We start from the raw sequence: 115343 nt of genomic DNA, 5'->3' as shown, positions 1-115343 counted from the left end.
CTCACTACTGGAACAGTGACAACGAAGGATTCTAGGCGGCGGACAATTATGACTGAGAATATGATACACGATCAAGCAAGCGGCCTCCGTCGCTTAACAAAACCTTCACTCACTAAAGTGATCGCGGTGACTGGTGGTAAAGGTGGTGTGGGTAAATCGAACGTTACCCTAGGATTGGCGATAGCCATGGCACGTCAAGGCAAAAAAGTCATGGTACTTGATGCCGACCTTGGCCTAGCAAATGTCGACGTTATGCTCGGAATTCGTTCAAAACGCAACCTAGGGCATGTCTTAGCTGGTGAGTGTGAATTAAAAGATGCTATTGTTGAAGGACCGTATGGTATTAGAATAATACCCGCGACTTCCGGAACACAAAGCATGACTGAGCTTTCACACGCTCAGCACGTCGGCTTAATCCGTGCCTTTGGTAGTTTGGAAGAAGAAATGGACGTGCTGCTGATTGACACCGCAGCGGGCATTTCAGACATGGTGATCAGCTTTTCGCGCGCCGCGCAGGATGTCTTGGTTGTTGTCTGTGATGAACCTACGTCAATTACCGATGCTTATGCTTTAATTAAGTTGTTAAGCAAAGAACATCAGGTGCAACGCTTCAAAATTGTTGCAAATATGGTCAGAAGCTACCGTGAAGGGCGAGAATTGTTTGCAAAATTGACTTTGGTCACAGAGCGATTCTTGAATGTGAGCCTCGAACTCGTAGCATGTATTCCATTAGATGATAAAGTTCGACAAGCGGTTAAAAAGCAAAAGATAGTCGTTGACGCCTTCCCGCGTTCTCCGGCTGCGCTAGCGATCAGCTCTTTGGCAAACAAAGCGTTAACTTGGCCGATACCAAAGACCCCAAGTGGGCATCTTGAGTTTTTTGTCGAGCGATTGCTAAGCCGCAATGAATTCTTAGAGGAACCGTTTGGTGAATAAAGCGCTAACCTATGATCAACACGCCAATGTAAACAGCCAAAAGCTGTTTATCGAGAGGTATTCCGTGTTGGTCAAACGCATTGCTCACCATCTATTAGGACGACTGCCACCCAGTGTACAAGTGGAAGATCTAATTCAAGCGGGCATGATAGGGTTGATTGAAGCGCAGCAAAATTACGATGCTTCAAAAGGCGCCAGTTTTGAAACTTACGCAGGAATCCGCATTCGCGGTGCCATGCTTGATGATATCAGGCGTGGTGATTGGGTTCCGCGTTCGGTCCATAAAAACAACCGAGAAATTAGTCAGGCGATTGCTGAATTGGAAGGGATTCTCAATCGTGATCCAAACGATGCAGAAGTGGCTGCTCACATGGGGTTAACCATGGAGCAATACCACGCTGCACTGACTGATATAAATTGCTCCCGTCTGATTGGTATTGAGGATTTAGGCGTTTCAGACGACGTCATCACCTCAGTCGAAGATTCAGAAGATAACAGCCCATTTAAAGGCGTTGCTGACGAATATTTCAGAAAAGCATTGGTTGAATCAATAAAACAGCTTCCAGAGCGTGAAGCTTTGGTACTTTCGCTCTATTATGATGAAGAGCTAAACTTAAAAGAAATTGGGGAAATTCTGAGTGTTAGCGAGTCACGTGTCAGTCAGATATTGAGCCAATCCATGCAACGTCTTCGCACTAAACTCAGTGCTTGGACACAACATGACTAAAGACACTGATTGTGAAATTCAGTGGAGGCAATTTTGAATAAAAACATGAAGATCCTTATTGTTGATGATTTCTCAACAATGCGCCGTATTGTAAAGAACCTGCTTCGTGATTTGGGTTTTAACAACACCCAAGAGGCGGACGATGGTTTGACAGCGTTACCTATGCTGAAAAAAGGTGATTTCGATTTCGTCGTGACGGATTGGAACATGCCTGGCATGCAGGGTATCGATCTACTGAAAAATATTCGTGCCGATGAGGAGCTTAAACACCTGCCAGTATTGATGATTACCGCTGAAGCGAAGCGTGAGCAGATCATTGAAGCGGCCCAAGCTGGGGTAAATGGCTATATCGTAAAACCGTTCACTGCTGCAACCCTGAAAGAAAAATTAGACAAAATATTCGAACGTTTATAAGACTCGTTTGAAGATAACTTCGTCAGAGCTGCTATAACCTAAGAAAAACTCAAAATTCGATCTTAGCGGCTCATCAGCGCAGCATGCTTACGGAGCATAAAACGAAAAGGGTCTATTCAGAATGATCTCATTAGAGCAAGCAAAGTCTCTAGTTGAATTGCTGGAAAATGGTGAACAGGCACAGGCAGATGCTTTGGTCGCTTCAATTTATGAGGATAAGGGAAACCTTATGCTGCAGGAAATTGGCGTATTGACCAGAGATCTACATGATTCACTGAAAAACTTCGCGTTTGATCAGCGAATGACGGAAATCACTCAAGATGAAATCCCTGATGCGAGGGATCGCCTTCAATACGTCATTGATAAAACGGAAGTTGCCGCCAATAAAACCATGGATGCTGTCGAGCATTGTCTACCGATTGCGGACAACTTGCATCAGTGCTTGGTGCAGGTTAGGCCGCAGTGGAACGAGTTAATGCGTGGCCGTATCGAACTGAGTGAGTTCAAGGCCCTTTGTCACCGTATTGACGAGTTATTGGTTCAGGTTGAAGGGGACAGCACTGAACTGAGAAGTCAATTAACAGAAATATTAATGGCTCAGGATTTTCAGGACCTCACAGGACAGATCATCCGTAGAGTCATTACCTTGGTAAATGAAGTGGAAGGGCGATTAGTCGAGATACTAACCGTCTTTGCCGCAAACAAACCACTAAAAGAAAACGTTTTAGACACCACCCCAAGTGCCAACAAAGAAAAAAGTGGAAGCGCGCCCGAAGGGCCGATTTTGCACCCAGAACTTCGTGAGGATGCGGTTGCGTCGCAAGATGAAGTCGATGATTTGTTATCCAGCCTCGGATTTTAAAGGTAACGTATGAGCTACGATTTAGACGAAGATATCCTACAAGACTTCTTAATTGAAGCCGGGGAAATTCTGGAACTGCTTTCTGAGCAGTTAGTAGAATTGGAAAATAATCCAGAAGACAGGGATCTTCTTAACGCTATTTTCCGTGGATTCCATACTGTTAAAGGTGGTGCTGGCTTTCTATCACTCGCTGAACTCGTTGATACCTGTCACGGCGCAGAAAACGTCTTCGATGTATTGCGTAATGGACAGCGTACCGTCACGCCTGCATTGATGGATACCATGCTACGAGCTCTGGATACGGTGAATACCCAGTTCAAGGCAGTTCAGGATCACGAGCCTTTAGAAGCCGCTGACCCTATGTTGCTGGACGAACTTCATCGTCTTTGCCGACCTGAATCTGAAGACGAAGTTGCTGAAGAAGCGATAGAAGTCGCTGAACCAGAACCGGAATTTGAACCGGAGCCTATCGTCGAAGAGCCAGTGCGAGAAGAAGCGGCACCAAGCGCGGTCAGTGCTTCTTCTGTCGATGAAATTACTCAAGATGAATTTGAAAAATTGCTTGATGAGTTGCATGGCAAAGGTTCCGCACCAGGTAAGAGTGCGGATACTGTGGCTCCTGCTGCTAAATCGGTTGCAACTCCAGTCGTTGACAGTGGTGATATTACCGACGACGAGTTTGAAAAACTTTTAGACGAGTTACACGGCGCCGGTAAGAGTCCTTCCTCGTCAGACTCTAAATCAGTGCCACCTGCAGCGCCTGCAACTCCAGCCAAGTCGGCTGCGGCTGCAGACAGTGATCTGATGACCGATGAAGAGTTTGAGAAACTGCTCGACGAGCTGCACGGTACTGGTAAAGGCCCTTCGATTGAAGAACTGGAAATGGCAACCAAGCCTGCTTCAGCAAACGTTAAAGAAACGCCTAAACCTGTAGAGAAACCAGCTGTAAAACCAGCACCGCAAGCAACGCCTAAAGTCGCACCTGCTGTCGCCAAAGCTGCGCCTCCTGCTCCACCAGCAACGCAAGAAGCAAAAGCACCCGCTGTCGCTGCGGCGAAAAAGCCACAAGCAGAGGCGACGGTTCGTGTTGATACCTCGACACTCGATACCATTATGAATATGGTTGGCGAACTTGTTTTAGTACGTAACCGTTTACTCAGTCTTGGCTTAAATAGCAACGATGAAGAGATGTCCAAAGCCGTTGCAAACCTTGACGTTGTAACCGCCGATCTGCAAGGCGCTGTCATGAAGACGCGCATGCAGCCGATTAAGAAAGTATTTGGTCGCTTCCCTCGCGTTGTTCGAGATCTTGCTCGTAGTTTGCAAAAAGACATCGTACTGGAAATGCGCGGCGAAGAAACGGATCTGGATAAAAACTTGGTTGAAGCCTTGGCTGATCCATTGATCCACTTAGTACGTAACTCTGTAGACCACGGCATCGAAATGCCTGAAGACCGAATCAAAGCGGGTAAATCTCGTACGGGTAAAGTCATTCTCTCTGCATCCCAGGAAGGGGATCACATTGAGCTAGCGATTGTCGATGACGGCGGTGGTATGGATCCAGATAAGCTACGTGCTATTGCGGTCAAACGTGGCATGATGGACGAAGATGCTGCGGCACGCTTGTCAAATAAAGAGTGTTTTAACCTCATTTTTGCGCCTGGTTTCTCAAGTAAAGAGAAAATTTCTGACATCTCCGGGCGCGGCGTCGGTATGGATGTGGTGAAGACGGCAATCAATACACTAAACGGTTCGATTGATATTGATTCTGAAATGGGCAAAGGAACGAAGATCACCATCAAGGTTCCTTTGACTCTGGCCATTCTTCCGACCTTAATGGTTGGAGTAGCTGGACACCCATTTGCATTGCCGCTGGCGTCTGTGAACGAGATCTTCCATCTTGACCTTAGCCGAACAAACGTTGTTGATGGACAATTGACCATCATTGTGCGCGACAAGTCTATTCCGCTGTTCTACTTGCAAAATTGGCTTGCTCCTAAAGCGGGTAAAGTGCAACTGCGCAAAGGACATGGTCACGTGGTTATCGTGCAAATTGGCAGTCAGCGTGTCGGTTTTGTCGTCGATACCTTGATTGGTCAAGAAGAAGTGGTTATTAAGCCGCTGGATAACTTACTGCAAGGTACGCCGGGAATGGCGGGTGCAACCATTACTAGTGATGGCCACATAGCTCTGATTCTGGATGTGCCGGATCTGCTCAAGCAATATGCAGCCGCGTCGCGGATATAATTTGAGCCACGATTTTTATAAGGATTCAAATGGCGATTAAAGTATTAGTAGTTGATGATTCAAGCTTTTTCAGACGACGCGTCAGTGAAATCATCAATGCCGAATCGCGCCTAGAAGTGATTGACGTTGCAGTCAACGGTAAAGAGGCGGTTGAGAAAGCTCAACGCCTCAAGCCAGACGTCATTACGATGGACATCGAAATGCCCGTTATGGATGGCATTTCGGCTGTTCGTGAAATTATGGCGTCGGTCCCGACGCCGATTCTGATGTTTTCTTCTTTGACTCATGACGGCGCTAAAGCCACTCTGGATGCACTTGATGCAGGTGCCTTGGATTTTCTACCGAAGAAGTTTGAAGACATCGCACGCAACCGTGACGAAGCAGTGTCTTTGTTGCAGCAGCGTGTTCTGCAGATTGCCTCGAAACGTGCTTTCATGCGACGCCCGGTAGTTCAACCCATTGAACGAACAACGCCAGCTTCGTCTCCAAGCTCCACGCGTGGCAGTTTTGGCTTGCGCCGTGATGTAGCGGCGCCAGCGCCAACTCGAGCACCAGTGACAACAAAATTTCGTGCTTCAGGGAAAAAATACCAGCTTACTGCGATTGGTACTTCTACTGGTGGTCCTGTCGCACTGCAAAAAATTCTCACCAAATTGCCAGCTAATTACCCGCATCCTATCGTCTTAATCCAACACATGCCTGCAACCTTTACTGCGGCCTTTGCAAGTCGTTTAAACTCGCTGTGTAAAATCCAAGTGAAAGAAGCGGAAGATGGCGATGTGTTACAAGCCGGTGTTGCTTACTTGGCGCCGGGTGGTAAGCAGATGATGATTGATGGCCGGCCTGGCGCTGCACGCTTGAGAATTATCGATGGTGGTGAGCGAATGAACTATAAGCCCTGTGTGGATGTGACCTTTGGCTCTGCGGCAAAAATTTACGCAGACAAAGTCCTTTCTATGGTGCTTACCGGTATGGGCGCAGATGGACGTGAAGGTGCACGCATGCTTAAGTCTGCAGGCTCAACAATTTGGGCTCAAGACGAAGAGAGCTGCGTGGTCTACGGTATGCCTCAGGCGGTGGCAAAAGCAGGGATCTCCAGCGAAGACCTGCCTTTGGATCGAATTGCCGAGCGTATGCTGGTTGAAGTGGGACTGGCATAAGGAAAGGTATGATTGTCTGGAGTGTAGCGAACCAAAAAGGCGGCGTCGGAAAAACGACCACCACAGTGACTTTAGCTGGCTTGCTGAGTAAGAAAGGGCATAGCGTGTTGTTAGTTGACACAGACCCCCATGCTTCTTTGACCACTTATCTGGGGTTTGATCCTGATGGCGTGTCCAGCAGTCTTTTTGATTTATTCCAGCTCAAAGAATTTAGTCGCGAGAGCGTGAGACCTCTCGTGATGAAAACCGATATTGAAGGTATCGACATAATTCCGGCGCACATGTCTTTGGCGACCCTGGACCGTGTGATGGGTAACCGCAGTGGGATGGGGTTGATTCTCAAGCGCGCTTTGATGGCGTTGTCGAAAGAATATGACTACGTATTGATTGATTGTCCTCCTATCCTTGGTGTGATGATGGTCAATGCATTGGCGGCGAGCGATCGTATTTTGATCCCGGTTCAAACGGAGTTTCTTGCGATGAAGGGGCTAGAACGCATGATCCGGACGCTAACCATTATGCAAAAATCTCGTCGCGATCCGTTTAAAGTGACGATAGTTCCGACCATGTATGACAAGCGAACTAAGGCTTCTTTGCAAACGTTAACCCAGCTGAAAAAAGACTATCCCGATAAGGTTTGGACGTCGGCGGTGCCAATAGACACCAAATTTAGAGATGCAAGTTTAAAACGTCTCCCAGCTTCGCACTTTGCGGATGGCAGCCGAGGCGTGTTTGCTTATAAGCAATTGCTGATCTATCTAGAGAGGTTAGCGATTGATGAGCAGTAAAGCAGCGGTGTTATCGAGTGAACAAGCACTAGATGATTATTTTAGTGCTTTACTATCTGAAGAGCAGGAACTTGAGCTGCTGGTGTCTGAGCCGAGTTCAGAGACTGCTTGGCAGGCGTCAGAGCATGAGCCGGAGTTGAAACTACAGTATTCAGAACCGGAATCATACAGTTACGCGGAAATCGAGGTTAAAGAACTTGAAGCGCCTAACCTTGAGGATGTTCAGCGTCTTCTAAGTCAATTGGAATCAACCAATGTGGTTGATGAGTTGGGTATTGATGAGCTGCTTGAGCAAAATACTGCGCAAATAGCCAGTCTGAAAGAAGAAGCAACCAAACCTTTAGAACAAGAGGTTTTTGTTTCGCAAGCCGACTTGGTTGAAGAAATTCAAGAGTGGGATATTGCTGACGAGGTTGAAGAGATCCAAGATTGGACCGTTTCGGAATCTTCGATCGCCCAGCCTACTATCGAAGAGATACAACCTGAGACGATTGTACAAGAACAGGTCGAGCTTGAATCAAAAATAGAAGCTCATATAGAGACAGAGCCGGAGCCAAAGACTCAAACTTCTGGTGCAGGGAAGCGTGAGTGGACCTCAACTGAACGCTCAGAGGCGTTTCAGGTACTCTATTTTGAAGTCAATAGCGTCACATTCGCTGTACCGCTAGATGAGCTTGGCGGCATTCATCAGATGACCACACTAAACCACTTGATCGGTCGTCCAGGCTGGTATCTTGGTCTACAGACTAACCGCGACCAGCAGTTAGATGTGGTCGATACCGCCAAGTGGGTAATGCCAGATAAACTGAAAGATGACGAGTACAAAGCGCACTATCAGTACATCGTTATGTTGGGAGCGAGCATGTGGGGGCTTGCCAGCAGTAAGCTTTTAGGGACCGAATTGCTTTACCCGCAGAAGGTGCGCTGGCGCGAGCAATCGGGTAAACGCCCGTGGCTTGCTGGGATGGTGAAAGAAAAAATGTGTGCTTTAATTCATGTAGAAGCATTAATTTCCATGCTAAATGCCGGACTAGATGTAAAATCACTAAATTAAGCATTTGAGAAGTCGGGAACGACATTAACGAGGATTACCTATGTCTCATTCTAACGAAGTAGAAGTGAAAAAAGATAAAACAAGTGATGAAGTACTTCAGTGGGTGACGTTCCAGCTGGAAGAAGAAACTTACGGCATCAACGTAATGCAGGTACGCGAAGTACTTCGCTACACTGAAATCGCTCCAGTTCCTGGTGCCCCTGACTATGTGCTAGGTATTATCAACCTACGTGGCAATGTCGTAACCGTTATTGATACGCGTGCACGTTTTGGTCTGATGGAAGGTGAAGTTACTGATAACACACGTATTATTGTGATTGAGTCTGAACACCAAGTGATTGGTATCTTGGTGGACAGTGTGGCTGAAGTAGTTTACCTACGTTCTTCTGAAATCGATTCAACACCTTCAGTGGGCACCGATGAGAGTGCTAAGTTTATTCAAGGTGTCAGCAACCGTGATGGTAAGCTTTTGATCTTGGTTGACTTGAACAAGCTCCTGACTGACGAAGAGTGGGATGAGATGGCTCATCTGTAATGGCAGAAGCGTTTTTCCAAAGCCCCGCGGTGTGGATCGGTGGGGCTGTGTTGGTGGTGTTGCTGCTGTTATTGATGCAGTGGCGTACGAAGAGTGTCTTGCAGAAGCAGCAAGATCACCAGCGTCTGCAACTGCGCAGCGTTGAAAAAGAGTTACAAAAGGCGAATAAACAGCTACTCGAAGTGCGCTCTGTCGTTGTCGGATTAGGGCAGAGAGTGACTGAACAGCAAGATATTATTCAACATCTCAACGAGCGCATTGTGGAGTTAGAACAGGCAGATACAGACGGTCGTCTCTACACTAGAGCAAGTAAGATGGTTCAGCTCGGTGCGGATATTAACGAACTGATTGAAGAGTGTGAGCTACCTAAGGCTGAAGCGGAGCTGATGCTGTCACTGCAAAAGAAAATTGCGGGTAAAGAGAAAGTTCCGCCGTTGAGTGGCCATCCTAATGAATTTGAGCCTCCGCGTGCGCAGCGGCCCAAAGGGCGCCGATAAACGTGAAATCAGGCAAACAAAAAAGAAGCTTCGGCTTCTTTTTTTGCTTTTGCATGAAACACTTGGTACAAGGTTCAACCATTCTCCATCCCCCTTTAGATGTAGATTTAAATAATTGTGATAGCAGTTAACAATTTCTCACGAAGTTACAAATTTGAACGCCCTGTTATCCTGTCTTGTCTCGGAACAGATGTGCTAATATACCCGCTCATTTTATGTAGCTATGAAGCTTATGCTGGAAGTATCAAATCTAACTGCGATTCGCGACGAGCGCGTTCTTTTCGAGAACTTGACATTTTCTATTCAACCCGGAGAGCTGGTGCAGATCGAGGGGCGCAATGGCACTGGCAAAACCACTTTGCTACGCATTGTCACAGGGCTGGGTGATAAAGAAGAGGGAGAGATCCTGTGGAAAGGGGAGCGAATTGACAAAAGCAGAGATGAGTTTCATCAGGATCTCTTATTCCTCGGCCACCAGACCGGGGTAAAAAGAGAACTGACCGCGTTTGAAAATCTCAGTTTTTATCAATCTGTTCACCAAGAATCTTCCTCTCAGGAGGCGATATTCCAAGCCTTGGCGAAAGTCGGGCTTGCTGGTCGAGAAGATGTACCTGTCGCCCAACTGTCTGCGGGTCAACAACGAAGAGTTGCACTGGCGCGTTTATGGCTGAGTAAACAAGTTCTTTGGATTTTGGATGAACCACTCACCGCGATAGACAAGCAAGGGGTAAAAGTTCTTGAGGCGCTGTTTGCGCATCACGCCGAGAATGGTGGCATTGTGATTCTGACCACACATCAGGACATGTTTGCTGATAGCCCGAAACTCAGAAAAATTAAGTTGGGTGACTGATATGATCTCGGCCATGACGACCATTATCCGCCGTGAATTGCTGATAGCGTTTCGACGTCAAGCTGACGTGTTAAATCCACTGTGGTTTTTCATCATCGTGATAACCTTATTTCCACTAAGCATTGGTCCAGAGCCCAATCTATTAGCACGAATCGCTGCAGGCATTGTGTGGGTCGCTGCACTGCTCTCTGCGTTGTTATCGCTTGAGCGATTATTTCGCGACGATTTTCAAGATGGCTCGCTTGAACAGATGATGCTGATGCCGATCCCATTGCAACTTGTGGTGATCTCTAAGGTCATATCCCATTGGGTATTGACAGGCTTACCACTGATTTTGATTAGTCCAGTATTGGCGATTATTTTATCGCTCGATTTTAATACCTGGTTAGCGGTGGTGTTGACACTGCTTGTGGGCACACCGACACTCAGTTTCATTGGTGCGATTGGCGTTGGGTTAACCGTCGGCTTACAAAAAGGTGGTGTGCTACTGAGCTTATTGATCCTACCGCTGTACATCCCTATTTTGATTTTTGCTACCTCGGCGATTGATGCTGCGGCATTAGGAATGGGTTATAGCGGTCAACTGGCTATTCTGGGTGCGATGCTGGTGGGGGCAACAACCTTAACTCCATTTGCAATAAGCGCGGCTCTGAGAGTCAGCGTTAACTAGGTGTGTCAAATCACCTTTGCAACAAGATTACACTAATAAAAATAACGATCGCACAGCGAGTGTGTCACACGCTGTTTGTGTCCTGTGAAGTAGAGTGAGAAATAGACATGTGGAAATGGCTCCATCCCTATGCAAAGCCAGAGGCAGCTTACCAACTCAGTGGTAAATTGTTGCCTTGGTTTTCTGTGCTGGCCTTAATTTTGTTGCTCGTTGGCAGCATTTGGGGGTTGGCGTTTGCCCCATCAGATTACCAACAGGGCGATAGTTTCCGTATCATTTATATCCATGTCCCATCGGCCATTTGGTCTATGGGGGTGTACATGTCGATGGCGATAGCCGCGTTTATTGGCATCGTATGGCAATTACGTCTCGCCGATATGGCAGCGCTGGCGATGGCTCCGATTGGCGCTGTGTATACCTTTATCGCTTTAGTGACGGGCGCAGTTTGGGGTAAGCCCATGTGGGGAACTTGGTGGGTTTGGGATGCTCGCCTAACTTCAGAGTTGATCCTGCTGTTTCTCTATTTAGGCGTGATTGCTCTTTATCATGCATTTGATGATCAAAAAACCGCCGCGAAAGCCGCCGGCATATTGGCGATTGTTGGTGTAATTAACCTACCGATTATTCATTTTTCAGTCGAGTGGTGGAATACGCTTCACCAAGGCGCCACGATTACTAAATTTGCCAAACCGTCCATATCAGCTTCAATGCTTTGGCCGTTACTTCTGAACATTTTTGGTTTTGCGTTCTTCTTTGGTGCGGTCGCTATGGTGCGTTTTCGCAATGAAATATTAAGTAAAGAGAGTCATCGCCCTTGGGTGAAAGAGCTCGCTTTGGCTAAAACTCAGTGAGGTATTGAGCCATGTATTTTGAATCTCTGAGTGATTTTTTTGCAATGGGTGGCTACGCAGCGTATGTGTGGGGCTCATTTGCTATTACTTTTTTTGCCATGCTGGCTTTATACGTAAGCAGTGCTCGCCGCACAGGTGCTTTGCTTGATGAAGTGAAAGCAAAAGTTGATCGACAAGCTCGTATTGATGCCGCCAAGAATATGGAGAACACCCTATGAATCCAAGACGTAAAAAGAGACTGAGTATTATCTTAGCCATCTTTGTCGGCATTGGGGCGACCATTGGTTTGATGTTGTACGCGCTTAGCCAGAATATGGACCTGTTTTACACGCCAACTGAGCTCGTTCAAGGCAAAGATGATGGTACCAAACCCGAAGTGGGGCAGCGGCTGCGAATTGGCGGAATGGTGGTGAAGGGATCGGTTCGTCGCGACCCGGAATCACTGAAAGTGAGCTTCGAACTTGCTGATGTAGGACCGAAAGTGACCATTGAATATGAAGGCATACTTCCGGATCTGTTCCGTGAAGGGCAGGGCATAGTGGCTCAAGGCGTGCTCAAAAATGCGACCACAGTAGAAGCTTTCGAAGTGCTGGCAAAACACGATGAAGAGTATATGCCGCCAGAAATTGCTGAGGCGATGCAAAAGAACCACGCACCACTGCAATACACCACAGAGCAAAAACAGGGGAGTGGTCAATGATTGCTGAAATTGGGCATTTTGCCCTGATCCTCTCTCTGTCAATGGCGGTTTTATTGAGTGTATTGCCATTGTGGGGGGCTTCCAACAACAACACCATGCTGATGAATAGCGCGCGTCCTCTCTCTTGGGCGATGTTCTTAATGTTGCTCTTCTCCTTCGCTGCGCTTGCGTATGGCTTTTATGCCAACGATTTCACCTTGCAATACGTCGCGAGTAACTCAAACAGCCAGTTACCTTGGTATTATCGTCTCACCGCGGTTTGGGGCGCTCACGAGGGATCTTTACTGCTGTGGGTCTTGATCCAAGCCGCATGGACCGTTGCCGTCGCCACTTTTAGCCGCGGTATGCCGCAAGAGTCGGTCGCGCGAGTGTTGGCCGTCATGGGGATGATCTCTGTTGGCTTTTTGCTGTTCATCATCGTCACATCGAACCCATTCTTACGCACTCTACCTTTCTTCCCGGTTGATGGGCGCGATCTTAACCCGCTGTTGCAAGACCCGGGTCTTATCGTCCATCCGCCAATGCTCTACATGGGCTACGTCGGCTTTTCGGTCGCCTTCTCGTTTGCGATTGCCTCGCTGATGACTGGTCGATTGGATACCGCTTGGGCGCGTTGGTCTCGTCCGTGGACAACGGCGGCTTGGGTCTTTTTGACCTTAGGCATTGCTCTGGGTTCTTGGTGGGCATATTACGAGCTTGGCTGGGGCGGCTGGTGGTTCTGGGATCCAGTAGAAAACGCCTCGTTCATGCCTTGGTTGGCAGGCACGGCGCTCATGCACTCGTTAGCAGTCACGGAAAAACGCGGTACTTTTAAAGCCTGGACGGTACTGCTCGCGATTTCGGCGTTTTCGCTCAGCCTGCTTGGCACCTTCTTGGTCCGTTCGGGCATCCTGGTCTCGGTGCACGCTTTTGCCTCTGATCCTGCGCGCGGTATGTTTATTCTTGGCTTCTTAGTCTTTGTCATCGGCGGCTCATTGTTACTGTTTGCCGTTAAAGGCGCATCGGTGCGAGTTCGCGGCAACTTTGATCTCATTTCGCGAGAAAATGCCTTGCTGGCGAACAACGTCATGCTCATCGCCGCTCTCGTGGTGGTGCTGGTTGGTACCTTACTGCCGCTAGTGCATAAGCAGTTGGGTTTGGGTTCGGTCTCTATTGGCGCGCCGTTCTTTAATATGCTTTTCGCTTGGTTGATGATGCCGTTTGCTTTCCTGCTGGGGATCGGTCCACTGATCCGTTGGAAGCGTGACCAGCTATCGTCTTTGTACAAACCGATGCTGATCTCAGCGGTGATTTCACTGGGTCTTGGCGCATTGTGTGTCTACCTACTCGCGGACTTCTTTGATGCCATGGCTTACATTGGCTGGGTGATGGCGATTTGGATCATCACAATGCACGCTTTTGAACTGCATCAACGCGCGACTCATCGCCACTCATTCGTTGAAGGCGTAGGTAAACTGCAGCGCAGCCACTGGGCAATGATGTTAGGTCACGTCGGTTTGGCGGTAACGGTGATCGGCATTGCCATGGTGCAAAATTTCAGCATTGAGCGAGATGTACGTTTGGCACCGGGTGAGCATTTCCAAATCCAAGGCTACGACTTCTACTTCTCCGGTCTGAGAGACAAAGACGGCCCGAACTACGATGGCTATATCGCTGACTTTGAAATTAGTCATAATGGTAATTACATCAACACCTTGCATGCGGAAAAACGCTTCTATCGCACAGCGAAATCCATGATGACTGAAGCGGCGATCGATCGTGGTATTACGCGCGATTTATACATTGCAATGGGTGAGCGTTTGGAAGATAACCGCTCATGGGCAGTGCGTATCTACTACAAACCTTTTGTTCGTTGGATCTGGGCTGGCTCTATCATCATGTCACTTGGCGGTATTTTGGCGATTTCTGACAGGCGCTACCGTTTTCGCAAGAAGAAAGGAGCCCAAGAGCCGATGAAAAACCAAGAGCAGGAGGCGTAAATGAATAAAAAAGTACTCTTTATTCCGCTGGCGATTTTTCTGATTCTCGCGGCGACTTTTGCCACCCAGTTGGTCAAAAACCAGCACGGCGATGATCCTACCAAGCTGGAGTCGGTACTTATTGGTAAACCAGTACCTCAGTTCCGTTTGGAAGATTTGGTTGAGCCGGGCAAGCTTTATGATCAAGCGATCTTTAAAGGTGAGCCGTTACTGCTCAATGTTTGGGCGACTTGGTGTCCAACCTGCTACGCGGAGCACCAGTATCTTAATCAACTCGCCTCGCAAGGGGTGAAAATCATCGGTATGAACTACAAAGATGACCGCAATAAAGCGGTGGGATGGCTGAACGATCTCGGCAATCCTTATCTCATCAGCTTGTTTGATGGCAACGGCATGCTGGGCTTGGATCTCGGCGTATATGGCGCTCCTGAAACCTTTGTCATTGACGCCGCAGGGGTGATTCGTTATCGCCATGTTGGAGATGTCAATCCGCGTAACTGGGCCGAAACCCTTGAACCTCTTTACAAGCAGTTAGTTCAGGAGGCGAAGCAATGAAAAAGTGGATTTGGGCGTTATTCACCGCTATGACTTTCTCTTTGTCTGCTTATGCCGCGATTGAAGTGTACGAGTTCGATAATTTGCAGCAAGAACAGCAGTTTAAAGAGCTTGGTAACACCTTGCGCTGCCCTAAATGTCAAAACAACACTATCGCTGATTCGAACGCCGCTTTAGCGCAAGACTTGCGCCATAAAGTGTATGAGATGACTAAAGAAGGTAAATCCAAGCAAGAAATCATCGATTACATGGTGGCGCGCTATGGCAATTTTGTGACCTACAATCCGCCGCTCACCGTCGCGACGTCCATCCTCTGGCTTGGGCCGCTGTCGGTCTTGCTCATCGGATTTTCTCTGATTATCTTGCGCAGCCGAAAGCGCAAAGCGGTCAGTGCTTCTGAGCAAGAAAAATGGGATGCAGAGAAAGAAGCGCGTTTAAAAGCATTACTTCAGGATGAAAACAACGGAGACAAGCAGTAATGACACTATTTTGGTTATCCACCGTTGCCCTGAGTGTATTAGCGTGCGTGATGGTCGCTTTGCCGCTCATCAAGCGCAAAGAGAACAATGACGACATCTTGCGTGACGAACTGAACAAGGAGTTCTACAAAGACCGTTTGTCTGAGCTGCAAGAGGAAACGTCGGAAGGTTTGGTGGTCGATCAACAAGAATTGATCGCCGATCTTAAGCAGTCACTTCTCGATGATATTCCATCTCAGACGGATAAAATGCAGTCGCGCATTTCCTCCACGGCGGTAATTGTCCCTTCTGTACTGCTTACGATCGTGCTCAGTTACGGCTTGTACATCAAATTTGGCGCATACCAAGAGGTGGATGCGTGGCATCAAGTGAGTGCCAACTTGCCGGAATTATCGAAAAAGCTGATGTCTTCCACCGCAGAGCCACTTAGCGATGAAGAGATGCAGGACCTGACTCTGGCACTGCGTACCCGTTTGCACTACCAGCCACAAGATTCCACAGGCTGGCTGTTGTTGGGGCGTATTGCGTTGGCTAACCGCGATATTGGCACGGCGATTGATGCGATGCGAAAAGCGTACGATATCCAACCTAACGACGCAGACGTCAAGCTGGGTTATGCACAAGCACTGATGTTGTCACAAGATGAAATGGATCAAGCCAATGCGCGGTCTATTTTAGGTGAGCTGGTACAGCAAGATTACGTTGATTTGCGAGTCTTCTCTTTACTGGCGTTTGATGCTTTTGAGCGTCAAGATTTTGCCGCCGCAGTGAAGTACTGGAGCATTATGCAGCAGATGATCGGCCCTGAAGACAGCCGCTATGAGATGCTCACTCGCAGTATTGAAAGTGCCAAACAGCGTTTGGGTGAAGGAGCGCCAGCCGCCTCTGGTGTTGCTGTTACCATTGAACTTGCGCCAAATGTGCAAGCGGATCCCAATGCGGTGCTGATTGTCTCGGTGCATCGTGCCGATGGGTCACCCATGCCCGTTGCTGCGGCACGTTATCCACTTGGTTCATTTCCGCGTACAGTGATGTTGGATGATAGTAACAGCATGATGCAAGGGCAAAATTTGTCGAGTTTGAGCGAAGTGATGGTCAGGGCTCGTCTTGACTCGGATGGCAATGTCACTACTCGCGATCATGATTGGTATGGTGAAAGCGAGGTTGTTGCAATCAATCAACCTGTTACAGTAACGATTAATAAACAATATTAATCTCGTTTACTATTGCGTAGAATCTATGGGCCAGCGATTGCTGGCCTTTATATTGATTCGTTGTCACGATGGAAATTACCATGTTAAACCAAGGGAAATCTTTGCTGGTTTTGCTGGCACTGCTGATGAGCCTCGCTGGCTGTTCATCCGTACCAGAGAGTGTAGGGGAAACGTCTGAAACTACTTTGGACCAAACAAGCTATGAGGGTGATCCGTTCGAGTCGTTCAACCGCTCGATGTGGACATTGAACTACGAATACCTCGATCCCTACTTAGTGAGACCCGTTTCATTAGCGTATGTGGAGTATACGCCAACCCCCGTTCGCTCTGGCATTGCCAACTTCCTTTCTAACTTGGATGAACCATCCAGTGTGGTGAACAACCTATTAATGGGCAACGGTGAGAAAGCGGTCAATCACTTTAACCGTTTTTGGATAAACTCAACCTTTGGCCTGCTTGGCTTAATCGACATTGCGTCAGCCGCAGGGATCAATAAAAACGACAATAAGTCTTTTAGTGATGCAGCAGGGCACTATGGTGTTGGCAATGGCCCCTATTTGATGATCCCAGGCTATGGCCCTTATACCGTGCGAGAAGTCACAGACACGGTGGATGGTCTCTATGTGCCATTAGTTTATCTCAACTTTTGGGCGAGTTTAGGTAAGTGGGCTTTCGAAGGGATGGAAACGCGAGCGCTGCTCGTTTCTCAAGAAGCTCAGTTGGAAACGTCGCCCGATCCGTATGCTTTGACGCGAGAAGTCTACCTACAACGCCAGGCGTTTAAAGCGGAAGTGACGGTGGATGAGATTGACGAGCAAGAAGAAGATCTGCTCGATGAATATCTTGCCGAAGATTTCTAAACGGAAAAAGGGCCTTGCTGATACCAAGGCCCTTTGTTTATCTGACTCTGTTCAAGGAACAGAGCAGTTTAGAAGCGGTAGCTTGCCTGAACACCAACGAGCCAAACATTGCCAGAAACTTCGCCTTCAAAAGCGCCGCCGACTAACTGTGCTTTGTCATCTGATTCATAGCCGCGTGACTCTTTGATCTTGGCATCTTTGGCGAAGATATAAGTAAAGCCCGCGTCTAGGGTTAAGTCGTCGGTGAGCAAATAACTGGCACCGATGCTCAGCCAAGTACGATCTGTTTCCGGGATGGTAATAGTGCGGTTTTTATCGCTCACCGCAGAGGTGTCGTAAGCCACACCCGTACGTAGTGCAAGCTTGGCGTCCCACTGGTAAGTCGCACCCAGCGCGAAGCGATAGTTGTCTTCCCAGTTTTCGACTTTGACCATTTTTGTGCCGATGGTATCTAAGTTTGCTTCGAGTTTTTCAAACGAACTCCAATTGGTCCAATTGATGCTCGCATGCATGGCAAGTTTTTCATTTAATTGATGGAAGCTCGCGAGCTCAGCTGTGGCAGGAAGAGTGAGGAGCATATAGCCATTGTCGCGCAACTGAGGGAGCTGCGGTGTACCAAAGCCGAAGCCAATGCCTTCCGCGTGCCCTTCGAGTTTCAGTTCTACTTCAGATTTGTAAGTAAAGCCAACGCGGTGACTTTGATTGATTTGCCATGCAGAGCCGAGCTGCCATCCCCACGCAGTGTCGTCCCCTTCCATATATTTTAATGTGGTACCTTGCGGAACACTAATTGGTTGGTTGGTCACAGGATGTAATGCTACAACATTCTTTGCTGGCGCTGTTGCACCAAAGCTTCCTTCCGCAACAATATAGCGAACACCGCCACCAATACTGAATTGTTCATTGAGCTGGTAAGCCAGATTCAAATTCGCTTCTTTGCTGATGACACTCGCTTCGTTGCCAAAGTGTGAGGCCGTGAAATCTTTGCTCAGTTCGGTCTCCATTCCGTAGTTGGTACCCAGAGCAAAACCAATAGCTAGCTGGTCGTTATAGCGATGAGAGATGTATAGGTTTGGAATGATGGCATCATGTGCAAAGTCTTCAGAACTGGCTGAAGAGTTGCCTAGCATTGGGTGACGAACTTCACCTTTTACATCAATATTCGGATTCACATAAATCGCACCGACAGAGATCTGTGTACCTTTGAGGTAAGTCAGCATAGCAGGATTGCGCCACTGTGCGCCTGCGTTGTCGGCCATCGCAGCTTCGCCAGCATACGCACGCCCTAAGCCAGTTGCGGAGTACTCGGCTAATTGGAAGCCCGCCGCGTGAGCTTGATGGATAGAAGTTAGCAGGCTAAAAGCGACCGCCGTGGAGAGGAGAGTCTTGTTGGTTTTCATTATTGTTCGCTGAATTTGTGAATAGGTAGGCAAGAATTTTAAAGATAGAGTAATTGCTTTAGAAATGAGATTCTGCAATTACGTAGTATTTGGAGTTTTTATCTATAAAATTGGAATTATTAGACTGATAAACTATTTGATATTGTAATGTCTTTTAATTTCAGCGAACACTCGTGTTATAAAATCGTGGTTACAGCACACAGTTGTGCACTCAAATTGGTGTATTTTTTGCGGTAAAAAAGCAAAAAGAGCTGGAAACCAGCTCTTTATTGATCATGACAAAATGGTACTTTGCTTAGAAAGTGCGGCTGTACTGTAAGCCAAAGAGAATGGCGTTTGCACGAGTAGTAGCAGAGATACTAGATAGCTCTAATGGTCCCATCTCGGTAGTTTCATTCACTTGAACGTCATTACCAACTAGATAAGTCAGACCAATATCCACATTTGATTTATCGTCGATTTGATAGGTTGCACCTGCGGAAAACCACTGACGATCTGAGTCTGGTACTGATACAGATGTGGTTTTATCTTGTGCACTGGTGTCATACATGTAGCCACCACGTAGAGTCCAGTCGTTGTTTAAGTAGTAAGTACCACCGATAGAGTAGTGCCAACCATCCTGCCAGTTATACTCATTTAACGTAGTTTTAGTATCATTGATAGTTGCATCTAGTTTATCGAATGCTTTCCAGCCAATGTACTGAACACTATAGTGAACAGCGAATTTAGTGTCCTTGATTCTATGATAACCAGAAAATTCTGCAATATCTGGTAGTGGCATGTGGAGCTTACCATTACTATCGGAGTTTGTTAGGTACTGTACGTCGCCTTTAGCTTCGATTTCTGGACTATAGCGGTAAGAAAGACCAAATCGGTTGTTTTCATCTAGTTCAAAAACAGTACCTAAGTTGAAACCAACACCAAAACCGTCAGCTTCCGCATTGACTAAAGATGTCCCTTTGGGCGCTCCAACATAACATTGACCCGGAGCTATTACTGTACCGCCAATAGCACTACATTGTGGATCGCCAAATGGCAAGATGGTGCTGGTTCCTGAACCTGCTTTACGTTGTAGCTTTCCGCTTCCGTAGATGAGGTCGAGACCCAAACCAAAACTCCATTGCTCATTTAAACGATATGAGCCTGCAACGCCAAGGTTTACACTTTTAACATCGGTTAAACCGCCGTATTCAGACCAAGAAAGATCGTTAGAAAAATCTGTCTTCGTGCCAAAGTTTGAATAAGCATTAACACCCCAAGCAAACTTTTCGTTTACTGGCACGATAAGATGGATATTTGGTGCAATCGATGTACCTCCTGCATCATCGTAAGATTCCGCAGGCGACCCGTCATATTGAACATTTTTTGCAGTTATATCGGTGGTAATTGTTTCAAAGCCGAGTGACAACGCGGTCTCATCAAACAGCGCCATAGCCGCAGGGTTACGTGCCATCACGGCAGCATTATCGGCGATAACCGCATCACCCGCAAAAGCACGGCCGATACCCGTTGCCGATTGTGCGTTAAGTTGGAAACCTGCTGCCAAGGTTTGGCCTGAAGCAAGGGCGACTGTCACTGCGAGGAGAGACTTTTTAAACAGACGCGTGTTGTTAGTCATTGTATTTTCCTTTGAATAAGCGCCTCTAATGGGCGTTGTGTTTGAGCTTTTGCTCAGTGCGCCGAGATCCTATGCTTAAGCATAGCGAATACAAATCCGACCATTGGCTAAAAAGGAGCGAAAATTAAATAAATGGAGTCTATCTGACAGGATTTTGGGGTGAAGTGACATTAAATAGAGTTACAGCTCTATTTATTAATGGGCGTTGTGAATGGTATGGTTACTTGATATAAAAAAAGCCGCTACTTCGACGAAGTTGGCGGCTTTTCTCATCACAAAGTTCGACTAAGGCATAGGCTTAATCATAGGTGCCAGTTTGTTTGCCAGTTGAGCGACATCTTCCCCTTGTTCCCCAACCAAAATCAGGCTGCTGTTGCCAACCGCTTTTACCATGCCAGACAGGCCGGACTGGGAGAAATCACCAGTTGTCTGTGGCGGGATATTCGTAAGAAAGAGCGTCACCTTCCCCTGTTTTCCCTGAAATACCATATGTAGAGCATTGGATTGGCCAAAGCCGCAATGGTTCAGGTAGTAAACATGGTATGGAAAGCGTTCATCAAACTGGTAAGCAAAAGGAGACAATTTGGCGTTAATTTGCTCCGAAGAGACTTGCTCATCTAGTTGATTTACAAAAGCACTTTCTGCAATCACATGCTGTACTGCGGTTTCGGCAAGACTCGCTTGTGCTGGGGAGACAAGTAAGTTACCCCAGTTTAGTTGGCCAAGTAGTAAGCCCGCAGTAAAGGCAAAAGATGCAGCCATTGCCATCGCTTTTTTACCAAAGTTAGGGCGAACGACATTCTCTCGCGCAGCGATAGAGGATTGCGAGAACAAAACTTTATCCACCAGATTGTCAGGTACGCTGACATTCATGGCTTGTTTAATTTGGCTATCAAGATCAAGGACATCGTCTAAAAACTTGTTGTGATTTTCGTTGCCCGCCAGTGTTTGTAGCATCTCCTCATCAAGCTGTTTAGGATCCGACAAAATACGGCGACGGAATTCTAAATCATCCATTTTTTTGCCCCCTTTGAGTTTTGTCCGAATCTAACAGATCTTTAAGCTGATTTCGGGCACGGAATAGACGTGTCATGACCGTGTTGGTGTTTAATTCTAAGATTTCGCTGATTTCGTCTCCGCTAAATCCACCAACGACTTGGAGAAAAAGAGGCTCACGATACTCAACGTCCAATTTCATAATTTGTGCTTGCAGCCATTCGTTTTGATGATGGGCATCGTCGTTGACACGAGCCTCGCCACTGTAATCTTCGATGTCTACTAACTCAAACTGTTTGCGTTCGAAGCGGCGCGCGTTTTCCCTTCTCAAGATAGTAATTAACCAGGATTTCGCTGCCTTTTCATCCAGTAGGCTATCGAGAGATTTCCACGCTCGTAAGCAGGTTTCCTGTACTAGGTCTTCTGCGGTTGTTTGATCTTTGCACAACCAGTAAGCGTAGCGGTATAAATCTCGGTGATAAGCTCGAACTAGAGCTTCATATTTTCTTTGTTTGTCCATGTCAGGATTGACCGGATCATCTGACTTTTTCTTTCCGAAAAAATGAAAAATTGCCACAAGAGCCTCCATTCTTGCTCGGAGTGGGATAAGCGCATTGATATAAAAATGAGTCTTATCAATTTTATAAACTCAGCAAGTTCGCCCGGAGTGTAACGCAATGACTGACCTTTTGGATACTAAAGGCATAGCGGGTTTGTCAGATTTATTCAAACAAACAAGTTGTTGCATGATTTGCTAGAAAAAGACATTTAGATGATGAAGATCAGAGAAAGCAGATAATCGTGTTCGCTAATGCGCCTAACAGCGTGAAAATCGAGATAAAATTGATCTAATTCAAATTTCATTGCAGCAAACTGGTTATAGTAAACCCTGTCATCTAGTTAATCCTCTGGGTTAACGTGTTGAGCAAGATGACACTTCCTTTTGAAGGCTGACTTTACTTTCTCCTAATCAGGAAACTGATTATTTCAATTGGCGTAAGTTAATTGTTTTATACCAATTCCAACCACACAAATCTGTGTGGTTTTTTTTTGCCTGCGGTTAACCTATCTCTCCTTTGTTTCTGCTAACGTAATGAAATTTAGCCATTTCTTAGAAATGACACCTGCAATAGATCTACAAACCTCACGTTTATTTAAACGCATGTTTGATAATTTTAACAAACTGATTACAATGCATCAGGTCAGACCTCTTGTTTTTAAGGAGAAATAATGGGCAAGCAGGAAGTGAAAACACGCCAAGGCGAGCGTGTTGCTATCGTCGCAGGGTTAAGAACCCCGTTCGCTCGTCAAAGCACAGAGTTTAGTCAGGTCCCGGCTGTTGATCTGGGCAAAATGGTGGTAAGCGAAATGCTTGCTCGTACCGACATCGATGCAAAATTGATTGAACAAGTGGTGTTTGGTCAAGTGGTACAGATGCCGGAAGCGCCAAACATTGCACGTGAAATCGTGTTGGGCACCGGCATGCACGTACATACCGATGCTTACAGTGTGACACGCGCGTGTGCCACCAGCTTTCAAGCCGCAGTAAACGTGGCGGAAAGCATTATGGCTGGCAGTATTGATATTGGCATTGCTGGTGGCGCAGATTCATCGTCTGTGTTGCCAATAGGGGTGTCGAAAAAGCTCGCGGCGAATTTGCTTGCTTTAAGCAAAACCAAAACACTGGGGCAAAAGTTGAGTATTCTCAAAACGCTCAGTCTGAAAGATTTGATGCCAGTACCGCCAGCGGTTGCCGAGTACTCTACAGGCCTCTCTATGGGTCAAACTGCGGAGCAAATGGCGAAGACTCACGGCATTTCGCGTGCTGAGCAAGATGCGCTGGCCCATCGCTCTCATACCCTCGCGGCAAAAGCGTGGAAAGAGGGCAAAATTCAAGGTGAGGTGATGGCTGCGTTTCCAGAGCCTTACAAGAAGTGGATCGCCGAAGACAACAATATCCGCCACGACTCCACCTTAGAAGGTTACGCGAAGCTGCGTCCGGCTTTTGACCGTCAATATGGCAGCGTCACTGCGGCCAACAGTACGCCGCTGACCGACGGTGCAGCCGCAGTGCTGTTGATGCGTGAAGGAAAAGCCAAAGAACTGGGAATGGAAATTCTCGGGTATCTGCGTGGTTATGCCTTCTCTGCTATCGGCGTGGAAACCGATATGTTGATGGGGCCAACGTACGCCACCGCTAAAGTGCTCGCCAATACGGGGCTGGAACTGTCAGATCTCACTTTGATTGACATGCATGAGGCGTTTGCCGCGCAAGCGCTGGCCAACGTGAAGATGTTTGCTTCAGATAAGTTTGCTCAAGAAAACCTCGGCCGTAGCAAAGCGATTGGCGAGATCGATATGGACAAATTCAACGTCCTCGGTGGCTCGATTGCTTACGGACACCCATTTGCGGCAACGGGGGCACGCATGATGACGCAAACCCTGCGTGAGTTAAAACGTCGCGGTGGTGGTTTGGCCCTTAATACCGCTTGTGCGGCCGGTGGTTTAGGTGCAGCGATGATTCTGGAGGTTGAATAATGAGCGAGCAAAAAGCGTTTAGTCTAAAGATTGATGAACAGAACATCGCGTGGTTAGCGATTGATGTTCCTAATGAAAAAATGAACACCCTGCAAGCGGCGTTTGCCGATGAGATGACAGAGATTTTCGCTCAGCTCAAAGACAGCAGCGGGGTGAAAGGGCTGATTGTTCATTCGCTCAAGCCAGATAACTTTGTTGCTGGCGCCGATGTTCGTATGTTGGAAGCGTGTAAAAGTGTCGCTGAGGCCGAGTCTTTAGCCAGTCAAGGGCAAACCTTGTTCCAGCAGCTATCTGATCTTCCTTATCCTGTGGTGGCCGCGATTCATGGCCCATGCTTGGGCGGTGGACTTGAGTTAGCGCTGGCGTGTGATTATCGCGTTTGTACCGACGCTGATGCGACTCGTCTTGGTCTGCCAGAAGTGCAGCTTGGTTTGTTGCCGGGCTCTGGTGGTACGCAGCGTTTGCCGCGTCTGATTGGCCTTTTGCCTTCACTCGATCTGATTCTGACGGGCAAGCAGTTGCGCGCGCAAAAAGCGAAAAAGTTAGGCGTTGTTGATGCGTGTGTTCCAGCCACCATTTTGCTCGATGTGGCGAAACAGTTCATCGACAAAGGCAAGCGAAGCACGAAGCAGAAAGTGACCACCAAAGAGAAGATTCTCTCTGGTAGCAGTCTTGGTCGTAAGTTTGTTTTTGAACAAGCAGCGAAAAAGACCAACGAAAAAACACGCGGCAACTACCCGGCAACGGTCGCGATTCTGGAGGTGATCCAACACGGTCTAGAGAAAGGCATGAAACAAGGGTTGGAACTTGAAGCGAAACGCTTTGGCGAGCTGGTGATGAGCCCGGAGTCAAAAGCACTGCGTTCTATTTTCTTCGCGACGACGGAAATGAAAAAAGAGCATGGTAGCGATGCGAAACCCGGCAAAGTCTCCATGGTCGGCGTGCTTGGCGGCGGTTTGATGGGGGCTGGCATTAGCCATGTCAGCGTGGCGAAAGCGAAAGTGCCAGTGCGAATCAAAGATGTCAGCAACGACGGTGTACTGAATGCACTGAAGTACAACTACAAGTTGTTCGACAAACAGCGCAAACGTCGCATTCTCTCCAAAGCTCAGTTGCAAGCGAAAATGCTGCAACTTAGTGGCGGCACTGATTTCACCAGTTTCAATCATCTTGATGTAGTGATCGAAGCCGTTTTTGAAGATCTGGCTCTGAAGCAACAAATGGTTGCGGACATTGAAGCGAATGCGAAAGCGGAAACGATTTTTGCAACCAATACCTCTTCTCTGCCAATCCATAAAATCGCCGAAAAAGCGGCACGCCCAGAAAACATCGTCGGCTTGCACTATTTCAGTCCGGTAGAAAAAATGCCGCTGGTGGAAGTGATCCCGCACGAAACCACGTCACAAGAGACGATTGCCACTGTGGTTGCTTTAGCGAAAAAGCAAGGCAAAACCCCCATTGTGGTAAAAGACAAAGCGGGTTTCTACGTTAACCGGATTTTGGCGCCTTACATGAATGAGGCGGCACACATTCTGCTGGCCAATGAACCGATTGATAAAGTCGATACCGCGCTGCTCGATTTCGGTTTCCCTGTCGGTCCGATTACTTTGTTGGATGAAGTGGGCGTGGATATCGGCGCGAAGATCATGCCAATTTTGGTCAATGAGCTCGGTGAGCGTTTCCGTGGCCCGGATGTCTTTGATACGCTGCTCAATGATGGCCGTAAAGGGCGTAAGAGTGGCAAAGGCTTCTACACCTACAAAGGGAAGAAAAAAGAAGTTGATAAGTCGGTTTACAAACTGCTGAAACTCAAACCAGAGTCTAAATTGAGTGGTAATGACATTGCATTGCGCTGCGTGTTGCCGATGCTCAATGAAGCGGTGCGCTGTCTTGATGATGGCATTATTCGTTCACCACGCGACGGTGATATCGGTGCGATTTTTGGTATCGGTTTCCCTCCATTCCTCGGTGGTCCTTTCCGCTATATGGATCAATTTGGTCTGAAAGAGCTGGTTGAGAAAATGAATCAGTTTGCGGAAAAATATGGTGACCGTTTCGCGCCTTGCGACGGCTTGTTGACGCGTGCCGGGGAAGGACGTCGTTTTTACGACAACTAAATCGGGCGTATTTAAGACTAAAAAAGAAGGCTGACCTCGGTCAGCCTTCTCCATTTAATCAGTGATTTTACCTCTAGGCAGTTTAGGCGGTAGACGCTCTCACTAGGGTCTGTTGACCCTAGCCAAGCCCACAATCTTTTGGCCGAAGCTGAAACTCTTCAATCGAACCTATCTCTTGGCCCAAGTGGATTTTCGGCTCGTCGGCATGAGCTATCCCTTGCGTGTGCATCACTAAACGATTGGCTGTACGTGGTTTTAATTCATTGACTACAAAGCGGATCATGTCGGCGCGAGTCAGCACTTTCAGCTCTTCCAGCACCTTCTCTCTTTGATTAAAGTCGGTGTCTTTGTTGCCAATCGCGACCCAAAAGCGTTGTGCACGGTTGCGCAAGGTGTTGTCTGGTGTCGAAATTTGATTCCAAAGCCCCCGCTTGCTGCTGTGCCATTGGTACTCGTTCAGCTCAAGCAGGACCATATAAAATGCGTTGAGAAATTCATCAATCGAGCGTACCAACTCGGCTGGCGCAGCGTTTGGTGACTGGACGTAGAGCACAATTCCGGGATGTTTATTCAGCGGCATATTCCCTGTGCCGACCATGTAACCAAGCTGCTGTTTGGTGCGAATTTCGTGGAAGAACGCCGCTGACATCAAATGGTTGGCCAGTGAATAGAGTGCAATGCTGCGTGGTGAAGTGTCTTCGCACTGATGATAGATAACCACCGCAGAATCTTGCTGATTACAGGGCACTTCACGCTGGAAACTGCCGTTTGAGCCCAGCATCACCAAAGGACGCAAGGACTCTTCGTATCGCTGTTCTTTAACGCGCAGGGCATTTTTCAATGTCGTGGCCATGTCATGAGCCTGCTGGCGTTGCCAATCCCCATAAACAAACATCTCAACATAGAGCTCTGCGAGAATTGCATCGACAAAACTCGCCAGTTCATCGACCTCGATCTCCTCCAACGCTTCAACCAGTGCGGCATAAGGTGGATTGTTGGGCTGTAAGATGCCAGTCATCGCATTAAACAACTGCGAAATGGGCCTATCTTGGGCAGAATTACGCCAGCTGCGTAGCAACTGTTTTTTGATATTGCTAAAACGCATTGGGTTAAAATTGCGTTCTGCAAAGCGAATTAGGATCATCTCCAGCAATTGTGGCAGTTTTTCGGAGAAACCGGACAGAGCAAGCGTAACGCCACCTTGGTGGGCATACATGTTGTAACCCATTCCCGCGATTTCTGCCTGATAAGTTTCTTTAGCTAGTGAGTCAAGAAACATCTCCACACACAAACGTGTTTTGACAATATTGCGTGCAGACGAAACCGAATGAGGGCTGTCAATCGCCACATACACCACACCTTTCGGCACAAGAAATTCGCTGTCTTGCAAATGCCATAGACGAAAGCCGTCTAAATCTTCGATCAGTTCCGGCAGCGTTCCATTTGCCTCTAACGGGCGAGGATCTAAGTTGTAACAGATGAACGGGTTGGGCTCAGGTAGGGCGAAACCCCACCCCGGTTCGATCTCGGTAAATCGCTGTTTTTGCTCACCACTAAAGGGAGTAACCGAGTAAGGCGTGTGGTACCAAGACGCGTGCTTCTGCGCCTCAAAGCCTTTGCTAATCAGAGTAATACGCAGGTTATCGACGGTGAAATATTGCAATAAAGAACGTTGCAACGCCTCATCGTAACCGGCCATTTTATAGTCGCCATAAATGGTATCCTGCGGCAGATAATGCTGCATGTTGATCACCAGATGGCTGACCATATCCAGCGGGCGAGAGGGTTCTTGAAAGCGGAAGGCCGATTCTAACACCGCTTGCTTCTCTTTATAGCGCCACTCTTGTAAGCCTTCGAGATTAATCATTGAAATATATTGGAAAACAGCTTGTACGATATCTTCGTAGTGCTGCATTCCTTCTTTAGTCAGCGTGCAACTGATGGTGAAATCGCGATAGTTGCTGCCACTGGCACCGCCGCCCGCTGACAGCGACGTGATCCAGTTTCTGTTTTTCAGTTGCAGCATTAGGCTGCCTTCACCCTCGTAGCCTAATAAGTGCGCGAAGTAGGAAAGCGGTTTAATGGAGTAGTACTGATCCATACCGGGCAGAGGAAAGGTGAGCACCAGTTTACGGATCTCTTTGATGGGTTCGACCCGCACGATAATCGCAGTGCTGTTTTCGTCGCTGATGGGTTCATCAATCGATTTTCCGTGCAGATGTCGATTAACAATCGCACAGAACATCTCTTCCACCCAAGCTTGTTGCTCGTCTAAGCTTTGAGGACCGTAGAGCGTCAGTGTCATTAGGTCGGCCGAATAGGTGGACTGATAGAAATCCACAATCTCTTGGCGGATTGAGATGCCATCGCGATCGCCCAGTGTTTGTAGATTGCCAACCGAAAACTTAGCGAACGGATGTCGCGGGTTGACCACCTCTTTGTTGACTTGGTAGAGGCGGCGCGAATCGTCGTTTAGCTTCAGACGATACTCAGATTCAACCGCTTGACGCTCTTTGTCCAAAGACTCCTCATTAAACAGCGGCGCGATAAAAAATTGGCTGAAACGATCGAGCGATTTTTCGAAAGCAGACGGGCTGACATCAAAGAAAAAACAGGTGTGTTCTGTGCCCGTCCAGGCGTTATTGCTCCCACCATGTTGAGTGATATAATTCTGAAATTCCCCGACCTTGGGATACTTTTGGGTACCAAGAAACAGCATATGTTCCAAGTAGTGTGCAAGGCCCTCGCGTTCCAGTGGATCATCAAAATGGCCCACATTGACCGCCAACGCAGCCGCCGATTTTTGGGCATCTTCGGAGTGGATCAGCAAAACTCGCAACTGATTTTCGAGAGTCAAGTAGCGGTAGTGATGAGTATCATTTGGGCTTAGATGCACGGTGCGTCTCCGAAATGGTCATTATGGTAAGTATGAACCTCAAACAAGTGGGTGCAAATTCTGCATGACATTTTGGCTACTAAATATCGATGCCGATAACGCTTTGCATTAATGTTTTTAATAGATTGTTAAGAAAGTCGGAGTCTTTGGCAAGCTAATTGATATAATTAATAGGCTGATTATCGCGTCTACCGACCTAAGAATTCGCCGTTGCGACGAAAAAGTTGATTAAGCAATACTAAAAAGCGGATCGAAATATGCAGTATTCTTGTCGAGTTTCCTTATTGAGTGATGAGCCTAATACGGGCATTGTCATCAAGGTTACTGGGCGATAACTCTTATCCTGTATTCAGTCCAAGGATATTACATGAAAGTATTTATTATGCGTCATGGTGAAGCGGAACATTTCGCGGAAAGTGATGCGCAGCGTGCATTAACCAGTCGTGGGCGTTTGGAGTCGGATGTGGTTGCTATGGCATGCGCTGAGCAAGGTTTCACCCACTTCGACAAAGTGTTGGTTAGTCCTTACTTACGTGCTCAGCAAACTTGGCAAGCGATTAGCCACCATTTTGACGCTAAAACCGTCCAAACCTGCGAGGACATCACGCCATACGGTCACACTGATCAGGTGTTTGATTACTTGTGTGCGTTGATTGAAGTCGAAAAACCACAACATGTTCTGTTGGTTTCGCATCTGCCTTTGGTGGGGTATTTGACCGCCGAGTTTGTTAAAGATATGCCAGCGCCAATGTTCCCGACCTCTGGCATGGTGTGTATCGATTTCGATCCGCAAACCACTCGTGGCGAAATCTGTTTTAACCTCAAAGCGTAAACTCATCAGCAGGCGAAAGCCTGCTGTAAGCGCTGCACTGATTGGTGATTATTTTTCAGGAATTGAGAGCAGTACCAGCAATGCGCCATCACCGCCAAATTCCAAGGGCGCTTGGTGAAATGCCAGCACATCTGGATGCTGCGCAAGCCAAAGAGGGGTTTTCTGTTTAAGGATGTGTTTACCAATGCCGTGTTGCACACACGCACAGTGCACTTCGTTTTTCACACAATAGGCGATCATCGCCCCCAGTTCGCGCTTGGCTTCTTGTTGGGTCATGCCATGCATATCCAAAAAGACATCGGGGACGTACACGCCGCGCCTTAGCCGTTTTACCTCGTAAGTAGAGATGCCATCGCGAGCATAACGCGTTGGGCCTTCTTCACTGAGAAGCGGGACAAACTCGTCAGAAAAATAGAACTCTGCGTCGCTGGCTTCCCGGCTCACACGCTTGATTTCTTTTTGTTTAGTGTTTCTGTTTGGTTGCTGGATTATGGTATCCTGACGCAACTTTTTTACGCCCTGTACTGCTTCCCGGAATATCGAGAGATCGTCATCAAGGTCGTTGTCTTTGTTACTCATGGGGTTAACACTGAATTCGTACATCATTGGCAGTATTGTAGCGCTTTTCGGAGGCAATTTTGGATAAGATTTTTGTAGAAGAAGCGGTTTCTGAGCTTCATACCCTTCAAGATATGATTCGTTGGACAGTCAGCCGCTTCAATGCAGCCAACCTGTTTTATGGCCACGGCACAGATAATGCGTGGGATGAAGCCGTTCAGCTGATTCTACCAACCCTTTATTTACCGATTGATGTGCCTCCGCATGTGCTTAACTCTCGCCTAACCAGCAGTGAGCGTCTGCGTATTGTTGAACGTGTCATCAAACGCATTAACGAACGTACACCGACGGCTTATCTCACCAACAAAGCATGGTTCTGTGGCTTAGAGTTTTTTGTTGATGAGCGCGTTCTGGTGCCTCGTTCGCCAATCGGCGAGCTTATCCAAGCGCAGTTCCAGCCTTGGTTGATTGAAGAACCGACGCGCATTATGGACCTTTGCACGGGTAGTGGCTGTATTGCGATTGCTTGCGCCCACGCCTTCCCAGATGCCGAAGTGGATGCTATCGATATCTCCGTTGATGCACTTGAGGTCGCCGAGCAGAACATCCAAGACCACGGCATGGAGCAGCAAGTGTTCCCAATCCGTTCGGATCTGTTCCGTGATCTGCCAAAAGAGAAATACGACCTGATCGTGACCAACCCACCGTATGTTGATCAAGAAGATATGAACAGCCTACCGCGTGAATTCACGCACGAACCGGAACTGGGATTGGCGGCAGGAACGGACGGCCTGAAACTAGTGCGCCGTATTTTAGCCAATGCGCCAAATTATCTCACCGAGCAAGGTATTCTGATTTGTGAAGTGGGCAACTCCATGGTGCACATGATGGAGCAGTACCAACACATTCCATTCACGTGGATTGAGTTTGAAAATGGCGGCCACGGTGTCTTTATGCTGACCCGTGATCAGTTGGTTGAGCACGCGGAAGATTTCCGTCTGTACAAAGACTGATACCACATCATGCCATCAGACTGTTTGCGCCAGCTTTTAAAGCTGGCGTTTTTATTGCGACAAAATGGCAAAATTGATCTCTTTTAGGGGTTTACTTCAAATCGCAATAGCGCCACTATGAATTCACGAAGAATTGTAATGTATAGCCTGGTTTACAGCGCTAGCAAAATTTGAGGAAGTAATGGCAGGAAACAGTATCGGACAACATTTCCGAGTAACCACGTTCGGAGAAAGTCACGGTATCGCACTGGGATGTATCGTTGACGGATGTCCCCCAGGATTAGAAATTAACGAAGCAGATATCCAAATCGATTTGGATCGTCGCCGTCCTGGCACATCACGCTATACCACCCAACGACGTGAACCGGACGAAGTGAAAATTCTCTCTGGTGTGTTTGAAGGCAAAACGACGGGCACTTCCATTGGTCTTCTGATTGAGAACACCGATCAGCGTTCGAAAGATTACTCAGACATTCAGGACAAGTTTCGTCCCGGGCATGCGGATTATACCTACCATCAGAAATACGGCATTCGTGATTATCGCGGTGGCGGCCGTTCGTCTGCGCGTGAAACCGCAATGCGAGTTGCGGCAGGCGCAATTGCCAAAAAGTACCTTAAACAGGAGTTTGGCGTAGAGATTCGTGCTTATCTGTCGCAAATGGGTGATATCGAGATCGAGAAAGTGGATTGGAACGAAATCGAAAACAACCCATTTTTCTGCCCCGATGTCGACAAGGTCGAGGCTTATGACCAACTGATCCGCGACTTGAAAAAAGAGGGCGACTCGATTGGCGCCAAGATCCAAGTGGTAGCAACCAATGTTCCAGTTGGTTTAGGTGAACCGGTGTTTGATCGCCTTGATGCCGATATCGCTCACGCGTTGATGAGCATTAACGCGGTGAAGGGGGTTGAGATTGGCGATGGTTTTGCCGTGGTCAGCCAAAAAGGTAGCCAACATCGCGATACCTTGTCGCCACAAGGCTTTGGCAGCAACCATGCTGGAGGCATTCTTGGCGGCATTTCGACTGGGCAAGCGATTGTGGCGAATATCGCCCTCAAACCGACCTCAAGCATTACCGTGCCGGGAGATACCATCAACGTGCAGGGCGAACCAACCCAGTTGATCACCAAAGGTCGTCATGACCCTTGTGTTGGCATACGCGCCGTGCCAATCGCCGAAGCGATGCTGGCGATAGTGGTGATGGATCATCTGCTGCGTCACCGAGGGCAAAATCACGGTGTGACCACAGCGACACCGAAGATTTAGTTTTCACCAGTCAGTCTGGGAGGAAGTCGTTTCGCTAGCTCCTCCCAGATGACGGTTGCCGCTCGGCTGCGGCTAGAGCGCCCAATGCATAATAGCTGAATGGGTTCTTGCTTAGCAGGAACATAGTCATTCAACACCTCAATTAATTCCCCATTCTGTAACCAAGGCTGCAATAAGGTGAGATCGGCATAAATAATGCCGTTATCTAGTCGTGCTAAATCCACCATACTTCGTACGTCGTCAGTCGTCAGAGTGGATGACACCTCAACCGAAGTAACCGTATCTTGATCTTTTTCCTGAAAAGCCCAGTGATCGTGCGTGCTGCTGGGCGTTTTAAAAATAATGCACTGATGCTACGCCAGTTGTTTAGGGTGTGTTGGCCGTCCCCAAAGGCTCAAATAGTGAGGACTTGCAGCGAAACAGCGCTGCTTGTGACCAATAATTTTCGCCACTTGTTGAGAATCTGGCAGGTGCCCGACGCGAATAGCAATGTCAATGTTTTGAGCGATGAGATCGGTAAAGCTGTCATCGAAACTCAGTTGTATGGTGATGTTGGGATATAACGCGCGCAGTGCTTTGATCTCAGGTATCAGTGCTTGCTGGCCGAACAAGGTTGCACTGCTGATTCTAACCGTTCCCGATGGTGTCGTTTGAGCACTGTCGAGCAGCGAATCTATCTCTGTCAGTAAAGTGGGTAAGCCGTGGCTGAGACTCAGCAGCTCTTCGCCTAGATCAGTGAGTCTTAGTTGTCGAGTAGTGCGATGCAAAACGGGTTGCCCCAAAAGCTCTTCCAGTTGCATGATTTTTTTACTAACGGAAGAGCGAGGGAGATGGAGCTGCTTGGCGGCTTGTTGAAAACTGCCTTGCTCAATCACCTGATGCAATAAAGGGAGCAAGCTCAATATACGTTGGTTGATGGACATAATTTCTATTTTGGAAACACTGATGTGATTTATTGATGCCTTATTGGTATCTATAAAAACGCATATTCTTCTCTTTGTCTACACAAGGAGTTGTTATGAAACAAAAAACGTATTTGGTCACGGGCGGTAGTGCGGGGATCGGTCTTGCTACGACTAAGGCGTATTAGCGCAAGGTGATCGTGTGATTATTACCGGAAGAAACAAAGAGAAACTGGCCAGTGTGGCGCAATCGCTCTCCGGCGATCTGCACTGGCTGGTGGCTGACAGCGGAAAACTGTCTGATCTTCAGGCGCTGGGCAGTATGCTGCAACAGGAAAACTGGCACTTGGATGGCGTGGTCTTGAATGCCGGAGTGTACCAGCCAAATGTGGTAGGCGAATCGACCGAAGAAGCGTTTGACTACACCTTTGATATCAATGTTAAAGGGACTTTCTTTACCATTCAGTCACTGCTACCTGTGCTGAAAAAAGGATCAAGCTTGGTGGTGATCTCCAGTTTGGTGGTGGAAAAAGCGTTTGCCAACTCGAGCTTCTACATGGCCAGTAAATCTGCATTAGAAGGGTTGATTGCCGGATTGAGTCTGGATCTGGCGGATAGAAATATTCGCATCAACTCGATTCAACCTGGAGTGACGGCTACAGAAATTCAAGGTAAATCAGGGATGGACGAGGCGCAGATTAGCGATTTACATCAATGGATGTCATCCACTCCGCTTGGGCGCATTTTAGTGCCGGAAGATATTGTGCCGTCGATCTGTTTTCTACTTGGTGACGGTTCCGTCGGGATGCGTCATGCCAAATTGTTGATTGATGCAGGAATGAATCTTTAAGCGAAAAAGAAACCCACCATCTGGTGGGTTTCTTTTGCGACTAATGCACGGAAGATTCGGCATCCAGCTGAAACGAAGGCAGACGCCATTTAAAACGCACTGCCGCCATGCGCAGCAGATAGCCAGTTATTAAGGTGACTATGGTTGCGGTGACATCGGGGATGTTGAACTCCAGTAACAGCAGATAGAGGCCAGAGGCGATTAACGCAACAGACGCGTAGAGCTCTTCATGAAGCACCAACGGTGTTTGACGACAGATCAAATCGCGCAGCAGGCCACCAAAAACGCCAGTCACTAACGCCGAGACCATACAAATTCCGGGGTGCAGACCCATCCCCATGGCGACTTTAGTACCGATGATGCTAAAAACAATCAGCCCAAGCGCGTCTAAGCGAATAAATAGCCCTTTGAGTTTGATGACCCATTTAGCCAGCCCGGTGGTTAAGATCCCCGCCACGCAAGTAATGGCAAGAAATTCCGGGTTTTTCACCCATCCGAGCGGGTAGTGGCCGAGCAGAATGTCCCGCACTGTGCCCCCGCCAATTGCTGTTGCACTTGCAACCAACATCACCCCAAACCAATCCATTTTTCTGCGTCCGGCGCTCAGGGCACCTGTCATCGCTTCTGCCGTGATGCCGATGACATATAAAACACTCAATAACATGGTGGAACACTCGTAAAACCCGTGGCATTTTGTTTATACAACGGAGGGAATATAAAAATAAGGCGAGAGTGTAGAGGGAAAGAGTGTCAGTGACGAATGAGAAATTGTAAGGGAAAGCGACGCTTCAAATAAGCACAACTAATAACGCTAACGGTTTACCTGCTTAGTAAAAAAAGCGACAATGCCGCGCTTATAAATGGGGGGAATGAGAGCAGAGTATGACTCACAACTATCAAGATCTGATTGAGATTTTTAACCAGACTTTTTTTGCTGACTACAATACTAAGCTGGAGCTGGGCGGCGATGAGCCAATCTATTTACCCGCTGATAGCCAAACTCCCTACCACCGCATCATTTTCGCCCGTGGCTTTTACGCTTCAGCCTTGCATGAGATCGCGCATTGGTGTGTCGCCGGGCCAGAGCGCCGTTTGTTGGAAGATTTCGGCTACTGGTATGAACCAGACGGACGGACCGCCGAAGTGCAGGCGGCGTTTGAGCAAGTGGAAGTGCGCCCGCAAGCCTACGAGTGGATTCTGGCGCTCAGTGCTGGCTTCCCTTTTAATGTCAGTTGTGACAATCTACACGGCGATTTCGAGCCAGACAGGCTTGGTTTTATGCACAAGGTGCACGCGCAGGTGATGGACATTTTGCAAGTAGGATTGCCTGTGCGCGTTAAGATGCTCTCCGATGCTCTACGCGCGTTTTATGCCATCAAGCCACTGGAAGCGACCGATTTTATCGTTAAATAACCCAAGAGATTGCCATGATTATTGAATTTGAAGAAAAGCTACTGGAACTGATTGATGCGCGTATTGAAAGCGCGTCAGACGACGAATTGTTTGCTGGTGGTTATCTCCGTGGTCACATCTCCCTTTCAGCGGCTTCTTGTGAAGATGAGGGTATTGACGACCTTGCTGAACTAAAAAAGCGCATTCAGCAGAGTTTGGATGACGCACGCAGTGAATTGACGCCAGCGGATCGCGTGATCGTAAGTGACTTGTGGCAAGCGCTGCAAGCGAACATCTAGCGCTTAACTTTCATTCGAATTATTCGAACCTTTCCGTAAAATTTTTGTGGTTGTGGTCAGATTGTCCCACTTATATGATGTTTCACACATAACGGGAACAAGGATTACAACCATGAAAATTGTCGCTTTTGCCGCTTCAACCAGCTCGACCTCGATCAACAAACAACTCGCCACCTACGCCGCGAAGCAAGTGGAAGGTGCAGAGGTTACTGTACTCGACATCAACAACTATCACGTACCAATGTTTAGTGAAGACAAAGAGAAAGAGATCGGCCAAGCTGAAGGGGCACAGGCTTTTCTGCGTGATTTGTCGCAAGCAGACGCTATCGTTGTCTCGTATGCAGAGCACAATGGCTACTACCCTGCGGCTTACAAGAATTTGTTCGACTGGGCAACGCGTATCGATCGTTCAGTATTTCAGAACAAGCCTGTCGTCTATTTGGCGACTTCGCCCGGTGCGGGCGGTGCGCAAAGCGTACTGGCTGCGGCCATCGGTTCGGCGCCGTATTTTGGCGCGCAGGTTAAAGCCTCGCTTTCCGTGCCCAATTTTTACGACAACTTTGATGTCAGCACCGGCGAGTTCAAAAGCGCGGAGTGGGCAGATAAAGTCAAGCAAGCGGTACAAGCGCTGCGCTGATCGCCCAGAAATCTCATAGCCTAGAAAAAATGCCTCATGAGAAACGAGGCATTTTTGTATTTAAAGCTAAGTAATTAAAGCTCAGTAATAGCTTTGCCTTTACGCAATTTGCGCACCCACATACGGCTTGGGTGCAGACTTTCAAGTACATCCGTTGGCAACGGGATAGGGTCGCCGCAGATTTGTGATGCCAGCACCTCAGCCATCAGTGGCGCAGAGCTTAGGCCGCGTGAACCAAGCCCGAGCAGACAAAAGAGATTCGGGTAGTGGTGGATTGGCGTGACCTCCGCATCCTCTTTGCCTTGCAGATCCTGATATTGCGCTTTGATCTCTTGTAAATCGCCGACATTGCCAACAAAAGGCAGATGATCCCGGCTCACGCAGCGAATGCCTTGGCGTGATGAGTTGCCCGTGGTGTCCACTTGCTGCGGCCAAGCTTGGTTGGGAACGCACTTGACCAGCTTTTCGCCATTCTCTTTTTGCGCGACTGGATCAAATTGAGTATCGAGCTGTAAGCGATCGTAGCTCGCGCCAATACAGTGCTCTTGATTAACGGGGTTGTGCGGGGTTAGATAACCGTCATAACACAGCACCGAATGGAGTTGGCGCAGATCGTCAGTTGTCGGGATGTGGCTCACCTGACCTTTTACTTGGCCAAGCGGCAGCTCCGCTGTTTGAGTAAAGGTTTGGAATTGGTGACCATTGGCAACGACCACGACCGCGTGCTCAAATTGTTCAGCATGGCTGCCAAGTTGCCAAACCTGACGACTTTCAAGCCAGCTTAGCGACTCAATATGTTGGTTGAAATGGGCAGTGAAGAGCGAGTTTTGTTGCAACTGTGCAATCAAACCTTGGGTCAGCTGCGCTGGGCATAACCAACCGCCAAGTGGATAGTGCACTGACGCCATGTCGATTGGCAAACCGATAGTCTGTGCGGTTTGCTCGGGCGAAAGTGTGCTTACCAACTGCGAGTCAAAATTTCCCTCCAGCATGTTAGCCAGTTTCTTTTTGCTCTTGTCATCCCACATCAGTTGAGTAACGCCACACCAATCGTGGTCAAAACAGATTTGCTCTGCGGCTTGTTTAATAAACTGACGAGCGAAAAGAAAAGCGGGGGCAAACACGCGTGACACGCCAGTGTGTGAGCCGTTAAGTAGTGGATAGACGGCACCTTGGCGATTGCCCGAAGCGCCTTCGGCTGCTTGCGCCTCTTGGCAATATAAAGTCACTTTTTGCCCGCGCTGAACCAGTGCTTTGGCCAGTGTGGCGCTGGCGATACCGCCGCCGATGATGGCAATGTCGCCCGTTTGACTTGCGCCAACGCGCTCAAACCAAGGCAAATGGCTGGTGTGTGGTTTCTTTGCTTCCAAGGCGCCCGCAATCATTTCGCGTTTGGTGCCAAAACCTTTGACCTTTTTCATCGCAAAGCCCGCTTCGATAAGGCCACGACGTACAAAGCCCGCCGAGGTAAACGTCGCCACACGGCAATCTTGCTTGGCGAGTTTCGCCATGTTGTTAAACAAGGTTTGATTCCACATTTCTGGGTTTTTGCTCGGCGCAAACCCATCGAGAAACCATGTATCAATCAGGCCGCTTTCTGCGTGCGGTACCAGCGGCATGCACTCTTTAATGTCGCCAAGCCACAGATCCAGTGTCACCGCACCGTCGTCTAAAATGATGCGATGACATTCCGGCACCGCAATCGGGTAGTGGCGATGCAGTTTTTCGGCAAACTCCGCCAGTTCAGGCCATGCTTGATGGGCTTTGATTAAATCGGCTTTGCTCAGTGGGTATTTCTCAAAGCTGATAAAGTGCAGCTCTTTGAGGGCCGCGTCAGGATTGGCTTGGCGAAATTGGCTAAAATACTGCCAAACTGCGAGAAAATTCAGCCCAGTACCAAAACCGGTTTCTCCAATCACGAAACGTCTTTGGTCAAATTCCTGCCATCTTTGTGGGATAAGGTTTTGCTGGAGAAACACATAGCGCGTTTCTTCAAGGCCATTGACGTTGGAGAAGTAGACATCGTCGAATTGGTCAGAAACTGGGGTGCCAACTTCGTTCCAACCCAGTTGAGCATTGGTAATGGTGGTCATAAATTTTCTATCATTGTGTGATTTGGCGCGGTTAGGATGCAGGGATTGTACGAATTTCTGGGAAAGCTGACCACTTTTGTTAAGCTTCTTGGTTATTATCTAGCGGATTTTGAATTATAGGAATGTCACATGAAACGAGTCGTAATCACCGGTATGGGTATTGTTTCAAGTATCGGTAACAACGTCGAAGAAGTTTTGGCGTCGTTAAAGGCAGGTCAATCTGGTATTACTGCGTCTGAGCAGTTTAAAGAGAAAGGCTTGCGTTCCCAAGTATGGGGTGATCTGAAAATTAACCCTGCTGACCATATTGATCGCAAACAGATGCGCTTTATGGGTGACGCGGCAGCTTATGCTTATCTTTCTATGGAGCAGGCGATTGCGGATGCAGGCCTGACGGAAGAGCAAGTTTCTAACGATCGTACAGGTATCGTGGCAGGTTCTGGTGGCGCATCGTCACTCAACCAAGCGATTGCGGTTGACACTCTGCGCGAAAAAGGCGTGAAGCGCATTGGTCCTTACATGGTGCCGCGTACTATGTCTTCTACGGTTTCAGCGTGTCTGGCGACGCCGTTTAAAATTCGTGGCGTGAACTACTCGATGAGTTCAGCCTGTGCGACTTCAGCACACTGTATCGGCCACGCAGCAGAGCTTATCCAGATGGGCAAGCAAGACATTGTATTTGCTGGTGGTGGTGAAGAGCTCGACTGGACATTGACCATGATGTTCGATGCGATGGGCGCACTTTCGACCAAATACAACGAAACGCCAGATAAGGCGTCTCGTACTTACGATGCGGACCGTGATGGCTTCGTTATCTCTGGTGGCGGCGGCATGTTGGTTGTCGAAGAGCTGGAACATGCGCTGGCACGTGGCGCGAAAATTTACGGCGAGATCGTCGGTTACGGCGCGACTTCTGATGGTTACGACATGGTTGCCCCATCCGGTGAAGGCGCAGTGCGTTGTATGAAGATGGCGATGCAAGATGTGGATCGCATCGACTACATCAATACCCATGGTACTTCAACGCCAGTGGGCGATGTCAAAGAGCTTGGCGCTATTCAAGAGATCTTCTCGGCCAGCAGCCCAGCGATTTCAGCGACTAAAGCTATGACCGGCCATGCACTTGGCGCTGCAGGTGTGCATGAAGCGATCTATTCAACTTTGATGTTGCACCACAACTTTATCGCACCAAGCATCAATATCGACAATCTTGATGAAGCCGCGCAAGGTCTGGACATCGTTACGCAAATGCGTGAAGTGGAACTCAATACTGTTATGTCCAACAGCTTTGGTTTCGGTGGGACTAACGCGACGCTGGTGATCAAAAAATACCAAGGCTAACGCCAGAAATTAGCCACGCTCGTGTGGCAACCTGTTTCCAGAGCTTGGTCAGGTCACTGATCGAACAGACGCAGACTCTGTCCCATGGAGAGCGGGACGGGATCCTTTTGTTCTGGAATTTTACCCGGCTAACTGCCGGGTTTTTTCTTTTTGTTTGCCTGTGAATGTGTTGAGATTTTTAGCAAAAAGGGCACAATCACTGCAACTTTCCAATATGGATCTGGGATTTGCCGCCATGAAAATTCTTGTTGATGAAAACATGCCTTACGCCAAAGCGCTATTTAGCCAGCTTGGTGAAGTGATTTTGAAACCGGGCCGCAGTTTAACTGCCGATGACTTGGTGGATATTGATGCACTGATGATTCGTTCAGTGACGAAAGTGAATGCTGAATTAATCAGCAAAGCGAACAAACTCAAATTTGTCGGTACTGCAACTGCGGGGATGGATCACGTAGACCAAGCGCTGTTGCAAGAAAAGGGCATTTACTTTACGGCTGCCCCGGGGTGTAACAAGGTCGGTGTCGCTGAATACGTTTTCAGTGTGATGATGGTGCTTGCGCAGCAGCAAGGCTTTTCGGTCTTTGAGCAGACTGTGGGGATTATCGGTGCCGGGCAAGTGGGTAGCTACTTACAGCAGTGCCTGACTGGTATTGGTATTAAAGTCTTAATTAACGATCCCTATAAGCAAGAAGCGGGAGATGAACGGGAGTTCACTTCGCTTGACCGTTTGTTGCAAGAAGCCGATGTCATCACCTTACACACGCCAATCACGCGCGACGGTAAATATCCAACCCATCATCTGATCAACGAAGAAATTCTAAACTCATTGCGTGCGGATCAAATTTTGATTAACGCCGCACGTGGTCCTGTGGTCGATAATCAAGCGCTTAAGCGCCGTTTGCAACAACAAGACGGTTTTACCGCGGCGCTGGATGTGTTCGAGTATGAGCCAGAGGTTGATATGGAACTGCTGCCTCTGTTAGCATTCGCCACCCCTCATGTTGCCGGTTACGGCTTAGAGGGGAAAGCACGTGGAACGACGATGATCTTCAACAGCTATTGTGAGTTCCTCGGTCAAGAATTGCGCGTACACGCGAGTGATTTGTTGCCAAAAGCGCCAGTGCCAAAAGTGGTACTGGATCGGAAATGGGATGAAGCAACGCTGCATACTCTCACGCAACTGGTCTACGATGTGCGCAAAGATGACGCGCTGTTTCGACGTGAAATCGCCGCACCGGGTGCGTTTGATCTGATGCGTAAAGAGTATTGGGATCGTCGGGAATACAGCGCCATCACGCTGGTGGGCAGTGCGCAATGCCGTTTAAAGCCACTGGCAAAATTAGGTTTTCAAGTTGAGGTAAGTCAATGAGCCAACAATACAATGTTGCCATTTTAGGGGCGACCGGCGCGGTCGGTGAAACCATTCTGGAAGTGCTGCAAGAGCGTAAATTCCCTGTTGGAGAGCTTTACTTGCTCGCCAGCGAACGCAGTGAAGGTAAGACTTACCGTTTCAACGGTAAAACAATTTACGTACAAAATGTCGAAGAGTTTGACTGGTCACAAGCCCACATTGGCTTGTTCTCTGCAGGTGGCGATTTGTCGGCCAAGTGGGCGCCAATTGCCGCAGAAGCCGGTGTGGTGGTGATTGATAACACCTCGCACTTCCGTTACGAATACGATATTCCGCTGGTTGTGCCAGAAGTTAACCCAGAAGCGATTGGCGAGTTTCGTAACCGCAACATCATTGCTAACCCAAACTGTTCGACCATCCAGATGCTGGTGGCGCTAAAGCCGATTTACGATGCGGTCGGTATTGAACGTATTAACGTCTGCACTTACCAATCTGTCTCTGGCGCAGGAAAAGCAGGTATTGATGAATTAGCTGGCCAAACGGCGAAGTTGCTCAACGGCATTCCGGCGGAAAACAAACAGTTCTCTCAGCAAATTGCCTTTAACTGCATTCCACAAATCGACCAATTTATGGATAACGGCTACACCAAAGAAGAGATGAAAATGGTGTGGGAAACGCAAAAAATCTTTAATGATGCATCGATTACGGTGAATCCAACTTGCGTGCGGGTACCGGTCTTCTACGGCCACGCTGAAGCTGTGCATATTGAAACGCGTTCACCAATTGCCGCCGAAGAAGTGGTCCAATTGCTCGAACAAACCGATGGGATAGAAGTGTTCCACGGAGAAGAGTTCCCTACCCAAGTGCGTGATGCTGGTGGTAAAGATCATGTGATGGTCGGTCGCATTCGCAACGACATCAGCCATCACAGTGGTGTTAACTTGTGGATCGTGGCAGATAACGTACGCAAAGGGGCGGCGACCAACGCCGTGCAAATTGCGGAACTGCTGATTCGCGATTACTACTAATCGTTGTCCCAATAATGATAAAGCCTCGTCTCGTGCGAGGCTTTTTTGTTCGATTTAAAAAAAATTGTGTGAGATTAGTACGAATATCATGTGAGCCCCACATTTTTTGGCTTATTCCCTATAGTTTTGCCATGGTTATCCGATATATTTAACAGATCATGATTTTAAATAATTCCAAAGCACATAGCTGAGCCTTCTATGCGTCAAATTTTCCAGCGCCTGTTAGCCCCTTTGCTGCTAATGACCGCGCTACCGACATCAGTATCCCAAGCGGACGGCATTCGACTGGTAGGTCCGACTGGGGAAGTGCAATCATCGCCCAGTTTTTCCGAGCAGGTTGAGCGCGCTAATGCCCCCCTGCCAAGCAGCAACCAACCTTCGACATTTTACGGTCCAACGGCAGAGAACGAAACGCTCTGGTCTGTGGCCAGCAGACTAAGACCTGCCAACAACGTCTCGGTACAGCAAACCCTTTTAGCCATCTACCGTTTAAATCCGCAGGCGTTTGAAAACCAAAATATCCACAGTTTGATTCCTGGCAGTAATCTGCGTATCCCGTCTTTAGAACAAGTACGAAGTGCGACCACAGAACAAGCCGTTACCATCATGAAGGCGCATCAGGACAAACTACGTGCGCCTGTGACAGTGCAGCCAGCGCCAGTGCGTCCAACGGTTGCGCCGCAAAGCGTACCAGTGACACCTGCCTCGCCAGAAGCTATCCAGCCGCAAACACCGGTCGTCACACAGACCGAGTCGCCGCAAGTTAAAACACTGGAAAAGCAGCTTGAAAGCTCAGAAAGCGAGTTGACCGCGTTAGAAGAGAAAAATCACAACTTACGCTTGATGCTAGCCCAAGTGCAATCGGAAGTGGATGGTCTTAAGTCGGAACTTGGTGATGAAAACCGCATCCGTTCAGAGGTGGAAAAACTGCTAGCGGAAGAGCGTGAAAAACTGGCAGAGCAGCAAAAGAAACAGCCTTCTGCGCTGGATAACTTCTTGTCAAACGGTTGGTTGGTTGCGGCGGCGGCCTTGATTCCGGGGGCGCTCATCGGCTTACTGATCGTCATGTTGCTTGGTCGTCGTAAAGAATCGGCACCAGAACCGGAAGTCGAAAGCAAGCAAGCACCACTGACACCACCGCCCGTTGCCGCTGATGAGCTAGACGAGCTTTCTGATGAGCTGGATCTCGATGATGATCTCTTCAGTGAGACCGAAGGGGATGCCGATAAACTGTTTGATGATGCCACAGATAACGAAGACGATGTTTTTGGCAATCTGGATGACGACGAGCTCGACTTCAATCTGGAAGGGGAGGATGGCGAAGATCCGTTTGCCAGCATTGGTGAAGATGGCGACCTCGATACCGATTTCGATGAGTTTGAACCTTCAGCCAATGGCATCAGTGTCAAAGGTTCTGATAAAGCACTGGGCTTACAAGAGATGGAACGCGCCTTGGATGACGCTTTGCCCGATCTCGAAATCACCGACGACGAAGAAAGTGATAGTTTCGATCTCTCCGATGATAATTTGGCCATGTCGGAAGATGACTTTGCTGAGTTGCTGGCGGCGGATGAGCCAAGTGAAGAGCTCGGCGATGCAGCCCTCGATCAATCCATGCTGGATGACTTGTTTGCCAGCATGGATGAGGAAGATGATAGCGATGAGTTCGATCTTGATCTGGAGCCAGCCGCTGAAGACGAAGTGCCGAGTGCCACCAAGCTGCCAGAGGATGCTTTTGCTGCTGGAATGGCGTCTGATGAAGATGTCGAAAACCTCTTTGCTCAGTTTGAGGAAAAGAAAGAAACAGCATCGGCGGACGATGTTTTTGACGAACTAGAGGCGTTGTCTGGCCTTAGTGAAAGCGATGACGATGACGCCTCTACCGCACTGCTAGATGAAATGCTGGAAGAGGATAACAGCAGTTTCGATGCGTTGGATGAGCTAGAGCAACTTGCTGGCCTTGACGAGACACAAACGAGCTTTGAGCCAGATGGCACCGAGCTATTGGATGAAATGCTCGATCTTGCAGAAGAGAGTGAAGAGGACGAATTTGACCCGCTGAGTGAACTTGATGAATTGGCTTCTTTTGGTGAAGTTGATCCGGTTCCTGAGCTGGATGAAAACAGTATCGATTTGCTCGATGAGCTACTTGACGCGGAGCTGGATGAGGCAAGTGATACATCTCTGCTTGATGATGAAGCACAGTCTTCATCACCTGAAGAGAGTGTAGAGGATTCCGATGAAGCGATTTTTGATGAGCTGATCGGCTTGGATGAAACGCAGCCTGACAATGACCTAATGTCTGAGTCGGACGAAAGTGAGTTCGATTTTGCCCAAGAGCTCGAAGCGGCTTTGGACGCGTCGGATGAGGTGGTTGAACTGAGCGTTGACAAGCAAGAAGCTGTCGAAGAAGAGCGCCAGCAAGCCTTGACACAAGAGTCGCAACAAGAGCCACAAATTATTCCAGAGGCGGATTTGTCCGATGAAGGATTGGAGCAAATCTCGCCAGATGAAACGAATACCGATGATATTGCGTCGTTAGACAAAGAGTTCAATAGCCAAGATTTTATTGACGACTTGGCGGATGTTGCTCCGCTGATGGACCCGCTTTTGGATGTGCTGCCTGATGAGGTGTCATTCGATGAAGTGACGGATGGTGATGAGCAGGCTTGGGAGAGTGACGAAGTTGAAGAAAGCCCAAGTCGCGACGAAACGCCGCACAGCGATCAACATGAGCCCGAACAAGACCTTGCGGATGAATTTGAGCAAGAGGCGCTTTTCGAGCAACTCTCACCAGAGCCTGATCAAGAGAGGCTGACAGAAGACGACAAATGGCAAGAAGACCCAGAGTCTGACGACGATGACGATTGGTTACAAGCGGCAATCGATGAAGTCGAGCAGCCACGCGTTGCATCTGAGGAGCCAGTAGAAGAACTGCCAGCATCTGATCCCTCTGATGAGTTGACGGAAGAAGCGGCCTCGCAGCAAGAGTCTGAACTGCTTGATGACGAGCTCGACGAAGATTGGCTACAAGCCGCGATTGACGACGTTGAGCAACCTGAGTCGTTAGCAGAAGCGGATGAAGAGCCTGCTTTTGACGCGCAACCTAGTGATGAAGAAGCACAAGATGCTCAGATTGATGAAGAGTTGAGCGCGGATACTGACGAAGAACTTACTCAAGCGGACGAAAACGTTTCAGTCGATAACACATTAGATGAGGCTTTGCAGGCTGAGCCATCGAGCGATCCTGAGCAGATACCGTCAGATAGCAAGGTACAAGAAGAGCAACCTGCTGCGGATGAAGCCCCTCAATTTACGCCAACACCCAATACGGTTGCCAATGAGTTTGGTACGCCGCAGGAAGAAGATTGGGCCGATGCTGAAAGCGAGTTAGACGGCTTTGGGCAAATTGAGCCTGAGATGCCAAGGCAGCAAGAGGAATCGCTAGCCGCTTTCGCTGATGAAGACGCTTTCGCTAATGAAGAGAGTGCAGCGCTTCAAGACGAGGAAGCTCTTGCTCCCGCCTCGCACGATGATGAAGTGCTGGATGATGCGGATTTACCAGAATTTGATGAAGAAGATGCACGTACAGCCAGTGAGAACGAAGCTGAGCAAGAGTCAGAAGCTTCATTAGGCACTGATGCGATTGGGCTGAACGAACTTGAGTTAAACGAGTTTGGTGAGGCTGAAGAGCCAGAGGCGCAGTCTGAGCTCATCGAAGAGCAAGCGCTGGAGCTAGACGATTTAGAGCTGTCCGAGTTCGGTGAAGAAGACGCGCTGGCGGCGATGGCTGAAGAACCAGAGGCGGAGTCTGATCTCATCGAAGACCAAGCGCTGGAGCTAGACGATCTAGACCTGCCCGAGTTTGGTGAAGAAGACGCTCTGGCGGCGATGGCTGAAGAGCCAGAGGCGCAGTCTGATCTCATTGAAGATGAAACGCTGGAGCTGGACGATTTAGACCTGCCCGAGTTTGGCGAAGAAGACGCACTGGCAGCGATGGCTGAAGAGCCAGAGGCGCAGTCTGAGCTCATCGAAGATCAAGCGCTGGAGCTGGACGATCTAGACCTGCCTGAGTTTGGTGAAGAAGACGCGCTGGCGGCGATGGCTGAAGAGCCAGAGGCGGAGTCTGAGCTCATCGAAGATGAAGCGCTAGAGCTGGACGAACTAGACCTGCCCGAGTTTGGCGAAGAAGACGCACTGGCGGCGATGGCTGAAGAGCCAGAGGCGGAGTCTGAAGTCATCGAAGACCAAGCGCTAGAGCTTGACGATCTAGACCTGCCTGAGTTCGGTGAAGAAGACGCGCTGGCGGCGATGGCTGAAGAGCCAGAGGCGGAGCCTGAGCTCATCGAAGACCAAGCGCTGGAGCTGGACGATTTAGACCTGCCTGAGTTTGGTGAAGAAGAGGCACTGGAGCTCGATGATCTTGATTTGCCAGAGCTCGACGAAGAAGACGTCCTAGCCCAGATCGAAACAGAGCCGTCGTTAGACACCGAGAATTTGCCAAGCGAAGATGCAGAAGAGATCGAACTGCCACAGTTTGGTGAAGAAGAAGCGCTTGAGGCGGTAGCGGACGAACCGTCCTTTGAGCTTGACGATTTACCTGAGCCAGAAGATGACGATTTCGTCATTGATGATCTCGATTTGCCTGAGTTTGGCGAAGAAGACGCAATTAGCTCGGTTGCGAGTGAACTCGGTGAAGAGCTGGAGCCGTCTGAGCAGGATGAACAAGATTTCCCGTTTAATGATCTCGAACTGCCTTCGTTTGCAAGCGAGGGTGACATGCCGCTTGGTCAGGCAGCCCACGGCAACGGCAGCGCTTCCTCTTACGAAGAGCAAGATGCGTTATATGATGTATTTGCTCAGGAGGCGGATTTTAATCTCGCCGAAGAGGAAGTGCTGCAGCAGCAGTTTGATGAAGCCGCTATGGCTAACTTGCTTTCTGAAGAGCCGTTTGAGGATGACTTCTTCGCAGGTGAGCTCGATGGCGATACGGTTGCCAGTGCGGGAATGGATCTTGAAGCAATGCTGGCCGTTGGTGAAGACTGGGATGGCTTTAAGCTGCCAGAGGAGCCGACGCTTGGCGCTACAGAAGAGATGCCAGAAGATGAACGAGAAATCTGGGGCTCTGAAGAAGCACTGCAACAGCCGACGATTGACGACGAAAACTGGGCTGAGCAGGATGATTTTGATCCAAAACGCCATCAATTTATGACCATCGATGAGTTAATGGCCCAAGTGGATGGTGATGAGGTTGAGTTAGATGACCCGGATCTCAAGCTGGATGTGGGGTTAGATGAGTTTCCGGACGTGATTGGCGATATCAGCGACATTGATGTGGATGAGAATGCGGAAGCGGCGGGTAAACTCGATTTGGCCAAGATCTACATCGAAATGAACGATGAGAGTGGTGCGGTTAAGTTACTCGAAGAAGCGATAGTGTACGGCGATGATGCGGTACGTCGTGAAGCGAAACAACTCATCGACAAAATTAACGGCCGTTAACCGGCTGAAGTAAGGGCAGCGCAGGCTGCCCTTGCTTTTCACGGTTAGAAATTCTCTTGCCAAGCGTTTATACTTCCCGCCCCAGAATCAAATCGAAGGTTAACATGAGAATTGCATTAGGCATCGAATACAACGGCAGTGACTACTTTGGCTGGCAGAGACAGCGAGAAGTAAAGAGCGTACAGGAAAAGCTCGAAAGTGCGCTTTCCAAGGTCGCGAACCATCCTGTTGAAGTTCAATGTGCTGGGCGCACCGATGCAGGTGTCCACGGTACTGGACAAGTTGTGCACTTTGATACCGATGTAAGCCGCAAGATGGTTGCTTGGATGATGGGAACCAATGCGAATCTGCCGGGAGATATTGCAGTACGCTGGGCGAAAGAAGTACCTGATGAATTTCATGCCCGTTTTTCTGCCACTGCGCGGCGCTATCGCTACATCATTTATAACCATGCATTGCGACCTGCTATTCTTGGGCGTGGTGTCAGCCACTATCATGGTGAACTTGATGAGAAAAAAATGCATTTGGCTGGGCAATATCTGCTCGGTGAGAACGACTTTACCTCGTTTCGAGCAGTGCATTGCCAATCGCATAGTCCGTTTCGTAACTTAATGCACTTAAATGTTACGCGCCATGGGCACTACATCGTGATTGATATCAAAGCGAATGCATTTGTCCACCATATGGTGCGCAACATTACCGGCAGCCTAATCATGGTCGGGCGTGGCGAGCAATCGCCCGAGTGGATTCAATGGCTGCTCGAAGCCAAAGATCGCAAACTTGCGGGCCCGACGGCTAAAGCTGAAGGCTTATATCTGGTGGATGTTGATTATCCACAGGCATTTGAACTGCCTCGCGAGCCGATCGGTCCGCTATTTTTGCCAGATAATTTGAACTTATAGTGAGACTCGCATTCAAAAAATGAGTCGTTTAGCAGGTAACATGTTGTAGAAAAATAGGTACAACCAGTTTTTTATCTACAGTTGTCTTTATATGTGGTTTAATCCCCACGCGTAATTCCGAATTTTTGTCTTTCGCTATGGAGCGGGAGCGTTGATAGAAAAGGTCTTCCATGAGTTGGCTTGAAAAGATTTTAGAGAAAAGCAACATTGTAAGTTCACGTAAAGCATCGATTCCAGAAGGTGTCTGGACCAAATGTACGTCATGTGAACAAGTTCTGTACCATGCAGAGCTAGAACGTAATCTTGAAGTTTGCCCCAAGTGTAATCATCACATGCGTATGAAAGCACGTCGTCGTCTGGAAACGTTTCTGGATGAGGGTGAACGAGTGGAGCTAGGCACAGAGCTGGAACCACAAGATAAACTGAAGTTTAAAGATTCTAAGCGTTACAAAGAGCGTATCGCGGCGGCGCAGAAGAGCAGCGGCGAGAAAGATGCGTTGGTGGCGATGAAAGGCGAGCTATTGGGCATCCCAGTGGTCGCTTGTGCGTTTGAATTCTCCTTTATGGGCGGTTCAATGGGTTCTGTTGTTGGCGCTCGTTTTGTACGTGCAGTTGAAGCAGCAATGGAAAACAACTGCGCACTGGTTTGTTTCTCGGCCAGTGGCGGTGCGCGTATGCAAGAGGCGTTGATGTCTTTGATGCAGATGGCGAAAACCAGTGCGGCACTTGAACGCCTATCGGCCAAAGGGTTGCCGTTTATCTCGGTCATGACGGACCCAACCATGGGTGGGGTATCGGCAAGTTTGGCCATGCTGGGTGATATCAACATCGGTGAGCCCAAAGCGCTGATCGGCTTTGCTGGCCGTCGCGTGATCGAACAAACCGTGCGCGAAGACTTGCCAGCAGGCTTCCAACGCAGTGAGTTCCTGCTTGAGCATGGCGCTATCGATATGATTGTTGACCGCCGTGAAATGCGTCAGCGCGTTGGTGGTTTGATTGCGAAAATGACCAATCATAAGTCGCCGCTGGTGGTTTCTGTGCACGATGCACCAAATGAAGCCGCATATTCTGTACCAGAAGCGGACGAAAAAGGGTAAAGTAGCTGCTAACAAACAACCAAGTCTTTGATGGTTAACGTTAGATGAAGCAAAACCCAGTTCCTCAAGCCACATCCCCAATGGCGGTGTGGCTTGATTATTTAGCAAATATTCATACTTCAGCAATTGACCTTGGTCTCGATCGCGTTCAAGCGGTTGCGACTAAGGCTCAACTCACCAAACCAGCCCCAACGGTGATTACTGTTGCGGGAACCAACGGCAAGGGTTCAACCTGTGCATTAATGGAAGCGATCCTGTTAGATGCTGGGTATTCCGTAGGCGTGTATAGCTCACCCCACCTGATTCGCTACAACGAGCGCGTGCGCGTTAATGGCGTGGATCTCGCTGACGATAAACACTGCGCAGCGTTTGACTTTATTGAAAAACAGCGTGGTGAGATAAGCCTGAGTTTTTTCGAATTCGGCACCTTAGCGGCGCTGAGACTATTTCAAACCGAGCAAGTGGATGTGGTACTCCTCGAAGTGGGCCTCGGTGGCCGCCTCGATGCCACTAATGTGGTGGATCACGACGTGTGCGTTATCACCAGTTTGGCTTTGGATCACGTTGATTGGTTAGGCGATGACATTGCGGTGATCGGCTATGAAAAAGCAGGTATTTTCCGCAGCGGCAAACCTGCGATCTGCGGTCAACCGACTCCGCCAGCCACCGTCGCAGCTCACGCTGACGACATTGGCGCTGAGCTCTATCAGGTTGGTATCCAATTTGATTATCAGCAGCACGGTGAACGTTGGAACTGGCAACATGGCGCGTTTGCGTTAGATGATCTCCCTGTTCCTGGGTTGCCTTTGCCCAATGCCGCAACGGCCTTGATGGCACTTGGGGTCTCTAATTTAGAGATCAGTGATGTCAATATTGTCAACGGCCTGAAAAATGCGCGTTTAGCTGGACGAATGCAAGTGTTGCAGCAAGCGCCGTTGGTGCTCATGGATGTGGCGCACAATCCACACTCAGCGCAATACCTAACTCGCCAGTTACAGTTGAACTATCCTGATAAAACTATCCGCGTGGTGGTTGCGATGCTGCATGACAAAGACATCCGCGCAACGCTAGCCGCGCTTTCTCCCGTCGCTACGCATTGGTATCCCGCTTCATTGACCGGACCAAGAGCGGCCAACGCTAGCGAGCTGCTAGGCTATTTGCCGCCTGAAACCGTGGGGTATGAGACGCCTGTCGCCGCGTTTGAGCAAGCAATGAATGACGTCAGCAGCGAAGAGATGGTGTTGGTGGTGGGCTCGTTTCATACCGTTGGTGAAGTGCTGGAGTATTGGCAACAAAAAGGTAATTAAATGGCAAGTAAGTTTCAAAGTCGGCTGGTCGGAACCATCATTTTGGTGGCGATTGGGGTGATTATTCTACCGGATGTGTTGGATGGAGAAAAACTGCACTACCGAGAAGAGTTTGCCACTATCCCGATTAAGCCAGAGCTCGACAGCGAAGTGGAAAACTTTGAGATCCTTGAACCTGTCGAAGACACCATGGCCCTGCCGGAGTCACCTGTTGTGACCACGGTGGCGTCAAAGGATGGCTCTGCGAGTAAAGATAAGCCGAGCAAAGAGGAAGTCGCCGTTGCCGTTCAACTGGTTGAAGAGAAAAACAGCTATCAGGACTCCGGCTGGATTATTCAATTGATGGCGCTGCGTAATGCCGAAAATGCTCAGAACATGGTGAAGGATCTGCAAAAGCGTGGTTATCAAGCGCACACCATCCAAGAAAACGGTTTTACCCGCGTTGTCATCGGTCCAGATGTTTCAAAAAGTAAACTGGAGCGACAGATCCTAGAATTGGAAAAAATTACCGGTTCGAAAGGTCAGTTGCTCAAATTTAGACCATTAAACCCATAAGAAAACGTTTGCGTCAGCATTTTTTCTGTTAAAATGCGCGCCAACTTAAGATGAAGAAAAAATGAATTGGTTAGATTTTGTCATTTTAGGGGTGATCGGATTTTCAGCTCTGATCAGTTTAGTTCGCGGTTTTGCCAAAGAGGCATTGTCGTTGGTGATTTGGTTTGGAGCCTTTTTTATCTCCAGTAACTACTACACCAAACTTGCGGTGTATTTTACCAACATCGAAGACGACATGTTTCGCAACGGAGCTGCGATAGCGGCACTGTTTGTCGCGACCTTAGTCGTTGGTGCAGTCGTCAATTATGTGATTGCTCAACTGGTACAAAAAACAGGGCTGTCAGGTACCGACCGGATTCTCGGTGTGGTGTTTGGTGGTTTACGTGGAGTGCTGATCGTCTCTGCAGTGCTGTTTTTTATGGATGCGTTTACTGCATTCCCAAGCTCGGAGTGGTGGAAGAGTTCGCAGTTGGTTCCCGAATTCAGCCGCATCATCGCTCCCTTCTTCGAGCATTTACAAGCAACATCAAGTTTTTTGTCTGGCACTCTCAAATAGTGCCAGCAACTGTCGCAAATCGAGGATTAGGACATGTGTGGTATTGTTGGAATCGTGGGCACAACCCCTGTAAACCAGTCAATTTATGACGCGTTAACAGTGTTACAGCATCGTGGCCAAGATGCCGCTGGTATTTGTACCATAGAAAGCAATCGTTTTCGTCTGCGTAAAGCAAACGGCCTGGTGAAAGATGTTTTTGAAGCAAAACACATGCAGCGTCTACAAGGAAACGTTGGTATCGGCCATGTACGTTATCCGACAGCAGGCAGTTCTAGTGCCTCGGAAGCTCAGCCATTTTACGTTAATTCGCCTTTTGGCATTTGTTTGGCGCACAATGGCAATTTGACTAATGCGCATGAAGTTCGTCAAAAACTGTTTGAAAAAGACCGTCGCCACATCAACACCACCTCGGATTCGGAAGTTCTGCTCAATGTGCTGGCACACGAAATTGATACCGTCAAAGGCAATGTGACGGCAGAAGATGTTTTCCGCGCCATCACCAATGTTCATCGTACTATTCGCGGTGCTTATGCGGTGACGGCGATGATTATTGGCCACGGAATGGTGGCTTTTCGTGACCCGCATGGCATTCGCCCACTTTGCTTGGGTAAGCGTGAAGAAAACGGCCAGACGGAATACATGGTGGCTTCTGAATCGGTTGCGCTTGATGCGGTGGGTTTTGACTTCCTGCGTGATGTGGCTCCGGGTGAAGCAATTTATGTCACCTTCGATGGACAACTGTTCTCGAAACAGTGCGCCGATAACCCGAAACTCAATCCATGTATTTTTGAATTTGTTTACTTTGCCCGTCCGGACTCTTTTATCGATAAGATTTCGGTTTACAGTGCACGCGTTGAGATGGGTAAAAAACTTGGCGAGCGCATTAAGGAAGAGTATGCCGATCTCGATATCGATGTGGTGATCCCTATCCCAGAGACGTCTTGCGACATCGCCCTGCAAATCGCCCAAGCGATTGATATTCCATACCGCCAAGGTTTTGTGAAGAACCGCTACGTCGGCCGTACTTTCATCATGCCAGGTCAGCAACTGCGCAAGAAATCGGTACGCCGCAAGCTCAATGCCATACGTTCTGAGTTTAAAGACAAAAACGTGTTGCTGGTTGATGACTCTATCGTGCGTGGCACCACCTCTGAGCAGATTATCGAAATGGCGCGTGATTCCGGCGCAAAGAAAGTGTACATCGTTTCCGCGGCGCCAGAAGTGCGTTTCCCGAACGTCTATGGCATTGATATGCCAAGTGCTAACGAATTGATTGCGCACGGACGCGACAACGAAACCATCTGTAAGCTGATCGGTGCTGATGCGTTGATTTTCCAGAAATTGGAAGATTTGGTGGACGCCGTTGGTATGGGCAACCCAGACATTACCCAGTTCGATACCTCGGTTTTTAATGGTGAGTACGTGACGGGTGATATTGACCAGCAGTATCTCGATTTTCTTGATTCACTGCGCAACGATGATGCGAAATTGCAGCGTGAAATTCAGCAGGACTTAGCCAACCTAGAGCTGCACAACGAAGAAGCGTAACGTTCAACGTCGTACACAATGAAAAACCAGAGCCGCGGCTCTGGTTTTTTGCTTTCAGTTCCTGTACTCGTGCAGGTCGTAGACAATCACGTAATCAATAAACAGGCGCACCTTCTCTGGCAGATGATCTTTATGGTTATACAGCATGTAAATGTCGCGTGGGTTTGCGCTCCAATCGGGCAGGATACGTACCAGACTGCCATTGGCGATGTATTCACGGATCATCACATCCGGCATCAAAGTAATGCCCAAACCTTCAGAACAAGCGCTGCGTACTACATTGAGCGCATTGGCTTGAAAGCGTCCTCTGTCGACGTTAATCACCGTCTCGCCTTTACTATTGCTTAGCGACCATTTCATCAAAGGGTGGCCTTTTAACAGCGAGTGGTAGTGCAGATCTTCCGCATGAGTCGGAGCAGGATGGTTACTCAGATACGCTGGGCTGGCGACTAAAATGTCTTTGACTTCGCCGATTTTGCGCGCAATCAAGCTGGAGTCACGTTGTGGGCCGACGCGAAAAATGACATCCCATTCGGTTGGGTCAAGCTGATCAGCATTGTTTTCCGTCGTCAGTTCTATATTGATATCGGGGTACTTGTGCATGAAGCCGTTTAGCATCGGCATCATCATGCGTTTGGTCAGATTGTATGGGGTTGAGATTTTGATCTTCCCTGATGCACCGCGGCATTCATCTGTGATCTCTTCCGCTGCGCTCATGAGCCGTTGCAGTAACGGTGAGCATTCATGGAAGAAGCGCTCCCCCGCCTCAGTCAGAGACAGTTTACGCGCGTGTCGATTGAGCAGGCGTAAATTTACGGAGTCTTCTAGGGCTTGAATGCGTCGGGTAATGGTCGCCACGGGAATCATGGTTTTGCGCGAAGTTGCGGTATAGCTCCCATTTTCGACTACTAATCGAAATAGGTTTAGATCATCTAGTTTCATATTTCCTGACACATCGATTTACCAAAGAGGCCTAATTTAGCGCTAACTTTGCAATCAAAGCTTGCTTCATGTCAACATGTCGCACTGTTTAGCGTTTCCCATATATCTAGTAGGAAGTGCTGATATACCGTGGAACATTTGTATAAATCGCCTTTAACAGCTAACTTTTAAACAACGCAATTGGGATGTTCGCAGGGAGCGAAATCGCATTGTTCAATTACCCAATACAATAATAAAAAATCGTTAACTACTTTGACTGAGTGCGTGAGGTGAAGCATATGTACAAGACTCACAGTCAAACGGCAATGACCTCGGCAAGGGAAGCAGCAACGTCAACACAGATCATGCTCGTTGACGATGATCCCATCTTCCGTCGTATCACCAGTGCGTATTTGGCTGGGTTAGGGTACAAGGTTGTTGAGTCGGAAAATGGATTGCAAGCGCTGCAACTGCTGCGTGAGCACGATCCGGACGTGATCCTTTGTGACCTGTCCATGCCAGTGTTAGACGGCATTGAATTTGTAGAGGAAGTGAGTTTGGAATACCCATCACTGCCTCTGATCGTCGTGTCTGCGACCGAAGAAATGTCGGATGTGGCCAAAGCGCTTCGCTATGGCATCAAAGATTTTCTGCCCAAACCGATTGGTAATTATAGCCATCTAGCCCAAGCTATTGAAAATACCTTGGAAGATTCTTTTCATCATATTGCCGATCAACGAGATTTTTCCAGTCAGTGGTTTCGTGTTGATGACGGTGGGCAACTGCCGGATGAACAAGAGCTGCATTGGCACCTGAGCTACTTGCAAGACAATCCCAGTGCGGCAAAAGACTTGCTTCATGCTTTGTTGCCGGAGAGAGACACCTCGTTGGGTGATTGGAAATGTTCTTATAAGCTGTTGCAATCTGCCGACATGATGCCGCTCATTTTCGACTATCGTTGGCTGATGAGCGGACAGTTTGCGTTTTACTTGGTCGATTCATCCTCGGTAGAGCAGGGCGGTGCTGCCAGTACCTTGCTAATACGTGCTCTGTTTGACGACTACCTGCGCCATCTGAAAAGCTTTAACGCCGATCTGAAAGACATCGCTGATGTTCTTGAAAAAGGCATTCGCTATTCTGAGTGCGCCGAACCTATCAATGCTCTGTTTGGTATTGCCGATCTCACCGACGGGACGGTTTCTTTGCTTCCTGCTGGGCTAGATAGCGTGTGGTCAAACGGATACAGCAAACAGCATATTTCGGCAGGTAAGAAGCTAGGTCATGGCTGCTTAGCTAACTTCGTTACTCGGGACTTGGCAATTCACAGCGCAGGCCAGTTGACTTTGGGCTGTTTGGGAACATCCAGTTTTAGTCTGACGATGATGCGCAAAAACTAACTCTTTATCAGAATGACAAACGTGATGGTGTCAGTCACGTTTGTCGTTTAACCTTACTTTTCTTCGGTGTTTGGTTGGCTGCCTTTGCTGTATAGTTGCCGAGCAACAATAATAAGCCACTTTGGTAACCGCGGGTTAACCAGTGAGCAAAAGTAAAGTTATCTAGTGAAGAGTAGTGACATCATGGCAAACGAAGACTTCAAAGAACCGTACAACCTTTTTTATTTCCTTGGTTTTATCGCGGTGCTTTTAATTCCAACCCTACCTGCAACCTTAACCTGGCTACGTGTTTTTAACGGTTACGCTGGTTTTTAAATACTGGAGTCCATCATTCGTATTCGCCGTTTTCTGCTTAATATCGTTGGTGGGCTCAGTTTATGCTTAGGCATTGCCGGTATTGTTTTACCGCTTTTACCTACTACTCCGTTTATCTTGCTAGCCAGCGCTTGTTTTCTGCGTTCTAGTCCACGATTCCATCATTGGTTACATAGCCACAAAACGTTTGGCCCGATATTGACCAACTGGCAGCAACACCGAGCTGTGACTCCACAGGTGAAAAAACGTGGTGCGCTATTTATCCTTATCAGTTTTGCTTTGTCCATTTGGTTCGCCCCGTTTCTCTGGCTGAAAATTGCGCTGATGTGCGGGTTAATCGTTTTGCTTAGCATTTTTGTACGTCTCCCTGTGATTGGTTCGGTTGATGAGTGCAGGGAAAGTGACTAGAATTGGGAAGAAAAGTGTGCCCGCTCTTCGAGTGGGCGTTTGTTTTTTTAGCGTTATGGACTTTCGATGTCAGCCCTATAACGACAAGAACCACCCGTTCCTTGCCCTCATAATAGCGTGATAACAATAGAGGGCGGTGAGCCAATCTTAAGTAAATCGATATTATGACTACCAACACAATTTCACAGATCAAAGCCAGTATAAAAAGCATTCAGGACTACCCAAAACCGGGGATTCTCTTTCGCGACGTGACCAGTCTGCTGGAAGACGCCGCGGCCTACCAAGCGACCATTCAACTGCTGGTCGACAAATATAAAGAGATGGGCTTTACCAAAGTGGTCGGCACTGAAGCGCGTGGTTTCCTGTTTGGTGCGCCACTTGCGTTGCAACTGGGCGTCGGTTTTGTCCCTGTGCGTAAGCCAGGTAAACTGCCGCGCGCGACACTGGCTCAATCCTACGAGCTCGAGTATGGCGTTGATACGCTGGAAATTCACGTTGATGCGATCAGCGCAGGTGATAAAGTTTTGGTGGTTGATGACCTTCTGGCTACTGGCGGTACCATTGAAGCAACGACGAAACTTATCCGCCAACTAGGTGGTGTGGTCGAACACGCTGCTTTTGTTATCAACCTGCCAGAGATTGGTGGTGATAAACGTCTAGAAGGTCTAGGTCTTAACGTTTACAGCATCTGTGAATTCGAAGGACACTAATTAAGTCAATGAGTTATTTAGCTTTAGCGCGAAAGTGGCGTCCGCGTCAGTTCAAGGAAGTGGTTGGGCAGAGTCATGTTTTGACCGCATTGGAAAATGCACTTGCCCACAATCGTCTGCATCACGCTTACCTTTTTAGCGGGACTCGCGGGGTAGGTAAAACCACGATTGGCCGACTGTTTGCCAAAGGATTGAACTGTGAAACGGGCATTACCTCACAGCCTTGCGGCCAGTGTGCGACTTGTCAGGAGATTGACCAAGGCCGTTTTGTCGATCTGCTGGAGATTGATGCCGCTTCTCGTACTAAAGTGGAAGACACTCGTGAACTGCTGGATAACGTGCAATACAAGCCAGCACGGGGTCGATTCAAAGTCTATCTTATCGACGAAGTTCACATGCTCTCGCGTCACTCCTTCAATGCGCTGTTAAAAACGCTGGAAGAGCCGCCGGAGTATGTGAAGTTCTTACTCGCAACTACCGATCCACAAAAACTGCCCGTGACGATTTTGTCGCGTTGTTTGCAGTTTCACCTCAAACCGATCAGCGTTGATGCAATTCACCAACAGTTGGATGTGATCCTTGCCAAAGAGCAAGTAACGGCAGAAGCGCGTGCACTTGGCATGATTTCCCATGCTGCCGATGGCAGTATGCGTGATGCGCTGAGCTTAACTGATCAAGCGATTGCGCTCGGTAATGGCAACATCCTCACTGACGTTGTCAGCCATATGCTCGGCACCATCGATACTGACCAAGCCATTCATCTGCTGGAAGCCATCAGCAGCAAGCAGCCGCAAGTCGCGATGGAAAAAGTGGCGTATCTGGCGCAAAACGGCGTTGAGTGGGACGGCCTACTTCAGCAGTTAGCGACGCAGTTGCACCGTGTCGGTATGTATCAGCTATTACCGTCTACGCTCGATAAAAGCCAGCCCGATGCGGAAAAAATTGAGCTATTGAGCCGCAGTTTGTCGCCGCAAGACGTGCAGCTTTTTTATCAAATTAGCTTGAAAGGGCGGCAAGACTTGCCGCTTGCGCCAAACGGCCGTATCTGTATGGAAATGATTGTGTTGCGTATGATGGCATTTCGCCCGGCAACAGCGGCGCAGATAAATCTGGTTTCAAGCGAGAGCACACCAGTTTCTTCGCCCGCTCCAGCGCCTGTAGAGCAAGCTCAAGCACCTGCATCGACCAGCGCACCAGCCAGCCAAAATGCACAGGTAACCGGTGGTCAGCCCAATGTGCAACCTGAGCCATCACGCTATTTAGCGTCTGCACCGCCGATGCAACCGCCGCCAGCGCAGTATGATGTGCCGGCGCACTATATGGATGACGTTACGGATGATAGGCCGCCAGAGCACTATGAGTCGCCTTATCACCCCGACGTGCAGGAAATGCCAACGCCTGCTGAATCTCCAGCGCCAACTCCTGCCACAGGGCTGCGCCATCAGCTGAGGTCGCAGCGCAAAGGCTTACAACAAAGTGGTGGGGCAAAAAAGCCTAACGCGACATCGGCGAGTAAAGAGTCGGTGTTAGATCGCGTCGCGCAGAAAAACGCCGGCACGATGTCGATGTCGCCAAGCAAAGCTGCGGCCATAGAAACGGTGGTAGAGGCGGACAACGAGCCCTATCAGTGGCGTCCAACCCTCACACCGCAGCAACCAAAACAGAAAGAGCTGACGCCAAGTGAAATCAAACGCGCTCTTGAGCATGAAAAAACGCCAGAGATGGCGGAAAAGCTGATTGCGCAATCCCTTGAACAAAGTGAATGGGCGCGACTTATTGCTCGATTGGAGACGGCAAAACTGGTTGAGCAACTTGCTCTCAATTCCGTCTACCAAAAAGAAGGCTCGACTATCGCTTTGACGCTGCGGCCGCATCAGCAACACTTGAACACCGACAAGGCGCAAAACGAGTTGCTGCACGCACTCAATCGAGTGCTGGGAGAAGAGTGCCATCTTTCGGTCGAGATTGGCGAGCAAGGTGAAACACCTTTGGAGCTGCGTGAGCGTCTCTATCAGCAGAAATTACAGCAGGCTTTTACCAGCCTAGAAGAAGATCCTAACGTGCAGTTTATTTTGCGCCGATTTAGCGCGGAGCTGGACAGAGACAGCGTTCGACCTGTCTAAAATATTCCCGGGGTTGAAATATCGCTTTCTCGACCCCATCCATTGTGAACACCTCATTCAACCAGAGAGATAAACATGTTTGGTAAAGGCGGTATGGGCAACCTAATGAAGCAGGCCCAGCAAATGCAAGAGCGCATGCAAAAGCTTCAAGAAGAAATCGCGAATATGGAAGTGGTGGGTGAATCAGGCGCAGGCCTGGTTAAAATCACCATCACAGGTAGCCACAGCGTGCGCCGCGTTGACATCGACGAAAGCTTGATGGAAGACGACAAAGAGATGCTGGAAGATTTGATCGCCGCTGCGTTCAATGATGCGGCGCGCCGTGTTGAAGAGACGCAAAAAGAGAAAATGGCAAGCATCACTGGCGGTATGCAACTACCACCTGGCATGAAAATGCCTTTCTAATCGACAAGGTTAGCCAATGCGTACCAGTCATATGCTGGAACAATTGATGGAGGCCTTACGCTGCCTGCCTGGGGTTGGCCCCAAGTCGGCGCAGCGTATGGCCTTTCATTTGTTACAGAGAGACAGAAAAGGCGGATTGCAGCTTGCAGACGCCCTTAATCATGCGATGACCGAAATCGGCCACTGCAACGAATGCCGAACCTTTACTGAAGAGGAAGTGTGTAACATCTGCACCAATCCAAAACGTCAGGAAAACGGCTTATTGTGCGTGGTGGAAAGCCCGGCAGATATCGCCGCCGTAGAAGCCACTGGGCAGTTTTCTGGCCGCTACTTTGTGCTGATGGGGCATCTATCGCCTTTAGATGGCATCGGCCCGAGTGATATTGGCTTGGATGTGCTGGATTATCGTCTGCGTCGTGGTGACATCACGGAAGTGATTTTGGCGACTAACCCAACGGTTGAAGGCGAGGCCACTGCGCATTACATTGCAGAGTTATGCCGCGAGCATCAAGTGACCGCCAGCCGTATTGCCCACGGGGTGCCTGTTGGCGGTGAGCTTGAGTTGGTGGATGGCACAACCTTGTCTCATTCGCTCCTCGGGCGGCACAAGCTTTTTTAGCCCAGTTCTGTGTAAAAAACCGCGCCAAGGCGCGGTTTTTTTATAACAAGTGTTTTTTACCACTTTAATCTCTGCGCTCTTGCAGTAGCCCAGCAACGCACATTGGGACGCTGTTGCAGTGAGGGTTAAGAGAGAAAGCTCGCTCGCTCAAGTATCCCGCATACAACTGAGAGCACTTATCCTGTAGACAAACTGGCAAGTCTTGCTGTGACAGCGTTTCGATGATTTGTAGCGCAGTTTGCACATCTCCGCCGGTGCTTTGCGAGAAATCGAGTGAAAGCTCGGCTGCACTGTTGAGTTCCTCGATGGCAAGATTGAGCTGTTGTTTGAGCTCGCTTAGATCAATGTTTCCGAGCGACCCGAATACCAGCACGCCTTGGTTCTGGGCGCCGTACTGCCATGAAACGGCGGCGATTTCATTTGATACCATGTTGCTTTGCATGCGACGAATCGCACTTGCTTGTGTGGCGGGCTCAATAATGATTTTCACTTGATCGGTATTGCTCCGTCCGCCAGTGTCTTTGGCGTAAAGCTGAAAAATATACGTGCCAGCGGTGGTTGGGTAGAGCGCGGTGGCGGTTAGCTTGTCGGCGTTGAGCAGCGCCAGTTGCTGTGGTCCGGCAATTTGGCTCCAACTGGTGGTCTTGATTTTATAAGCCGAGAGAAACGATTTGGCTGAGCCTGCAAGGGTAATGCTGTTGAGAGGCAATTTTAACAGCTGATCTGATCCGGCATTGACGGTCGGTTTGCTCAGTTTATCGGCATCGGTTACATCATCGACATCACATCCCGAGACGAGTGCCATTACGCCAAGCATGAGGATAATTTTCGCTGACTTAAACATGTTTGTTTTCCTTAGGTGCTAGAAGGTGTAACTGATACCCGTTGAGATAAAAGTGTTCTCACTGTCGTAAAAATCGATGTCCGACTCGTGCTGCTGATATCCGGCCATCACGTTCAGTTGCGTATTCTGTAGCGCAAACGGATTGTGGTAGTTGTACACGGCAAACACACTGAACGCTTTGTAATCCTGACGGAGATTAAACACCGGATTTTCGGCATCGTACTCCGCTTCGCTATTTCGCACCGTCGCAATCAGCTCATGACGATTTTGCATGGCTACCACCGATAACTGAGTGGCGATTTCTGCTGAGCTCTGCGCACTGCCATCGGCATTTTTGTCGGTGTAGTAAAAAGCAGGTGAGAGAATGAAGGTTTGTGACAAAGGAAAGGAAAGTTCAACCCCGACACGCTGATAGGTGCTGTCGCGTCGCAGCGATTTCTGTTGAGCGCTGCTTAACGATTGAGAAATGCCAATCGTATCATCATCAATTTCACTCTGAGCAAAAGCATACTTGAGCGTCACTGGAAATGGGATCTGTGTACTGAAGGCCAATCGGCCGCCCATGATGTTCTGCTCAGTCGTTTGACGCTCTTGGTTAGTCAGATACGGATCTTGCCAAGTTTCATCCATGCCCGGCATATTGCCAAACAGCGCCGCGGTAAGGTAGGTTCCTTTTGCAAACATCTGGATGTAGCCAACTTCAGCTTGAAATTGCGCTTCACTAATTTGATCTTCGCTGTTACCAACGAAAATCGCTTGACTACCAAAGGTGTATTGCAAGCGGCCGAGAATAAACGGTGCCGCCGTTTCGGTTTGTTTTCCCTGACGATTCAAGTCTTGCGTTATGGCGTTGTCGTCGTTGGTGTTGAATTGGGAGTTGGTTTGGTTGATACCTGCGTTAAGACTAATGCCACCGCTAAGCCCAGGGGTAAAATCTATCGGCTTGGCCTGTAAACTCGGGATAAGAAGGGCACTGCTTAAACACAATGCCAGTCCTTTGATGTTCATGCTAACTCCTTGCTGAGTGTCAGATTGGTCTGTCAACTCAAGTTAGCATTCCCCGGGTGAATGATTCCTCAGCAGTTTATGGACTAAGTGTGTCCATTTTGGTCACATTCAGTGCGGAGAGGTTTTTCGGCCAATCCAACTCAAAGCGTGCCCCGCCCAAACGAGAAGCCACCACACGGGCACTGCCTTGATGCAAACAGATAATTTGTCGCACAATTGCCAGCCCGAGGCCATGCCCTTTCTCGCTGCTGCGCTCCTGATTGTCGATTTGAGTAAACGGCTCAAACACGCGCTCGGCTTGTTCGGGCGCAATGCCTTGGCCATCATCCTCCACCACCAGTTGATAGGATTGCAGGTTGTCTTTGAGGGAGATATGAATATCCTTTTGCGCAAATCTGGCCGCATTGCTCAGTAGATTCTTCACCGCGCGCAGCAGCGCCTTTTTGTCGATGAAAAAGGCGTGTTGCAGCAATGATGCGGCGATATCGACTTGAACTTGCAAATGAGGGTATTCCAAGCGGAAATGCTCCACTTCTTCCTTTAAATCTTGAGCAAATTCGAAGTGAGTAAAGTGGCTGATATCAGCCATGCGGTTATAGCGTGAAAGCAGCAATGTTTGGTTGATCAGGTGATCGAGGTCTTCAATGCTGGAGTGGATCACTTTGCGATATTTCTCTTTTTGGCTCTCGGCTATCTCGTCGTCTTCCAGCATCTCAAAGGCGAAACGCAGACGATACAAAGGGGTGCGAAGGTCATGCGCCACCGCGTTGGTTAACGCTCTTTGTCCGGCGATCAGCTTTTCTACGTTGTCGGCCATCTTATTAAACGAATCCCCCAACTGTGAGACCACGGAGAGTTTAGATGTGGTGGCGCGCTTGGAAAGCACACCCTGACCAAATTCGTTGGCGGTTTTTACCAAACGTTTGAGGTCTCGCCACAGTGGGTAAACCCACATCACCAGCGCAGCCGAAATGCACAAAAAGAAAAAGCCACCAATGGCGGTGGTCAGCTTCATTTGAGTTTGCGCGGTGATGTTATCTTCAACGTGCAGCCAAACCCCAGGCACAACAGGAGAGAGCAGGGCAATATGGTCATCTTGACTCACGTAGCTGATGATTTGCCCGGGGGTTTTGCGCAGTTTATCTCTCGCAGCCTCGGGCAGTTCGTCGTCGGTAAGCAAACTCAGCTCAAGTGGAATCTGGCGATTTTGTTGCTCTAAATTGGCTTTCCATTCACTGCGTGGATAACGCTGTAAATCTTCTCCGGCGAGATACAAAGTGCCTTTGGCTTGATTGAGAATACTCATTTCACTCGGTTCATTGATGGCAAAGTAGATCACTTTGTCACTGCCACTGACCCGCTGAATTAATGCCATGGGATCGCCGTACTGAAACGTCAGCTTGCCTTGTTGCAAGGAGCGGTAAATGGAGGGCGTCTCGCGGTAACGTTGCAAATCATCCAAACGTAGTGGGTAACTGAAATGGCGAGCGTAGTTATCGATGATGGAAGGCCATTGCTCCTCGGGCGCTTGGTGCAAGCGTTTGGACAAAAGCTCAAAATTGGTGCCATACACGGGTTTGTAAAAATCTTCCGATACATTGCGACTGAGCTGTTGTACTGGGTTAAAGTCGGTCGGAATGATCAGCAGTACTATCGGTAAGAACACCGCAAGCCAAAGAATAAAGAAAGCGCGGATCATCCCATCTCTCCTTCGCCGGGCGCGCACAGTTGGTACCCTTTGCCACGGATGGTTTTGATCAATTTGGGCTCATTCGGGTCATCGTGCAGGGTGCGGCGCAAACGGGAAATACGTCGGTCAATCGAGCGATCCAACCCATCATATTCAAAGCCGCGGATCTGCTGAGCGATATCGTCACGGGTGACGATGGTGCCGACTCGCTGCGCCAAAAGATAGAGCAGTTCAAACTCGCTGGTGGTCAGTTTGATCGGTTGCTGCGCAAGCGAAACGGTGCGGTATTGTAGATTCATGCACAAGGGGCCGATGTGCAGTTCATGCTTGTCGGCAGTGACTGTGCGCTCTTGTCTGCGCAGAAGAGCGCGGATACGTGAGAGCAATAAACGCGGCTTCACTTGCTTGACCACGTAGTCATCAGCGCCGAGTTCCAACCCCATCACTTGGTCAATATCATCGTCGAGGGCCGTTTGCATCAAAATCATGCCGTGGTACTTATCACGCACCGCGCGGCAAACGTCCATACCGCTTTGCCCTGGCAGCATGATGTCGAGGATCACCAAATCGGGTTGCTGACTTAAAATCACGTCCACCGCCGTAATGCCGTCGGCAACGGTGGTAACGGAAAATTCGTAGTGGCTGAGAAAATCTTGGATCAATTCTGCCAGTTCAAGATCGTCTTCCACCAGTACGATCCGACAGGGAGTCGAAGAGGTCTCGTTCATTGTGTTCCATATCCATTTGGCAATGAAGGCAATATAGCGGATTGTGTCTGTGGGTTATGTGACGAATTGTGACACAAGCGTAAAGTTGTGATGCGATAGAAAAAATAGGCGATGACTGACTTCGTTTATTACGTCAGTCGCTCTAACTCGGTAATATTGTCCAGCGCTTGTTGATTGGTTGCGCCGCATACCACAGGGCAAGGTTTAAACTCATGGCATACCTTTGGTCGTTCTGGTTTACCAAACAGCTTACACAGGTTTTGCTCATTGAGCTGAATGCAGCGCACTCCAGCAGGTTTACCATTGGGCATTCCTGGAATGGCGGAAGAGATACTTGGAGCAATACAGCATGCGCCACAACCGAGTCTGCAATCCATCAGAGATCACCTTTTTGCACAGAAAAATCAAAGTGCGCGATAGTAGCAGACTTTAACGCAGAGCTAAACGAGCAATTTTTGCGCTTGCACTTTGCCAGTGGCGAAGGTATAAAACGGCTCCCGCAGTCACAGTGAGTAATGAATCAATGAGCCTACCATTTTGGCAAAGTAAAACGTTGCAGCAGATGAACGAGCAAGAGTGGGAGTCACTGTGTGATGGTTGCGGAAAATGCTGTTTGCACAAGCTGATGGATGAAGAGACCGATGAAGTCTTTTATACCAATGTGGCGTGCAGCTGGCTCAACAGCCAAACTTGCGCTTGCAAAGATTACCCGAACCGTTTTTCATCAGGCGAAAACTGCCTCAAGCTTACTCAAGATAAAATCGCGGAGTTTCACTGGCTGCCGAGCACTTGTGCCTATCGACTGTTGGCGGAGAATAAACCTCTGCCAAGTTGGCACCCGTTGATCACCGGATCAAAAGCGGCGATGCATGCCGCTGGGCAGAGCATCCGTAATAAAGTGGTGTACGAAATCGAAGTGAAAGATTGGGAAGATCATATTGTTGACGATGGTACGTTCTAGTCTTTCTGGGTAAAGCCGATAAAAAATAAAGCGCCGTGATGGCGCTTTATGCTTTTTGCCGCATGTTTGCTGACGAGCGAACGGTCATCGGCAGGGCATTACTTGACCTGCTGCTTGATGAACTCACCTAGCTCGGAGTGATGCATGATGCGAGACACGGGCAGAATGGTTTCTGCAGGGCCCCAAGCAAACACGTTGACTGGCGTATGAGTGTGCGTGCCCGTACCCCAAACGATATTCTGTTTGGTCGCCTGCGCACGTGCCAACACGTTGGTGCGGTCGTTGTAAGGGTAGAAGGCGTCAAAGTCGTTAATCGCTGGGATGCTCTCTTCCGCTAAGTAGCTGTGATTAGCCAAACGGTATGGGTTGGGTTTGTTTTTCAATACAGTTTCAGCTTGGCCTGCTGTGATGGAGAAGTCGCTATTTTTGTTTACGATTTCCGCCAGTTTCGCCGCAGTTTGCTGATTTTTGTCCAGCTTTTCAAACTCGCTCAGCATGCCGTAGTAGCTGGTTTTTTGGTTGTACAAACCATCTAGGATCTCATACGCACCGAAGTTGAAGTTGGGTGCGTATTCGCGTTTTTCAAACGCTTTTCCTGAACGTTTTTCCGGTTTCGGCAAGTTGTAACCTGAGTAACTAAAGCCAAATGAGCCTGTTTCGTGGTCGGCAGTGACGATGATCAGTGTGTCATCACGATCTTTGGCCCACTGGTAAACTGCGTTAACGGTTTCGTCGAACTTAATCATTTCATGCAGCATTGAGCCTGCATCGTTACTGTGACCCGCCCAGTCGATCTGGCCGCCTTCGACCATCAAGAAGAAACCGTCTTTGTCTTTTGACAGGATCTCTAACGCTTTGTCGGTCATCTCTTTGAGGGTGGGCTCTTTACGATCTGGGTTATTCTTCGTTTGGCTATAGGTAATGCCATCATACATGCCCGAGTTGGCGAAAAGGCCGAGCAGTTTATCGCCTTGCGCTTTTTCCAGCATGGTTTTGTTAAACGCCAGTGAGTAGCCCGCTTGCTGCGCTTCTGTGAGCAGGTTACGGTCATCTTTACGTTTTGATTTGAGAGGGACATCACCGTGTGTCAGCGTTTTCAACTGTTGGTAGGTTTCGCCTTTATCGTTGGCTGATTTTGGGATCCAGTGACGCAGACCGCCTGAAAGCATCACATCGACATTGGCCGAAAGCATATCCGAGGCGATTTCATTTTCAAGTGAGCGATGCGGTTGGTGAGCGGCAAACGCGGCTGGCGTTGCGTGAGTCAAGCGCGTATCGGAGATGATGCCCGTGGCTTTGCCAAGGCGCTTAGCTTTTTCCACCACGGTTTCCACTGTGTTGCCTTGCGAGTCGATGCCGATCACTTCAGAGCCCGTCATGATGCCCGTTGCCAGCATGGTCGCTGAACACGCAGAATCCACCACGATAGCGTCTTCTGGATGAGTCAGTGAAGAACCGATAACACCCTCTTTCGCCAGTTGGTAGAGTGCGGTCGTTTGGCCTTTGTAGATAGAGTGCGGCGCGTTGTTCGCGTAAGTTTCCAGTAGGCCAACTTGCTGTGGGCCCATACCGTCACCAATCATCAGAATGACGTTTTTAATTTCTGCCGAAAGTACATTAAAAGAGAGCGTAGAAGTTGCGACTACGGCAACAACAGGTTTAATCAGGTGCTTCATTGTCTATCCCTTATTTATAAAAGCGGCGCAATTACATCATGTATTTATGACGCTTTTGTTGCATAAATAAAAACTTCATAAAAGTGAAAAGTTAAGGGAAAACGGTAAGTTAGAAGATTGAATGCGATAAAAATGCGCGAGCCAACTTAGGGAGCGCTGGCTGGTTAACTCTATGCCGATCAGAAGTTGATCAAACCAGAATCAGTAACATCCCGCCGACGGTGGCGGCGGCTGAAAGATATTGGCCGGCTGAGTAGGAGCTATCGGCTTCTTTTTGGATCTCGTCAGGATGATCCATCCCTAGAGCGCCATAAGTGAACGCTTCTACTTTATCTCCGACGGTTTTGTTTTCTGCTGCTACTTTTTTGCTCTCTTTATCAATCTGCTGCAAAGCAGACAGCAGGGCTTTTCCTTCAGAGGAAAGAGTGACTTTATTTTGCTCCAGCTGCAATGGGGCAGGCGCAGCATCTGAGATTGTGCTGGGTGTTGCTGCTTGCCGCTGGGTGGCCGAGTAGGCCGAAATTGGGTTGGAACCGACTGGATTCATAACGCTCTCCTATCTGAACCCTTAATAGTCTATCGGCGGCAAGTGGAAAAACTTGTGTAAAAAAAAGCCCGTTGCCGCTCACTACTTATGTAAAAGCTTAAGCAAATAAGTTTTGCAAGAAACAGGCCCATTTTTTGGAAAAGCGCGAAAGGGTTACTTACACACCAACTCATCGTTACGGCTTTTCAGCGTTTGATACGCTTTCATGCGATTGCTTTGCTGCACGTAGCGCACCGGTGGCTCAAGCACTTCAAGTTGATAATCGCTGCCATTTTCACTGAGTGAAGTGACAGGTGTAATCACCACGACCTTAAGCTCAGGTGCGCGGCGAAGGATAGAGTTTGCCGTGCCAAGGCCCCCTTCGGTGTGAAATTTACCCGCGATATGGACGATTTGCGTTTGTGGATGAGCCTTGCGATAGTTGACAATCGATTCGGCCATGGTTTCATCCCAAGTGATTTGAGCGGCGTATTGTCTCACGGTTTGTTCTGGCTGACCGTGGTGCATTGAGGCCATAAATTTGTCTTTATAAGGGCTATCGGCGGTGTTGATCTCTGCCGCCAAATAGTGACGCTCTGTCTCATCGAGCTTGTCTAGGTAGCCGATTCCCTGACGGCCGATGCAGCGCACGATCGCTTTTGGCGCATTCGCGGCAATCACGTCCAACCCTTGGCGCTTCGCTAACTCAACCAGTGGCCGATAATCGCTTTCGTAGTTTGGCCACGCATTGCCTTCGCTGATAAACGGCTGCTCGCCGATCTCACCCGCCAAATACTGATTGAGCACAGGTTGCTTGTCGCGCGTGAATTGCTCCATGGACAGTGCCACGCTGCGCTGTGAACTCAGGGTGTGAAGAAGGTCGGTTTGGAAGCGGTGAACGCCGGGGTGAGTGTGCCACTCGCCAACCAAAATGACGTCGGCGGTTAATACTTCGCTCGGCAGATTTTGCAGTGACAGCGCTTGCCCTTGCGGGGAATTGAGCTGATAGTCGTAAAAGTGATTCAAGCTGCTGGTGGAAGGGGAAGTGGCACATCCACCTAACATCATTGCGGCGAGAAGAAGAGAAAAAGACGTTCGCATTATACTGCCTCCATTTACATCGTTGCTGAGTCTAATGGAGGCCGCATGAAGATTCAATAATAATGAGAATGATTCTCTATTGATTCGCTACTGGCTGAGTTTGCGATAAACCCGCAGCATAAAATCGGCTTCGCAATCAAAATGATGAGCCGATCTGAGCGCTTGGCGGAACTCGTCGCTGGCACGCCATGCGAATGGGGTCATTTGTAACAGATCAAATGCCTCTGCGCCGGAAAGCGTCATCATGTAGTTAAGCTTTTCTTGCTGTTGCAAGACAAAGCCTTCTATCTGCTCTGGCTCTTCATCGTGCAGTTTAACATCGGGGTAGATGTTTTCTTTGAATTGCACCAAATGGCGCGCTGCTGGAGTCACGGTGATCACCACGCCATTGTCTACCACGCAGCGAGCCAGTTCTTCCGCTTTGCATGGAGCATAGATGCGTAAAATGCCATCGAAAGCGTGGTCAGCAAAGGGGAGACGGTGGCTGGATGCGACACAGAAATGGCTGGACGGGTAGCGCTTGGCCGCAAAGCGAATTGCCACTTTCGAGATATCTAAACCATGTGTTGTGGCTTCGGCGTATTGCGCGCTTAAACTGCGTGCCACTTGGTCAGTGTAATAGCCTTCACCGCAGCCAATATCGAGCAGACGATGAGCACTGCCTTGCAAGAATGTTTGGCACAGCAGGGCCACTTTTTGCCGCATTGGGTCATAATGCCCACCTTCCAGAAAACGGCGACGTGCCTGCATCATCTCTTTGTTATCACCGGGATCTTTTGAGCGCTTATGGTGCGCGGGCATCAAATTGACATAGCCTTCTTTCGCCAAGTCAAAATGGTGGCGGTTAGCGCAATGAAATGTGCGATCCGTTTGTTGCAGAGCAAGGTGGCACAAAGGACACTGATAAGTCATGAAGACCTCAAAGGTGAGACAAAAACAGGCGGCTGAGTCTATCAAAAGCCACCTGTTTACACCAGTTTCAAGGGCAAGTTGCCCACCAATTCAAGTCGGCCAAGGGAGGATTACTTGGTGTGGTACTGCTCGCAGGCCAGCATGGTGTTCTCAATCAGGCTTGCTACCGTCATTGGGCCAACGCCACCCGGCACTGGGGTGATGAAACTGGCTTTTTCGCGCGCCTTGTTGTAATCGATATCGCCAACCAACTTGCCTGATTCTAGGCGGTTAATACCGACATCAATGACCACAGCACCTTCTTTGATCCATTCGCCAGGGATGAAGTTGGGTTTACCGACCGCAACCACCAGCAGATCGGCTTGGCGTACATGGCCTTCCAGATCTTTCGTAAAGCGGTGACATGTGGTGGTGGTGCAGCCAGCTAATAGCAGCTCAAGAGTCATTGGGCGGCCAACGATATTCGACGCGCCGACGATCACGGCATGCTTGCCATGAGTGGGAATGTTGTAGCGTTCAATCAAGGTCATGATGCCTTTGGGCGTACAAGAGCGAAGCTTTGGAATGCGCTGCGCCAAGCGACCGACATTATAAGGGTGGAAACCATCGACATCTTTTTCTGGGAGGATGCGCTCTAAAACCTGCGTCGTGTCAATGCCAGCAGGCAAAGGCAACTGAACCAGAATGCCATCAATCTGCGCATCATTATTGAGCTCGTCAATCAGCTCCAACAATGCTTTTTCAGAAGTTGAAGCCGGAAGATCAAAAGACTTGGAAACAAAACCGACTTCTTCACACGCACGGCGCTTACTACCGACATAAACTTGAGACGCCGGATCCTCGCCGACCAGTACCACAGCCAGTCCGGGAGCGCGTAAACCTGCCTCTACACGCGCTTTCACCCGCGCGGCCACTTCCGATCGAACAGTTTGAGATATGAGAGTTCCATCAATATTTTGAGCAGTCATGACTTTCCTTAAGAAATCAAATGGCAAAAATTCGCTGCGCATTGTCGCAAATTGTTAAATAAATATCTATACGCAAACGTTTGCCCTGTGGCGTTTTTAAGCAAACGCCTTGATTGACGGACTTTTTTTCGCCACTTAGAACAGAATGTCTAGAAAAGCCGTTGATTTACCGAAATGAACTCGTATAATCCTCTCCCTGTAGCGCGCCCTTAGCTCAGCTGGATAGAGCACGTCCCTTCTAAGGATGTGGTCGTAGGTTCGAATCCTACAGGGCGTGCCATTTATTTCGGGGCGTAGCAGGTTAGTACTTGCTACGCCCTTTTTCGTTTTCGAATGGGTAGCCAGACTACTCGTCAGTTCAGTTGACTCACTCTGCTGTTTGATAGCGCTTTCTTCTATTCGCCTCTCATACGATTTCTCTACTTTATTCTTACCTCATATATTTTTGCTAACTCATTAAACTATTTAAGAAAATTTTGATTTTCGTATCATATTTATACTCAACATTATGATTATCTCTGCTTAATTTATAAATTGATGCTGAGGTTAAAATGAGCATGAGGTTTTGTGAGAAATGTGCCAAGAAAACAGAACATAAAGAGATCATTAAGCAGAAGCCATCAAAGTATGGCAAAAGTCGAAAAGAGCAGTTTAAAGCATTTCTTGAAGGTTTCTTCTCTGGTGTTGCCAGCCCTGCCGGGGCGTCGCTGGATCTGATAGATCGATATGTGGTCTGCACACAATGCGGCCAGCGAAGCCTAGAAAATCATGGCAGCGAGTTCCAGTGAGTTAGGAATAAGAGAAGTCAATCTGTTGCACTGAATATGACATGGGCTGGCAATGGATTCTGCATTGCCAGCTTTGACGGCTTTCTATCTATAGATTATTTGCAATGCGGGCCCTGAACTGAAACGGCTTTTGCGTTGGAGTGGTTATCAAACTTGACGTTGATGCGAACGCCTGCCTTTTCAAAGACCACATCGTCGAAGTCGGTCATGGCGATTTTATAGCCGTTGTCGGCAAACAAGCTCGTTACTTTGGTTCGTTGCCTGATTTGCAGTGCAGAAGTTAGTAGTTTATCCATTTTTGTTAGCCTCGTTGTTTTGTCGCAAGCGTATAAGTCCCTTTAAGTCTAATATGATACTAGTTTATTAACAAATTTCTGCGGTGAATGTTTTAAGCGTATTTATGCAATAAATGGCGAATAGTTATGATTGAGTAGGTTTATTGAAGTCCATATTATGAATAAGGTATTTATTTGTGAGGCAGATCTACATCTAGGGCGTTTGCTTAGGAGGAGTAGTTTAAAAAGGTGACATAACTGGTTACAAAAACCAGCAAGCTGTGCTTTCAAGTGGGTCGACTTCATTGCAGTTTCCACTTAGGGCGAGTGTTGCCATCCAAACGAAAGTTTGGTTTCTGCCTCGGTTCCCTTTGTCTTGCTTTTGTCAGCAATGTCACCATAGTGTCAAATTGAACACTGCTCAATTGACTTTGTTTACCAAGAAAAATAGCATCCCGTTCGCTAAGTTATCCGATGGACTCCATGCCATCGATATCGTTTCACTTACTAGAGGTACAACAGAAACCTATGGACTCGTCGAGTAGTCGAATATCACAGTATGGTTTTTTCGAATGTTCGAAAATGCCAATGGTTTCTTGCTAGCCTGCCTGCTTTTTTAGCTGTTGCCGGGTAGTAAATATCCTTGGTGTCAGCGAACTCTTCCTGTTATTTCGTAAATTCCATACCGACTTTGTTTTATGCAAACGGCAAGGTTTTGTCGTGCGTAACGATTGACTGATGCTCACCGCAGTGAGCCGACAGGTCGTGCGCTGCTTATCGCTTTTTGTCGGGCCAATGTCCGGGCTAGAACGCGCGCAGCGTTGGGGTTTCTTTGTCCTGAGCTAACTCAGGAGAGATAACCATGACTACATTTCGCCATCATCGTATCACCGATGTAAAAAGCGCGCGTTTACCCGCAGTTCAAGCGCTACAAAGCCACATCAAACGTGAATTTTTTAGTGTCAGTAAGTACCTCACCGTTGGAGAGGTGATCACCATGCTGCGCGCCAATCCGGGTCTACCCACGGCGTTGCACATGGTGGTGCTTATCAACGACAAGGGTGAATACCAAGGGCTTGTGATCATGGCGCAGCTTATTACCGCGTGCACTTCACAGCCTGTCGCAGAACTTTGTCAGGGGGAGAGGCATTTCGCCAGCGCATTAGGCGATGCGCACTCTGCGGCGCGGCTTCTCTGCCAGAGCGTTTGGCCAGCTCTTCCGGTTCTTGATAGCTGCCATCGGGTGATGGGTGTGCTTGAACTGCCTCGCGCCCGAGCCATTTTGCGTCTTGATGGGACACAGCAGCCATCTTCAGCCAAACCAGCGAAAGGTTGGCAACGTCATATCCGCTTCTGGAAGTAAATTAGGGGAACTATCATGTCTATTTCTATCATGACTCAAGAGCTGATGGCTCTGCACATCAGCCAGCATCAAGCGGCAATGCAGCGTTTTGTTGCCCAGCATCCACTGGCGGATTGCGCTGAAGCGTTCTCTATGTTGCTGGATGAGCAGCAACTGCACAGCCAGGATGTTCGCGATCTACTGCGTTTACTGCCGCTAGACCAACAGGCGGCTTTGTTTGGCTATTTTTCTCTGCCTTGGCAGCAGGCCATCGCAGAGCAGTTGGCTGCTGATGAACTGGCTCATTTGAGTGAGCGTATGGCACACGATGAGCGGGCGGATCTGCTTGCGCTGCTTGAACCTACGCTCAAACAGCAAGTGCTGCAGCAGATGGATAGCCGTGAACGTCAGGATATCGAACGTCTTGCTTCTTATCCATCGGACTCGATTGGCGCGGTGATGACGACCGATTTTGCTGTCTTGGATGCAACGTTAACCATAGAAGAAGCGATGCACCACTTACGCAGCATTGCGGCGGAGCGGGAAACCATCTATCAAGCGTACGTGGTGGATGAGCAGCAAAAGCTGAAAGGGACTGTCTCGCTACGCGACATGCTGGTGGCGGAGCCTAGCCAGCGCATCGCTGACATTATGACGCAAGCCTTGATTTTCGTTTGGGTCGATGAACTTCAAAGTGTGGCGGCACAAGCGATCAGCAAGTACGACTTGTTGGCAATCCCAGTGCTTGACTTACAGAATCGCTTGGTTGGCATTGTCACCTATGATGACGCCATGGATGTGGCAGAAGATGAAGCCGATCGCCACGTTCATAAAGCGGGAGCGGTGGATTTTAGTGGCAATTTGAAAGACGCCACTATTGGTTTGATGTATCGCAAGCGGGTGTTTTGGCTGGTCCTTTTGGTGTTTGGTAACATTTTCTCCGGTGCCGGAATTGCCTACTTTGAAGACACGATTCAAACTTATGTCGCGCTGGTGTTCTTTTTACCTTTGTTAATCGATAGCGGCGGTAATGCGGGTTCTCAATCGGCTACCTTGATGGTGCGCGCTTTAGCTACCGGAGAAGTCGTGGCAAAAGACTGGGCTAAAATGCTCAGCAAAGAATTATTCATCTCAGCGCTGCTCGGAGTGACGATGGCATTGGCGGTCTCGCTGCTCGGTTTTTGGCGCGGCGGCGCAGAAATTGCGCTAGTGGTGGCGATCACCATGCAGATTGTGGTGATAGTGGGATCGGTGGTTGGTATGTCACTGCCATTTATTCTCAACAAATTGCGTTTTGACCCTGCGTCAGCCAGTGCGCCGTTGATCACCACCATTGCCGATGCCATCGGTGTCATCATCTATTTTTCGGTGGCGACCATGATCTTGGATTTTCCTCCAATGGCTTAAACGCCCGAACACAGGAGAGACAGCATGTGGAATATCCAAGTTTTTATTCTGCCCTTGCTGCTCGCGGCGGCGCTGGGGGCTCTGGTTGGTTTGGAGCGGCAGTGGCACCAACGTATGGCTGGGCTACGGACCAACGCATTAGTCTCCTTAGGCGCGGCCAGCTTCACCCTGATGTCGAGCATGATGGAGGGCGACGCGAGCCCGTCACGTGTTGCCGCGCAGGTAGTGTCTGGCATCGGCTTCTTAGGGGCAGGGGTTATCATGAAAGAGGGCGCGAACATTCGCGGCCTCAATACCGCGGCAACCTTGTGGTGCTCGGCAGCCGTAGGCGTCATGTGTGGCACCGGACTGTGGATCGGGGCCGTGGCGGTTGCGCTGATGATTTTACTCACCAACATGGCGCTGCGCCCCGTGGTGCGGGTGATCAATCAGCGACCTTTAGCGCAAGTGCAGCAAGTGGAATGCTGGTGGCAGTATCGATTGGAAGTGGTCTGCCGCGATGAGGACGAAGCGTACGTGCGTGCGCTACTGTTGCAGGGGATTTCCTCGGGTGCGCTTCAGCTACAAAAATTGGAGAGCGAGAATCAAGCAAATGAGAGCGTGACTTACTCACGCGTCATTTCTTCGGTTATTGCCAGCCAACGAAGCGATTCGCAGATTGAACGGGTGATTGGCCGGCTCAGCCTTGAACCATCCGTCTCTCTGGCGAGCTGGCAGGTAGCCGAGGTGTAGCGATTTTACCAGAGACTCACGCCACTAAGCTGGCGTGATGTTTCTCGCACTGTGACTGATAACCGTGCAGTTTGCTGAAAAGATCGGCATGATATCGCAATAACCATTCACCTCAACTGTTCAGGGAAGAGACATGAAAGACGAAACCCTTTCGATTCATTTTGGCTATGAGACCGATCCAACCACCAAATCTGTCGCGACGCCGATCTATCAAACCGTTGCGTATGAGTTTGACAACGCTCAGCATGGCGCAGATCTGTTTAACCTTGCTGTACCCGGCAACATTTACACGCGTATTATGAACCCCACCAATGATGTGTTGGAAAAACGCATGGCGGCATTGGAAGGCGGGATCGCCGGTTTAGTCGTGAGTGCTGGCAGTGCAGCGATTCACTATGCCATTCTGACTTTGGCTCAAGCGGGGGACAATATTGTCTCCACGCCGCAGCTCTATGGTGGCACCTATACCTTGTTCGCACACATGCTGCCGAACATGGGCATTGAAGTGCGCTTTGCCAAAGACGACCAACCAGAAAGTTTGGCAGCGCTTATCGATGACAAAACCAAAGCCGTCTACTGTGAAAGTATTGGTAACCCGGCTGGCAACATTATTGATCTGGAAAAAGTGGCGCAATTGGCTCACGCGCAGGGGGTGCCTGTGATTGTCGACAATACCGTCGCAACGCCAGCGATCTGTAAACCGATTGAGTTTGGTGCTGACATCGTGGTGCACTCGCTGACCAAATACGTCGGCGGTCACGGTACGACGCTTGGCGGCATTATTATTGATTCCGGCAAATTCCCTTGGGCACAGCATAAAGATCGTTTTCCGGTGTTCAATCAACCAGAGCCTTCTTACCACGGCGTGGTTTATACCGAAGCCTTTGGCCCGGCAGCGTTTATTGGCCGTGCTCGCACTGTGCCACTGCGCAATACGGGCTCGGCGCTCTCGCCAATGAACGCGTTTATGTTGCTACAAGGGCTGGAAACGCTCTCCCTGCGTATGGAGCGCCATACCGAGAATGCAATGAAAGTCGCACAGTTTTTAAGTGAGCACGACAAAGTGAGTTGGGTTAGCTACGCGGGGCTGCCAAGCTCCAAACACTACCCATTGGCGGAGAAATACATGAAAGGCAAACCGTCAGCGATTCTCTCCTTTGGCCTCAAAGACGGTTACGAGGCTGGGGTGCGTTTTTACGATGCACTGAAGATTTTCAAACGCTTAGTAAATATTGGTGATGCGAAATCACTGGCTTGCCATCCTGCCTCGACCACGCATCGCCAGCTAAGTGAAGCAGAGCAAAAACAAGCGGGTGTCGCGCCGGAGATGATCCGTTTGTCGGTGGGTATTGAACATATTGACGACATTCTGGCCGATCTAGAACAAGCGCTAAACGCTTAACCATCAGGATTTCACACTTACAGAGGTCAGCTTTCGCTGGCCTTTTTTATCAGAGAAATCGTTTGGGAAAGATGAATGGTTTTGGCGAGATGAACGCAAGCGAGCCAAAAATTCTCTCTCGCCACTTTAGGTATCTTGAGGATCGATGCACAAAGTAGCGAGAGAGAAAATGGTTAGAACTGTGCTTTAATCCAGATCATCCGATGGTCAGAAGAGACGTCTTTTCCGTTACCGTACTTGCCGATACGAGCATCATTAAATAAGGCGCGACCCGCTTCATAGGAAGCTGGCCAGTAGATACCAGAGTCAACAATGTTCAAGGTCGCCGACGGCATAGCGTAATCGACGCCAAGGCCAAAGGTTGATGAAATACGATTCGGGTACGGATGGTTTACCGCTTTATCGACCGCATGCTCTGCGGCACCAAAGCTGGTGGGGTACAATTCACCATTCATTACTTTTTGGTTCAGCAATGGATCAGCGTGCAGATCTTTCATCACCTGACTGATGCCGTCGCCCGCAACGGGATCGAGGTTGAGATCGCCCATGATGACAAAATGTGAGCCAGTTTTCAGGCCGCCATTCTTACCAGCATCGTCGTAGAAGTAGGCTTTATCTTGCACATAGTCATGCCAAAATGCGACTTCAGCCGCGTTCTGTGCTTTGTTCTTGCCCGGGTCAAACACCGGAGGCGTTGGGTGAGAGAGCAGTAGGTGCACGACTTGATTGCCGTGGGCCGTTGGAATAATGATTGGTGCGTCGACGTGGTTTTTCGACGACAACCGCACTTGTTGCCACTCATCATCGCTGTACCAGTTATCACCGCACTTCATACCCGCAGGGATAGTTTGAGAGCCGTCACAAATGGTGATGGTAGGAATTTGCGCGCCTTGCATGTCTTTCCATTTAAAGGTTTGGAAGGTGCGTGTGTTGGCATTATCTATTTCAAATTTAGACATCAAAGCAAACGCGTATTGGCCGTGATACAAACCAAATCCCCATGCATCGCCCGGCATTTGACCCGCAGCGCCGTTGTTATCCAAGTCAAATTCGCTCAGCAGACCAGTATTCGTGGCGTAAGACTGCGCAAAAGGATACTCAATGGGTTCCAGCTCTGCACTGCCACCAGCACCTTGTAAACTCTGCGCTACCGATAAGTAGTTGTTTTGAAATCCGATCAGCGCCGATTTATCTTCGCCTGTTCCGTCGTTATTGTACTCTGCCATCATCAGCACATCGGGGCGATTTTTCTGGATGATTGCCGCCACATTACGGATCTGGATGACTTTTTCTGCGGTGGTTTTCTCGTTGTCAGCAATACTGCCGTCAAGATACGCCGTGACCAATTGGGTTTGTTTGCTTGGTGAAATTTGCATCTCATTGACCAGATCGGCAAAGGTGGCTCGATCAAAGGAGAGATTGTACGTAGCAATTTTGACCGTGGTCGGTTGTACGTCAACGTATTTTGTTTCTTCACCACAACCAGTCAGTAACGCGCTACCGATGAGTAGGGCAAGGGGAGTAAGTAGAGTTTTCATAGCCATGGAATCTCGTTGGTAATAATTGAGGCGAATACTATATTGATCAATAACTTGAGTAAGAGATTCGGTTCACACAAACACTCACCAAATTACATTGATTGACAGTAAATGTGTGATTAATGCCAAATTGGCATCACTTCCAACAGAAATTGAGCACGTTAAGAAGCAGGATGCTGAGTTAAAACCCTAGGCGTAATCGCTTAGGGTTTTTGTTATGGTTGAGATGGAGTCGTGCTTAAGCGAGAATTACGCCTGACGGATAAATTGGCTCACTCTCTCGGTGAGCCGCTGTTTCTCTTCAGGGCTGATAAAGCTGGCTTCAATCGCATTGAGGCTAAACTGGGCCAGCTCTTGTTTAGTCACGGGATGTGCGTTGGCGACGGCCAGAAAATTATCGCTCATGTAGCCGCCGAAATAGGCAGGATCATCCGAGTTTAGGGTAACGCACAAACCTTGGCGCAGTAAATCGACCACATTGTGCTGCTCCATGTTCTCTACCACTTTCAATTTCAGATTCGATAGCGGACAAACGGTTAGCGGCATTCGACTTTGGATGAGCCTTGCCACTAATGCAGGGTCCTCAACACAGCGCACGCCATGGTCAACCCGCTGTACTTTAAGCAATTCCATCGCGTTTTTCACATTCAGTGCCGGGCCTTCCTCACCAGCATGAGCAACGGCTAGAAAACTGGCTTCATGGGCTTTGGCAAATACCCGCGCAAACTTTTCGGGCGGATTGCCTTGCTCTGAAGAGTCTAAACCGACCGCGATGATTTTATCCTTGAAGGGCAGAGCCTGTTCTAACGTCGCTAGGGCGTCCTCTTCGCTCAAATGGCGCAGAAAACACATAATCAATTGGCTGGAAATGCCTAACTCGTGCTTAGCTTGAGTAAGGGCGCGATGAATGCCATTGACCACCGTTTCAAAGGCAATACCACGCGCGGTGTGGGTCTGCGGGTCGAAGAAGATTTCGCTATGCAGGACATTATCTTGCTGGCAACGTAGCAGATAAGCCCAAGTTAAATCAAAGAAATCTTGTTCGTGAATCAGAACATTGGCGCCTTGATAATAGATATCGAGAAAAGACTGCAAGTTAGAAAACTGGTACGCCTCGCGCACTTCATTTGGCGATGCATAGGGAATGGCAATCTGGTTACGCGTGGCCAGCTCAAACATCAGTTCGGGCTCGAGGGTACCTTCAATGTGCAGATGCAGTTCGACTTTCGGCAGTTGCTCAATAAATTGTTTCATATATCACTCTTAATCAAAAAGTTACGATTAAGCGCCATTCACCTTGAACAGAAAATCCTACAAAGAGAAAAGCGAATAATCACTTTACTCTTCGTAATCAGAACTTTACGGATCCTGGTAGAGACCCCCACACCCTATTAGTGGGGTTATACGAAGCAAATTGTCATTTCGCCCGCGTGCGGTGCAAAAACGTGCCTCGAATAATAACCAATAGTCGAGAAAAGTCCACTGTTCCACTGCCAGCCAACACTTCATGCCCTTGCAGGCTATAGAGCGAGCGTTGTGTGACTCAAACAGCGATATGCGTAACCGCACTTAGGTATAGTCGGTTTTATTTATCACCTAGGGGCAATGATGAAGAAAAACAAATGGTTAAAAAGAACGTGTTTGAGTGCCGTTCTGGGAATGGGCGCGGTCATTGTGCATGCCAGTGCCGCGTCCCTTTCGTTACCAGATGGTGAGCAATGGCTGGCGCATGCCAAGCAGGGGTTAGCGCCTTATTGGATGATGCCGAGTGCCCGAGGGGAGCCAGAGGGTAATTTCCCCACCTTTCGTTGCGACGATGGACAGTTGCTGGATGTGAAACGCGTTTGCGCCGAGCTCAATTATGGTTGGATAACCCCGCATTTTGGCCGCGAGTACACGCGGATGAAATCGCGGCAAACCTATGCGTACGGGGTGCTTTTTCATCTCACTGGCGATCCTGAGGCGCTCAAGCTCGCGCGTCAGGGTGCGAAGTATTTAATCGAAGAGCTGCAAGATAAGGAGCATGGCGGCTTTATCAGCTTCACTCAGGAGGGTAAGGCTGGGCTTGAGTGGCAACAGCGCACTTCGCAAGATCAAGCGTATGCTTTGGTCGGGCTGGCGATGCTCTATTATCTTACTCGCGACGCGCAAATTGAGTCGGTGTTGATCCAGCAGCAGCGCTTTATTTTTGATAAGTATCGTTTACCCGATGGCAAGGGACTCGCTTGGGTGCTGGAAGATGGCGATGAACAAAGTGCCAAGCAACGTGAGCTGGTCGCACAGCTTGATCAGATCAATGGCTATCTACTGCTGGTTGCTCCGCTACTCCCAGAACCGCATAAAAGCCGCTGGCTAGAGGATCTCAATTGGCTGACACAAGTGATGCTAAGCCACTATTACTCGGCTGAGGAACAGCGTTTCTATGGAGCAATTCATCATAAAGCGGTGATGATGCAAAGCGCGAAGCACAACGATTTCGGTCATACCATTAAAGCGTATTGGATGACCTATCTGAGTGGACAAAAACTGGGCAATGCAGCTTGGCAGACGCTCGCGCGTCAAGGCATGCAGCATACATTGCAGCAAGCGCAATACGCACCGAATTGGGCGGATATTGCACCTTGGGTCCCACCAGCGTTGCAAGCTAAATGGAAAGGGCAGCAAGTGTTGAGTTGGCGCAGTCGTCCGGGCAACAATGGGATTTCTTCCTGGGAATGGGCCGAATTGGACCAAGCGGCGATGACGCTGGCGTTACTCGATGGCAACGTCCCCGAAGTACTGTATTACACCTTGCCAAGTTATATGCAGATTTGGGTTGATCCTCGTTTTGGCGGCGTGGGCCTCAACCCTCAATCCACCAAGGCTTTTCACTGGGGCAACGCCTATCATCAATTTGAACATGCATTGGTTGGATACCTTTTTAGCCAGCAGATGAGCAATAAGCCAGTTACGCTCTACTACGCGATGGACAAGGCGCAAGCAGAGCACCTCGCGCCTTATTATTTCAACGCGGATGTCCAACAAGTTGAAAGCCTGCCTAATGCGGCAGGGCTACCACGTATTAAAGTGCAGTTTACGTCGTTAAAACCATGAGCGCTTAAGATTAGGAATGAGAAAAGGGCAGGAGAACTGCCCTTGTTGGAGAAAGAGTTAGTGGAAAAAGCTCACTTGCTGCTTGAGTGAGTCGGCTTGCTTTTGCAACTCATTGGCACTCTGCGCCGTTTGCGCGCTGGTCGCTTTGCTCTCGAGGTTGAGTTCGCTAATCGTATGAGCACTGGCGGCGATCTCTTGGGATACTTGTGCCTGCTCTTCAGCGGTGGCAGCAATCGTATCAGCCTGCGCTGCAATCGCATGAATTTGCTCAGCAATCGCTTCTAGCGCTGAACCTGCCTCTTGCGCTTTATCCAAGACTTGATTGGCGTTGCTTTGACTTTGGGTCATCAAATTTACTGCGTTGACGGTTGAGGCTTTGAGCTTGGCGATAATGGATACGACCTCTTTGACGGACATTTGCGTGCGGTGCGCCAAGGTGCGAACCTCATCGGCGACGACCGCGAAACCGCGCCCTTGTTCACCCGCCCGCGCTGCTTCGATGGCCGCATTGAGTGCTAACAAGTTCGTTTGTTCGGCAATTTCATCGATCATGCGTGTCACGGTTTGGATGCTTTCGCTATCGACATTGACCTGCTCAATGGCCGCGGCAGAACGGTCTAATTGGTCATTGAGCTCGGCAACATCAATACACACACCTTCCACCATATTTAAACCGGATTGGCTGTCATCATTCGCTAGGCGCACGTTTTCTGCAATGCTTTCAACTTGTTGGGCGACGCTCTGCGCCGAGCTCGCCATCTCCTCGATTGCGGTTACCACTTGCTCTACTTGCTGTTGCTGGTTTTCAGATTGTGCCAGATTTTGCTGCGCATCTTTGGCCACGCTGCTTGAGGCGCTATGCACCGTATCGGCGGTAGCGCGGATCTGACTGACCAAACTGTTCAACTGCGAAGCCATGGCGGATGCTCCGTTGTTGAGCTTGGTAATTTCGTTGTTTGAGTTTTTCTCGGTGACGGGAATATCAAGGCTCACTTCACCTTGGCTTAAACGCGCCATGTAACCACTGAGGATAACGAGTGGTTTAAGATTACGATTGAGGGAAATCGTTACCATCACAAAGGTGGCCACCGCAACGGCGGATGCGGTCAGAGCAATCAGCATCAGCAAGTCTTTGCTGCCTTTGGTCACTTCGGCAACAAAGGTGCCGCCAAGCAGTTTCCAGTTCCATCCGGGGACCTCAGTAAAGACTAGATATTTATCTCCCGTTGTACCTTCATACTCGTATGGGTAGGTGATCAAGCCACTTTGTGTGGTGAAAATTTGTTTGAAAGGTTGCTTGCCTTGAGCGTCGACCATTTCTGTAATCGATGGGTCGTCACTGTTTTTACTCGGATGCAGTAAGTATTTCCCTTGATTTTGTTGGTCATTGTCGACCACGACGGTGTAACCGCTGTCTCCCCATTTGATGTTGCTTAGTGAGTTAAACAGATCTTGCGCTACTTTTTCTACTGGTAAGCCGATAAAGGAAATCCCTTTGATACGTCCCAAACTGTCTTTTATTGGTGCGTAATAGGTGATGTAGGTTTCGCCAAACAGCTTGACCTGAGCATAGTATGGCTGGCCGCTGCGCAGTTTTTGATAACCGGGGTGGCTCTGTCCTAACTGGGTGCCAACCACGCGTTGGCCTGACGGGTTTTTCAGTGATGTGGAGACGCGAATAAAATCGTCGTTGAGCGGAGCAAAAATGGTCGCTACGGCGCCGGTATCGCGGGTGAAGTTATCCACCACTTGAGTACTACCGATCAGGCTTTCACCAGCCAAACGAATATCGGCAATAGTGTGGCCTTGAAATTGAATCTGGCTGCCGTCGCTTGCGGCATCGGCGAGATAGCCATTGCGAAAGGTAGATTCCAGCACCTTTGCGGTATGCAAATAAGCATCGAATTGCCCGGAAATGGCTTTTGCCATCGATTCCACTCGTGTTTGGTGTTCACGTAAGGTGTTGTCTAACAAAAGTTGCGCTGCGTTGCGATAGACTAGCGTCGCGATACTGGTGAATGCCAGCAGCAGACATAGCGCGATAATCAGCCTGAGCTGAAATCCAACGCTATGATTTCTAAAGTTATTTATCATTATGGTAAGTTCCCGCTGTGATTAGTAGACTCTTCAAATGTCGTTATATGTTTAATGATTTATTTATTAAGAAGGGTGAATTTATTCGTTTGCGCGCCAAGGTGCTTTGATTCTTATTAATAAATCGATGGATTAAAATTGGTCAGTCTTGAGAAATGAGTGAATAGCGGGATAACAAAACAGCCGGGCTAGGCCGGCTGCTGAACTTATAGAGAGGAAATTGTCGTGCTGAGTTGGTGAGTTTCACCCGGTTGCAGCGTTTTACCTTGATCAATACTCGCTGCGTGCAGCGTCGATTCGACGCACAACATGGTTTGATAGCCGTTATCTGACATATCGGCCATGCCTTTGGCTCCTTCTGCCCACGGATTCCACAATACGGCTGAGTTGTGGCCTTGGTTCTCAACGCAAAAGGTACGCTCAAAAAGAGGATCTTTGACGAGGATTTGCGCTTCGGGCTGAGTGTAAACGCGATCAATGGTGTCGCTCAGTTTCAGGATTTTCTCACCTTGGCAAACCTGGCCTTGCAATAAGCTGTCGATATACTCTGCGCCCATGCCGGATATTTCCGTTTGACTAATGTCACCTACGTTTAGGTAGGTATGCAGTGCGCCAGAAAACGTCCAAGGTTTGTCATCAATGTTAGACACTTTCAGCGTCACGTTAAGCTGGTCGCCCACCTCTACGACCAAACGAGCATCAAACAGATAGGGCCAAATCTGATGGGTCTCTTCGCTGGCAAATAGACCTAATTCGACAATCACACCGCTTTGGTTTTCGCGATGTTCCAGCAACTGCCACTCAGTTGATCGGGCAAAACCGTGTGCTGGCGCGGCAATGCGGCCAAACCAAGGCCAACACACCGGGATCCCACCGCGTAGCGCCGCTTTGCCGTCAAAGATCGCCTTGTCACTCATCCAAATCAAATCTTTTTGGCCTTGAGGCGCAAAAGAAACCACGTGGCCGCCATGCAAAGCGATGCCTGCGCTCGCTTTTTCGTGCATGACACGGACAATTTTCACTTGATCGACTTCGACGATGGTCACGCAATCGGATAGCACCGTAAGAGCAGGAAGGTTTTTGAGTTCCATCTGTATATCCTTAAAAATCAGCTTCTAAAGATAAGATTTGCCAAAATCAAATGTCGAATTGCTGTGTTGAATCGTCAGCAATAGCCTAACTGAAATTGGCATTCACAAATCTCTGATACTAAAAAGGCGACCTAAGGGTCGCCTTTTTGTCTAACGAAAGTTTTCGTTAATCACTTTTAAATCTAAGAATTACTTAGAGATGTGAGCAATTAGGTCTAGAACTTTGTTTGAGTAACCGATTTCGTTGTCGTACCAAGATACAACTTTAACGAATTTGTCAGTTAGTGCGATACCCGCTTTAGCATCGAATACTGAAGTTTGAACTTCACCAATGAAGTCTTGAGATACCACTTCGTCTTCAGTGTAGCCAAGCACGCCTTTCAGTTCGCCTTCAGAAGCTGCTTTCATTGCTTTACAGATGTCAGCGTAAGAAGCCGCTTTTTGTAGGTTAACAGTTAGGTCAACAACAGAAACGTTAGCAGTTGGTACGCGGAAAGCCATACCAGTCAGTTTGCCGTTTAGTTCTGGAAGAACAACGCCTACTGCTTTAGCTGCGCCAGTTGAAGATGGGATGATGTTCTGAGAAGCACCACGGCCACCGCGCCAGTCTTTAGCAGAAGGACCATCTACAGTTTTTTGAGTTGCTGTAGTTGCGTGAACTGTTGTCATCAGACCAGACTCGATACCAAAGTTGTCGTTAAGAACTTTCGCGATAGGAGCCAGACAGTTAGTAGTACAAGAAGCGTTAGAAACGATGTCTTGACCAGCGTAAGAAGCGTGGTTAACGCCCATTACGAACATTGGAGTAGCGTCTTTAGAAGGACCAGTTAGAACAACTTTCTTCGCGCCAGCTTCGATGTGTTTACGAGCAGTTTCGTCAGTTAGGAATAGACCAGTTGCTTCTGCAACTACGTCAACACCGATTTCGTCCCACTTAAGGTCTGCTGGGTTACGCTCTGCAGTTACACGTACAGTTTTGCCGTTAACGATTAGGTTACCGCCTTCAACTGCTACAGTACCGTTGAAACGGCCGTGAGTTGAGTCGTACTTCAGCATGTAAGCCATGTAATCTACGTCGATAAGGTCGTTGATACCTACAACTTCGATGTCAGCGCGCTCTTGCGCTGCACGGAAAACGAAACGACCGATACGGCCAAAACCGTTAATACCTACTTTGATAGTCATTATAGTTGCTCCACAACTTAATTTCTGATTAAAGATAACTGGTAGTAAAATTACAGAATCCAGTAAACATCTGCAAGTGATAATCGGACTTAACTTGTTTAAAGTCAAAAAAAAGCGTCGCTTTTTTTAACAATTCATCGCAAATGCTCGTTTTTTAAACTTCGAACTGATTATTCTACTCGCCAGTTGGCGTAAAATAACTCAGGAGTCAGGGACTCCTGACCCATTTTGAAACTCGGGACACTATGGTGAAAAAGTATGTGCTACAACTTTAATGTTCCGCAAGTTTTTTGCAAAAAAACTCCACAGCACAACGGAAAAATAAGGAAAACGATAACGTGGTATCAGACGAAAAAAACGTGGTGAAGTCAGACCAGCAGTGGCGTGAGCTGCTCTCCGAGGAAGAGTATTATGTCTGTCGGCAACAGGGAACGGAGCCACCTTTTAGCGGCAAACTACTGCACAACAAAGAGACGGGAGAATATGTGTGTACGTGCTGTCAAACGCCGCTGTTCTCATCACTCAACAAGTATGACTCTGGTTGTGGTTGGCCAAGTTTTGATGCACCGATCAATGACCAAGCCATTCGCTATTTAGAAGACTTAAGTCACGGAATGAGGCGAGTTGAAATACGTTGTGCCGCCTGTGATAGTCATCTGGGGCACGTTTTTCCCGACGGTCCGGCAACCACTGGCGAGCGTTTTTGTGTCAATTCTGTGTCGTTAATTTTCAACAAAATGGCAACGAATGACGAATAATTCAGCAGAATATGTTAGCTGATTTCATCAGATCTTAGCTTTGTTGCCTTTTGAGAGCGGAACGAGTGAGCGTAAAAAACCTTCTGAATGGAAGGTTTTTTATTTGCCATTTTTCTACATGTACACAAAGAGCTAGAGTGTTTTGGGTACTAAACTCGCGCGATACTGGCCACTTTTCAGCGCTGATACCACTTCGTCTGCCAGTTCGTTAAGTTGTTCATATTCTTGGTCAGTAAAGCCGAACATAATATTGAGTTCGCGCTGGGTGGCGAGCGGGACGCCAAACTCTTTCGCCACCATGGCCCATAGATAGGCGTGTTTCATTCGCTTTAAGCCTTGATTAGTGCTAGCGAGCGATTTGAGCGCATCGACATTCACCTTGCCATCTTTAGTGAGCTCAAGTGAGTGGTGAAGTAAGGCGAGCGTTTTCTTCGCATCTCGCGAGGTATAAAACGTTGCAAGCGCATACTGCATTTCTGCCGTCTCTAACTGCGGCGATCCTTCCATTTGCAGAAACTGGCGTCGTGCTTCGTGGCTGCCTGTTTGACTCCAGAGAAAATAGAGGCTCTCTGGTTTTGAAGACTGGCTCAGTTCCTTAACGATGCGCTCTAGTTCAGCAATACTGTGGACCAAGGCGTTGAATCGGTTCTGTTTAAGCTCGGTTTGATCGATGGGGGTGATCTGCGAAGCGAGCTCCAAGCATTTTCGATACTCGGCGACCAATTGGTATTCGCGAATTTTATTTTTATCGGACGGATCTTTGAGTACTTCAAAGCGATGCCAAATGAGATCGGTGCGCGCAACACGGCACTGGCCGTCATTCATATTGAGTTTATTGCAGCGTAAATTGGGATAAGCCTGGCATAACTGTTCGGTGGTTTTGTTACCTTCAAAACAGCCACTGAGAAATAAGGGAAGGCTTAATGGGATTAACCATTTTTTTACTTTCATAGTCGTTTGCTTGTGATCCATTACAACAATTCATTTACTCTTTCTTGACTCAGTTTAGTATCCGGATATTTTCTGTGAACAAAATGTCAGTAAAAAGGTAGTTTATGGACACAGAACAGCTATTAAACGCAATGACGCCAGAAGTGTATCAGCGTTTGGCTTATGCGGTAGAAACTGGGCGCTGGCCTGAGGGTACAATACTTTCGAAGGCACAGCGAGATTCCTGTATGCAAGCTGTGATGTTATATCAATCTAAGCACAATACGGACGCGCAACATATGTCGGTTGCGGCTGGTGGCGAGATTTGCTTTAAGTCTAAAGCAGAGCTGAAAAAGCAGTTTCAAGCAGGACAAGAAGATATTGTTCGAGTCAATCCTAACCGAGATTGATCGCTAAAGAACCTAGAACCTAGCATAAGTCTAGATTCTAGGTTTTTACTTTATAAGCTCATTTCGCCGCGCAGTACTTGCTGCATCTGCTGCTTCACTTCTTCGTAAGTCAGATTCTGGCTTAACAAGTAATGTAATTTGGCAAGAGCCGCCTCAGGTGTCATGTCATAGCCACTGATCACGCCAGCTTCCGCAAGAGCACACCCTGTCGCGTAGCCGCCCATGTTGACTTTACCTGCCAAACATTGCGTCAGGTTAACGACAATCACGCCCCGCTCAGATGCCTCTTTCAGATGACCGAGCAGCTCTGGGTTTTGTGGCGCGTTACCTACACCGAAGGTCAACAGGATCATCGCATTTACAGGTTGGCGCAGCGTATTGCGGATCACTTCATGGGAAATGCCCGGATACATGGTGATGACGCCAATCGGTTGGGGGGTGATGTGGTGTACCTTAAACTCGCCTTGTGGTTTTGCGCCGACACTGACGTTGCTGCTCACTTGGATGTTGATACCCGCTTCGAGCAATGGCGGTAAATTCGGTGAAGTAAAGGCGTTAAAACCATCCGCGTGCGATTTCACGCTGCGATTACCACGCATCAATTGGTTGTTGAAGAACAGTGTGACTTCGTTAATCGGGTAGTTAGCGGCAATGTGCAGAGCATTGAGCAGGTTGGCTTGTCCATCAGAGCGAAGTTGTGCCAGCGGAATTTGTGAACCGGTAACAATCACTGGCTTACCGAGATTTTCTAGCATAAAAGAGAGCGCAGAAGCGGTGTACGCCATGGTATCCGTGCCGTGCAGAATCACAAACCCATCATACTTGTCGTAGTTGTCACGAATATCATCGGCGATCTGCTGCCAATCGGCTGGTGTCATGTCTGATGAGTCGATCAGCGGCTCGTACTCATGGATGGTGTATTGCGGCATCTCTGGTCGGTGGAACTCAGGCATGCTGGCAAGTTGCTTTTCCATAAAGCCAGCAACAGGTACGTAACCGTGGTCAGACTTCTGCATACCGATGGTGCCGCCCGTGTAGGCAATGTAGATGTGTTTTCTTGTCATAGTGCGTTATCGCTCTGATGTAGGGGGAACAGAGCGGGAATTATAGCGGAATATGCTGCAATAAAAAGGGGCATCGTGTGATGCCCCAGTTGGTCGGATTACTCTACCTGACAATTCAGGCAGAAAGCATAATAGCCTTTGGGATCATTGAAGCTTTGCAGCAGCGACGCCTGTTGTTCCATCTGTTTGGCAACAGGCAGTAAGCTTTGCGGGATGAGTGATTGCACGTCAAAACCAAGAGAGATAGATACCTGTTTCATGAGCTCTTGGATGAACTGTTCAGTCGGTGACAAAGGCTCTTCAACCCAATAAAGGTTATAGTTCTCGAGATTGGCCATTTTTGCCGCTTCAGCGACTGCGTCGTCAAAGTCGCCGATTTGATCAATCAGGCCATGATTGAGTGCGTCAAAACCTGTCCACACTCGACCTTGAGCGACCTTGTCGACCGCTTCCAAGGACATGTCGCGGTTATCGCCCACCAAGCTGATAAAACGATGATAGCCGTGTTCAATGCCCATCTGGAATGCTTGCGCGGCGCCTTCTGAAATGCCAGTGCTGATGCCCTCTTTGGAGAACGGTGAGGTACCGACACCATCGGTATAGATGCCGAGTTTGTTGAAGCCTTTCTCAAACGTAGTAATCACACTGAAAATCCCGATTGAACCTGTCAGCGTGGTTGGTTGGGCGATGATCTTATCGGCGCTCATCGAAATCCAGTAGCCACCGGAGGCGGCTAGGCTAGACATCGACACCACCACAGGTTTGCCTGCCTCTTTTAAGGCTTGTACTTCGTTGCGAATCACTTCTGAAGCAAAAGCGCTGCCCCCAGGGCTGTCCACACGCAGCACAACCGCTTTCACTTTGTCGTCGTTGCGCGCTTGACGCAGCAGGCCAGCAACGGTGTCACCGCCTACAGTACCACGCGGTTGTTGCCCATCCATGATGGTGCCACTGGCAACCACTACCGCAATATCGTCAGCTGTGTGGTTGAAGTTATCAAGCATGGTTGCTTGGTAGTCGTAATAGCCAATCGCGTTGTAGCTATCTTGGCCATTACTGCCAAATTGCTCAGCAAATTTGGCGCGCAACTGTTGCCTTGTGGCTAACTCGTCGACTAAGCCCAGTTTGAGAGCCAGGGCAGCAAGATCGCCGTCGACCGATTTGAGCTGAGTTAAGAACTCCTCCATCGAAGGATTCAGTGTTTTCGCATCAATGTTACGGTTGGTTGCGACATCATCGACGTAAGCGCCCCACATTTGGCTTAACCAGCGAGTAGCGGACTCTTTTGCTGCTGGTGACATATCATCACGAATGAAAGGTTCAATCGCCGACTTATAGGTGCCAACACGGAAGATGTGAGTGGTGACCTCCAGTTTTTCGAGCAAGGTTTTATAGTAGAGGTTGAAGGCGCTGTAGCCCTTGAGCATTACGCCACCGTCTGGCGCTAAGTAAACTTTATCCGCGTAACTGGCGAGGTAGTATTGACTCTGGTTATAAAATGCACCGATGGCGTAAATCGGTTTGCCGCTGGCTTTAAATTCATTCAGCGCTTTGGCGATATAACGCAGTTTGGTGAGGTTGGTTTCCGGCAAATCGCGCAGCGCCAATACGATACCCGTGATCTTGTCGTCGTCTTTGGCGTAGCGAATGGTTTTCACCACGTCAAACAGGACGTTTTCTTTCGGCATTTCGTTACCAAACAAAGAGCCGGTGATGGAGTCCATCGGGTGAACATATTGGCTTTGTTCAACGATAGGACCTGACAGGTTAAGTACCAGAGCCGAGGCTTTTTCCACTTGAGGCTGTGTTTCTGCGCCATGAAGATAAACAAAATAGATTAACGCGATGGATAGCAGGAAAATCAGGTTTGTTAGGGCTAGACGCACAAAGCTGATTGCTTTCCAGATCCCTTTAAAAATCAAACCAATGAGCTTGAATATTTTTTTCATTGTGTCTCCGTAACGAGATGCGTTGGGTTTCCGCTCGGCGAAAACCAGTTCTTATCTTTTGTATTCTGTGGTTTGACAGTGAAATAAGTTCCCTGCGGGGAGAATAAAATCGTTCTGAGAAGGCAAAAGATAATTTTTTCAAAGCTTAACATGCAACTTCATGAAATGGCATATACGAAACAAGATTGATCGGTGTTACAAATATGTAAACACCTGTTTGATTTTTTGCTTTGTTCGGCATAACGTGGTCAGACCACAATAAATAAAAATGGAAGTTTGTCATGTCTGCCATGTACCCACACTTATTACAACCATTGGATCTCGGTTTTACCCAACTACGCAATCGAGTTTTGATGGGGTCGATGCATACAGGCCTGGAAGAGCATAAGGAAGGATTGCAAAAGCTGGCGGCCTTTTACGAAGAACGTGCCAAAGGTGGCGTTGGCCTGATTGTGACCGGCGGATTCTCCCCCAATTTACGTGGCCGCTTACATCCACTCAGCGCCGAATTTAGCAAACCCAAACACGCTCGTGCGCACCAAGTGGTGACCGAAGCCGTACACAAACATGGCGGTAAAATCGCCTTGCAGATCTTACATGCGGGTCGCTACGCGATGCACCCTTTCGCGCAAAGTGCTTCGGGCATCAAAGCGCCGATCGCCAAGTTCGCCCCGAGCGAAATGAGCCCAAGACAGATCCGCAAAACCATCGACGCTTTTGCCAATAGCGCAGAGTTGGCCCAATTGGCTGGTTACGATGGTGTTGAAATCATGGGCTCAGAAGGTTACCTGATTAACCAGTTCCTCTGTAAACGTACCAACATGCGCTACGACGATTGGGGTGGCAGTTACCGTAAACGCATGCGCTTTGCGGTCGAAGTGGTCAAAGCGGTACGCAAAGCCGTTGGGCAGGAATTTATCATTATCTTCCGTTTGTCGATGCTCGATTTGGTCGAGCAGGGCAGCACGTTTGAAGACGTTATTCTACTGGCCAAAGCGCTTGAAGATGCGGGCGTTACTATTATCAATACCGGCATTGGCTGGCACGAAGCGCGCATTCCGACCATAGCTACCCAAGTGCCGCGCGGTGCATTTACTTGGGTTACCGAGAAAGTTAAACCGCATGTCTCAGTACCGATAGTGACTTGTAATCGCATCAATACGCCAGAAGAAGCCGAGCGTATTTTGGCCTCAGGCCAAGCCGATATGGTTTCCATGGCGCGCCCGTTTTTGGCTGATCCGCATTTTATTGTCAAAGCTGAGCAGCAGAAAGCGCACCTCATCAACACCTGTATTGGTTGTAACCAAGCTTGTCTTGATAACGTATTTCAGGCTAAACGAGCCAGTTGCTTGGTCAACCCACTGGCGTGTTATGAGACGGAGATCGTGGTTGAGCCTGCGCTGGAGAAAAAACGCATCGCGGTGGTGGGCGCAGGGCCTGCGGGGCTCTCTTGTGCGACAACCTTGGCCAAACGTGGTCACAGTGTTGATTTGATTGAGAAAAATGACCGCATTGGTGGCCAGTTCCGCTTAGCCATGCAAATTCCCGGCAAAGAGGAGTTTCGTGAAACCATTCGCTACTTTGCCAACATGATTGACGAAACGGGCGTAAACCTGCGTCTCGATACCGAAGCGAGTTTAGAACTGCTCAAAGAGTACGACGAAGTGGTTTTGGCCACTGGGGTTGAACCGCGCAAAGTGAGCATTCAGGGGCTTGAAGGCAGCGATAAAGTGATTGACTACCAAACCCTGATTCGTGACAAAACGCCTGTGGGCGAGAAAGTGGCGATCATTGGTGCCGGTGGCATTGGTGTTGATGTGGCCAGCATGGTGACGGAGCCTGCGCAGCACACGCTCGACGATTGGCTTCATGAATGGGGCATTGATAAAGAGATGGCGCATCCGGGCGGTCTCTACCCATTCCCTGACGCCGTCAGCGATAAAACTGTGTGGCTATTGCAGCGTCGCAAAGGGCGTGTGGGCCGTGGTCCGGGGAAAACCACAGGTTGGATCCACAAGCGCACCTTGGAGAAACGCGGCGTGAATCTGCTCGGTGGAGTGAGCTACGAGAAAATTACTCCAGAGGGCTTGCACATTCGTTTAGATGGCAAGGAACAGATCCTCGATGCGGATAGCATCATCGTCTGTGCAGGGCAGGAGTCCGTTCGTCCGTTTGAAAGTCAATGGTCAGAACTGGGTGATAAACTGCACGTCATCGGTGGTGCTGATTACGCTGGCGAACTTGACGCGGTGCGCGCCATCAAACAAGGGGTTAAACTGGCGATTAAGCTGTAATTGCGCCAAGTGAATCAACTCAGAGCCGTGCTATGCACGGCTTTTTTATGGGCGTTATTTCCACAGAAAACAGGGTGTTATTGGTACGATTGAATTATGCTAAAGTAAGGCGCAATCGGGTTACCCCACCAAGAATAGCAACTCACTGACTCACACTTTTGAAAAGGACAGATCCATGGACGCTCTCGAACTGCTATTAAATCGCCGTTCTATCGCTAAGTTGAGTGCGCCTGCGCCGGAAGGCAAAGCGCTGGAAAACATCATTCGCGCTGGTTTACGCGCGCCGGATCATGGTGGTCTGACGCCTTGGCGCTTTGTGATAGCGCAAGGAGAAGGCCTGAAAAAACTGGCGGATATTTTGCTAAAAGCCGGACGCGCCAATCAGTGCGATGAAGCCGTGCTGGAAAAGCTAAAAAATGCGCCGTTTCGCGCGCCGATGGTGATCACTGTGGTGGCCAAAGTGACGGAACACGACAAAGTTCCCGCTTTTGAGCAACATCTTTCCGCGGGATGCGCTGCGCAAGCGATGCAAATGGCAGCGGTGGCACAAGGGTTTCAAGGCATTTGGCGATCCGGCGAGTGGATGTTTCATCCTCAAGTCACTCAAGCGTTTGGCCTACAAGGTGACGATGCGATTGTTGGTTTCCTCTATCTTGGAACGGCCGGGTGCAGCGCGATGAAAGTGCCTGAGCGCGATCTGTCTAAATTTGTCGAATATTTATAACTGGTTATTCATACAGTTTTTCTTGATTTTTCAGGGGCACATCCGCTAAGGTGGCCCTTTATTGTTTCTCTTCTTATATCGCTATGAGCCGACTTTTTATCGCTGAAAAGCCCAGCCTTGGCCGCGCAATTGCCGCCGCTCTCCCCAATCCGCAGAAAAAAGATCAAGGCTTTATTGTCTGTGGCAATGGAGATGTGGTGACTTGGTGCATCGGCCATTTGCTTGAACAAGTAGAGCCGGATGCTTACGACGAGCGCTATAAAAAGTGGAATATGGCCGATTTGCCCATTGTGCCGCAGCAGTGGCAGTTGCGCCCGCGGAAAACATCGGCAAAACAGCTTGCGGTGATCAAAAAATTGCTCAAAGAGGCGACTCAAGTGGTGCATGCAGGGGACCCCGATCGCGAAGGGCAATTACTGGTGGATGAAGTACTCGACTACTGCAAAGTGAGTAAAACGAAGAAAGAAGCGGCGCAGCGACTTTTGATCAGTGACCTTAACTTACCTGCTGTCAAAAGAGCCATTTCCTCAATGCGCAGCAATCGCGACTTTATTCCGTTGTCGGTCTCGGCGCTGGCTCGTTCACGCGCTGACTGGTTATACGGCATGAACATGTCGCGCGCGTATACCTTACTTGGGCAAAAAGCGGGCTATCAAGGCGTTTTGTCGGTGGGGCGAGTGCAAACGCCAGTATTGGGTTTGGTGGTGCGCCGTGATGAAGAGATCGAAAATTTTATCCCGCGCGACTATTTTACGTTGCACGCGCTGATCCCCTATCAGCACAACGCTGTCGCTTTTGATATTCGCGCGCGCTGGAAACCGAGTGAGGCGTGCAAACCTTGGCAAGATGAAGAAGGGCGCATTCTTAATCGTAAATTGGTGGAGAATGTTGCGCAGCGTATTGCTGGTCAGCCAGCGACGGTCACAGAGTCTGAGCACAAACAGACCAAACAAGCCGCGCCGTTGCCGTATTCGTTGTCGGCATTGCAGATTGATGCAGCGAAGCGCTTTTCTATGAGCGCACAGCAAGTGCTGGATACCTGTCAGGCTCTGTATGAAAAGCACAAATTGATCACCTATCCGCGCTCTGATTGTCGCTATTTGCCACTAGAGCACCTTTCGCAGGCTAAGACCGTCGTGCAGGCCATCAGCAATAATGCGCATGAACTCGCTGCCGCCGTTGATGGGGCGGATCTCTCGCTCAAATCAAAAGCGTGGAATGACAGTAAAGTAGATGCGCATCATGCGATCATTCCTACTCCAAAGCAGGCGAGTGTTAACGCACTTTCGGGGCAGGAGATGAAGATTTACCAGCTCATCGCTAGGCAGTATCTGATGCAGTTTTATCCTGCGGCGGTGTATGCCGAAGCCAAGCTGGTGTTTGACATTGCAGGGGGCACTTTTATCGCCAAAGGGCGTCAACTGCTTTTGCCAGGTTGGAAGAGCTTAACGGGCGTGACGGAGAAAGAAGATGATGGTACTGACACTGTGCCGCCGTTAGAAAAAGGTACGGTGTTGATGTGCCGGGAAGGGGAAATCAACGATCGTAAAACCGAGCCGCCGAAGCATTTTACCGAAGCGACCTTATTACAGGCGATGACGGGCATTGCACGTTATGTCGCGGATAAAGAGCTGAAGAAGATCCTCCGGGAAACCGACGGATTAGGCACCGAAGCGACCCGTGCGGGCATTTTAGATACCTTGTTCAAGCGACAATTGTTGTCACGTCAAGGCAAAGCCATTTTAAGCACCGCAGCGGGGCGAGGTCTGGTTCATGCGCTGCCGAGCGAGTCGACCTATCCAGACATGACGGCTCATTGGGAGCACCAGTTGCAGGGCATGGAGGAGCGCAATCAAGCGTATCAGCCTTTCATGCAAGCGCTAGAAGCACGCATCTCGGATTTAATGGCACAAGTGAAAAGCGCGCCTGTGCCGCCATCTTTGCAGCATTTGCCAAAAGTGGAGCGCCCTGCGTTTAAGCGGCGTAAAAGCAGCGGCCGAACTTCGGCTTCACGCACCGCTTCCAGTAAAACTGCCGCGAGTCGTAAACCACGCCGTGTTAATAACAGTGAATAGTCGAGTTCAATCCTGATGTTGCCACTTATCTATCATCCGATTTATTCGGATCTGCCTTTACCGCCAGAACATCGCTACCCGATCAATAAATATCGCCATCTGTTTGCAGAGATCAACCGGCAGATGGCTGGCTGTTCGCAGTGGCAAAGCAACATCCATTTTTATCAGCCACAAGCGCTTGCTCTAGAGGACGTGAAACAGATCCATTGTGCTCACTACGTCGAACTACTGGTGTCTGGTCAGCTTCCTGCGGCGAAAATGCGCCGTATTGGCTTTCCTTGGAGTGAACGTTTGATTGAGCGCACCTTAACCTCCGCGGGGGGAACGGTGCTGACAGCGCAAAAGGCGCTGCAACATGGCTTAGCCATTCATCTTAGTGGTGGCTATCATCATGCCCACCACGACTTTGGCAGCGGCTTTTGCCTGTTCAATGATTTGGTGTTGGCAGCTCATGCCGCCTTGCGCCAAGAGGGTGTGGATAAAGTACTGATCATTGATAGCGATGTGCACCACGGCGATGGTACGGCGACCTTATGCCAACAGCGTGATGACATCATCACGCTCTCTTTTCATTGCGAGAAGAACTTTCCAGCGCGTAAGCCCGATTCCGATTTCGATGTGCCCTTGCCACGCCAGTGTGATGACGACGCCTTTCTCGCTGCGTTTTGCGAGGTAGTGCCAATGGCCATCCATCTGCATCGTCCGGATTTGATCCTCTATGATGCTGGAGTCGATATTCATCAGCAAGATGAGCTGGGTTACCTTAATGTGTCGAGTGAAGCAATTTATCAGCGCGACACATTTCTGCTCACACTCGCCAACGAGCTGTCGATCCCGCTGGCGGCTGTGGTGGGTGGTGGCTATCGCGCCAATCATCAAGATTTGGTGCCGATCCACATGCAACTTATCCACGCGGCTATGAGCCTCAAGTAACCCAGCGCCGTCTCGTGCGGCGTTTGTTTTATCCTTTGCTGAGCTTAAACTTATTCAACCCCTGAGTGAGCGCATTGGAAATGTCTTTCAAGCGCAATGACGCGTCGGAAACGTTGCCGCTCAGTGTCGCTGACTCTTCAGCCACATCGCGGATTTTATGGATGCGATTGGAGATATCTTCCGAGACTTTTTCCTGCTCTTCTGCAGCGGCGGCGATCGACGATGTTTGGTCGGAAATCAGGGTGATCAGCGCACTGATTTCATTCAGCACATCGCCAACATCGGCAGACTTACGTACGGCCATTTCGGTATCTTGTGTGCAAAGTTTGGTCTCTTCAGAAACGGCACGTGAATATTCCGAAAGTGTCGAGAGCTTACGTTGTATCTCATCGGTCGAATCTTGAGTGCGTTTGGCCAGTGAGCGAACTTCGTCTGCGACCACGGCAAAGCCACGTCCTTGCTCTCCGGCGCGCGCTGCTTCAATCGCAGCATTGAGGGCGAGAAGGTTGGTCTGCTCGGCAATCGCTTCTATCACGTTTAAGATCTCCCCCACATCCGACACTGCGCTTGCCAACTGCGCAATGCGGTCGTTGGCGCTCTGTAAACGCGTTGCAACCAACTGTACCGAGCCGATGTTTTCCTTTACTGTCGCTTGGCTTTCGAGCGATTGTTGGTTAGCGGAGGCTGCTTGCACTGAGGTTTCAGTACAACTATTGGTGACTTCTTTCACCGCGGCGAGGTTTTCGTAGACAGAACTGGCGATCACTTCGATCGATTGACTTTGCTCTGAGCTGAGATTTTGTGTCCGTTTGGTAATGTCGCGCAAGGTGTTTGACTCGCTTTCTGCGCGCATCGCTTGCTGGCGAATATCGCGGATCAAAGTAGAAATGTTACCGATCATATGGTTGAAGGCAGTCGAGAGATCGGTAATTTCATCTTTGCCAGAAATCGCCAGCAGTTGAGTAAAATCGCCTTCCGCAACGCGATTCGCCTCGCCTCGAAGCACTTGGATGCGTGAGATCACTTTGCGCTGCAAAATGAAATAGCAGATGACAATCAGGGCAATAACGCAGACTAAGAACGAGATGCTCAGCAGCGTGCTGGTGGCAATTTCCTGTTTTGCTAGCTTCACATCGTTGGCTGCATTTTGGTTGGCGAGTTCAATAAATTTGCTGACGGGGGCAACGATTTTAGCTACTTCGCGCATGTAGTTTTCATCATGCAGCAGATCCATGGCTTGTTTCCACGCGGCAAATTCCTCTTTATTCAGGTCCTCGATACGTTTTCCGACAAAGGGTTCAACCAAACCAAATGCTCTTACTTCGGTATCGACCAGCGCCACTGAGAGGTTGTTGGACTCGGCCAAATATGTCATCAGGTTGCTGGGTACACCAAGCTCTTTTAAGCGTTGTTGGTATTCTAGCGAGCGGCCGTCGTACATCGGCGCTTTGCCCGTTATTTGATCGACAATGTGGTTGTATTTGTCACGATATTTTGGGTCGAGCGTGGCAACGAACTGTCGTGCATTGAGAGTGAGCAGCGTTGAGTTTGAGGTAGAGAGTTTCGCTAAGTGGCTGACGTTGTAGCGATAGTCTGCGGTGGCATAACTGGCTTCTACGTTCTGTTTGAGTTGCAAGGCCAAAAACAGGGTAATCCCTGACACGAGTATGATCGCACCGAAAAATACTCGAAATAAATCCCTTATATTCATAAAGTTACCATAATGGTTAAGTTTGTGGACTACAAAAAATGAAGTCAAAGAAGAGCAAGGTTATTTGATACAGACGCGGATAATTAGCGTGCGCATCGAATAAATTATAGATTTATCATTAGAGTCTGCACGCAAAAATCGCACCTAAATGTAATGTTGTTTACATTGCTCAAACTTTTTCAATCGCACCAAGAAGCAAACATACTATTTACATAATTATTATCTATAATTGGTTGGCTTCAATAAATGGCAGAGCTTTTGCTCACTAAAGGGTGAGACTATCTCGCTAGCCATTGTTTCTTCGGTTGCAGGCAGTTTCACTTCCATCAATCAGGCGGTCGTTTCAATCAGTGATGTTAACAGTATGGTGGACCAGAACGTGGCGGGCATTTCGCAGAGAGCGACAGCAATGGAAGAATTAGCGAGATTGGCGGAGGAACAACAACGTAAATTACTCGAATTTCGTGTTTAAAGCCCAACGGTAAAACAGTCAATAATCTGCTTTGATTGCTGTTATTATTCTTTCCCTAATGTGCTTAACTTGATTTTCCCCGGCCGTGAGGTCGGGGCTCTTTTAAATGGACTTTATATTGGCATCGTCTATTTTCGGTGCGAGTAAGTTGTAATTATGTCTAACTATCTAATATTACACGCAATACATAACTGTGAACTAATTAAAGGTTGCAGTTCAACGACCTTATCCACCCTATATGACCTAAGTTATTATGAAAGCTTCAAACGTAATGAGGTGATTGCTAAACAAGATGCGCCAGCAGAGGAGTTATTAATTCTCGCCTCAGGGCAAGTCGGGGTGTATCGAAGAAACGAGCAAGGAAGTAATTTGCTCGTCGCCAAAGTGACAACGGGTGGCTGGTTTGGCGAAGCATCCTTTATCCCAGGCTTCAATCGCGTGGTATCGATCAAAGCGTTAGAGGATGCAATCATTGTAAAACTCCCGACTAGTCGCTTTATTGAACTTTGCCAGGTTGACCCGATGCTGATGAGAAACACATTTAGTGCATTAGCACGGCGTGGCGCATCCATCGGCCATTTTGCGTTGAACAATATGACGACCAATATTCCTCTGAAAATAGCCCGTACCATCCTGTCTCATATTGAAATACTCGGTAATCAAGAGCCTGGGAAACAGACGATTAAAATAAAGATGACCAGAACGGAATTAGCAATGGTGGTTGGGAACACTCGACAAGCGCTGAATAAATATATCGTTCCTTTTGTCGAAGAAGGAATTATTGCCGTCGGGTACGGCTCGATTACTATTAATTCATTGGAAAGTTTAAAAAAGAAGATAGAAACCTTGTCTATGGTCAGTATTTAAGCTTTTTAGTTGGAGAGGAAATGAAAGAGCACTTCATACTCAATAAAAACAGGAAGGGACGTGATTTCCACGTCCCTTCCTCGGTAAGACAATTATTGTTGGCTTTTACTGTAAAAGCGTTGTAATTCAGTCAATCCTTGCATCAATACGGGCAGTTTCGGGCTGTCGTCTCTCACCCGCTTGTAGTTCTCATCGTATAACTTGAAGTTGCCAAACTTATCAATCACCGTCGTTTGGGTTGGTGTGATCAAGGCGATTTCACGAGTGTCACCCGCTAAAATCCAACGGCGTCTGCTCTCATCAAACAGATTCCGCCCTGAACTAAAGTCAGTTGGGTTAGAAGCAACGCCGAGCAGATCTTGCAACAAGGTCACCGACAGGTCGAGGTGGCTGGTGCTTTGATTAAACTGCGCGGGCAGTTTACCCGGCCAATGAATCACCATAGGAACCTGAAGCTGATAGCGGCTGTAGTTAGAATTCGCGCCCCAACTATTGGTTTGCGTTTCGTTAAACTCACTGCCGTGGTTTGAAGTCAGGATCACCACGGTGTTGGCACTCAGTTGCTGCTCTTCTAAAGTAACCAAAATACGCTGCAGCATATTATCGGCCATTCCTATGGCTTGATTGTACGTCTGTTTGAATTTTTCGCTGGCATTCGCGCCTTTTGGCATGGCCGAAGCATCAATGTCGTCCACGGAAGTCAGTTCGATAAAGCTAAACCAAGGCGATTTAGTTTGTTCGCCCAACCAGTTTTGCCAAGCTTCGACGGCTTTTTCGTCGTTAAACTCGGTCTGATTTTGTTCCTCAAGCTGGGCAGCAAGATGTTGTCCGCGGAAAATCACTTCGCGATACAGTGGGTCACTAAAGCCGTTACCGCTGAACAAAGCAAAATCATAGCCTTGCTCTTGCAATACGTTAAGGAAAATGGGCGCTGTGCCTTGCGCTTTGATGCTGCTGGCATAACTGGTTGGCAGGCCATAAAACAAGCCAAACACGCCAAAAGAATCGTTGCTTGAGCTGTAATGATTGGTGAACCACTGATTGTTGATTGCAAACTGGTAGGCCGTTGGCATTTGCGTTTCGCTCAAATGGTCTGCACGCCAGTTGTTGACATTGATCATCAGTATATTCAGGTGATTACCGCGACGATTAAACTCCAATTGCTCCAACGGATAGCGCACCAACTCGACGTTATTTTCGTTTGCCTCCAATCGCTTTAGGTACTCTTCTCTATCGAGTAAACCATGTTTCTCCATGAAGCTTTTCGCTGTCATAGGGTAGGAGAGTGGGAAGTTAGCGCGTTGGCTGGTGACCGGATTATAAAAATAGGCATCCGCCCACATGTAAATCAGGTGGCTGGTAATAAAACAGATAAAGAAAACACCGGCCAAAGGACGGCCAATGTGCTTATGAGCCAGCTTACGTTGTTTTTTCCACACCCACTCAGCAAGGCCAAGCTGGAGGAAAAAAATCAACGGTAAAACAACAAAAAGATGCTGCAAATCAGTGCTGATTGCCGATTTTTCATCGCTGAACAGCAACTCCCAAACGACTGGGGTTAAATGCAAATTGATCGACTGATAGGCTTGAGTATCGACGAGCAAAACAGTCAAGCCAACGGTGGCAAAGGTGACGGCAAAGAATCTGAACAACCGTTGGGAGGGCAGAAGAAAAGTGAGTGGAAACAGAATCAACAGGTACAGCGCGAAGACCAGAAAGCCAAAATGTCCGACCCAGGAAACAACAAGATAAAGCTGGCCCAAGAAGGTTTCCGGCCAAGGTGACTGGGCAATGTAACGCGTACCGATCAACATTGCAGCAATGATGTTGAAGAATGCAAACCAGTGACCCCAACCAACCAGTTTGGATACACGTTCGCCGTATGAGTTTCCGCTGTCTACCATGTATGATTCTGTTATCCGTGATTAATGAGTTTTTTGTTCTTTCAGAGAAGAGATCAGTGCCTGAGCAAATTTTTCTGCAATAACTTTACGTTGTGAAGCAGCAACTTGTTGATTTAAGACATTGGTAGCGATATTGCCCGCAATCATCAATGAAAGTTCTGGGGTCGCTCCGTGTTTGTCTAACACGGCGCCTATTTCAGCAAGAATCGTTTCAACTTGTTGGTCTGTGTATTTAGATGTAATCGGCATAACAACTCTAATAATGATAGTAAAAGCGGCTTATGATAACCTACAATGCCTCACAACTAAAACCTTGAAGCTAGATAAAAGATTATGAGCCTGCATCTTTCCAACGTTATTTTGCATCAGCTTAGTAAAAATGATCAGGATGAACTCACGGTCCACTACCGTTCTGAGTCTCTGAGCAACGATTCATCCACAGAAAATCTTGTGGCTGAGCTGCATCGAGTGTTCCACGCAAAAGCTGGAAAAGGATTCGGCAGCTTCAAATCAGACAGCGAATTTCAGATTTGGCTGCAAGCGATGCGTAAAAATGAGCTCAGTTTTTACGATTTTTCACAGAAAAGCGCCTCACGACTGAAAGATGAACTGAGTAAGTATCCTTTTGCGGATGAAGGTATCTTGGTATTTGCTGAGTACCAGAGCCTCGCAACGCACTATCTGTTTGTCGGCATCTTGCCGCTCAATCAAAGCCTGAAGGTTACGGAAGGTTTGGATATCAGTGCAACTGACTATTTAGATATCAATAAAATGGATATTGCCGCGCGTATTGATCTCTCCGTCTATGAAGTGGATAGCGAATCAAATCGTTACCTCTCTTATATTAAAGGGCGGGTTGGGCGAAAAGTGGCGGACTTCTTCTTGGACTTTATGCAAGCCGAGGTGGGCTTAGACAGCAAGCAGCAAAACCAAGTGCTGATCCAGGCGTTAGATGATTTTTGCACCGATGCTAAGCTAGAAAAGCAGGAAGTGAACGAGTACAGAAAGCAAGTTTACGATTACTGCAATGGGCAACTGAAATCTGGCGAAGAAGTGACGATTCGTGAGTTGTCAGATGAGCTCCCCTCAGGGCCTTCGGGCACCAGTTTTCTCGATTTTACTCAGGCACAAGGCTACCAGTTGGAAGAGAGTTTTCCAGCGGACCGTGGGCTGGTACGCAAGTTAACCAAGTATGTTGGCGCTGGTGGCGGTCTGAATCTTAGCTTCGACAGTTTGTTGCTCGGAGAGCGCATTTTTTACGATCCCGAGACAGATACGCTGACGATTAAAGGCACGCCGCCCAATTTGCGCGATCAACTTACGCGCAATTAGTCATCAAGCAAGTAAAATAGAAAAGAGAGCATGGGCTCTCTTTTTTGTTGTCTGACATGATGTTAGAAGATGGTATATGCTTGTAACAGGTGTTATTCAGGGATTAAACATGTCACTCACAGCAAAAAAAATGAAAATGCGATGTTCAGTTGGCTTGTTGGCTCTGTGGGCGTCGGTATCACTGTTTATCATGATTCAGGCTTACAACATGACGACGGTTGTGCAGGTGATTGAAGAGCTGGGCAATAAAGTTGAACAAACGCATAGCACTTTTGCCTATGAACGCTCGCAAAGAGTGAGTTTGAGCGATGAGATTTCACTCAATCTACAGATTATTTATGCGCTGCGTATTCAACTTGAAGCCAACTATGCAGAGTCTTTTTTTGCGCCAGATGTGTCGCAGTTTATCTACTCGACCGATCACTATCTGCAAAGTGTCAGGAGCCTACTTTCAATAGATAACCAACTTTCTGCCCTTGTTGACGAAATTCGGAAAAAGCGGCTACAAATCAGTACACAATCTCCTTTCGCGATCACACAGTACGCCCTTTTAGGCAGCTATGTCTCTGAAGCAGTCTTTTCCGTATCGCCACAATTTGATCTGATATTTAAGGATATTGACGATTTATTACTTGCTTCAGAAACCCTTCCTGATGAGTACGGTGTGCCTTTAAGAGAGCTTATCGCTGAAAGTGGTGATGTGTTGGCGGAGAATTTACAGATTGACCACTTAGTGCAACAAGTTAACAATCATGCCATTTATGCTCAACAATCAAAACTAGAAGAGTACGTTAACCGTATGATTTTGCACTATATGATGGTATTGATTGCCACCAGTGCTTTGTCTGTGTTGGGTATGCTCTTCTTGCTCTATTTGAAAGACAGAGGTGAAGAGGCGCAGGCACTGGAGAGCGTAAAACAGAGCAAACAGGCTCACGATCAAGAGGTCAGTTTGGATGCGCTCATCCGCTCCAATAGTGAGAAAGTGATAAGTTACTCCCAAGAGTCGTTGGAAGAAGGGAAGGTGATAGACACCAAAACCATGCTGGACTCACTTTCTGGGGATGAAGCGTCGGTGCGCTTATTATTGCAAGTCTTCATTCAAGATCATCGCAATGACTATCAGCGTTTCACTGATGTCGCGGGGCGTGACAAAGTCAAGGCGCAGCGTATCGTACACAGTTTGAAAGGCGTTGCCGCTAACCTTGGCGCGCTGCGGTTAAAAGAAGTGGCATTTGACATTGAGATGACGATGAAAAATGGTGATAGCGTGTCTGAGCAGCAGTTAGCTAAGTTGGAAGAGGCGCTGCGTGAAACCATAGACTTTGCCAAGCAGTTACTAGATGAAGAGTGGAATGAATGACTCGCGCAAAAAAGCGTAGCGGTTTAGGCTACGCTTGGATTGGTTGTTTATGGTTGTCGTGCGATTAAACCGTTTGTGTTTTTGCTAATGTGGATTCGTCCACATCGTCAATTTGCACGGTAGGCTCGCATTTGTCGACAAACCAGCCCATGTAAGAGGTGAAAATGGTCACCGCGATACAGACGAAGCTGAGCCACATAAAAGGCGCATAAGAGAGTGTCGCCACACCAAGAATACTCGCCATATAGATACCATTGTCACTCCAAGGCACCATACCCGAGGTAAGCGTGCCGCCAAATTCTGCGTTGCGTGACAGATTCTTGCGTTGGTAGCCAAGACGGTCATAGTTTTTGGCGCAGATCTTCGGAGTCAGAATCAATGATACGTACATTGCTGAACCAAATACGTTGCCCATAAAGGCCGTACCTATGGTGCTGGTCGCGAGCGACCCCGGGTTTTGCACACGACGTTCAAACAGTTTCGCGATGGTTTCTAGCACGCCGACTTTATCCAGCAAGCCACCAAACCCAAGACCGAAAACAATCACCGCTACCGAGCCCAGCATGGACGACATGCCGCCACGATTTAGGATCGAGTCGATAAAATCAACGCCAGACGAAATAGCAAACGGTGCCCAAGCGGTGTTAAACGCGGTAAGGAAATCGACATCCTGAATCATCACCGCCCAGATAATGCCCAGCAGAGAACCGAAGCTGATAACTGGGAAAGATGGCATGCGCATCGCAAGTAGCGCCAGAACGATAATCACAGGGACAAATGAGTAAGGGGTGATGTAGAACTGCTGTTCCATCGCCTTAATCACCGAATCCACTTGGCTCATGTCGACATTCCCAGCATAGTGAAAGCCAAACGCAGTAAACATCACACCAGTAATCACATAGCTTATCAGTGCAATTGGCAGCATGCCTTTGATGTGTTCCATGACTTCAACGTTGGACATTGACGACGCCAGAATAACCGAATCAGACAACGGTGACATTTTGTCGCCAAAGTAACAGCCGGATAATACTGCGCCAGCCGTGATCGGCGCTGGTACGCCAAGGCCTTGGCCAATCCCCATCATCGCGATACCTGCGGTACCTGCGGCGCCCCAAGAAGTGCCTGTTGCCAGTGCGGTGAGTGAACAGATGATCATAGTGGCTAAAAGGAAAATCGACGGGTGAATTGCCTGCAGACCATAGTAGATAATGGTGGGCACAATACCACCGGAAATCCAAGTGCCAACCAGAGCGCCTACCGCTAGGAGGATGAGTACCGCTCCCAAGCCATTAGAAATTCCGTTTAACGCCGCTGTTTCCAAGGTTTTGTACGAATGACCTAAGCGAATGCCCAACACCATGATGATGAACCAACCGATGTACAGGGCTAATTGAATAGGGAGATCTAGTTTCGCTGTAAACGAAAACGCCAAGAGTAGAAACAAACCGAGCGATATAATGACTTGTAGTAGGTTCGGTAAGCGAGTGTTTTCCTGCTTCATATATTCCTCTGAAGAATGTCGGAGCGTTAGAGGGATTACGCCCCCGGATAGTTAGGAGCTGTACCTTACATTAACATGGTGGATAATTCGAACGTTTTGGTTGTATGTTTTGGTGTTGATCGGTCTGATTGGTGTTTGGTGAAGTTTTCATCTATAAAATATGATATTTAGTGAGATTAAATGTTGTGTGATGTGAAATAAATGTGCTTCAAATGTTAATCTGGTCGTGGCGAGCTGGTATATTGACCAATCGAAGGTCTGACCAGAGTTAGGCGACGCTTGCTATGCATAGTGAGTATGATGAAAAAAAGACCGTTTCACTGAATTAACACTTGAGATTTTGCTGGGAAAATTGAACTATTGGGTTCAAATTCACTTTTTGGTTCGAGATTACACGGAGAGTTAATGTTATGAGAGTTGGTTTAGTTGGTTGGCGCGGCATGGTTGGTTCAGTCCTTATGCAACGTATGGTTGAAGAAAAAGACTTTGACCTGATTGAACCGGTATTTTTTAGTACCTCTCAGGTTGGTATTCCAGCGCCCCTATTTGCAAGCAATAAGGTTGGTGAAGACGCAGGCGTATTGCATGATGCTTTTGACCTCGAAGCCTTAAAACAGTTGGATGCGGTGATTACCTGCCAAGGTGGTAGCTACACAGAGAAAGTGTATCCGGCACTGCGCCAAGCAGGCTGGAAAGGTTACTGGATTGATGCTGCTTCAACACTGCGCATGGCACCCGATTCTATCATTACCCTAGATCCAGTAAACTTAGCGCAAATTCAGCAAGGCATTCACAAGGGAACCAATACCTTTGTTGGTGGGAACTGTACCGTGTCATTGATGCTGATGGCGCTCGGTGGTCTTTACGAGAAAGGCCTAGTGGAATGGATGAGTGCGATGACCTATCAAGCGGCTTCTGGCGCAGGCGCACAAAACATGCGTGAGCTCATTTCACAAATGGGCGTGATTAACGATGCCGTCAGTTCAGAGCTTGCTAACCCGGCCAGTTCTATTTTAGATATTGATAGAAAAGTTGCCGAAACGATGCGCAGCGCATCTTTCCCAACCGACAACTTTGGCGCGCCGCTGGCGGGTGCGTTGATCCCATGGATCGATGTGAAACGCGACAATGGTCAAAGCAAAGAAGAGTGGAAAGCGGGCGTTGAAGCAAACAAAATTTTGGGCTTGCAAGACTCGCCAATCCCTATCGATGGTACGTGTGTGCGTATCGGCGCAATGCGTTGTCACTCTCAAGCTCTGACCATCAAGCTTAAGCAGAATATCCCGTTGGATGAGATTGAAGAGATGATCGCAACGCACAACGATTGGGTTAAAGTCATTCCAAACGAGCGCGATATTACCGCTCAAGAACTGACACCTGCGAAAGTCACTGGCACCTTATCTGTGCCGGTCGGTCGTCTGCGTAAGATGTCAATGGGCGACGATTTCCTCAACGCGTTTACTGTTGGTGACCAACTGCTTTGGGGCGCTGCGGAACCTCTACGCCGCACCTTGCGTATTATTTTGGCAGAAAAACAGTAAGCTGCTTGGTTAATTCCACATTCTAAGCGCCGTGTTCACGGCGCTTTTTTTATCTCACTTGCGACGACACGTTTGTCAGGATCGGCCAGTTCGCTGCCACAATGTTTGCAATAGAGTGCATCGGACTCATGCCCAGAGCGCGAACAATTTGGGCATTTTACCAGTTGACGGTGTGAGTTCATTTCTTGGCTCAGTTCAGCCGTAATGATCCCGGTTGGTACAGCGAGAATCGAATAGCCCATTAGCATGGTCAGTGAGGCGATTGCTTTGCCAAAATCAGTTTCCGGCACTAAGTCACCGTACCCGACGGTGGTAATGGTCACAATCGCCCAATAGATACTTTTGGGAATACTGGTAAACCCGTGTTCTGGTCCTTCAAGGACGTAAATTAGCGCGCCGAAAATAGTCACCAATATTGCTACCGTGCTGAAAAAATCAGGATTTTTCGTCGTGCCATCAAAAGCGAACGCAGGAGCACGTTGGACTCCTGTAAATAGCGTACCAACTTAAGGATGCGGAAAATACGCATGACTCGCAGCAGCCGAATCACGCCCATAAACGTAGCAGAAGGGAACAGCAACACAAGGTAGGTTGGCAAAATGGCCAGCAGATCGACCACGCCGTAAAAGCTCTTCGCATAGGCGACGGGTTTGGGTGAGCAGTAGAGACGCAACAAGTACTCAATGGTAAAAAGCGCGGTAAAGCCGTATTCGAAATAACGTAGCTCTGTTGACCAAGAAGCGCGAACGGTAGGAATGGACTCTAATACCAGCACTGACAGTGAACTGAGAATGGCAATAATGAGAGCAATATCAAAAGCTTTGCCCGCAGGAGTGTGAGTGCCAAAGATGATAACGTACAGACGGTTTTTTAACGTTTCTTGAGACATGATGCGGCTGAAAATGATGTGGCTATTAAACAGTATCGTAGCCACATCATAACCTTAAAGCGAAAATCAGGCTAATCCGGGGAAAAGATTTCGCAAGCCATTGGCAATAAATTCAATGCCGAGTGCGCCAAGGATCAGGCCCATAATCCGCGTGATGACGTTAATGCCCGTTTGACCAAGGAAGCGCACGATAAGTGGTGCAGAGCGGAACAGCAGCCAAGAGCAAAAACTGAATATGGCGACAGTGATGACGATACCCACAGTGTCGAACATACTGGGGTAACGAGCGCCATAGACAATCGTTGAGCTTATTGCACCAGGCCCCGCCATTAAAGGCATGGCAAGTGGTACAACACCGATCTGCTCGCGGCTGACGTATTCGGATTGTTCTTGCTTGTTCTGTTTATCTTCACCGAGTTTACCGCTCATCATTGAGAAGGCAATACTGAGCAGCAACAATCCCCCCGCGACACGAAACGAATCGAGAGAGATGCTAAACATATCCAGCAGCATTTGACCTGCAAGCAGTGATACCACCAAGATCACTGCCACTGCGATGTTCGCAGTCAGTGCCGTTTTGTGTTTTTCTTCCGGCGTCATGTGCCCTGTTAGAGAGACAAAAACAGGCATGATGCCCACCGGATTGACTGCAGCAACTAAGCCTAGGAAAAATTGCAGAAAAATAGCGATTTCGAAGTTTGACATGACGAATTCATACAGAGGGACAGGAGCTTATATTCTAGAAAAGATGCTAAGAATTGACGAGAGAAAAAACGCCTTTTGCGTGCGGTTAGACTAATCTTATCCGAGCTCATCCGGTTGACCAGTTAACTGGGTTAACGGAAGGAGAGCAACTGTGCACATATGTAAATCCAAATGTTGAGATGTTTCATTTTGTGTGGGTCCGAGTTGGGATTCGTGCATAAACGTTAACATCCACACAAAACAGATAAAAAAAACGTCACGATGTGGAGAGATAATTGGGCTTAGATATACTCTCAGTAGCACAAGATTTGGGGTTCACATGTAATTTTGTGGACTAAAAATGAAACTTTTTTACAAATTATTGTGGCTTTTTTAGTTGTTTGGTTCGATTGCTTCTTTTTTGCTCAGTGGTTAAGTTGATTTTATTTATTTTTAAATCAATTGGTTAGTTTTATTTTGAGCGATAAGGTACCACTTTTGAGGGATTTCGCGAGTGAGAACTGATCCAAGTCAATTATTTTCACACTCTGAAATATTATACTCAGTCCTGAAAGCAATTTACTAAGACGGTTGTTAAGTAAGTTACTGATAGACAATCAAAACAACCAACAAGTCGCCTTACTAAAAAGTTTTTAATATTTGTTAATTTAGGAGAATCCCTATGCCTGTAACTAATATGGCTGAACTAGATGCGATGATTGCACGCGTTAAGAAAGCACAAGAAGAGTTCGCTACTTTCTCTCAAGAGCAAGTCGACAAGATCTTCCGTGCTGCTTCTCTTGCTGCAAACCAAGCGCGTATCCCGCTAGCGCAAATGGCGGTTGAAGAATCTGGTATGGGTATTGTTGAAGATAAAGTAATCAAGAACCACTTTGCGTCTGAATTCATCTACAACAAATACAAGGATGAGAAAACCTGTGGCATCCTCGAGGAAGATGACAACCTAGGTACAATGACTATCGCTGAACCTGTAGGTATCATCTGCGGTATCGTTCCAACCACTAACCCGACTTCAACCGCGATCTTCAAATCTCTGATCTCGTTGAAAACTCGTAACGGTATCATCTTCTCTCCACACCCACGTGCAAAGAATTCAACCAACGCAGCTGCGAAACTGGTTTTGGATGCTGCTGTTGCCGCTGGCGCACCAAAAGACATCATCGGTTGGATCGACCAACCTTCAGTTGAGCTTTCAAACGCACTGATGAAGCACGATGGTATTGCACTTATCCTTGCAACTGGTGGTCCAGGCATGGTGAAAGCGGCTTACTCTTCTGGTAAACCAGCAATCGGTGTAGGTGCAGGTAACGTTCCTGTTGTTATCGATGAAACTGCTGACATCAAACGTGCAGTGGCTTCTATCCTGATGTCTAAAACGTTCGATAACGGTGTAGTGTGTGCTTCTGAGCAAGCAGCGATCGTTGTTGACGAAGTATATGACGAAGTGAAAGCGCGTTTTGCTTCTCACAAAGCTTACGTTTTAAGCAAAGCAGAAGCAGAAAAAGTACGTAAAGTACTGTTAATCGATGGCGCACTGAACGCGAAAATCGTAGGCCAACCAGCCGCTGCTATTGCTGAAATGGCGGGTGTTAAAGTACCTGCGGATACTAAAGTGCTGGTGGGTGAAGGTCTGGGCAAAGTCTCTTACGATGACGAATTCGCTCATGAGAAACTGTCTCCAACTCTAGGTCTATTCCGTGCGGACAACTTCGAGGACGCAGTTGCTCAAGCAGTAACTATGGTTGAGATTGGCGGTATCGGTCATACTTCTGGCCTATACACTAACCAAGACGTAAACGCAGACCGTATTCGTTACTTCGGTGACAAACTGAAGACTGCACGTATCCTTGTAAACATCCCAACTACTCACGGTGGTATCGGTGACCTTTACAACTTTAACGTTGCACCATCTCTAACTCTTGGTTGTGGTTCATGGGGTGGTAACTCTATCTCTGAGAACGTAGGTCCTAAGCACCTAATCAACAAGAAAACTGTTGCGAAGCGAGCTGAAAACATGTTGTGGCACAAACTACCTAAGTCAATCTACTTCCGTCGTGGTAGCCTTCCAATCGCACTAAGCGACCTAGAAGGTAAGAAACGCGCATTCCTAGTAACTGACCGTTTCCTATTCAACAACGGTTACGCAGATGACGTAGTACAACTTCTTAAAGCTCAAGGCATGGAAGTTCAAACATTCTTTGATGTTGAAGCTGACCCAACGCTATCTGTTGTAGAGAAAGGCGCAGCTGCAATGCAAAGCTTCCAGCCAGATGTGATTCTCGCGCTAGGTGGTGGTTCACCAATGGATGCGGCGAAGATCATGTGGGTAATGTACGAGCACCCAGAAACTCACTTCGAAGAACTTGCAATGCGCTTTATGGATATCCGTAAACGTATCTACAAGTTCCCTAAAATGGGTAAGAAAGCTGAGCTTGTCTGTATCACTACCACTTCAGGTACAGGTTCAGAAGTGACACCATTCGCGGTTGTTACTGACGACAAGACTGGTGCTAAGTACCCACTAGCAGACTACGAATTGACTCCTCAAATGGCAATCGTAGATGCGAACCTAGTGATGAACATGCCTAAGTCTCTAACCGCATTCGGTGGTTACGATGCAGTGACTCACGCGCTAGAAGCTTACGTATCAGTTCTAGCGAACGAATACTCTGACGGTCAGGCTCTACAAGCTCTGAAGATGCTAAAAGAGTACCTACCTTCAAGCTATGCGAACGGTGCAAAAGACCCAATCGCTCGTGAGAAAGTACACAACGCAGCGACTATCGCTGGTATCGCATTCGCCAACGCGTTCCTAGGTGTATGTCACTCTATGGCGCACAAGATCGGTGCTGAGTTCCACCTACCACACGGTTTGGCGAACGCACTTCTGATCTCTAACGTGGTACGTTACAACGCGAACGATAACCCAACTAAGCAAACTGCGTTCTCTCAATACGACCGTCCACAAGCACGTCGTCGTTACGCTGAAGTTGCTGACCACCTAGGCCTAAGCCAAGCTGGTGACCGCACTGCGCAGAAGATTGAACGTCTACTTGCATGGTTGGATGAGCTGAAAGGTGACCTAGACATCCCAATGTCTATCCAAGCAGCTGGCGTTGCTGAAGCTGACTTCCTAGCGAAAGTGGATGAACTTGCAGTAGAAGCGTTCGATGACCAGTGCACTGGTGCGAACCCACGCTACCCACTCATCGCTGAGCTGAAAGAAGTACTACTTGCTTCTTACTACGGTAAAGCTTTCGTTGAAGGTGAAACTTTCGAAGGTACCACCGTAATCAAGAAGAAAGCAGACCAAGAAGCCGCTAAAGTTGAAGTGGCTAAAGCAAAGAAAGAAAAAGCGGACGCCTAAGTAAGACGGACGTTTTGAGATAGGTTTTCGCTAGCACGAAACCTAAAAAATCGGGAAAAGAGCAAAGCCCCTATCGAAAGATAGGGGCTTTTTTTACCTATCCATCAACATGAAAGGCGTTGGGATTGTACATAAGGTTCGCGGTAAAAGTGAGGATGGTGGTCAAACCTCGGCGCTGACTACCCGTCCGCTAAAGTACTCGTTGGCGACAATGTACTCTGTATTGCGGATGAGTTCGTCTTGCACTTGCGCCCAGTGTGATTCATCAACGTGATTTTGTGTGTGCGACAGAGCCGGGATAACACCACCGACGCGAATATTGAAAGGGGTGAGCTCTTTGGCCCAACTGTGGGTAAAGCCAGAAACGAGCGAGGTGACACTTTCCACGCCAGAAAAGTTTTGATAATCGGCGTGAGTGATAACATTGACGATCACGCCTTTCGTTTCTGTTTGCCGCATACGTTCGGCGCAAACCTGACCAAAGCGATACAGCGCACCCGCGGTGGAGGAGAGTTGTTCGACGAAACCACCATCGGCGGCATGACCGGTTAAAGACGGGAGAGGGAGCGAAGTCCAGCAGTTGACGAGCACATCGGGAACTTGCGCAAACTGCTGTTCTATCTCGGCAAAAAGGCGCTGAATGGTTTCGGTTTGGTCATCACAGATGGCAATAGAACAGGCTTTGTCGGTAATCGTCGCTAACATTTTCTGTGTTTCAGCCAACTGCGCTTTATTTTGGTCGCTCAGAATGATGGTCGCGCCGAGCTTGGCAAAGTGTAGGGCGATGGTTCGGCCGAGCAGAGAGCCTGCATTCGTTACCAAGATTAGCGCGTGCTTAATTTCCATTTCCCCGACTCCATGTGTTAGCGGTACTTTCATCTTGGGAGAAAATGGGGCTTTTCAGTGTGAATAACGTCAAACTAATGACTATCTGAGTCAAGCAGAATGCCAAAGTATGTAAAAAGTCACACTTTAGTCAGTACTTGTAGTGCAACGCATTAATATTCAATAAGTTAAAGTCTAGACTGATGCGCTCAATCGGGCTTTGGCCCAGGCGGTTGACAGCTGATTATACAGCCCGGCTTCAGGTAGGAGTGGAGTGTTTGGCTGCGCTAGCTGGCGTCTTTCATGGCCGGAAAGGTTTTGATACACCTCTTCCGGGAGATCGAAAGTCTCCTCTGGCATATAGGCGAGCGCGTCGGCGATAAGGTAGTGGCTGAGTTTGCTTGAGGCGAGCCCCGCGCGGTGAAACTGCTTTGCTTGCTCCGCTGAAATAGTGTAGCTGGATTGATCGCTTCTCAGTTTCTGCGGCTCGCTTAAAGCAAATTGTTGACGCAGAATTTGCTCCGTGACCGGTTGCGAGTCCGTTTCTTCTACAGGCGTTATGTGGCGTGCATCATTGGAAAACATCGATAGCAGCAAAGCGAAATCGGCACGACGACCATCATGAATGGCGTGGTTAATTCCTGTGCCAAACTGAAGCTCGTTGATGATGCCCGCTTTGTCTAAAGTATGTATTTGCATTATGCCCTCCGCCTGATGTTTTTATAGCGGCAGCAACATAGGTAACTTTAGGTAAAATAAAAGAAAACCCGCTAAGATGAGCGGGTTTGAATTAGTGACTAAATTGAACTTAAGGTGTCGCGAATTATTTCGCTAGGTTCGCTGCAACGAATTCCCAGTTGACCAGAGCCCAGAAGCCGTTCATGTAATCTGGACGTAGGTTGCGGTAGTCGATGTAGTAAGCGTGTTCCCATAGGTCAACGGTTAGCAGTGGCGTCACACCTTCTTCAGTGATCGGTGTTGCTGCGTTTGAGGTGTTAACGATGGCTAGAGAACCGTCAGCCTTTTTCACCAACCAAGTCCAAGAAGAACCGAAGTTGTTGATAGCTGAGTCAGTGAATTTTGCTTTGAACTCTTCGAAAGAACCAAATGCTGCGTTGATTGCATCAGCAACGGCACCTGTTGGCTCGCCGCCCGCATTTGGCGCAAGGCAGTGCCAGTAGAAAGTATGGTTCCAAACTTGTGCTGCGTTGTTGAAGATACCGCCAGTTGAAGTTTTGATGATCTCTTCTAGAGATTTGCCTTCAAACTCAGTGCCTGGGATTAGGCCATTCAGTTTTACAACGTAAGTGTTGTGGTGTTTACCGTGGTGGAACTCAAGAGTTTCTGCAGAGATGTGTGGCTCAAGAGCGTCTTTTGCGTAAGGAAGAGCGGGTAGTTCAAATGCCATTGCTCGATTCTCCATCTATTTGAAGGGGTAACCTTCGATTGCTTCCAGTGTTATTTATCCGATTTTCAACCTGCTTTGGCATGGTTGAA

At 48.6% G+C, this 115343-nt stretch carries 100 protein-coding genes, 1 tRNA gene, 2 pseudogenes and 1 riboswitch (1 of these 104 only partly in view); of the genes and pseudogenes, 65 read left to right on the top strand and 38 right to left on the bottom strand.

Annotated features, from left to right (window positions below; all coding sequences use genetic code 11):
* From flhF to EA26_RS16330, 21 genes are all read left to right on the top strand, one after another.
* A protein-coding gene (flhF, locus tag EA26_RS16430; RefSeq protein ID WP_039430167.1) for a flagellar biosynthesis GTPase FlhF crosses the window boundary here: on the top strand, positions 1-35 show its final stretch. The gene continues 1465 nt to the left of window position 1, outside the view; 35 of the gene's 1500 nt are visible here — the last part of the coding sequence; the start codon falls outside the window, past its left edge; the stop codon is at positions 33-35.
* Positions 36-48: 13 nt separating this feature from the next.
* Entirely contained in the window at positions 49-936 is an 888-nt protein-coding gene (locus EA26_RS16425; protein WP_039430164.1) for a MinD/ParA family protein, read from the top strand.
* Positions 929-1663, top strand: a complete 735-nt coding sequence (locus EA26_RS16420; protein WP_039430162.1) for an RNA polymerase sigma factor FliA — start codon at positions 929-931, stop codon at positions 1661-1663. The genes EA26_RS16425 and EA26_RS16420 overlap by 8 nt, the downstream gene beginning before the upstream one ends.
* Positions 1664-1708: 45 nt before the next feature.
* The gene (gene cheY, locus EA26_RS16415; protein ID WP_000697869.1) at positions 1709-2077 is read left to right on the top strand and encodes a chemotaxis response regulator CheY; all 369 of its coding nucleotides are present in this window, start codon (positions 1709-1711) and stop codon (positions 2075-2077) included.
* Positions 2078-2198: 121 nt separating this feature from the next.
* Positions 2199-2939 carry a protein phosphatase CheZ gene (locus EA26_RS16410; protein ID WP_039430154.1) on the top strand — a complete coding sequence of 247 codons (741 nt, stop codon included), beginning with the start codon at positions 2199-2201 and terminating at the stop codon, positions 2937-2939.
* 9 nt (positions 2940-2948) lie between these two features.
* The gene (locus EA26_RS16405) at positions 2949-5186 is read left to right on the top strand and encodes a chemotaxis protein CheA (RefSeq protein ID WP_039430153.1); all 2238 of its coding nucleotides are present in this window, start codon (positions 2949-2951) and stop codon (positions 5184-5186) included.
* Between the two features lie 29 nt (positions 5187-5215).
* Positions 5216-6346 (top strand): protein-glutamate methylesterase/protein-glutamine glutaminase, encoded by a 1131-nt coding sequence (locus tag EA26_RS16400; protein ID WP_039430151.1) that lies wholly within the window; start codon positions 5216-5218, stop codon positions 6344-6346.
* Between the two features lie 8 nt (positions 6347-6354).
* Positions 6355-7134 carry a ParA family protein gene (locus EA26_RS16395; protein WP_039430149.1) on the top strand — a complete coding sequence of 260 codons (780 nt, stop codon included), beginning with the start codon at positions 6355-6357 and terminating at the stop codon, positions 7132-7134.
* Positions 7124-8188: a chemotaxis protein CheW gene (locus EA26_RS16390; RefSeq protein ID WP_039430147.1), complete on the top strand. Its 1065-nt coding sequence runs from the start codon at positions 7124-7126 to the stop codon at positions 8186-8188. Before EA26_RS16395 ends, EA26_RS16390 begins: the two co-directional genes overlap by 11 nt.
* A gap of 40 nt (positions 8189-8228) precedes the next feature.
* Positions 8229-8723 (top strand): chemotaxis protein CheW, encoded by a 495-nt coding sequence (locus EA26_RS16385; protein ID WP_039430144.1) that lies wholly within the window; start codon positions 8229-8231, stop codon positions 8721-8723.
* Positions 8723-9220 (top strand): DUF2802 domain-containing protein, encoded by a 498-nt coding sequence (locus tag EA26_RS16380; RefSeq protein WP_039430143.1) that lies wholly within the window; start codon positions 8723-8725, stop codon positions 9218-9220. The genes EA26_RS16385 and EA26_RS16380 overlap by 1 nt, the downstream gene beginning before the upstream one ends.
* A 232-nt stretch (positions 9221-9452) precedes the next feature.
* Positions 9453-10070 (top strand): cytochrome c biogenesis heme-transporting ATPase CcmA, encoded by a 618-nt coding sequence (ccmA, locus tag EA26_RS16375; protein WP_039430141.1) that lies wholly within the window; start codon positions 9453-9455, stop codon positions 10068-10070.
* Between the two features lies 1 nt (position 10071).
* Positions 10072-10740: a heme exporter protein CcmB gene (gene ccmB / locus EA26_RS16370; RefSeq protein WP_039430139.1), complete on the top strand. Its 669-nt coding sequence runs from the start codon at positions 10072-10074 to the stop codon at positions 10738-10740.
* Positions 10741-10847: 107 nt separating this feature from the next.
* Positions 10848-11591 carry a heme ABC transporter permease gene (locus EA26_RS16365; protein ID WP_039430138.1) on the top strand — a complete coding sequence of 248 codons (744 nt, stop codon included), beginning with the start codon at positions 10848-10850 and terminating at the stop codon, positions 11589-11591.
* An 11-nt stretch (positions 11592-11602) separates the two neighbouring features.
* Positions 11603-11809, top strand: coding sequence for a heme exporter protein CcmD (gene ccmD / locus EA26_RS16360; protein WP_039430136.1), 207 nt, complete (start codon positions 11603-11605; stop codon positions 11807-11809).
* Positions 11806-12291 (top strand): cytochrome c maturation protein CcmE, encoded by a 486-nt coding sequence (gene ccmE / locus EA26_RS16355; RefSeq protein WP_039430133.1) that lies wholly within the window; start codon positions 11806-11808, stop codon positions 12289-12291. Before ccmD ends, ccmE begins: the two co-directional genes overlap by 4 nt.
* Positions 12288-14270: a heme lyase CcmF/NrfE family subunit gene (locus tag EA26_RS16350; RefSeq protein WP_039430131.1), complete on the top strand. Its 1983-nt coding sequence runs from the start codon at positions 12288-12290 to the stop codon at positions 14268-14270. Before ccmE ends, EA26_RS16350 begins: the two co-directional genes overlap by 4 nt.
* The gene (locus EA26_RS16345) at positions 14271-14825 is read left to right on the top strand and encodes a DsbE family thiol:disulfide interchange protein (RefSeq protein WP_039430129.1); all 555 of its coding nucleotides are present in this window, start codon (positions 14271-14273) and stop codon (positions 14823-14825) included.
* Positions 14822-15304: a cytochrome c-type biogenesis protein gene (locus tag EA26_RS16340; protein WP_039430128.1), complete on the top strand. Its 483-nt coding sequence runs from the start codon at positions 14822-14824 to the stop codon at positions 15302-15304. The genes EA26_RS16345 and EA26_RS16340 overlap by 4 nt, the downstream gene beginning before the upstream one ends.
* Positions 15304-16518, top strand: a complete 1215-nt coding sequence (gene ccmI / locus EA26_RS16335; protein WP_039430125.1) for a c-type cytochrome biogenesis protein CcmI — start codon at positions 15304-15306, stop codon at positions 16516-16518. Before EA26_RS16340 ends, ccmI begins: the two co-directional genes overlap by 1 nt.
* 80 nt (positions 16519-16598) lie before the next feature.
* On the top strand, positions 16599-17378 hold the full coding sequence (locus EA26_RS16330) for an MlaA family lipoprotein (protein ID WP_152593741.1): 780 nt from the start codon (positions 16599-16601) through the stop codon (positions 17376-17378).
* A 68-nt stretch (positions 17379-17446) separates the two neighbouring features.
* Here EA26_RS16330 and EA26_RS16325 read toward each other — a convergent pair whose 3' ends face one another.
* The 4 genes from EA26_RS16325 to EA26_RS16310 form a co-directional block, all read right to left on the bottom strand.
* Positions 17447-18778, bottom strand: coding sequence for an outer membrane protein transport protein (locus EA26_RS16325; RefSeq protein WP_039430122.1), 1332 nt, complete (start codon positions 18776-18778; stop codon positions 17447-17449).
* A 295-nt stretch (positions 18779-19073) separates the two neighbouring features.
* Entirely contained in the window at positions 19074-20396 is a 1323-nt protein-coding gene (locus EA26_RS16320) for an outer membrane protein transport protein (protein WP_039430119.1), read from the bottom strand.
* A gap of 285 nt (positions 20397-20681) precedes the next feature.
* A complete protein-coding gene (locus EA26_RS16315; protein WP_039430117.1) occupies positions 20682-21413 on the bottom strand; it encodes a DUF3379 family protein in 732 nt (243 codons plus the stop codon).
* The gene (locus EA26_RS16310; RefSeq protein WP_152593330.1) at positions 21406-21981 is read right to left on the bottom strand and encodes a sigma-70 family RNA polymerase sigma factor; all 576 of its coding nucleotides are present in this window, start codon (positions 21979-21981) and stop codon (positions 21406-21408) included. Before EA26_RS16310 ends, EA26_RS16315 begins: the two co-directional genes overlap by 8 nt.
* Before the next feature lie 641 nt (positions 21982-22622).
* Here EA26_RS16310 and fadI point away from each other — a divergent pair.
* Both fadI and fadJ read left to right on the top strand, forming a co-directional pair.
* Entirely contained in the window at positions 22623-23930 is a 1308-nt protein-coding gene (gene fadI / locus EA26_RS16305) for an acetyl-CoA C-acyltransferase FadI (protein WP_039430113.1), read from the top strand.
* A complete protein-coding gene (gene fadJ / locus EA26_RS16300; protein ID WP_039430111.1) occupies positions 23930-26047 on the top strand; it encodes a fatty acid oxidation complex subunit alpha FadJ in 2118 nt (705 codons plus the stop codon). The genes fadI and fadJ overlap by 1 nt, the downstream gene beginning before the upstream one ends.
* Before the next feature lie 118 nt (positions 26048-26165).
* Here the strand turns inward: fadJ and EA26_RS16295 are convergent, their stop codons facing one another.
* Complete coding sequence (locus EA26_RS16295; RefSeq protein ID WP_039430108.1) at positions 26166-28943, bottom strand: insulinase family protein; 2778 nt, start codon at positions 28941-28943, stop codon at positions 26166-26168.
* 367 nt (positions 28944-29310) lie between these two features.
* Between EA26_RS16295 and sixA the strand changes: the two genes are divergently transcribed.
* On the top strand, positions 29311-29775 hold the full coding sequence (sixA, locus tag EA26_RS16290; protein WP_039430107.1) for a phosphohistidine phosphatase SixA: 465 nt from the start codon (positions 29311-29313) through the stop codon (positions 29773-29775).
* A gap of 48 nt (positions 29776-29823) precedes the next feature.
* Here sixA and smrB read toward each other — a convergent pair whose 3' ends face one another.
* Positions 29824-30354, bottom strand: a complete 531-nt coding sequence (gene smrB / locus EA26_RS16285) for an endonuclease SmrB (protein ID WP_039430105.1) — start codon at positions 30352-30354, stop codon at positions 29824-29826.
* 59 nt (positions 30355-30413) lie between these two features.
* Here smrB and prmB point away from each other — a divergent pair, with 59 nt between their 5' ends.
* Positions 30414-31346, top strand: coding sequence for a 50S ribosomal protein L3 N(5)-glutamine methyltransferase (prmB, locus tag EA26_RS16280; protein ID WP_039430102.1), 933 nt, complete (start codon positions 30414-30416; stop codon positions 31344-31346).
* Positions 31347-31527: 181 nt separating this feature from the next.
* A complete protein-coding gene (gene aroC, locus EA26_RS16275; RefSeq protein WP_039430100.1) occupies positions 31528-32613 on the top strand; it encodes a chorismate synthase in 1086 nt (361 codons plus the stop codon).
* Here the strand turns inward: aroC and EA26_RS22545 are convergent.
* Positions 32610-33536: pseudogene (locus EA26_RS22545) on the bottom strand (LysR family transcriptional regulator). The gene aroC and the pseudogene EA26_RS22545 overlap by 4 nt on opposite strands.
* Before the next feature lie 181 nt (positions 33537-33717).
* Here EA26_RS22545 and EA26_RS16265 point away from each other — a divergent pair.
* The gene (locus EA26_RS16265; RefSeq protein ID WP_052079805.1) at positions 33718-34365 is read left to right on the top strand and encodes an SDR family NAD(P)-dependent oxidoreductase; all 648 of its coding nucleotides are present in this window, start codon (positions 33718-33720) and stop codon (positions 34363-34365) included.
* A 40-nt stretch (positions 34366-34405) separates the two neighbouring features.
* Here EA26_RS16265 and EA26_RS16260 read toward each other — a convergent pair whose 3' ends face one another.
* Positions 34406-35029 (bottom strand): trimeric intracellular cation channel family protein, encoded by a 624-nt coding sequence (locus EA26_RS16260; RefSeq protein ID WP_039430098.1) that lies wholly within the window; start codon positions 35027-35029, stop codon positions 34406-34408.
* Between the two features lie 218 nt (positions 35030-35247).
* On the opposite strand from EA26_RS16260, the gene EA26_RS16255 reads away from it, so the two are divergent.
* The 3 genes from EA26_RS16255 to EA26_RS16245 all read left to right on the top strand — a co-directional run bounded on the left by EA26_RS16255 (position 35248) and on the right by EA26_RS16245 (position 36693).
* Positions 35248-35778 carry an elongation factor P hydroxylase gene (locus EA26_RS16255; RefSeq protein ID WP_039430096.1) on the top strand — a complete coding sequence of 177 codons (531 nt, stop codon included), beginning with the start codon at positions 35248-35250 and terminating at the stop codon, positions 35776-35778.
* A 14-nt stretch (positions 35779-35792) separates the two neighbouring features.
* Complete coding sequence (locus EA26_RS16250) at positions 35793-36056, top strand: YfcL family protein (protein ID WP_039430093.1); 264 nt, start codon at positions 35793-35795, stop codon at positions 36054-36056.
* Positions 36057-36168: 112 nt separating this feature from the next.
* Positions 36169-36693, top strand: coding sequence for an NADPH-dependent FMN reductase (locus EA26_RS16245; RefSeq protein ID WP_039430091.1), 525 nt, complete (start codon positions 36169-36171; stop codon positions 36691-36693).
* A gap of 74 nt (positions 36694-36767) precedes the next feature.
* Here EA26_RS16245 and mnmC read toward each other — a convergent pair whose 3' ends face one another.
* Positions 36768-38786, bottom strand: coding sequence for a bifunctional tRNA (5-methylaminomethyl-2-thiouridine)(34)-methyltransferase MnmC2/FAD-dependent 5-carboxymethylaminomethyl-2-thiouridine(34) oxidoreductase MnmC1 (gene mnmC / locus EA26_RS16240; RefSeq protein WP_039430089.1), 2019 nt, complete (start codon positions 38784-38786; stop codon positions 36768-36770).
* Positions 38787-38915: 129 nt separating this feature from the next.
* Between mnmC and fabB the strand changes: the two genes are divergently transcribed.
* The 10 genes from fabB to purF all read left to right on the top strand — a co-directional run bounded on the left by fabB (position 38916) and on the right by purF (position 53973).
* The gene (gene fabB, locus EA26_RS16235) at positions 38916-40127 is read left to right on the top strand and encodes a beta-ketoacyl-ACP synthase I (RefSeq protein ID WP_039430087.1); all 1212 of its coding nucleotides are present in this window, start codon (positions 38916-38918) and stop codon (positions 40125-40127) included.
* A 235-nt stretch (positions 40128-40362) separates the two neighbouring features.
* Complete coding sequence (locus EA26_RS16230) at positions 40363-41496, top strand: 4-phosphoerythronate dehydrogenase (RefSeq protein WP_039431610.1); 1134 nt, start codon at positions 40363-40365, stop codon at positions 41494-41496.
* Positions 41493-42506 carry an aspartate-semialdehyde dehydrogenase gene (locus EA26_RS16225; RefSeq protein ID WP_039430085.1) on the top strand — a complete coding sequence of 338 codons (1014 nt, stop codon included), beginning with the start codon at positions 41493-41495 and terminating at the stop codon, positions 42504-42506. Before EA26_RS16230 ends, EA26_RS16225 begins: the two co-directional genes overlap by 4 nt.
* Before the next feature lie 198 nt (positions 42507-42704).
* A complete protein-coding gene (locus EA26_RS16220) occupies positions 42705-48008 on the top strand; it encodes a FimV/HubP family polar landmark protein (protein ID WP_039430083.1) in 5304 nt (1767 codons plus the stop codon).
* 104 nt (positions 48009-48112) lie between these two features.
* Complete coding sequence (truA, locus tag EA26_RS16215) at positions 48113-48910, top strand: tRNA pseudouridine(38-40) synthase TruA (protein ID WP_039430081.1); 798 nt, start codon at positions 48113-48115, stop codon at positions 48908-48910.
* Between the two features lie 170 nt (positions 48911-49080).
* Entirely contained in the window at positions 49081-50007 is a 927-nt protein-coding gene (accD, locus tag EA26_RS16210) for an acetyl-CoA carboxylase, carboxyltransferase subunit beta (protein WP_039430080.1), read from the top strand.
* Positions 50008-50051: 44 nt separating this feature from the next.
* Positions 50052-51314, top strand: a complete 1263-nt coding sequence (folC, locus tag EA26_RS16205; protein WP_039430078.1) for a bifunctional tetrahydrofolate synthase/dihydrofolate synthase — start codon at positions 50052-50054, stop codon at positions 51312-51314.
* Positions 51315-51869, top strand: coding sequence for an SPOR domain-containing protein (locus tag EA26_RS16200; protein ID WP_039430077.1), 555 nt, complete (start codon positions 51315-51317; stop codon positions 51867-51869).
* Between the two features lie 61 nt (positions 51870-51930).
* Complete coding sequence (locus EA26_RS16195) at positions 51931-52425, top strand: CvpA family protein (protein ID WP_039430075.1); 495 nt, start codon at positions 51931-51933, stop codon at positions 52423-52425.
* 33 nt (positions 52426-52458) lie between these two features.
* Positions 52459-53973: an amidophosphoribosyltransferase gene (purF, locus tag EA26_RS16190; protein WP_039430074.1), complete on the top strand. Its 1515-nt coding sequence runs from the start codon at positions 52459-52461 to the stop codon at positions 53971-53973.
* Between the two features lie 54 nt (positions 53974-54027).
* Here the strand turns inward: purF and EA26_RS16185 are convergent, their stop codons facing one another.
* Complete coding sequence (locus tag EA26_RS16185) at positions 54028-54915, bottom strand: LysR family transcriptional regulator (protein ID WP_039430072.1); 888 nt, start codon at positions 54913-54915, stop codon at positions 54028-54030.
* Positions 54916-55193: 278 nt separating this feature from the next.
* Here EA26_RS16185 and EA26_RS16180 point away from each other — a divergent pair, with 278 nt between their 5' ends.
* The 6 genes from EA26_RS16180 to recR all read left to right on the top strand — a co-directional run bounded on the left by EA26_RS16180 (position 55194) and on the right by recR (position 60871).
* The gene (locus EA26_RS16180) at positions 55194-56291 is read left to right on the top strand and encodes a response regulator (protein WP_039430070.1); all 1098 of its coding nucleotides are present in this window, start codon (positions 55194-55196) and stop codon (positions 56289-56291) included.
* A 315-nt stretch (positions 56292-56606) separates the two neighbouring features.
* On the top strand, positions 56607-57014 hold the full coding sequence (locus EA26_RS21210; RefSeq protein ID WP_167772733.1) for a YbaN family protein: 408 nt from the start codon (positions 56607-56609) through the stop codon (positions 57012-57014).
* 164 nt (positions 57015-57178) lie between these two features.
* Positions 57179-57724, top strand: coding sequence for an adenine phosphoribosyltransferase (gene apt, locus EA26_RS16170; protein ID WP_039430066.1), 546 nt, complete (start codon positions 57179-57181; stop codon positions 57722-57724).
* An 8-nt stretch (positions 57725-57732) separates the two neighbouring features.
* Positions 57733-59847, top strand: coding sequence for a DNA polymerase III subunit gamma/tau (dnaX, locus tag EA26_RS16165; RefSeq protein ID WP_039430064.1), 2115 nt, complete (start codon positions 57733-57735; stop codon positions 59845-59847).
* A gap of 75 nt (positions 59848-59922) precedes the next feature.
* Positions 59923-60252 (top strand): YbaB/EbfC family nucleoid-associated protein, encoded by a 330-nt coding sequence (locus tag EA26_RS16160; protein ID WP_039430063.1) that lies wholly within the window; start codon positions 59923-59925, stop codon positions 60250-60252.
* Positions 60253-60268: 16 nt separating this feature from the next.
* Entirely contained in the window at positions 60269-60871 is a 603-nt protein-coding gene (gene recR / locus EA26_RS16155) for a recombination mediator RecR (protein WP_039430060.1), read from the top strand.
* Between the two features lie 64 nt (positions 60872-60935).
* On the opposite strand, the gene EA26_RS16150 is transcribed toward recR, so the two are convergent.
* From EA26_RS16150 to EA26_RS16130, 5 genes are all read right to left on the bottom strand, one after another.
* A complete protein-coding gene (locus tag EA26_RS16150; RefSeq protein ID WP_039430057.1) occupies positions 60936-61715 on the bottom strand; it encodes a PKD domain-containing protein in 780 nt (259 codons plus the stop codon).
* Between the two features lie 18 nt (positions 61716-61733).
* Positions 61734-62723 (bottom strand): DUF2860 family protein, encoded by a 990-nt coding sequence (locus tag EA26_RS16145; RefSeq protein WP_039430055.1) that lies wholly within the window; start codon positions 62721-62723, stop codon positions 61734-61736.
* Positions 62724-62799: 76 nt separating this feature from the next.
* The gene (locus tag EA26_RS16140; protein WP_039430053.1) at positions 62800-64422 is read right to left on the bottom strand and encodes an ATP-binding protein; all 1623 of its coding nucleotides are present in this window, start codon (positions 64420-64422) and stop codon (positions 62800-62802) included.
* Positions 64419-65141, bottom strand: a complete 723-nt coding sequence (locus EA26_RS16135; RefSeq protein WP_039430051.1) for a winged helix-turn-helix domain-containing protein — start codon at positions 65139-65141, stop codon at positions 64419-64421. Before EA26_RS16135 ends, EA26_RS16140 begins: the two co-directional genes overlap by 4 nt.
* A 128-nt stretch (positions 65142-65269) precedes the next feature.
* Positions 65270-65518, bottom strand: a complete 249-nt coding sequence (locus EA26_RS16130) for a YkgJ family cysteine cluster protein (protein WP_039430049.1) — start codon at positions 65516-65518, stop codon at positions 65270-65272.
* A 146-nt stretch (positions 65519-65664) separates the two neighbouring features.
* Between EA26_RS16130 and EA26_RS16125 the strand changes: the two genes are divergently transcribed.
* Positions 65665-66102 (top strand): YcgN family cysteine cluster protein, encoded by a 438-nt coding sequence (locus EA26_RS16125; protein ID WP_039430046.1) that lies wholly within the window; start codon positions 65665-65667, stop codon positions 66100-66102.
* Positions 66103-66200: 98 nt separating this feature from the next.
* Here the strand turns inward: EA26_RS16125 and EA26_RS16120 are convergent, their stop codons facing one another.
* The 5 genes from EA26_RS16120 to folD form a co-directional block, all read right to left on the bottom strand.
* The gene (locus EA26_RS16120; RefSeq protein WP_039430044.1) at positions 66201-67778 is read right to left on the bottom strand and encodes an alkaline phosphatase; all 1578 of its coding nucleotides are present in this window, start codon (positions 67776-67778) and stop codon (positions 66201-66203) included.
* A 190-nt stretch (positions 67779-67968) separates the two neighbouring features.
* Positions 67969-68325, bottom strand: coding sequence for a hypothetical protein (locus tag EA26_RS16115; protein WP_039430042.1), 357 nt, complete (start codon positions 68323-68325; stop codon positions 67969-67971).
* A 153-nt stretch (positions 68326-68478) separates the two neighbouring features.
* Positions 68479-69405 carry a ChaN family lipoprotein gene (locus EA26_RS16110; protein ID WP_039430041.1) on the bottom strand — a complete coding sequence of 309 codons (927 nt, stop codon included), beginning with the start codon at positions 69403-69405 and terminating at the stop codon, positions 68479-68481.
* An 87-nt stretch (positions 69406-69492) separates the two neighbouring features.
* Positions 69493-70317 (bottom strand): 23S rRNA (guanine(745)-N(1))-methyltransferase, encoded by an 825-nt coding sequence (gene rlmA, locus EA26_RS16105; protein ID WP_039430039.1) that lies wholly within the window; start codon positions 70315-70317, stop codon positions 69493-69495.
* A 110-nt stretch (positions 70318-70427) separates the two neighbouring features.
* Positions 70428-71285, bottom strand: coding sequence for a bifunctional methylenetetrahydrofolate dehydrogenase/methenyltetrahydrofolate cyclohydrolase FolD (gene folD / locus EA26_RS16100; RefSeq protein WP_039430037.1), 858 nt, complete (start codon positions 71283-71285; stop codon positions 70428-70430).
* Between the two features lie 203 nt (positions 71286-71488).
* On the opposite strand from folD, the gene EA26_RS16095 reads away from it, so the two are divergent.
* Positions 71489-71565: transfer RNA gene (locus EA26_RS16095), tRNA-Arg, on the top strand.
* 271 nt (positions 71566-71836) lie between these two features.
* Complete coding sequence (locus EA26_RS16090) at positions 71837-72073, top strand: hypothetical protein (RefSeq protein WP_039430035.1); 237 nt, start codon at positions 71837-71839, stop codon at positions 72071-72073.
* Between the two features lie 95 nt (positions 72074-72168).
* Here EA26_RS16090 and EA26_RS16085 read toward each other — a convergent pair whose 3' ends face one another.
* A complete protein-coding gene (locus EA26_RS16085; protein WP_039430032.1) occupies positions 72169-72369 on the bottom strand; it encodes a hypothetical protein in 201 nt (66 codons plus the stop codon).
* A gap of 841 nt (positions 72370-73210) precedes the next feature.
* Between EA26_RS16085 and EA26_RS16080 the strand changes: the two genes are divergently transcribed.
* The 4 genes from EA26_RS16080 (at position 73211) to EA26_RS16065 (ending at position 77231) form a co-directional block, all read left to right on the top strand.
* Positions 73211-73711: a magnesium transporter gene (locus EA26_RS16080; protein WP_039430030.1), complete on the top strand. Its 501-nt coding sequence runs from the start codon at positions 73211-73213 to the stop codon at positions 73709-73711.
* A gap of 15 nt (positions 73712-73726) precedes the next feature.
* A complete protein-coding gene (gene mgtE, locus EA26_RS16075; RefSeq protein ID WP_039430027.1) occupies positions 73727-75097 on the top strand; it encodes a magnesium transporter in 1371 nt (456 codons plus the stop codon).
* Between the two features lie 24 nt (positions 75098-75121).
* Entirely contained in the window at positions 75122-75829 is a 708-nt protein-coding gene (locus EA26_RS16070; protein ID WP_039430025.1) for an MgtC/SapB family protein, read from the top strand.
* Positions 75830-75962: 133 nt separating this feature from the next.
* A complete protein-coding gene (locus EA26_RS16065) occupies positions 75963-77231 on the top strand; it encodes an O-acetylhomoserine aminocarboxypropyltransferase/cysteine synthase family protein (RefSeq protein WP_039430023.1) in 1269 nt (422 codons plus the stop codon).
* 173 nt (positions 77232-77404) lie between these two features.
* On the opposite strand, the gene EA26_RS16060 is transcribed toward EA26_RS16065, so the two are convergent.
* On the bottom strand, positions 77405-78769 hold the full coding sequence (locus EA26_RS16060; RefSeq protein WP_039431607.1) for an endonuclease/exonuclease/phosphatase family protein: 1365 nt from the start codon (positions 78767-78769) through the stop codon (positions 77405-77407).
* Between the two features lie 249 nt (positions 78770-79018).
* Complete coding sequence (locus EA26_RS16055) at positions 79019-80023, bottom strand: adenosine deaminase (protein ID WP_039430021.1); 1005 nt, start codon at positions 80021-80023, stop codon at positions 79019-79021.
* Positions 80024-80097: 74 nt separating this feature from the next.
* Positions 80098-80197, bottom strand: a riboswitch (purine riboswitch).
* Positions 80198-80428: 231 nt separating this feature from the next.
* Here EA26_RS16055 and EA26_RS16050 point away from each other — a divergent pair.
* Entirely contained in the window at positions 80429-81862 is a 1434-nt protein-coding gene (locus EA26_RS16050; RefSeq protein ID WP_167772732.1) for an AGE family epimerase/isomerase, read from the top strand.
* Positions 81863-81919: 57 nt separating this feature from the next.
* On the opposite strand, the gene EA26_RS16045 is transcribed toward EA26_RS16050, so the two are convergent.
* The 3 genes from EA26_RS16045 to gap form a co-directional block, all read right to left on the bottom strand.
* Positions 81920-83956, bottom strand: coding sequence for a methyl-accepting chemotaxis protein (locus EA26_RS16045; RefSeq protein ID WP_039430017.1), 2037 nt, complete (start codon positions 83954-83956; stop codon positions 81920-81922).
* 206 nt (positions 83957-84162) lie between these two features.
* The gene (locus EA26_RS16040; RefSeq protein WP_039430014.1) at positions 84163-85047 is read right to left on the bottom strand and encodes a D-hexose-6-phosphate mutarotase; all 885 of its coding nucleotides are present in this window, start codon (positions 85045-85047) and stop codon (positions 84163-84165) included.
* A gap of 189 nt (positions 85048-85236) precedes the next feature.
* Entirely contained in the window at positions 85237-86232 is a 996-nt protein-coding gene (gene gap / locus EA26_RS16035) for a type I glyceraldehyde-3-phosphate dehydrogenase (protein ID WP_039430012.1), read from the bottom strand.
* 338 nt (positions 86233-86570) lie between these two features.
* Here gap and msrB point away from each other — a divergent pair, with 338 nt between their 5' ends.
* Positions 86571-86990, top strand: coding sequence for a peptide-methionine (R)-S-oxide reductase MsrB (gene msrB, locus EA26_RS16030; RefSeq protein ID WP_152593331.1), 420 nt, complete (start codon positions 86571-86573; stop codon positions 86988-86990).
* Positions 86991-87122: 132 nt separating this feature from the next.
* On the opposite strand, the gene EA26_RS16025 is transcribed toward msrB, so the two are convergent.
* On the bottom strand, positions 87123-87941 hold the full coding sequence (locus tag EA26_RS16025; protein ID WP_404976583.1) for a DUF2989 domain-containing protein: 819 nt from the start codon (positions 87939-87941) through the stop codon (positions 87123-87125).
* Positions 87942-88045: 104 nt separating this feature from the next.
* Between EA26_RS16025 and EA26_RS16020 the strand changes: the two genes are divergently transcribed.
* Positions 88046-88330 carry a YeaC family protein gene (locus EA26_RS16020; RefSeq protein WP_039430005.1) on the top strand — a complete coding sequence of 95 codons (285 nt, stop codon included), beginning with the start codon at positions 88046-88048 and terminating at the stop codon, positions 88328-88330.
* 50 nt (positions 88331-88380) lie between these two features.
* On the opposite strand, the gene ansA is transcribed toward EA26_RS16020, so the two are convergent.
* Positions 88381-89394 (bottom strand): asparaginase, encoded by a 1014-nt coding sequence (gene ansA / locus EA26_RS16015; protein WP_039430003.1) that lies wholly within the window; start codon positions 89392-89394, stop codon positions 88381-88383.
* A 98-nt stretch (positions 89395-89492) separates the two neighbouring features.
* Entirely contained in the window at positions 89493-91343 is a 1851-nt protein-coding gene (sppA, locus tag EA26_RS16010; RefSeq protein ID WP_039430002.1) for a signal peptide peptidase SppA, read from the bottom strand.
* 281 nt (positions 91344-91624) lie between these two features.
* On the opposite strand from sppA, the gene EA26_RS16005 reads away from it, so the two are divergent.
* The 4 genes from EA26_RS16005 to EA26_RS15990 all read left to right on the top strand — a co-directional run bounded on the left by EA26_RS16005 (position 91625) and on the right by EA26_RS15990 (position 97369).
* Entirely contained in the window at positions 91625-93637 is a 2013-nt protein-coding gene (locus tag EA26_RS16005) for an NADPH-dependent 2,4-dienoyl-CoA reductase (protein WP_193153643.1), read from the top strand.
* A gap of 175 nt (positions 93638-93812) precedes the next feature.
* Positions 93813-94361, top strand: a complete 549-nt coding sequence (locus EA26_RS16000; RefSeq protein ID WP_039429999.1) for an NAD(P)H nitroreductase — start codon at positions 93813-93815, stop codon at positions 94359-94361.
* An 83-nt stretch (positions 94362-94444) separates the two neighbouring features.
* Positions 94445-96436: a DNA topoisomerase III gene (locus tag EA26_RS15995; protein WP_039429996.1), complete on the top strand. Its 1992-nt coding sequence runs from the start codon at positions 94445-94447 to the stop codon at positions 96434-96436.
* A 15-nt stretch (positions 96437-96451) separates the two neighbouring features.
* Positions 96452-97369 carry a histone deacetylase family protein gene (locus tag EA26_RS15990; RefSeq protein WP_039429994.1) on the top strand — a complete coding sequence of 306 codons (918 nt, stop codon included), beginning with the start codon at positions 96452-96454 and terminating at the stop codon, positions 97367-97369.
* 28 nt (positions 97370-97397) lie between these two features.
* Here the strand turns inward: EA26_RS15990 and EA26_RS15985 are convergent, their stop codons facing one another.
* Positions 97398-99032, bottom strand: a complete 1635-nt coding sequence (locus tag EA26_RS15985; RefSeq protein WP_039429991.1) for a methyl-accepting chemotaxis protein — start codon at positions 99030-99032, stop codon at positions 97398-97400.
* A gap of 676 nt (positions 99033-99708) precedes the next feature.
* Between EA26_RS15985 and EA26_RS15975 the strand changes: the two genes are divergently transcribed.
* Positions 99709-100419 carry a Crp/Fnr family transcriptional regulator gene (locus EA26_RS15975; RefSeq protein ID WP_081947162.1) on the top strand — a complete coding sequence of 237 codons (711 nt, stop codon included), beginning with the start codon at positions 99709-99711 and terminating at the stop codon, positions 100417-100419.
* A 92-nt stretch (positions 100420-100511) separates the two neighbouring features.
* Here EA26_RS15975 and EA26_RS15970 read toward each other — a convergent pair whose 3' ends face one another.
* Both EA26_RS15970 and EA26_RS15965 read right to left on the bottom strand, forming a co-directional pair.
* A complete protein-coding gene (locus EA26_RS15970; protein WP_039429985.1) occupies positions 100512-102323 on the bottom strand; it encodes a DUF3413 domain-containing protein in 1812 nt (603 codons plus the stop codon).
* A gap of 21 nt (positions 102324-102344) precedes the next feature.
* The gene (locus EA26_RS15965) at positions 102345-102572 is read right to left on the bottom strand and encodes a YejL family protein (RefSeq protein WP_039429982.1); all 228 of its coding nucleotides are present in this window, start codon (positions 102570-102572) and stop codon (positions 102345-102347) included.
* An 84-nt stretch (positions 102573-102656) separates the two neighbouring features.
* Here EA26_RS15965 and yejK point away from each other — a divergent pair, with 84 nt between their 5' ends.
* Entirely contained in the window at positions 102657-103655 is a 999-nt protein-coding gene (gene yejK, locus EA26_RS15960; RefSeq protein ID WP_039429980.1) for a nucleoid-associated protein YejK, read from the top strand.
* 109 nt (positions 103656-103764) lie between these two features.
* Positions 103765-105018 (top strand): Hpt domain-containing protein, encoded by a 1254-nt coding sequence (locus EA26_RS15955; RefSeq protein ID WP_039429977.1) that lies wholly within the window; start codon positions 103765-103767, stop codon positions 105016-105018.
* A gap of 64 nt (positions 105019-105082) precedes the next feature.
* On the opposite strand, the gene nhaC is transcribed toward EA26_RS15955, so the two are convergent.
* Positions 105083-106555, bottom strand: a complete 1473-nt coding sequence (nhaC, locus tag EA26_RS15950) for a Na+/H+ antiporter NhaC (RefSeq protein ID WP_331437049.1) — start codon at positions 106553-106555, stop codon at positions 105083-105085.
* Positions 106556-106929: 374 nt separating this feature from the next.
* Between nhaC and asd the strand changes: the two genes are divergently transcribed.
* Positions 106930-108060 (top strand): aspartate-semialdehyde dehydrogenase, encoded by a 1131-nt coding sequence (gene asd / locus EA26_RS15945; RefSeq protein WP_039429973.1) that lies wholly within the window; start codon positions 106930-106932, stop codon positions 108058-108060.
* A gap of 35 nt (positions 108061-108095) precedes the next feature.
* Here asd and EA26_RS15940 read toward each other — a convergent pair.
* Together EA26_RS15940 and EA26_RS15935 are read right to left on the bottom strand one after the other, a co-directional pair.
* Positions 108096-108949 (bottom strand): annotated as a pseudogene (locus EA26_RS15940) (ion transporter).
* A gap of 66 nt (positions 108950-109015) precedes the next feature.
* A complete protein-coding gene (locus EA26_RS15935) occupies positions 109016-109654 on the bottom strand; it encodes a YchE family NAAT transporter (protein ID WP_039429970.1) in 639 nt (212 codons plus the stop codon).
* A 661-nt stretch (positions 109655-110315) separates the two neighbouring features.
* Here EA26_RS15935 and adhE point away from each other — a divergent pair.
* Positions 110316-113021: a bifunctional acetaldehyde-CoA/alcohol dehydrogenase gene (gene adhE, locus EA26_RS15930; protein ID WP_039429968.1), complete on the top strand. Its 2706-nt coding sequence runs from the start codon at positions 110316-110318 to the stop codon at positions 113019-113021.
* Positions 113022-113183: 162 nt separating this feature from the next.
* Here adhE and EA26_RS15925 read toward each other — a convergent pair whose 3' ends face one another.
* From EA26_RS15925 to sodB, 3 genes are all read right to left on the bottom strand, one after another.
* Entirely contained in the window at positions 113184-113867 is a 684-nt protein-coding gene (locus EA26_RS15925) for an SDR family oxidoreductase (RefSeq protein ID WP_039429966.1), read from the bottom strand.
* A gap of 174 nt (positions 113868-114041) precedes the next feature.
* Positions 114042-114545: a VC2046/SO_2500 family protein gene (locus EA26_RS15920; RefSeq protein WP_039429964.1), complete on the bottom strand. Its 504-nt coding sequence runs from the start codon at positions 114543-114545 to the stop codon at positions 114042-114044.
* Positions 114546-114669: 124 nt separating this feature from the next.
* Positions 114670-115254 carry a superoxide dismutase [Fe] gene (sodB, locus tag EA26_RS15915; protein ID WP_039429962.1) on the bottom strand — a complete coding sequence of 195 codons (585 nt, stop codon included), beginning with the start codon at positions 115252-115254 and terminating at the stop codon, positions 114670-114672.
* Between the last annotated feature and the right edge of the window lie 89 nt (positions 115255-115343).

The sequence above is a fragment of the Vibrio navarrensis genome, from assembly GCF_000764325.1.
Classification (GTDB): Bacteria; Pseudomonadota; Gammaproteobacteria; order Enterobacterales; family Vibrionaceae; genus Vibrio; species Vibrio navarrensis.
Note: the sequence above shows the minus strand (reverse complement) of the source record. Positions and strands in the feature narration are given on the sequence as shown.

What these genes read in the sequence shown, in the direction of transcription:
- EA26_RS16425 (WP_039430164.1), top strand. Translation starts at nt 49, where the DNA reads ATGACTGAGAATATGATACACGATCAAGCAAGCGGCCTCCGTCGCTTA.
- cheY (WP_000697869.1), top strand. Translation starts at nt 1,709, where the DNA reads ATGAAGATCCTTATTGTTGATGATTTCTCAACAATGCGCCGTATTGTA.
- EA26_RS16410 (WP_039430154.1), top strand. Translation starts at nt 2,199, where the DNA reads ATGATCTCATTAGAGCAAGCAAAGTCTCTAGTTGAATTGCTGGAAAAT.
- EA26_RS16405 (WP_039430153.1), top strand. Translation starts at nt 2,949, where the DNA reads ATGAGCTACGATTTAGACGAAGATATCCTACAAGACTTCTTAATTGAA.
- EA26_RS16400 (WP_039430151.1), top strand. Translation starts at nt 5,216, where the DNA reads ATGGCGATTAAAGTATTAGTAGTTGATGATTCAAGCTTTTTCAGACGA.
- EA26_RS16395 (WP_039430149.1), top strand. Translation starts at nt 6,355, where the DNA reads ATGATTGTCTGGAGTGTAGCGAACCAAAAAGGCGGCGTCGGAAAAACG.
- EA26_RS16390 (WP_039430147.1), top strand. Translation starts at nt 7,124, where the DNA reads ATGAGCAGTAAAGCAGCGGTGTTATCGAGTGAACAAGCACTAGATGAT.
- EA26_RS16385 (WP_039430144.1), top strand. Translation starts at nt 8,229, where the DNA reads ATGTCTCATTCTAACGAAGTAGAAGTGAAAAAAGATAAAACAAGTGAT.
- EA26_RS16380 (WP_039430143.1), top strand. Translation starts at nt 8,723, where the DNA reads ATGGCAGAAGCGTTTTTCCAAAGCCCCGCGGTGTGGATCGGTGGGGCT.
- ccmA (WP_039430141.1), top strand. Translation starts at nt 9,453, where the DNA reads ATGCTGGAAGTATCAAATCTAACTGCGATTCGCGACGAGCGCGTTCTT.
- ccmB (WP_039430139.1), top strand. Translation starts at nt 10,072, where the DNA reads ATGATCTCGGCCATGACGACCATTATCCGCCGTGAATTGCTGATAGCG.
- EA26_RS16365 (WP_039430138.1), top strand. Translation starts at nt 10,848, where the DNA reads ATGTGGAAATGGCTCCATCCCTATGCAAAGCCAGAGGCAGCTTACCAA.
- ccmD (WP_039430136.1), top strand. Translation starts at nt 11,603, where the DNA reads ATGTATTTTGAATCTCTGAGTGATTTTTTTGCAATGGGTGGCTACGCA.
- ccmE (WP_039430133.1), top strand. Translation starts at nt 11,806, where the DNA reads ATGAATCCAAGACGTAAAAAGAGACTGAGTATTATCTTAGCCATCTTT.
- EA26_RS16350 (WP_039430131.1), top strand. Translation starts at nt 12,288, where the DNA reads ATGATTGCTGAAATTGGGCATTTTGCCCTGATCCTCTCTCTGTCAATG.
- EA26_RS16345 (WP_039430129.1), top strand. Translation starts at nt 14,271, where the DNA reads ATGAATAAAAAAGTACTCTTTATTCCGCTGGCGATTTTTCTGATTCTC.
- EA26_RS16340 (WP_039430128.1), top strand. Translation starts at nt 14,822, where the DNA reads ATGAAAAAGTGGATTTGGGCGTTATTCACCGCTATGACTTTCTCTTTG.
- ccmI (WP_039430125.1), top strand. Translation starts at nt 15,304, where the DNA reads ATGACACTATTTTGGTTATCCACCGTTGCCCTGAGTGTATTAGCGTGC.
- EA26_RS16330 (WP_152593741.1), top strand. Translation starts at nt 16,599, where the DNA reads ATGTTAAACCAAGGGAAATCTTTGCTGGTTTTGCTGGCACTGCTGATG.
- EA26_RS16325 (WP_039430122.1), bottom strand. Translation starts at nt 18,778, where the DNA reads ATGAAAACCAACAAGACTCTCCTCTCCACGGCGGTCGCTTTTAGCCTG.
- EA26_RS16320 (WP_039430119.1), bottom strand. Translation starts at nt 20,396, where the DNA reads ATGACTAACAACACGCGTCTGTTTAAAAAGTCTCTCCTCGCAGTGACA.
- EA26_RS16315 (WP_039430117.1), bottom strand. Translation starts at nt 21,413, where the DNA reads ATGGATGATTTAGAATTCCGTCGCCGTATTTTGTCGGATCCTAAACAG.
- EA26_RS16310 (WP_152593330.1), bottom strand. Translation starts at nt 21,981, where the DNA reads ATGGAGGCTCTTGTGGCAATTTTTCATTTTTTCGGAAAGAAAAAGTCA.
- fadI (WP_039430113.1), top strand. Translation starts at nt 22,623, where the DNA reads ATGGGCAAGCAGGAAGTGAAAACACGCCAAGGCGAGCGTGTTGCTATC.
- fadJ (WP_039430111.1), top strand. Translation starts at nt 23,930, where the DNA reads ATGAGCGAGCAAAAAGCGTTTAGTCTAAAGATTGATGAACAGAACATC.
- sixA (WP_039430107.1), top strand. Translation starts at nt 29,311, where the DNA reads ATGAAAGTATTTATTATGCGTCATGGTGAAGCGGAACATTTCGCGGAA.
- smrB (WP_039430105.1), bottom strand. Translation starts at nt 30,354, where the DNA reads ATGAGTAACAAAGACAACGACCTTGATGACGATCTCTCGATATTCCGG.
- aroC (WP_039430100.1), top strand. Translation starts at nt 31,528, where the DNA reads ATGGCAGGAAACAGTATCGGACAACATTTCCGAGTAACCACGTTCGGA.
- EA26_RS16260 (WP_039430098.1), bottom strand. Translation starts at nt 35,029, where the DNA reads ATGTTATTGAGTGTTTTATATGTCATCGGCATCACGGCAGAAGCGATG.
- EA26_RS16255 (WP_039430096.1), top strand. Translation starts at nt 35,248, where the DNA reads ATGACTCACAACTATCAAGATCTGATTGAGATTTTTAACCAGACTTTT.
- EA26_RS16250 (WP_039430093.1), top strand. Translation starts at nt 35,793, where the DNA reads ATGATTATTGAATTTGAAGAAAAGCTACTGGAACTGATTGATGCGCGT.
- EA26_RS16245 (WP_039430091.1), top strand. Translation starts at nt 36,169, where the DNA reads ATGAAAATTGTCGCTTTTGCCGCTTCAACCAGCTCGACCTCGATCAAC.
- mnmC (WP_039430089.1), bottom strand. Translation starts at nt 38,786, where the DNA reads ATGACCACCATTACCAATGCTCAACTGGGTTGGAACGAAGTTGGCACC.
- fabB (WP_039430087.1), top strand. Translation starts at nt 38,916, where the DNA reads ATGAAACGAGTCGTAATCACCGGTATGGGTATTGTTTCAAGTATCGGT.
- EA26_RS16230 (WP_039431610.1), top strand. Translation starts at nt 40,363, where the DNA reads ATGAAAATTCTTGTTGATGAAAACATGCCTTACGCCAAAGCGCTATTT.
- EA26_RS16225 (WP_039430085.1), top strand. Translation starts at nt 41,493, where the DNA reads ATGAGCCAACAATACAATGTTGCCATTTTAGGGGCGACCGGCGCGGTC.
- EA26_RS16220 (WP_039430083.1), top strand. Translation starts at nt 42,705, where the DNA reads ATGCGTCAAATTTTCCAGCGCCTGTTAGCCCCTTTGCTGCTAATGACC.
- truA (WP_039430081.1), top strand. Translation starts at nt 48,113, where the DNA reads ATGAGAATTGCATTAGGCATCGAATACAACGGCAGTGACTACTTTGGC.
- accD (WP_039430080.1), top strand. Translation starts at nt 49,081, where the DNA reads ATGAGTTGGCTTGAAAAGATTTTAGAGAAAAGCAACATTGTAAGTTCA.
- folC (WP_039430078.1), top strand. Translation starts at nt 50,052, where the DNA reads ATGAAGCAAAACCCAGTTCCTCAAGCCACATCCCCAATGGCGGTGTGG.
- EA26_RS16200 (WP_039430077.1), top strand. Translation starts at nt 51,315, where the DNA reads ATGGCAAGTAAGTTTCAAAGTCGGCTGGTCGGAACCATCATTTTGGTG.
- EA26_RS16195 (WP_039430075.1), top strand. Translation starts at nt 51,931, where the DNA reads ATGAATTGGTTAGATTTTGTCATTTTAGGGGTGATCGGATTTTCAGCT.
- purF (WP_039430074.1), top strand. Translation starts at nt 52,459, where the DNA reads ATGTGTGGTATTGTTGGAATCGTGGGCACAACCCCTGTAAACCAGTCA.
- EA26_RS16185 (WP_039430072.1), bottom strand. Translation starts at nt 54,915, where the DNA reads ATGAAACTAGATGATCTAAACCTATTTCGATTAGTAGTCGAAAATGGG.
- EA26_RS16180 (WP_039430070.1), top strand. Translation starts at nt 55,194, where the DNA reads ATGTACAAGACTCACAGTCAAACGGCAATGACCTCGGCAAGGGAAGCA.
- apt (WP_039430066.1), top strand. Translation starts at nt 57,179, where the DNA reads ATGACTACCAACACAATTTCACAGATCAAAGCCAGTATAAAAAGCATT.
- dnaX (WP_039430064.1), top strand. Translation starts at nt 57,733, where the DNA reads ATGAGTTATTTAGCTTTAGCGCGAAAGTGGCGTCCGCGTCAGTTCAAG.
- EA26_RS16160 (WP_039430063.1), top strand. Translation starts at nt 59,923, where the DNA reads ATGTTTGGTAAAGGCGGTATGGGCAACCTAATGAAGCAGGCCCAGCAA.
- recR (WP_039430060.1), top strand. Translation starts at nt 60,269, where the DNA reads ATGCGTACCAGTCATATGCTGGAACAATTGATGGAGGCCTTACGCTGC.
- EA26_RS16150 (WP_039430057.1), bottom strand. Translation starts at nt 61,715, where the DNA reads ATGTTTAAGTCAGCGAAAATTATCCTCATGCTTGGCGTAATGGCACTC.
- EA26_RS16145 (WP_039430055.1), bottom strand. Translation starts at nt 62,723, where the DNA reads ATGAACATCAAAGGACTGGCATTGTGTTTAAGCAGTGCCCTTCTTATC.
- EA26_RS16140 (WP_039430053.1), bottom strand. Translation starts at nt 64,422, where the DNA reads ATGATCCGCGCTTTCTTTATTCTTTGGCTTGCGGTGTTCTTACCGATA.
- EA26_RS16135 (WP_039430051.1), bottom strand. Translation starts at nt 65,141, where the DNA reads ATGAACGAGACCTCTTCGACTCCCTGTCGGATCGTACTGGTGGAAGAC.
- EA26_RS16130 (WP_039430049.1), bottom strand. Translation starts at nt 65,518, where the DNA reads ATGGATTGCAGACTCGGTTGTGGCGCATGCTGTATTGCTCCAAGTATC.
- EA26_RS16125 (WP_039430046.1), top strand. Translation starts at nt 65,665, where the DNA reads ATGAGCCTACCATTTTGGCAAAGTAAAACGTTGCAGCAGATGAACGAG.
- EA26_RS16120 (WP_039430044.1), bottom strand. Translation starts at nt 67,778, where the DNA reads ATGAAGCACCTGATTAAACCTGTTGTTGCCGTAGTCGCAACTTCTACG.
- EA26_RS16115 (WP_039430042.1), bottom strand. Translation starts at nt 68,325, where the DNA reads ATGAATCCAGTCGGTTCCAACCCAATTTCGGCCTACTCGGCCACCCAG.
- EA26_RS16110 (WP_039430041.1), bottom strand. Translation starts at nt 69,405, where the DNA reads ATGCGAACGTCTTTTTCTCTTCTTCTCGCCGCAATGATGTTAGGTGGA.
- rlmA (WP_039430039.1), bottom strand. Translation starts at nt 70,317, where the DNA reads ATGACTTATCAGTGTCCTTTGTGCCACCTTGCTCTGCAACAAACGGAT.
- folD (WP_039430037.1), bottom strand. Translation starts at nt 71,285, where the DNA reads ATGACTGCTCAAAATATTGATGGAACTCTCATATCTCAAACTGTTCGA.
- EA26_RS16090 (WP_039430035.1), top strand. Translation starts at nt 71,837, where the DNA reads ATGAGCATGAGGTTTTGTGAGAAATGTGCCAAGAAAACAGAACATAAA.
- EA26_RS16085 (WP_039430032.1), bottom strand. Translation starts at nt 72,369, where the DNA reads ATGGATAAACTACTAACTTCTGCACTGCAAATCAGGCAACGAACCAAA.
- EA26_RS16080 (WP_039430030.1), top strand. Translation starts at nt 73,211, where the DNA reads ATGACTACATTTCGCCATCATCGTATCACCGATGTAAAAAGCGCGCGT.
- mgtE (WP_039430027.1), top strand. Translation starts at nt 73,727, where the DNA reads ATGTCTATTTCTATCATGACTCAAGAGCTGATGGCTCTGCACATCAGC.
- EA26_RS16070 (WP_039430025.1), top strand. Translation starts at nt 75,122, where the DNA reads ATGTGGAATATCCAAGTTTTTATTCTGCCCTTGCTGCTCGCGGCGGCG.
- EA26_RS16065 (WP_039430023.1), top strand. Translation starts at nt 75,963, where the DNA reads ATGAAAGACGAAACCCTTTCGATTCATTTTGGCTATGAGACCGATCCA.
- EA26_RS16060 (WP_039431607.1), bottom strand. Translation starts at nt 78,769, where the DNA reads ATGAAAACTCTACTTACTCCCCTTGCCCTACTCATCGGTAGCGCGTTA.
- EA26_RS16055 (WP_039430021.1), bottom strand. Translation starts at nt 80,023, where the DNA reads ATGAAACAATTTATTGAGCAACTGCCGAAAGTCGAACTGCATCTGCAC.
- EA26_RS16050 (WP_167772732.1), top strand. Translation starts at nt 80,429, where the DNA reads ATGGGCGCGGTCATTGTGCATGCCAGTGCCGCGTCCCTTTCGTTACCA.
- EA26_RS16045 (WP_039430017.1), bottom strand. Translation starts at nt 83,956, where the DNA reads ATGATAAATAACTTTAGAAATCATAGCGTTGGATTTCAGCTCAGGCTG.
- EA26_RS16040 (WP_039430014.1), bottom strand. Translation starts at nt 85,047, where the DNA reads ATGGAACTCAAAAACCTTCCTGCTCTTACGGTGCTATCCGATTGCGTG.
- gap (WP_039430012.1), bottom strand. Translation starts at nt 86,232, where the DNA reads ATGACTATCAAAGTAGGTATTAACGGTTTTGGCCGTATCGGTCGTTTC.
- EA26_RS16025 (WP_404976583.1), bottom strand. Translation starts at nt 87,941, where the DNA reads ATGAAAGTAAAAAAATGGTTAATCCCATTAAGCCTTCCCTTATTTCTC.
- EA26_RS16020 (WP_039430005.1), top strand. Translation starts at nt 88,046, where the DNA reads ATGGACACAGAACAGCTATTAAACGCAATGACGCCAGAAGTGTATCAG.
- ansA (WP_039430003.1), bottom strand. Translation starts at nt 89,394, where the DNA reads ATGACAAGAAAACACATCTACATTGCCTACACGGGCGGCACCATCGGT.
- sppA (WP_039430002.1), bottom strand. Translation starts at nt 91,343, where the DNA reads ATGAAAAAAATATTCAAGCTCATTGGTTTGATTTTTAAAGGGATCTGG.
- EA26_RS16005 (WP_193153643.1), top strand. Translation starts at nt 91,625, where the DNA reads ATGTCTGCCATGTACCCACACTTATTACAACCATTGGATCTCGGTTTT.
- EA26_RS16000 (WP_039429999.1), top strand. Translation starts at nt 93,813, where the DNA reads ATGGACGCTCTCGAACTGCTATTAAATCGCCGTTCTATCGCTAAGTTG.
- EA26_RS15995 (WP_039429996.1), top strand. Translation starts at nt 94,445, where the DNA reads ATGAGCCGACTTTTTATCGCTGAAAAGCCCAGCCTTGGCCGCGCAATT.
- EA26_RS15990 (WP_039429994.1), top strand. Translation starts at nt 96,452, where the DNA reads ATGTTGCCACTTATCTATCATCCGATTTATTCGGATCTGCCTTTACCG.
- EA26_RS15975 (WP_081947162.1), top strand. Translation starts at nt 99,709, where the DNA reads ATGTCTAACTATCTAATATTACACGCAATACATAACTGTGAACTAATT.
- EA26_RS15970 (WP_039429985.1), bottom strand. Translation starts at nt 102,323, where the DNA reads ATGGTAGACAGCGGAAACTCATACGGCGAACGTGTATCCAAACTGGTT.
- EA26_RS15965 (WP_039429982.1), bottom strand. Translation starts at nt 102,572, where the DNA reads ATGCCGATTACATCTAAATACACAGACCAACAAGTTGAAACGATTCTT.
- yejK (WP_039429980.1), top strand. Translation starts at nt 102,657, where the DNA reads ATGAGCCTGCATCTTTCCAACGTTATTTTGCATCAGCTTAGTAAAAAT.
- EA26_RS15955 (WP_039429977.1), top strand. Translation starts at nt 103,765, where the DNA reads ATGTCACTCACAGCAAAAAAAATGAAAATGCGATGTTCAGTTGGCTTG.
- asd (WP_039429973.1), top strand. Translation starts at nt 106,930, where the DNA reads ATGAGAGTTGGTTTAGTTGGTTGGCGCGGCATGGTTGGTTCAGTCCTT.
- EA26_RS15935 (WP_039429970.1), bottom strand. Translation starts at nt 109,654, where the DNA reads ATGTCAAACTTCGAAATCGCTATTTTTCTGCAATTTTTCCTAGGCTTA.
- adhE (WP_039429968.1), top strand. Translation starts at nt 110,316, where the DNA reads ATGCCTGTAACTAATATGGCTGAACTAGATGCGATGATTGCACGCGTT.
- EA26_RS15925 (WP_039429966.1), bottom strand. Translation starts at nt 113,867, where the DNA reads ATGGAAATTAAGCACGCGCTAATCTTGGTAACGAATGCAGGCTCTCTG.
- EA26_RS15920 (WP_039429964.1), bottom strand. Translation starts at nt 114,545, where the DNA reads ATGCAAATACATACTTTAGACAAAGCGGGCATCATCAACGAGCTTCAG.
- sodB (WP_039429962.1), bottom strand. Translation starts at nt 115,254, where the DNA reads ATGGCATTTGAACTACCCGCTCTTCCTTACGCAAAAGACGCTCTTGAG.